The 111,917-nt window shown below is 65.3% G+C and carries 107 protein-coding genes and 4 tRNA genes (1 of these 111 only partly in view); 75 read left to right on the forward strand and 36 right to left on the reverse strand.

Annotation, left to right across the window (positions count from 1 at the left end; all coding sequences use genetic code 11):
• Window positions 1-4: 4 nt before the first annotated feature.
• Complete coding sequence (gene radC / locus H4P35_RS07290) at window positions 5-682, reverse strand: DNA repair protein RadC (RefSeq protein WP_152383795.1); 678 nt, start codon at window positions 680-682, stop codon at window positions 5-7.
• Window positions 683-732: 50 nt separating this feature from the next.
• Between radC and H4P35_RS07295 the strand changes: the two genes are divergently transcribed.
• From H4P35_RS07295 to maiA, 3 genes are read left to right on the forward strand one after another with little or no spacing between them, the layout of a single operon-like run.
• The gene (locus H4P35_RS07295) at window positions 733-1,209 is read left to right on the forward strand and encodes a peptidylprolyl isomerase (protein ID WP_175156248.1); all 477 of its coding nucleotides are present in this window, start codon (window positions 733-735) and stop codon (window positions 1,207-1,209) included.
• Entirely contained in the window at window positions 1,209-2,186 is a 978-nt protein-coding gene (ispH, locus tag H4P35_RS07300) for a 4-hydroxy-3-methylbut-2-enyl diphosphate reductase (protein ID WP_056322361.1), read from the forward strand. The genes H4P35_RS07295 and ispH overlap by 1 nt, the downstream gene beginning before the upstream one ends.
• A 49-nt stretch (window positions 2,187-2,235) precedes the next feature.
• A complete protein-coding gene (gene maiA / locus H4P35_RS07305) occupies window positions 2,236-2,880 on the forward strand; it encodes a maleylacetoacetate isomerase (RefSeq protein WP_056322364.1) in 645 nt (214 codons plus the stop codon).
• Window positions 2,881-2,892: 12 nt separating this feature from the next.
• Here maiA and H4P35_RS07310 read toward each other — a convergent pair whose 3' ends face one another.
• From H4P35_RS07310 to H4P35_RS07325, 4 genes are all read right to left on the reverse strand, one after another.
• A complete protein-coding gene (locus tag H4P35_RS07310) occupies window positions 2,893-4,332 on the reverse strand; it encodes a DegQ family serine endoprotease (RefSeq protein ID WP_226848538.1) in 1,440 nt (479 codons plus the stop codon).
• 63 nt (window positions 4,333-4,395) lie between these two features.
• Window positions 4,396-5,724, reverse strand: coding sequence for an ATP-binding protein (locus tag H4P35_RS07315; RefSeq protein ID WP_226848539.1), 1,329 nt, complete (start codon window positions 5,722-5,724; stop codon window positions 4,396-4,398).
• Window positions 5,721-6,380 carry a response regulator gene (locus H4P35_RS07320; RefSeq protein WP_180099145.1) on the reverse strand — a complete coding sequence of 220 codons (660 nt, stop codon included), beginning with the start codon at window positions 6,378-6,380 and terminating at the stop codon, window positions 5,721-5,723. Before H4P35_RS07320 ends, H4P35_RS07315 begins: the two co-directional genes overlap by 4 nt.
• Window positions 6,381-6,519: 139 nt before the next feature.
• Window positions 6,520-6,595, reverse strand: a tRNA-Thr gene (locus H4P35_RS07325).
• 215 nt (window positions 6,596-6,810) lie between these two features.
• Here H4P35_RS07325 and H4P35_RS07330 point away from each other — a divergent pair.
• From H4P35_RS07330 to H4P35_RS07340, 3 genes are all read left to right on the forward strand, one after another.
• Window positions 6,811-6,886: transfer RNA gene (locus H4P35_RS07330), tRNA-Asn, on the forward strand.
• Window positions 6,887-6,976: 90 nt separating this feature from the next.
• Window positions 6,977-7,978, forward strand: coding sequence for a GTP-binding protein (locus H4P35_RS07335; protein ID WP_226848540.1), 1,002 nt, complete (start codon window positions 6,977-6,979; stop codon window positions 7,976-7,978).
• A 101-nt stretch (window positions 7,979-8,079) separates the two neighbouring features.
• Window positions 8,080-8,985 carry a LysR family transcriptional regulator gene (locus H4P35_RS07340; RefSeq protein WP_142050041.1) on the forward strand — a complete coding sequence of 302 codons (906 nt, stop codon included), beginning with the start codon at window positions 8,080-8,082 and terminating at the stop codon, window positions 8,983-8,985.
• Window positions 8,986-9,210: 225 nt separating this feature from the next.
• On the opposite strand, the gene H4P35_RS07345 is transcribed toward H4P35_RS07340, so the two are convergent.
• Window positions 9,211-9,495, reverse strand: a complete 285-nt coding sequence (locus H4P35_RS07345) for a hypothetical protein (protein ID WP_226848541.1) — start codon at window positions 9,493-9,495, stop codon at window positions 9,211-9,213.
• Between the two features lie 135 nt (window positions 9,496-9,630).
• Window positions 9,631-9,707, reverse strand: a tRNA-Met gene (locus H4P35_RS07350).
• 63 nt (window positions 9,708-9,770) lie between these two features.
• Here H4P35_RS07350 and scpB point away from each other — a divergent pair.
• From scpB to typA, 8 genes are all read left to right on the forward strand, one after another.
• Window positions 9,771-11,003 carry an SMC-Scp complex subunit ScpB gene (gene scpB / locus H4P35_RS07355; RefSeq protein WP_226848542.1) on the forward strand — a complete coding sequence of 411 codons (1,233 nt, stop codon included), beginning with the start codon at window positions 9,771-9,773 and terminating at the stop codon, window positions 11,001-11,003.
• A gap of 17 nt (window positions 11,004-11,020) precedes the next feature.
• Complete coding sequence (gene rluB / locus H4P35_RS07360) at window positions 11,021-12,907, forward strand: 23S rRNA pseudouridine(2605) synthase RluB (protein ID WP_226848543.1); 1,887 nt, start codon at window positions 11,021-11,023, stop codon at window positions 12,905-12,907.
• Window positions 12,908-13,386: 479 nt separating this feature from the next.
• Window positions 13,387-13,890 carry a ribosome maturation factor RimP gene (rimP, locus tag H4P35_RS07365; protein WP_056322384.1) on the forward strand — a complete coding sequence of 168 codons (504 nt, stop codon included), beginning with the start codon at window positions 13,387-13,389 and terminating at the stop codon, window positions 13,888-13,890.
• On the forward strand, window positions 13,887-15,365 hold the full coding sequence (gene nusA / locus H4P35_RS07370) for a transcription termination factor NusA (protein ID WP_056322387.1): 1,479 nt from the start codon (window positions 13,887-13,889) through the stop codon (window positions 15,363-15,365). Before rimP ends, nusA begins: the two co-directional genes overlap by 4 nt.
• 97 nt (window positions 15,366-15,462) lie before the next feature.
• Window positions 15,463-18,531, forward strand: coding sequence for a translation initiation factor IF-2 (gene infB / locus H4P35_RS07375; RefSeq protein ID WP_226848544.1), 3,069 nt, complete (start codon window positions 15,463-15,465; stop codon window positions 18,529-18,531).
• A gap of 21 nt (window positions 18,532-18,552) precedes the next feature.
• Window positions 18,553-18,954 (forward strand): 30S ribosome-binding factor RbfA, encoded by a 402-nt coding sequence (gene rbfA / locus H4P35_RS07380; protein WP_056322392.1) that lies wholly within the window; start codon window positions 18,553-18,555, stop codon window positions 18,952-18,954.
• Window positions 18,955-18,997: 43 nt separating this feature from the next.
• The gene (truB, locus tag H4P35_RS07385) at window positions 18,998-19,750 is read left to right on the forward strand and encodes a tRNA pseudouridine(55) synthase TruB (RefSeq protein ID WP_128827766.1); all 753 of its coding nucleotides are present in this window, start codon (window positions 18,998-19,000) and stop codon (window positions 19,748-19,750) included.
• Window positions 19,747-21,570 carry a translational GTPase TypA gene (gene typA, locus H4P35_RS07390; protein ID WP_056322397.1) on the forward strand — a complete coding sequence of 608 codons (1,824 nt, stop codon included), beginning with the start codon at window positions 19,747-19,749 and terminating at the stop codon, window positions 21,568-21,570. The genes truB and typA overlap by 4 nt, the downstream gene beginning before the upstream one ends.
• Window positions 21,571-21,690: 120 nt before the next feature.
• On the opposite strand, the gene H4P35_RS07395 is transcribed toward typA, so the two are convergent.
• Window positions 21,691-22,089, reverse strand: a complete 399-nt coding sequence (locus tag H4P35_RS07395) for a 4-oxalocrotonate tautomerase (protein WP_142050023.1) — start codon at window positions 22,087-22,089, stop codon at window positions 21,691-21,693.
• A 107-nt stretch (window positions 22,090-22,196) separates the two neighbouring features.
• Here H4P35_RS07395 and H4P35_RS07400 point away from each other — a divergent pair, with 107 nt between their 5' ends.
• Complete coding sequence (locus H4P35_RS07400; protein ID WP_226848545.1) at window positions 22,197-23,060, forward strand: LysR family transcriptional regulator; 864 nt, start codon at window positions 22,197-22,199, stop codon at window positions 23,058-23,060.
• 64 nt (window positions 23,061-23,124) lie between these two features.
• Here the strand turns inward: H4P35_RS07400 and H4P35_RS07405 are convergent, their stop codons facing one another.
• Entirely contained in the window at window positions 23,125-23,751 is a 627-nt protein-coding gene (locus H4P35_RS07405; RefSeq protein WP_217617790.1) for a TIGR00730 family Rossman fold protein, read from the reverse strand.
• Between the two features lie 52 nt (window positions 23,752-23,803).
• Here H4P35_RS07405 and polA point away from each other — a divergent pair, with 52 nt between their 5' ends.
• The 3 genes from polA to H4P35_RS07420 all read left to right on the forward strand — a co-directional run bounded on the left by polA (window position 23,804) and on the right by H4P35_RS07420 (window position 28,305).
• Entirely contained in the window at window positions 23,804-26,521 is a 2,718-nt protein-coding gene (gene polA / locus H4P35_RS07410; protein ID WP_226848546.1) for a DNA polymerase I, read from the forward strand.
• A 99-nt stretch (window positions 26,522-26,620) separates the two neighbouring features.
• Window positions 26,621-27,460: a ZIP family metal transporter gene (locus tag H4P35_RS07415; protein WP_062838647.1), complete on the forward strand. Its 840-nt coding sequence runs from the start codon at window positions 26,621-26,623 to the stop codon at window positions 27,458-27,460.
• Window positions 27,461-27,516: 56 nt separating this feature from the next.
• The gene (locus H4P35_RS07420) at window positions 27,517-28,305 is read left to right on the forward strand and encodes a dienelactone hydrolase family protein (RefSeq protein WP_152383807.1); all 789 of its coding nucleotides are present in this window, start codon (window positions 27,517-27,519) and stop codon (window positions 28,303-28,305) included.
• 144 nt (window positions 28,306-28,449) lie between these two features.
• On the opposite strand, the gene H4P35_RS07425 is transcribed toward H4P35_RS07420, so the two are convergent.
• Window positions 28,450-30,111 carry a Na/Pi cotransporter family protein gene (locus H4P35_RS07425; RefSeq protein WP_180099153.1) on the reverse strand — a complete coding sequence of 554 codons (1,662 nt, stop codon included), beginning with the start codon at window positions 30,109-30,111 and terminating at the stop codon, window positions 28,450-28,452.
• 175 nt (window positions 30,112-30,286) lie between these two features.
• Between H4P35_RS07425 and H4P35_RS07430 the strand changes: the two genes are divergently transcribed.
• Window positions 30,287-31,678 carry an L-serine ammonia-lyase gene (locus H4P35_RS07430; protein WP_226848547.1) on the forward strand — a complete coding sequence of 464 codons (1,392 nt, stop codon included), beginning with the start codon at window positions 30,287-30,289 and terminating at the stop codon, window positions 31,676-31,678.
• Window positions 31,679-31,730: 52 nt separating this feature from the next.
• On the opposite strand, the gene htpX is transcribed toward H4P35_RS07430, so the two are convergent.
• Window positions 31,731-32,612: a protease HtpX gene (gene htpX / locus H4P35_RS07435; RefSeq protein ID WP_056322419.1), complete on the reverse strand. Its 882-nt coding sequence runs from the start codon at window positions 32,610-32,612 to the stop codon at window positions 31,731-31,733.
• 153 nt (window positions 32,613-32,765) lie between these two features.
• Between htpX and H4P35_RS07440 the strand changes: the two genes are divergently transcribed.
• Entirely contained in the window at window positions 32,766-33,620 is an 855-nt protein-coding gene (locus tag H4P35_RS07440; RefSeq protein WP_056322422.1) for a DMT family transporter, read from the forward strand.
• Between the two features lie 39 nt (window positions 33,621-33,659).
• Window positions 33,660-34,511 carry a sulfurtransferase gene (locus H4P35_RS07445; RefSeq protein ID WP_226848548.1) on the forward strand — a complete coding sequence of 284 codons (852 nt, stop codon included), beginning with the start codon at window positions 33,660-33,662 and terminating at the stop codon, window positions 34,509-34,511.
• 57 nt (window positions 34,512-34,568) lie between these two features.
• Here the strand turns inward: H4P35_RS07445 and H4P35_RS07450 are convergent, their stop codons facing one another.
• Together H4P35_RS07450 and H4P35_RS07455 are read right to left on the reverse strand one after the other, a co-directional pair.
• A complete protein-coding gene (locus H4P35_RS07450) occupies window positions 34,569-35,138 on the reverse strand; it encodes a phosphonate degradation HD-domain oxygenase (RefSeq protein WP_056322428.1) in 570 nt (189 codons plus the stop codon).
• Window positions 35,139-35,191: 53 nt separating this feature from the next.
• Window positions 35,192-36,055: a LysR family transcriptional regulator gene (locus H4P35_RS07455; protein WP_056322757.1), complete on the reverse strand. Its 864-nt coding sequence runs from the start codon at window positions 36,053-36,055 to the stop codon at window positions 35,192-35,194.
• A gap of 146 nt (window positions 36,056-36,201) precedes the next feature.
• Between H4P35_RS07455 and H4P35_RS07460 the strand changes: the two genes are divergently transcribed.
• The 5 genes from H4P35_RS07460 (at window position 36,202) to H4P35_RS07480 (ending at window position 42,198) form a co-directional block, all read left to right on the forward strand.
• Window positions 36,202-37,275 (forward strand): putative 2-aminoethylphosphonate ABC transporter ATP-binding protein, encoded by a 1,074-nt coding sequence (locus tag H4P35_RS07460; protein ID WP_226848549.1) that lies wholly within the window; start codon window positions 36,202-36,204, stop codon window positions 37,273-37,275.
• On the forward strand, window positions 37,253-39,055 hold the full coding sequence (locus H4P35_RS07465) for a putative 2-aminoethylphosphonate ABC transporter permease subunit (protein ID WP_226848550.1): 1,803 nt from the start codon (window positions 37,253-37,255) through the stop codon (window positions 39,053-39,055). Before H4P35_RS07460 ends, H4P35_RS07465 begins: the two co-directional genes overlap by 23 nt.
• Before the next feature lie 17 nt (window positions 39,056-39,072).
• On the forward strand, window positions 39,073-39,903 hold the full coding sequence (gene phnX / locus H4P35_RS07470; RefSeq protein WP_193725270.1) for a phosphonoacetaldehyde hydrolase: 831 nt from the start codon (window positions 39,073-39,075) through the stop codon (window positions 39,901-39,903).
• Window positions 39,904-40,029: 126 nt separating this feature from the next.
• Window positions 40,030-41,052, forward strand: coding sequence for a putative 2-aminoethylphosphonate ABC transporter substrate-binding protein (locus tag H4P35_RS07475; protein ID WP_152383812.1), 1,023 nt, complete (start codon window positions 40,030-40,032; stop codon window positions 41,050-41,052).
• Between the two features lie 15 nt (window positions 41,053-41,067).
• Window positions 41,068-42,198, forward strand: coding sequence for a TIGR03364 family FAD-dependent oxidoreductase (locus tag H4P35_RS07480; RefSeq protein WP_226848551.1), 1,131 nt, complete (start codon window positions 41,068-41,070; stop codon window positions 42,196-42,198).
• Between the two features lie 80 nt (window positions 42,199-42,278).
• Here H4P35_RS07480 and H4P35_RS07485 read toward each other — a convergent pair whose 3' ends face one another.
• The 3 genes from H4P35_RS07485 to H4P35_RS07495 all read right to left on the reverse strand — a co-directional run bounded on the left by H4P35_RS07485 (window position 42,279) and on the right by H4P35_RS07495 (window position 45,908).
• Window positions 42,279-43,424, reverse strand: a complete 1,146-nt coding sequence (locus tag H4P35_RS07485) for an aromatic ring-hydroxylating dioxygenase subunit alpha (protein WP_062838656.1) — start codon at window positions 43,422-43,424, stop codon at window positions 42,279-42,281.
• A 290-nt stretch (window positions 43,425-43,714) separates the two neighbouring features.
• Window positions 43,715-44,725: an acyltransferase gene (locus H4P35_RS07490; RefSeq protein ID WP_056322444.1), complete on the reverse strand. Its 1,011-nt coding sequence runs from the start codon at window positions 44,723-44,725 to the stop codon at window positions 43,715-43,717.
• Between the two features lie 214 nt (window positions 44,726-44,939).
• Complete coding sequence (locus H4P35_RS07495) at window positions 44,940-45,908, reverse strand: tripartite tricarboxylate transporter substrate binding protein (protein WP_226848552.1); 969 nt, start codon at window positions 45,906-45,908, stop codon at window positions 44,940-44,942.
• Window positions 45,909-46,087: 179 nt separating this feature from the next.
• Here H4P35_RS07495 and H4P35_RS07500 point away from each other — a divergent pair, with 179 nt between their 5' ends.
• From H4P35_RS07500 to H4P35_RS07555, 12 genes are all read left to right on the forward strand, one after another.
• A complete protein-coding gene (locus H4P35_RS07500; RefSeq protein ID WP_175156237.1) occupies window positions 46,088-46,942 on the forward strand; it encodes an IclR family transcriptional regulator in 855 nt (284 codons plus the stop codon).
• 82 nt (window positions 46,943-47,024) lie between these two features.
• Window positions 47,025-47,291, forward strand: a complete 267-nt coding sequence (locus H4P35_RS07505; protein ID WP_056322452.1) for an exodeoxyribonuclease VII small subunit — start codon at window positions 47,025-47,027, stop codon at window positions 47,289-47,291.
• 7 nt (window positions 47,292-47,298) lie between these two features.
• Window positions 47,299-48,210 carry a polyprenyl synthetase family protein gene (locus H4P35_RS07510; protein ID WP_175235426.1) on the forward strand — a complete coding sequence of 304 codons (912 nt, stop codon included), beginning with the start codon at window positions 47,299-47,301 and terminating at the stop codon, window positions 48,208-48,210.
• Window positions 48,211-48,264: 54 nt separating this feature from the next.
• Entirely contained in the window at window positions 48,265-50,127 is a 1,863-nt protein-coding gene (dxs, locus tag H4P35_RS07515; protein WP_175156236.1) for a 1-deoxy-D-xylulose-5-phosphate synthase, read from the forward strand.
• Window positions 50,128-50,319: 192 nt separating this feature from the next.
• Window positions 50,320-51,117, forward strand: coding sequence for a GTP cyclohydrolase FolE2 (gene folE2 / locus H4P35_RS07520; protein WP_226848553.1), 798 nt, complete (start codon window positions 50,320-50,322; stop codon window positions 51,115-51,117).
• Window positions 51,118-51,123: 6 nt separating this feature from the next.
• Entirely contained in the window at window positions 51,124-52,047 is a 924-nt protein-coding gene (locus H4P35_RS07525) for a DUF817 domain-containing protein (protein ID WP_180099160.1), read from the forward strand.
• Window positions 52,048-52,233: 186 nt separating this feature from the next.
• Complete coding sequence (gene rpsF / locus H4P35_RS07530) at window positions 52,234-52,608, forward strand: 30S ribosomal protein S6 (protein WP_056322467.1); 375 nt, start codon at window positions 52,234-52,236, stop codon at window positions 52,606-52,608.
• 50 nt (window positions 52,609-52,658) lie between these two features.
• Complete coding sequence (priB, locus tag H4P35_RS07535) at window positions 52,659-52,982, forward strand: primosomal replication protein N (protein WP_056322469.1); 324 nt, start codon at window positions 52,659-52,661, stop codon at window positions 52,980-52,982.
• A 99-nt stretch (window positions 52,983-53,081) separates the two neighbouring features.
• Window positions 53,082-53,354 carry a 30S ribosomal protein S18 gene (rpsR, locus tag H4P35_RS07540; protein ID WP_006218308.1) on the forward strand — a complete coding sequence of 91 codons (273 nt, stop codon included), beginning with the start codon at window positions 53,082-53,084 and terminating at the stop codon, window positions 53,352-53,354.
• Window positions 53,355-53,368: 14 nt separating this feature from the next.
• A complete protein-coding gene (gene rplI, locus H4P35_RS07545; RefSeq protein ID WP_056322471.1) occupies window positions 53,369-53,824 on the forward strand; it encodes a 50S ribosomal protein L9 in 456 nt (151 codons plus the stop codon).
• A gap of 131 nt (window positions 53,825-53,955) precedes the next feature.
• Window positions 53,956-54,795: an RIO1 family regulatory kinase/ATPase gene (locus H4P35_RS07550; RefSeq protein WP_062838664.1), complete on the forward strand. Its 840-nt coding sequence runs from the start codon at window positions 53,956-53,958 to the stop codon at window positions 54,793-54,795.
• Window positions 54,792-56,174: a replicative DNA helicase gene (locus H4P35_RS07555; protein WP_056322477.1), complete on the forward strand. Its 1,383-nt coding sequence runs from the start codon at window positions 54,792-54,794 to the stop codon at window positions 56,172-56,174. Before H4P35_RS07550 ends, H4P35_RS07555 begins: the two co-directional genes overlap by 4 nt.
• Before the next feature lie 74 nt (window positions 56,175-56,248).
• On the opposite strand, the gene H4P35_RS07560 is transcribed toward H4P35_RS07555, so the two are convergent.
• From H4P35_RS07560 to H4P35_RS07580, 5 genes are all read right to left on the reverse strand, one after another.
• On the reverse strand, window positions 56,249-57,226 hold the full coding sequence (locus H4P35_RS07560; protein ID WP_152383818.1) for a bile acid:sodium symporter family protein: 978 nt from the start codon (window positions 57,224-57,226) through the stop codon (window positions 56,249-56,251).
• A 138-nt stretch (window positions 57,227-57,364) separates the two neighbouring features.
• Entirely contained in the window at window positions 57,365-58,345 is a 981-nt protein-coding gene (gene pdxA, locus H4P35_RS07565) for a 4-hydroxythreonine-4-phosphate dehydrogenase PdxA (RefSeq protein WP_152383819.1), read from the reverse strand.
• Between the two features lie 65 nt (window positions 58,346-58,410).
• The gene (locus tag H4P35_RS07570; RefSeq protein WP_056322482.1) at window positions 58,411-58,719 is read right to left on the reverse strand and encodes a hypothetical protein; all 309 of its coding nucleotides are present in this window, start codon (window positions 58,717-58,719) and stop codon (window positions 58,411-58,413) included.
• An 83-nt stretch (window positions 58,720-58,802) separates the two neighbouring features.
• A complete protein-coding gene (locus tag H4P35_RS07575; RefSeq protein WP_056322485.1) occupies window positions 58,803-59,261 on the reverse strand; it encodes an Lrp/AsnC family transcriptional regulator in 459 nt (152 codons plus the stop codon).
• A gap of 78 nt (window positions 59,262-59,339) precedes the next feature.
• The gene (locus tag H4P35_RS07580; protein ID WP_056322487.1) at window positions 59,340-59,945 is read right to left on the reverse strand and encodes a hypothetical protein; all 606 of its coding nucleotides are present in this window, start codon (window positions 59,943-59,945) and stop codon (window positions 59,340-59,342) included.
• A gap of 204 nt (window positions 59,946-60,149) precedes the next feature.
• On the opposite strand from H4P35_RS07580, the gene H4P35_RS07585 reads away from it, so the two are divergent.
• The gene (locus H4P35_RS07585; protein WP_056322490.1) at window positions 60,150-60,395 is read left to right on the forward strand and encodes a hypothetical protein; all 246 of its coding nucleotides are present in this window, start codon (window positions 60,150-60,152) and stop codon (window positions 60,393-60,395) included.
• A 184-nt stretch (window positions 60,396-60,579) separates the two neighbouring features.
• A complete protein-coding gene (locus H4P35_RS07590) occupies window positions 60,580-60,852 on the forward strand; it encodes a hypothetical protein (RefSeq protein ID WP_152383820.1) in 273 nt (90 codons plus the stop codon).
• Window positions 60,853-60,862: 10 nt separating this feature from the next.
• On the opposite strand, the gene H4P35_RS07595 is transcribed toward H4P35_RS07590, so the two are convergent.
• Together H4P35_RS07595 and H4P35_RS07600 are read right to left on the reverse strand one after the other, a co-directional pair.
• Window positions 60,863-61,426: a DedA family protein gene (locus tag H4P35_RS07595; protein ID WP_152383821.1), complete on the reverse strand. Its 564-nt coding sequence runs from the start codon at window positions 61,424-61,426 to the stop codon at window positions 60,863-60,865.
• Complete coding sequence (locus tag H4P35_RS07600; protein WP_062838669.1) at window positions 61,423-62,862, reverse strand: PLP-dependent aminotransferase family protein; 1,440 nt, start codon at window positions 62,860-62,862, stop codon at window positions 61,423-61,425. Before H4P35_RS07600 ends, H4P35_RS07595 begins: the two co-directional genes overlap by 4 nt.
• Window positions 62,863-63,031: 169 nt before the next feature.
• Between H4P35_RS07600 and H4P35_RS07605 the strand changes: the two genes are divergently transcribed.
• From H4P35_RS07605 to H4P35_RS07620, 4 genes are all read left to right on the forward strand, one after another.
• Entirely contained in the window at window positions 63,032-63,412 is a 381-nt protein-coding gene (locus H4P35_RS07605) for a hypothetical protein (protein ID WP_226848554.1), read from the forward strand.
• Between the two features lie 20 nt (window positions 63,413-63,432).
• Window positions 63,433-63,509, forward strand: a tRNA-Met gene (locus tag H4P35_RS07610).
• Between the two features lie 223 nt (window positions 63,510-63,732).
• A complete protein-coding gene (locus H4P35_RS07615; RefSeq protein WP_056322501.1) occupies window positions 63,733-64,077 on the forward strand; it encodes a hypothetical protein in 345 nt (114 codons plus the stop codon).
• Window positions 64,078-64,373: 296 nt separating this feature from the next.
• Window positions 64,374-65,609 (forward strand): TIGR03862 family flavoprotein, encoded by a 1,236-nt coding sequence (locus tag H4P35_RS07620; protein WP_226848555.1) that lies wholly within the window; start codon window positions 64,374-64,376, stop codon window positions 65,607-65,609.
• Between the two features lie 37 nt (window positions 65,610-65,646).
• Here the strand turns inward: H4P35_RS07620 and H4P35_RS07625 are convergent, their stop codons facing one another.
• Together H4P35_RS07625 and H4P35_RS07630 are read right to left on the reverse strand one after the other, a co-directional pair.
• Window positions 65,647-66,051, reverse strand: a complete 405-nt coding sequence (locus tag H4P35_RS07625) for a hypothetical protein (protein WP_056322507.1) — start codon at window positions 66,049-66,051, stop codon at window positions 65,647-65,649.
• A gap of 73 nt (window positions 66,052-66,124) precedes the next feature.
• Window positions 66,125-66,475, reverse strand: a complete 351-nt coding sequence (locus H4P35_RS07630) for a hypothetical protein (protein WP_056322508.1) — start codon at window positions 66,473-66,475, stop codon at window positions 66,125-66,127.
• 190 nt (window positions 66,476-66,665) lie between these two features.
• On the opposite strand from H4P35_RS07630, the gene H4P35_RS07635 reads away from it, so the two are divergent.
• From H4P35_RS07635 to H4P35_RS07655, 5 genes are all read left to right on the forward strand, one after another.
• Entirely contained in the window at window positions 66,666-66,800 is a 135-nt protein-coding gene (locus H4P35_RS07635) for an entericidin A/B family lipoprotein (protein ID WP_056322511.1), read from the forward strand.
• 133 nt (window positions 66,801-66,933) lie between these two features.
• Window positions 66,934-67,365 carry a BPTD_2524 family lipoprotein gene (locus tag H4P35_RS07640; RefSeq protein ID WP_056322513.1) on the forward strand — a complete coding sequence of 144 codons (432 nt, stop codon included), beginning with the start codon at window positions 66,934-66,936 and terminating at the stop codon, window positions 67,363-67,365.
• 3 nt (window positions 67,366-67,368) lie between these two features.
• On the forward strand, window positions 67,369-67,779 hold the full coding sequence (locus H4P35_RS07645) for a hypothetical protein (RefSeq protein ID WP_056322516.1): 411 nt from the start codon (window positions 67,369-67,371) through the stop codon (window positions 67,777-67,779).
• 98 nt (window positions 67,780-67,877) lie between these two features.
• Entirely contained in the window at window positions 67,878-69,170 is a 1,293-nt protein-coding gene (locus H4P35_RS07650) for an aspartate carbamoyltransferase (protein ID WP_056322519.1), read from the forward strand.
• A gap of 125 nt (window positions 69,171-69,295) precedes the next feature.
• Entirely contained in the window at window positions 69,296-70,729 is a 1,434-nt protein-coding gene (locus tag H4P35_RS07655; protein WP_226848556.1) for a diguanylate cyclase, read from the forward strand.
• Window positions 70,730-70,783: 54 nt separating this feature from the next.
• Here the strand turns inward: H4P35_RS07655 and H4P35_RS07660 are convergent, their stop codons facing one another.
• Window positions 70,784-71,683 carry a recombination-associated protein RdgC gene (locus H4P35_RS07660; protein WP_062838487.1) on the reverse strand — a complete coding sequence of 300 codons (900 nt, stop codon included), beginning with the start codon at window positions 71,681-71,683 and terminating at the stop codon, window positions 70,784-70,786.
• A 150-nt stretch (window positions 71,684-71,833) separates the two neighbouring features.
• Between H4P35_RS07660 and H4P35_RS07665 the strand changes: the two genes are divergently transcribed.
• Window positions 71,834-72,043, forward strand: a complete 210-nt coding sequence (locus tag H4P35_RS07665) for a hypothetical protein (protein WP_056322527.1) — start codon at window positions 71,834-71,836, stop codon at window positions 72,041-72,043.
• A gap of 373 nt (window positions 72,044-72,416) precedes the next feature.
• On the opposite strand, the gene H4P35_RS07670 is transcribed toward H4P35_RS07665, so the two are convergent.
• The 3 genes from H4P35_RS07670 to H4P35_RS07680 form a co-directional block, all read right to left on the reverse strand.
• The gene (locus tag H4P35_RS07670) at window positions 72,417-74,078 is read right to left on the reverse strand and encodes an MFS transporter (RefSeq protein ID WP_062838486.1); all 1,662 of its coding nucleotides are present in this window, start codon (window positions 74,076-74,078) and stop codon (window positions 72,417-72,419) included.
• A gap of 195 nt (window positions 74,079-74,273) precedes the next feature.
• Window positions 74,274-75,650, reverse strand: a complete 1,377-nt coding sequence (locus tag H4P35_RS07675; RefSeq protein ID WP_152385439.1) for a sensor histidine kinase — start codon at window positions 75,648-75,650, stop codon at window positions 74,274-74,276.
• Window positions 75,651-75,762: 112 nt separating this feature from the next.
• Window positions 75,763-76,452 carry a response regulator transcription factor gene (locus tag H4P35_RS07680; RefSeq protein WP_056322537.1) on the reverse strand — a complete coding sequence of 230 codons (690 nt, stop codon included), beginning with the start codon at window positions 76,450-76,452 and terminating at the stop codon, window positions 75,763-75,765.
• A 288-nt stretch (window positions 76,453-76,740) separates the two neighbouring features.
• Between H4P35_RS07680 and recA the strand changes: the two genes are divergently transcribed.
• The gene (recA, locus tag H4P35_RS07685) at window positions 76,741-77,802 is read left to right on the forward strand and encodes a recombinase RecA (protein ID WP_056322539.1); all 1,062 of its coding nucleotides are present in this window, start codon (window positions 76,741-76,743) and stop codon (window positions 77,800-77,802) included.
• A gap of 123 nt (window positions 77,803-77,925) precedes the next feature.
• The gene (gene recX, locus H4P35_RS07690) at window positions 77,926-78,654 is read left to right on the forward strand and encodes a recombination regulator RecX (protein WP_226848557.1); all 729 of its coding nucleotides are present in this window, start codon (window positions 77,926-77,928) and stop codon (window positions 78,652-78,654) included.
• A 90-nt stretch (window positions 78,655-78,744) separates the two neighbouring features.
• Here the strand turns inward: recX and H4P35_RS07695 are convergent, their stop codons facing one another.
• Window positions 78,745-79,662 carry a LysR family transcriptional regulator gene (locus H4P35_RS07695; RefSeq protein WP_056322542.1) on the reverse strand — a complete coding sequence of 306 codons (918 nt, stop codon included), beginning with the start codon at window positions 79,660-79,662 and terminating at the stop codon, window positions 78,745-78,747.
• Between the two features lie 185 nt (window positions 79,663-79,847).
• Here H4P35_RS07695 and metE point away from each other — a divergent pair, with 185 nt between their 5' ends.
• The 14 genes from metE (at window position 79,848) to H4P35_RS07760 (ending at window position 93,369) form a co-directional block, all read left to right on the forward strand.
• Window positions 79,848-82,145, forward strand: a complete 2,298-nt coding sequence (metE, locus tag H4P35_RS07700) for a 5-methyltetrahydropteroyltriglutamate--homocysteine S-methyltransferase (RefSeq protein ID WP_226848558.1) — start codon at window positions 79,848-79,850, stop codon at window positions 82,143-82,145.
• 308 nt (window positions 82,146-82,453) lie between these two features.
• The gene (locus tag H4P35_RS07705) at window positions 82,454-83,056 is read left to right on the forward strand and encodes a DUF2889 domain-containing protein (RefSeq protein ID WP_056322544.1); all 603 of its coding nucleotides are present in this window, start codon (window positions 82,454-82,456) and stop codon (window positions 83,054-83,056) included.
• A 10-nt stretch (window positions 83,057-83,066) separates the two neighbouring features.
• The gene (gene sucC / locus H4P35_RS07710; protein ID WP_056322547.1) at window positions 83,067-84,227 is read left to right on the forward strand and encodes an ADP-forming succinate--CoA ligase subunit beta; all 1,161 of its coding nucleotides are present in this window, start codon (window positions 83,067-83,069) and stop codon (window positions 84,225-84,227) included.
• A gap of 21 nt (window positions 84,228-84,248) precedes the next feature.
• Window positions 84,249-85,130, forward strand: coding sequence for a succinate--CoA ligase subunit alpha (sucD, locus tag H4P35_RS07715; protein ID WP_056322550.1), 882 nt, complete (start codon window positions 84,249-84,251; stop codon window positions 85,128-85,130).
• Window positions 85,131-85,394: 264 nt separating this feature from the next.
• Window positions 85,395-86,093, forward strand: coding sequence for a TerC family protein (locus tag H4P35_RS07720; protein WP_056322553.1), 699 nt, complete (start codon window positions 85,395-85,397; stop codon window positions 86,091-86,093).
• Window positions 86,094-86,207: 114 nt separating this feature from the next.
• Window positions 86,208-86,927: a TerC family protein gene (locus H4P35_RS07725; RefSeq protein WP_056322555.1), complete on the forward strand. Its 720-nt coding sequence runs from the start codon at window positions 86,208-86,210 to the stop codon at window positions 86,925-86,927.
• The gene (locus tag H4P35_RS27165; RefSeq protein WP_255357201.1) at window positions 86,914-87,036 is read left to right on the forward strand and encodes a hypothetical protein; all 123 of its coding nucleotides are present in this window, start codon (window positions 86,914-86,916) and stop codon (window positions 87,034-87,036) included. The genes H4P35_RS07725 and H4P35_RS27165 overlap by 14 nt, the downstream gene beginning before the upstream one ends.
• A 9-nt stretch (window positions 87,037-87,045) precedes the next feature.
• On the forward strand, window positions 87,046-87,990 hold the full coding sequence (hemC, locus tag H4P35_RS07730; RefSeq protein ID WP_056322558.1) for a hydroxymethylbilane synthase: 945 nt from the start codon (window positions 87,046-87,048) through the stop codon (window positions 87,988-87,990).
• Entirely contained in the window at window positions 87,990-88,808 is an 819-nt protein-coding gene (locus tag H4P35_RS07735; RefSeq protein ID WP_226848559.1) for a uroporphyrinogen-III synthase, read from the forward strand. Before hemC ends, H4P35_RS07735 begins: the two co-directional genes overlap by 1 nt.
• A 37-nt stretch (window positions 88,809-88,845) precedes the next feature.
• Window positions 88,846-90,036: a uroporphyrinogen-III C-methyltransferase gene (locus H4P35_RS07740; protein WP_062838497.1), complete on the forward strand. Its 1,191-nt coding sequence runs from the start codon at window positions 88,846-88,848 to the stop codon at window positions 90,034-90,036.
• Window positions 90,037-90,040: 4 nt separating this feature from the next.
• Complete coding sequence (locus tag H4P35_RS07745; RefSeq protein WP_226848560.1) at window positions 90,041-91,654, forward strand: heme biosynthesis HemY N-terminal domain-containing protein; 1,614 nt, start codon at window positions 90,041-90,043, stop codon at window positions 91,652-91,654.
• A gap of 29 nt (window positions 91,655-91,683) precedes the next feature.
• Complete coding sequence (gene ppa / locus H4P35_RS07750) at window positions 91,684-92,214, forward strand: inorganic diphosphatase (RefSeq protein ID WP_056322566.1); 531 nt, start codon at window positions 91,684-91,686, stop codon at window positions 92,212-92,214.
• Between the two features lie 289 nt (window positions 92,215-92,503).
• Complete coding sequence (locus H4P35_RS07755) at window positions 92,504-93,199, forward strand: fumarylacetoacetate hydrolase family protein (protein WP_128827800.1); 696 nt, start codon at window positions 92,504-92,506, stop codon at window positions 93,197-93,199.
• A gap of 38 nt (window positions 93,200-93,237) precedes the next feature.
• On the forward strand, window positions 93,238-93,369 hold the full coding sequence (locus H4P35_RS07760) for an entericidin A/B family lipoprotein (protein ID WP_008164311.1): 132 nt from the start codon (window positions 93,238-93,240) through the stop codon (window positions 93,367-93,369).
• 71 nt (window positions 93,370-93,440) lie between these two features.
• On the opposite strand, the gene H4P35_RS07765 is transcribed toward H4P35_RS07760, so the two are convergent.
• The 3 genes from H4P35_RS07765 to H4P35_RS07775 are packed head-to-tail and all read right to left on the reverse strand — an operon-like array spanning window position 93,441 to window position 96,119.
• The gene (locus tag H4P35_RS07765) at window positions 93,441-95,141 is read right to left on the reverse strand and encodes a PhoH family protein (RefSeq protein WP_226848561.1); all 1,701 of its coding nucleotides are present in this window, start codon (window positions 95,139-95,141) and stop codon (window positions 93,441-93,443) included.
• Between the two features lie 55 nt (window positions 95,142-95,196).
• On the reverse strand, window positions 95,197-95,661 hold the full coding sequence (locus H4P35_RS07770; protein WP_062838474.1) for a peroxiredoxin: 465 nt from the start codon (window positions 95,659-95,661) through the stop codon (window positions 95,197-95,199).
• Complete coding sequence (locus H4P35_RS07775; RefSeq protein WP_226848562.1) at window positions 95,661-96,119, reverse strand: Mth938-like domain-containing protein; 459 nt, start codon at window positions 96,117-96,119, stop codon at window positions 95,661-95,663. Before H4P35_RS07775 ends, H4P35_RS07770 begins: the two co-directional genes overlap by 1 nt.
• Window positions 96,120-96,352: 233 nt before the next feature.
• On the opposite strand from H4P35_RS07775, the gene alaC reads away from it, so the two are divergent.
• From alaC to H4P35_RS07795, 4 genes are all read left to right on the forward strand, one after another.
• Window positions 96,353-97,540 carry an alanine transaminase gene (alaC, locus tag H4P35_RS07780; protein WP_056322579.1) on the forward strand — a complete coding sequence of 396 codons (1,188 nt, stop codon included), beginning with the start codon at window positions 96,353-96,355 and terminating at the stop codon, window positions 97,538-97,540.
• Between the two features lie 169 nt (window positions 97,541-97,709).
• Window positions 97,710-99,014, forward strand: a complete 1,305-nt coding sequence (locus H4P35_RS07785; RefSeq protein ID WP_056322581.1) for a homoserine dehydrogenase — start codon at window positions 97,710-97,712, stop codon at window positions 99,012-99,014.
• Between the two features lie 34 nt (window positions 99,015-99,048).
• Window positions 99,049-100,458 (forward strand): threonine synthase, encoded by a 1,410-nt coding sequence (gene thrC / locus H4P35_RS07790; RefSeq protein ID WP_128827802.1) that lies wholly within the window; start codon window positions 99,049-99,051, stop codon window positions 100,456-100,458.
• A 178-nt stretch (window positions 100,459-100,636) separates the two neighbouring features.
• A complete protein-coding gene (locus H4P35_RS07795; protein WP_056322589.1) occupies window positions 100,637-100,858 on the forward strand; it encodes a YgdI/YgdR family lipoprotein in 222 nt (73 codons plus the stop codon).
• A gap of 93 nt (window positions 100,859-100,951) precedes the next feature.
• Here H4P35_RS07795 and H4P35_RS07800 read toward each other — a convergent pair whose 3' ends face one another.
• Window positions 100,952-101,971, reverse strand: a complete 1,020-nt coding sequence (locus H4P35_RS07800; protein WP_062838471.1) for a class 1 fructose-bisphosphatase — start codon at window positions 101,969-101,971, stop codon at window positions 100,952-100,954.
• Window positions 101,972-101,981: 10 nt separating this feature from the next.
• Window positions 101,982-104,687 carry an aminopeptidase N gene (pepN, locus tag H4P35_RS07805; RefSeq protein ID WP_226848563.1) on the reverse strand — a complete coding sequence of 902 codons (2,706 nt, stop codon included), beginning with the start codon at window positions 104,685-104,687 and terminating at the stop codon, window positions 101,982-101,984.
• A 150-nt stretch (window positions 104,688-104,837) separates the two neighbouring features.
• Here pepN and H4P35_RS07810 point away from each other — a divergent pair, with 150 nt between their 5' ends.
• Window positions 104,838-105,473 (forward strand): DUF4136 domain-containing protein, encoded by a 636-nt coding sequence (locus H4P35_RS07810; protein WP_226849446.1) that lies wholly within the window; start codon window positions 104,838-104,840, stop codon window positions 105,471-105,473.
• Between the two features lie 90 nt (window positions 105,474-105,563).
• On the opposite strand, the gene H4P35_RS07815 is transcribed toward H4P35_RS07810, so the two are convergent.
• Window positions 105,564-105,947, reverse strand: coding sequence for an H-NS family nucleoid-associated regulatory protein (locus tag H4P35_RS07815; protein WP_056322597.1), 384 nt, complete (start codon window positions 105,945-105,947; stop codon window positions 105,564-105,566).
• A 751-nt stretch (window positions 105,948-106,698) separates the two neighbouring features.
• Between H4P35_RS07815 and tldD the strand changes: the two genes are divergently transcribed.
• The 4 genes from tldD to H4P35_RS07835 all read left to right on the forward strand — a co-directional run.
• Window positions 106,699-108,159, forward strand: coding sequence for a metalloprotease TldD (gene tldD, locus H4P35_RS07820; RefSeq protein WP_056322600.1), 1,461 nt, complete (start codon window positions 106,699-106,701; stop codon window positions 108,157-108,159).
• A 245-nt stretch (window positions 108,160-108,404) separates the two neighbouring features.
• Window positions 108,405-109,478 (forward strand): 3-deoxy-7-phosphoheptulonate synthase AroG, encoded by a 1,074-nt coding sequence (gene aroG / locus H4P35_RS07825; protein WP_056322603.1) that lies wholly within the window; start codon window positions 108,405-108,407, stop codon window positions 109,476-109,478.
• Between the two features lie 102 nt (window positions 109,479-109,580).
• On the forward strand, window positions 109,581-110,990 hold the full coding sequence (locus H4P35_RS07830) for an FAD-binding oxidoreductase (protein ID WP_056322607.1): 1,410 nt from the start codon (window positions 109,581-109,583) through the stop codon (window positions 110,988-110,990).
• A gap of 180 nt (window positions 110,991-111,170) precedes the next feature.
• A protein-coding gene (locus H4P35_RS07835) for an FAD-linked oxidase C-terminal domain-containing protein (RefSeq protein ID WP_226848564.1) crosses the window boundary here: on the forward strand, window positions 111,171-111,917 show its 5' end (the start). Its footprint extends 753 nt past the window's final position; 747 of the gene's 1,500 nt are visible here — the first part of the coding sequence; it begins with the start codon at window positions 111,171-111,173; its stop codon lies beyond the right edge, outside the window.

Genomic DNA, 111,917 nt, shown 5'->3' on the forward strand with positions numbered 1-111,917 from the left:
GCGGTCAGAGGCAGCCCAGCTCGGCCATCGACAGCGCCGAGCCGCCCGCGACGATCAGGTGGTCGACCAGCCGGACGTCCACCAGCGCCAGGGCTTGCTTCAGGTGCCGGGTGAAGCTCTGGTCAGCGGCGCTTGGCGAGGCCACGCCCGATGGATGATTGTGCGCCACGATGAGGGCCGCGGCGTGGTGGCGCAAGGCTTCGCGCACGACCTCCCGGGGGTAGACCGCCGCCTGCGACAGCGTGCCCCGCGCCAGTTCGCCGGTGGCGATCAGGCGCAGCTGGGCGTCCAGGTAGAGCGCGATGCAGTGCTCGACCTGGCGATGCCCGAGCGCCGCCTTGCAGTATTGCTTCACGCGGGTCGGGTGGTTCATGGCGATGTCCCTGACCAGGTCTTCTTCCAGCGCCCGGCGCGCCAGTTCCAGCAAGGCCGCCAGGGTGCAGGCCTTGGACGAGCCCAGGCCGGCGACGGCCATCAGTTCCTCGGGCGAGGTGCTTAAAAGGCCGCGCAGGCCGCCGAACCGGTCCAGCAGCTGGCGGCACAGATCCACCACATTCAGCCCCGGAATGCCCGTGCGCAGGGCGACGGCAAGCAGCTCGGCGTCCTGGATGGATGCGGCCCCGTGGCGCAGCATGCGCTCTCGGGGACGGTCTTGTTTTGGCAGCCGGACGGACAATTTCATAAGAGGCTCTAAAATCAGGGTTTACTCAAATACCCATACGGTGGCAGATCGTGAGCATCGCCTCTAATGAAGTGAACGTTTTGGTCCGTCCGGATTCCTACCTGACGCTGCATTACCGCATCACGCTGGCGTCCGGCCCGGGCGCGGGCTCCATCTTCACGGATACCTTCGACGGCCGGCCCGGCACGCTGCAAATGGGCAGCGGCCAATGGGCGCCCGGCCTTGAGGCCGCATTGGTCGGCCGCGCCGAAGGCGACAAGTTCAGCGTCACCATCGAGCCCGCCGATGCCTATGGCGACCGCAACCCCGAACTCATCCAGCGCGTCACGCGCGCCATGCTGGCCGAACACGCGGGTGCGGATGCCACCTTCGAACCCGGCGACCTGGTCGAATTCACCGCGCCCAACGGGGGCCGCTACTCGGGCGTCCTGAAGGAAATCAACGACGATTCGGCCCTGTTCGATTTCAACCACCCGCTGGCGGGCATCAGCCTGAAAGTGGACGTCGCGCTGCTGGGAGTGCTTTGATGAGCCAGGCTGTCACCGCCTCCGACGCCGAAGTCCTGCTGGCGCAGCCGCGCGGCTTCTGTGCAGGCGTGGATCGCGCCATCGATATCGTCGAGCGGGCCATCGAGCTGCACGGCGCGCCCATCTATGTGCGCCACGAGATCGTTCACAACCGCTATGTCGTCGAAGACCTGCGCGCCAAGGGCGCCATCTTCATTGACGAGCTCGAGGACGCCCCGGCGGGCGCCATCGTGGTGTTTTCGGCGCATGGCGTCTCCAAGGCCGTGCGCGCCGAAGCCGAATCGCGCGGCCTGCAAGTGTTTGACGCCACCTGCCCGCTGGTCACCAAGGTCCACATAGAAGTCGCGCGCATGCGCGCGGCCGGCCGCGAGATCATCATGATCGGCCACAAGGGCCATCCCGAGGTCGAGGGCACCCTGGGGCAGGCGCAGGGCGGCATGTATCTCGTCGAAACCGTCGAGGACGTGGCCGGCCTTGATGTCGCAAACCCTGAAAACCTGGCCTTCGTCACGCAGACCACGCTGTCGGTCGACGACGCGGCCGCCGTGTCGCAGGCGCTCAAGGCGCGTTTTCCCAACATTGCCGAGCCCAAGAAGAGCGACATCTGCTATGCGACGCAGAACCGGCAGGACGCGGTCAAGGTCATGGCGCCCGAATGCGACCTGGTGCTGGTCGTGGGCAGCCCGAACAGTTCGAACTCCAACCGGCTGCGCGAAGTGGCCGAGCGCAAGGGCGTCGCGTCCTATCTGATCGACGGCGCGGATTCCATCGATCCGGCCTGGCTGGCTGGCCGCAAGCGCATTGGCGTGACCGCGGGCGCCTCGGCGCCGGAAGTGCTGGTGCAGCAGGTGATTGCGCGGGTCAAGGAACTGGGCGCCGTCTCGGTGCGCAAGATGCCGGGGCTTGAGGAAAACGTCGCGTTCCCGTTGCCCAAGGGCTTGTCGCGCAAGGCGGCCCAGACCGAATCGCTGGAATGAACAAGCGCCGCCCACGCGGGCGGCGCCACAAGAACACCGAGGAGACTTCATGCAGCTCTACAGCTACTTCCGCAGCTCGGCCGCTTACCGCGTTCGCATCGCCTTGAACCTGAAGGGCTTGCCCTACGAATACGTGCCGGTCCATCTGCTGAAGGACGGCGGCCAGCAGCTGTCGGCCGATTACCGCAAGGTGAATCCGACCGCTCTGGTTCCGGCGCTGGTCGACGGCGATGCGGTTATCGGCCAATCGCTGGCCATCATCGAATACCTGGAAGAGACCCATCCCCAGACGCCGCTGCTGCCGGCCGACGCCATCGGCCGCGCCCGGGTGCGCGATCTGGCGCTGGGCATTGCCTGCGACACGCATCCGCTGAACAACCTGCGCGTGCTGAAGTACCTGAAGCACACGCTGGGCGTGGACGAAGCGGCCAAAACCGCCTGGTACAAGCACTGGGTGCATCAGGGGCTCGAAGCCCTGGAAGCCCAGTTGGCCGGCTCAAGCGCCACGGGCCAGTTCTGCCACGGCGACACGCCCACCATCGCGGACCTGTGCCTGGTGCCGCAAGTGGCGAATGCGCAGCGCTTCGAGTGTGACCTGTCGGCCATGCCCAATGTGCTGCGCATCGATGCGGCGTGCCGGGCCTTGCCGGCTTTCGAAAAGGCCGCGCCGGGCAACCAGCCCGACGCGGAGTGACACAGCGGCCGGTCAGCCGATCTGCACCGGCACGAAGATCTTGTCTTCGCCCCGCTTCACCAGCAAGGCCACGGTCTTGCCCGCCTTGGACAACTCGGCCTTCACCTGGCCGACGTTGTGCACCGGCACACCATTGAGCGACAGCAGCACGTCGCCGGGCTGAATGCCAGCCTTGGCGGCGGGGCCGGCCGAACGTTCGATCAGCAAGCCTTCCGCTCCGGCCTCCTGTTGCTCCTGCGGGCTCAGGGGGCGCAGCGCCAGCCCAAGCTGGCCGCGCTGCACTTCCTGGCCGTCGGCCGACGCCTGCGTCTTGTCCTTGGGCACGCCACCCAGCGTCGCGACCATTTCCTTCTGCCCGCCATTGCGCCACACGTCCAGCTTGATCTTCTCGCCGGGGGCGGCCATGGTGATCGTGGAAGCCAGGTCGCCCGACGACACGATGGTCTTGCCGTCGATCTTGCGCACCACGTCGCCCGGCTGCAGTCCGGCCTTATCCGCCGCGCTGCCCTTTTCGACGCTCGACACCAGCGCGCCCGACGGCGAATCCAGCTTGAACGAATCGGCCAGGTCCTGGTTCACTTCCTGGACCGTCACGCCCAGGCGCGCATGCTGCACCTTGCCGTGCTCGAGGATCTGGTCCTTGATCTTGTAAGCCAGGTCGATGGGGATCGAGAACGACAGACCCTGGAAGCCGCCGGTGCGGCTGTAGATCTGCGAGTTGATGCCCACGACTTCGCCGCGGTCGTTGAACAGCGGGCCGCCCGAGTTGCCCGGGTTCACGGCCACGTCGGTCTGGATGAACGGCACCGACGTGTCGTCCGGCAGCGAGCGGCCCTTGGCGCTGACGATGCCGGCGGTGGCGGTGTTCTCCAGGCCATAGGGCGAGCCGATGGCCAGCACCCATTCGCCCACCTGCAGCTTGTTGACGTCGCCCACCTTGACCACCGGCAGGTTCTTCGCATCGATCTTGATGACGGCAACGTCGGTCTGCGGATCGGCGCCCAGGACCTTGGCCTTGTACTCGCGGCGGTCGGTCATCTTCACGGTCACTTCCTTGGCGTCCTGGACCACGTGCGCGTTGGTCAGGATGATGCCGTCCGAGCTGACGATGAAGCCCGAGCCTTCGCCGCGCATCGGCACTTCACGGGCCGGCGCGCGGCCGCGAGAGCCGGGAATCTGGCCAAAGAACTGGGCGAACGGGTCGTCGCTCTCGTCGGCGGACACCTTGCGTGTGCCACTCACGCTGATGTTGACGACGGCCGGACCGGATTCGCGTGTGATCTGCGCGAAATTGGGCGGCACGGACGCGCTGATCGGCTGCGAAGCCGCGGTGGGGGCGTCGGCAGCCATCGAAACGCTGCCGGTCAAGGCAGTGGCACCTGCGCCGCCAATGGCGCCGGCGGCCAGCAGCGCCATGATGAGGCGCGAGGGTTTGATTTGCGTGGTCTTCATGTCGGCTCCTGCGATCATGTTGGGGACATGGCGCTATCTTCAGGCCCGACACTTAGGGGAAACTTAAGCAGGGAAATCCACGCGCGCGCGCAGGCCCTGGCCGGCAGGCGGATCTTCCAAAGTGATGGTGGCGCCATGGCGGTCGGCGATGGTGCGCGCGATGGCCAGCCCCAGCCCGCTGCCATGCGTCGTGTTGCCTTCGGCGCGATAGAAGCGGTCGAACACGCGCTCGCGCTCGTGGATGGGGATGCCCGGTCCCGCGTCGTCGATCAGCAGCGAGACCCGGTCCGGCGTGCGGTCCAGGCGGATGCCGACGCGCCCGCCGGCAGGCGAGTGCTTGATCGCGTTGTCCAGCAGATTGCGCGCAAGCAGCACCAGCGCATCGCGATTGCCGCGCACCTGTGCCTCTGCCTCGCCGTCCAGCGCAATGTCGATGGATTTGGCGCTCGCCTGCGGCAGCGTCTCGGATATGGCCTGGCGCAGCACGTCGGCCAGATCCACGGGCGCAAGCGGCGTCTGCGCCTGCGCGCCTTCCTGGCGCGCCATCGACAGCAACTGCTCGACCAGCCGCGTGGCGCGATCGATGCCCGCGGCCAGGCGCTGCTCGGCAACCTGGCGGGCCTCGGGGTCGGTTGCGCGCTGCAGCGCCTGCATCTGCAGGCGCAATGCCGCCAATGGCGAGCGCAATTCGTGCGCCGCGTCGCCCACGAATTGCTTCTGTTGGGCAAAGGCGCCGCGCATGCGTTCGAGCAGCAGGTTCAGTTCCTGCACCAGCGGGCGGATTTCATCGGGCAGCCCCCGCACGCTCACGGGCGACAGGTCTTCGGGCTGGCGCGCGGCCACTTGCGCGCGGGCGCGCTTGACCGGCCGCAGCGACCAGCTCACGACGCACCAGATGATCAGCATCAGCAGCGGCGCGGCCGCGGCGATCGGCGCGACGGTGCGCAGGGCAAGCGCGCTGGCCATGTTCTTGCGCACGCGCATATCCTGCGCCACCTGGATCACCTGGAAGGGCGTGGCCAGCGAATACACGCGGTAGGTCTCGCCCTCGAGCCTGGCATCCGAAAACCCCAGCACGATCTGGCTGGGCAGGCGCAGGCGGGAGCGCGAATTGAAGACCCGCAGGCCGTCCGGCGTCCAGATCTGGATGATGAGATCGTCGGCAACCGGCGAACCCGCCCCGCGCGCGTGCGTCGGCCCCGTGCTGAGCAAGCCGTCGCCGGTGCCCAGAGACAGCGCGGTGCGCTGCAGCAGCGAATCGAAGATGTCGTCGGCTTGCGCCAAGGTGCTGCGGTAGGCGATTGCGCCTTGCACCAGCGCGCCGACCGCGATGGCGGCCAGCAGAAAGAAAAGCAGCCTGGCTCTCAGCGAGTAGCTAAGCGGAATGCTCATGTTTTGGGGATGACATAGCCGACGCCTCTGACGTTCTGGATCAGGTTCGGACCCAGTTTCTTGCGCAGGCCATGAATATAAACCTCAACGGCATTGCTGCTGATGCTCTCCTTCCAGCTGTAGAGTTTTTCTTCGAGCTGGGCGCGCGAGAAGATCATGCCGGGCCGGGCGATCAGGGGTTCCAGCACCGCCCATTCGCGGGCGGTCAGCGTGACCGGCGCGCCGTCGACCATGGCGGCATGGGACTGCGGGTCGATGGTGATGCCTTCGTGTTCGAAGATGGGTTCGGCCCGGCCCGCGCTGCGGCGGATCAGCGCCCGCATGCGAGCCAGCAGTTCGTCCACGTCGTAGGGCTTGACGATGTAGTCGTCGGCGCCGGCGTCCAGCCCCGCGATCCGGTCGCTGACCGCGTCGCGCGCGGTGGCGATGAGCACCGGCGTACGGTCCTTGCGCGTGCGCATGTCGCGCAGCAAGCTCAGCCCGTCGCGCTTGGGCAGGCCCAGGTCGAGCAGGACAAGGTCGTAGGGGTCGGTGCGCAGCGCCGAGTCCGCCGCGCTGCCGTCCCGGACCCAATCAACGGCGTAGTGTTCCGCGCGCAGGCAGTCCAGCACGCTTTCGCCGATCATCATGTCGTCTTCCACGAGAAGAATGCGCATGGTTTTTTCCGCTGGGGTGGTCCAAGGGGGTTGGACGCGCGGCGATCAGCCCGAGTTCCCGGCTGGGGAGGCGCGGGCGGGACGAGGATCGGGGGCGGAAATGAAAAAAGCAGCCCGAGAGGGCTGCTTTTTGGAAATCTGGTGCCGGCAATAGGAGTCGAACCTACGACCTTCGCATTACGAATGCGCTGCTCTACCAACTGAGCTATGCCGGCAAGACCATTTGCTTTTGTTTCTGGACCAAGCCGGAAAGCGCTAAGCAAAACATCTTTTTTCTTTCCCGTTCGATGCCTTTTTTGGGGCCCGATCTGGAAAGACCGAAATCATATCAGAGTTTTTTCGCGATGGGAAACAAGGAGTGAAAAAAATCCGGAAAAAGATGGTGTTTGCACGCGATGAATTTTTAGTTCATAATTTCGGTCTTGGCAGATCCCCGATAGCTCAGTCGGTAGAGCGACGGACTGTTAATCCGCAGGTCGCTGGTTCGAGCCCAGCTCGGGGAGCCAAAAGAATGTTGGGCCGCTCACGCAAGTGAGCGGCCCTTTTGGTTTTTGCGGCGTGGCGCCGTTGCGCGTCCATCAAAGGGTCGAATCGGCATGAGTGACGACAAGCGCGTGGGCGTGACCGTAGTGTCCGGCTTTCTGGGCAGCGGAAAGACGTCGCTGCTCAATCGCCTGCTGCAAGAGCCCGCCTATGCCGGCGCGGTGGTCATCGTCAACGAATACGGCGATATCGGGGTCGATCATCATCTGGTCCGGCTCGCCCCGGACAATGTCGTGTTGGTCGAGGGCGGCTGCCTGTGCTGCGTCGTCAGCGGCTCGGTGGTCGACACCTTGCGCGATCTGTTCATGTCGGCGCTCGGGCGCAAGATCAAGCCGTTTCGGCACGTCGTCATCGAAACCAGCGGCCTCGCGGATCCGGCGCCCATTCTCTTCACGCTCAAGCATGACCGGTTTCTGGCCGAACGCTACGTGTACCGGGGCGCGATCGTGGTGGTGTCGGCGACGCAGGGCGCCGGGCAGTTGCAGACGCAGCCCGAGGCGTCCCGGCAGCTGGCGCTCGCCAACACGGTTGTGGTCAGCAAGTCCGACCTGGCCGATCAGGCGCAAGTGCAGCAGGTCGAGCGGGCGATTGCCGCCGTCAATCCCGGCGCGCGGCGGTGCGTGCAGCGCCCGGACGAGCCGCTTGCGCTCATGCTGCGCGAGGCGCCGGATCTTTTTGCGCGGCAGGACGGCGTGATTGCCGCCAATTGGCTTGCGGCCTTTTCCACGCCGCCGGGCGCTCGGCATGCGGGCGTGGGCAGTGTGTCGATCACGTTGCGGGCGCCCGTCGGGCGGGCAGCGTTTCTGGCAGGCATCGCCCGGATCCAGGAGCGCTATGGGCAGGGCTTGCTCAGGATGAAGGGGCTGATCTGCTTCGAGGGTGAATCGATGCCCTGCGAGGTGCACGGCGTTCATGGCGAGTTGTACCCGCTGCATCCCTTGCGCGCGTGGCCGGACGAATCGCGCGCGTCGCGGCTGGTGCTCATCGTGCGTGGCGTGGCGGAGACGGAAGTGGCCGGGGCCGTGCGCGAGGCGCTGGGTCAGCCCGCGGCCTGATCCTTTCGAAGGACCCCGTTTCATTGATCGATATTCCGTTGCGGATGCGGCGCGGAAATACGGTATAACCGGTACGGTCTGATGCCCGTGCCGAGACGAAGATGGATCGACTGAAAGCCATGCAGGTGTTCGTCGAGGTTGCCGACCGGGGCAGCCTGTCGGCGGCCGCCGTCCATCTGGACATGTCGCGGGCCATGGTGTCTCGCTACCTGGCCGAGATGGAGCAATGGGTCGGCGTGCGTCTTTTGCATCGCACCACGCGGCGCCTGAGCCTGACGCCGGCCGGCGCCGAAACGCTGCCGCGCTGCCGCCAGATGCTGGATATGGTCGGCGACCTGCATAGCGCCGTCGCCACCCCCGAAGACACGCCGCGCGGCCTGCTGCGCATCACCACAAGCATGTCCTTTGGCGCCCGTCACCTGGCGCCGGCTGTCACCGACTACGTCAAGCGGCACCCCGGCACGTCGGTCGACCTGATGCTGGTGGAGCGGGCGGTCAATCTGGTGGAAGAGCGCGTGGATCTCGCCGTGCGGATCACCAATGACCTCGATCCCAACCTGATTGCGCGCAAGCTGGCCGTGTGCCGCTCCGTGGTTTGCGCATCCCCGGAATATCTGGCGCGGGAAGGCGTGCCGGCGCGCATTGAAGATCTGTCATTGCGCAACTGCCTGACGCATTCCTATTTCGGCAAAAGCCTCTGGCGTTTCGAACGCGACGGCGAGCCGGTCGATGTGCCGGTCGGCGGCAACATCAGCGCCAATGAAGTGTCGGTGTTGTCGTCCGCGGCGGTGGAGGGGGCGGGCATCGCCATGTTGCCCACCTATTACGCGGCCGAATACATTGCGTCCGGCAAGCTGCAAGTCATCCTGCGCGAGTGCAAGCCTCAGGAGCTTGGCATTTATGGCGTTTATGCCTCGCGCCGGCAAATGCCGCTGATTTTGCGCTCGATGCTGGATTATCTTGCCGAGCGGCTGGGATCGGCCCCGTGGGACAGGCCGGCAGCCTAGGCTCCGGGTGCGCCGCAGCTTGAGCGCGCAATATATGGCGGTATAATTTGCCGGCATTTGACCTTAAAAAAACCTAAGAATCATTCCGGCCTGGTGGCAGGTCGGCGCAATCCGCGGCACGGCTCGGATTGCGCATGGGGGTGTGCCAGTGGGCGTGTCTGTCTGGCAGCGGCGCTACTGCGTCGCGCGGCTGTGGCCGATGCCTGTTGGTTCTAGTCGTTGCGATCAATACTTTCGCGGATAACGCTTGGTGCTGGTGGTTCCGGCGCGTTCCGCAGCCATTTTGGCGACCGGCGTCGGCATAGCTGGCGCCAGCTTTTCCAGATTTTGCTCAGACCGGATTTTGCTCAGACGTTTGCCGCTGCTGCGCAGCAGCGGCAGGCATTCCGCCTTATTGGCGTCAGCGCGGCGGTTTTGCGCGGGGCCGCACCAAGAGGCCGGGGCGCGGCGGTAAACAGGAACCCAGTGACAATTTCGCAAGCCAACATCGACTGTTGCGCCGCCGCTCATGCGGCGGCCCGGGTGTTTGCGCGCGAAGATGTCTGCCGCCGCGGGTTTATTCGCAATTCGAATGCCGGTTTCTCGCGCATTCAGTTCGGCGGCGCAAATGAAAAAGGCCCGGCGAATGCCGAGCCTTCATCAAATTGGTTGCGGGGGCAGGATTTGAACCTACGACCTTCGGGTTATGAGCCCGACGAGCTGCCAGACTGCTCCACCCCGCGTCTGAGAAAAGAATATTAACCTTATTTCAAACCAAGCGCAAGTTAGCCCCTTTTTGAATTTGGATGTCGATGAACGATAGCGAGGCAATACTCGTGCTGGAAACCGCGCTGCTGTGCGCGGTGCAGCCGATGCAGATTTCCGATATGCGCAAGCTGTTCGGGGATGATGAACAATTCGACAACAGTGCCGTGCGCCGGCTGCTGGAGACCTTGCAGGCCAACTGGGCCGACGGCGGGTTGGAACTTGTGCAGCTTGCCTCCGGCTGGCGTTTCCAGAGCCGCCCCAGCATGCAGCGCTATCTGGAGCGTCTAAGCCCGGAAAAGCCGCCTAAATATTCCCGCGCCGTGATGGAAACGCTGGCCATCGTGGCTTGGCGCCAACCCGTGACGCGCGGGGATATCGAAGACATCCGGGGCGTGACGGTATCGTCGCAGATCGTCAAGGCCCTCGAAGACCGTGGCTGGATCGAGGTGATCGGCCATCGTGACGCGCCAGGACGCCCCGCGCTGTTCGGCACGACGCGTCAGTTCCTGGACGATCTGGGGCTGCGCGCGCTGGACGAGCTGCCGCCGCTGGAAACCGCGCACGCGGCCGCCGCACTCGCCGGGCTGGACCTGGGCGAAGTGCAGCAGGTGCTGGGCGAGGGGCCGGAACCGGCCGAAGGCGAGGGCGCCGCGCCAGCGGGCGAGGCTGCCCAAGAAGGCGCCACGTCCGGCGCCGATGGCGCAGAGCCGGGCTCGGGTGTTGATCCGGACCAGGCGGCCCCCGAAGGCGAAAATCTGTCGTTGGCCGGCCTCGACGAACAAAACCGCGAGAACTTCCCTGTTGCGGAATTGTCTGTTTCGGAAGACGAGGCCCCCATGGCGGCCATCGATAGCGTAGAATCCCAGCTTTCGCGCACAGAAGAAGGCGCGGATCCCGCCGACGAATCCACCGTCCGGGAGCAAGCCGAAGGCTTGTCCAATACGCCGCTCTCGTCCGATCTTCCCGACGACAGGGCTGGCAACGACACTTCCGATATGGCCGCCGATGCCTCCGAGGCCGGTGCTGCAAAGGAAAGAGTCGAGAACGCAAAACACGCGGAACCGACTGACCCGACTGACAAGACCGATGCCGAGGCCCCTGGCGACGCCAGGCGTGAGCCCGTTCATGGTCTTGGCGGGGCTGTTCAGCCCGACGCCGAAGCCGCCGACGCGGCACCGGAAGAGGCGGACCCCGAACGGTCCGGGTCTGGACGGGATTCGGCGTCCCCAGATGATGACGAGCCTGCTCCCGGCAGGCCTACCCAAGTTTGAAATTCGGAGCTGTCCCAGTGACAACGAATACAGCAATACAGGACGACACCCCCCGTTCGGATGACGCCGTTGCCGGCGCGCCGGAATCCTCCGCCGCGCGCGAACCGGCCGCCGAAGGCGATGCCGGCGCCCGCGGCCGCGGACGCAAGCTGAGGACGCCGTTCCGCCGCCGTCGTGGCGATGCGGCCGCCGAGCAGGCCCCCGCCGCCGAAGGCCAGGCTGCCGCGCCGGTTGCGCCGGTCGAGTCCGCGGACAACCGTGGCGGCGAGCAGGAGGCCGAACAGGCCCTGTCCTACCTGGACACGGCTGACCGCATGGAACAGCGCCTGGGCAAGTACCTGAACAGCGAAGCGGTCATGCCCAAGCTGCACAAGGTGCTGGCCGACGCCGGCATCGGCTCGCGCCGCGAAATGGAAGAACTGATCGTGGCGGGCCGCGTGTCCGTCAACGGCGAGCCGGCGCATATTGGCCAGCGCGTGGGTCCCAACGACCAGGTGCGCGTCAACGGCAAGCCCATCATGCGCGCCAACACCAAGAAGCCGCCGCGCGTGATCCTGTATCACAAGCCCGCCGGCGAGATCGTCAGCCACGACGACCCCGGCGGCCGTGCCAGCGTGTTTGCGCGCTTGCCCAAGCTGCGCACCGGCAAGTGGCTCTCGGTGGGCCGCCTGGACTTGAACACCGAAGGCCTGCTCATCTTCACGACGTCGGGCGACATGGCCAACCGGATCATGCACCCCCGTTATGGCACGGAACGCGAGTACGCCGTCCGTGTCCTGGGTGAAATGGACGAAGCGCAGCGCCAGTCGCTGGTGGACGGCATCGAACTCGAAGACGGTCTGGCCGCGTTCGGCGCGCTGGAGTATCTGGGCGGCGACGGCAGCAACCGCTGGTATCGCGTCACGTTGCAAGAAGGCCGCAACCGGGAAGTGCGCCGCATGTTTGAAGCGGTTGGCGTCACGGTCAGCCGCCTGATCCGTACGCGCTTTGGCGATGTCGTGCTGCCGCGCACGCTGCGTCGTGGCCGCTGGGACGAACTGGATGCGTCTCTCGTGACCGCGCTGATGGTGCAACTGGGGTTGTTGCGTGAAGACGACGATTCGTCCGGCAACCGCCGCCGTTCCAAGCAGCCGCAGTCGCATGACAGCGCGCTGCCCCCGGGGTTTGGCACGCTGGACCGCAATGGCATGAATGGCGCCCGCATCGGGCGCCGCGGCAAGTTGCAGGGCGGCGGTGTGGGCAGTGCGGGTCAGGCTGCGGCGTGTCCGTCCGATCCGTTCGGCACCGGCCTGATGATTGCTGGCGGCTATGCCAACGGCCACCCGCTCTCGGGCGAGGGCGGCTTCGGCAATCGCAAGGGCAAGCCGGGTTCGCGGCCCGCTGGCGCTGGCAAGCCCGGTGGCAAGGCGGGCGGTAAGCCGGGCGGCAAGGCGGGTGGACGCTCGGGCGGCAATGCTCGCGGGCCTCGCGCTGCGGCGAACGCCGGCCCGGGTAACCCGATGGCCAGCAGCCCGGCGGGCGGCAATGTCGCAGGCGTGAACCCGGCGGTTGGCGGCATGGCGGAAGCGCCGGCTGGCACGGGCCGCAGGCCCGGCGGCAAGTCCGGTGGCAAGCCGGGCGGCGGCAAGCCGGGCGGCAACAAACCGGCAGGCGCGCGCGGCGGCAATGCGGCGCGCGGCGGCAAGCCGGCTGCCGGCGGCCGCGGCGGCAACAAGGCCGAAGGCGCACGCGCTGGCGGCAACAACAAGGGTCCCGGCGCGGGCGGCAAGCCGCGCACGCCGCGTGCGGGCGGCGCCCGCAGCGAAGGCGGTCAGCGGGGCGACGATTGGCAGCCGCGCAGTGCGTCGGCGCACGAATCCCGCTTGGGTGTCGTGGGCGGCGGCCGGGGACGTCAGGGGCGCTGATCCCTGCAGGGCGGCCCGCTGAACGCGCTGCCGCCCCGCATCCGTCCCATATAAACGTAAGCCCGTGACGAATCAGGCGATTTTCCCGTTTATCTGGTAAAATCAATGGTTTTCATGGCTTCGCGTCATGGCTTTTTGCTGGATGCACTGGTTTCTCAAGTGCGCTTGACCGCAAAAAGCACGTCGGCTGCATGTGTGCCGACCGGGCGCTCGGCTTTGTGCTGGCGTGTTGGCGTGCCCAGGGGCGCTGCTTGCAGCGGTCTCGTTGGAGCGAGCCGCTATCTGCGGACGGCGCACAGGCGCCACGGCATTGATCCCGACCCCGGCCAGACCGGGACGGGCAGTCAGGACGGCGCAAGCCAAAAATTAGGTCGCAATATAGGGCACTGCCCAGCATTGCTCCTTACGTGCAGTAGGGAAGCGGCTGGGCTCTGTGCAATATCGGTGGGCTGGGCGTGCAGCCCATTTTTTTTGAGTATATGGCTGATTTATTCGCATTGACCGAAGAGGCTCTGGCCGGCATGGACGTCGAACTCGTCGACGTGGAACGTGCCGCCCTGGGTCTTTTGCGCGTCACGATCGATCGGGTCGGCGGTGTGCGCATCGAAGACTGCGAGCAGGTGTCCCGCCAATTGTCGCGGGTCTATGAGGTCGAGAACATCGACTATAAGCGCCTCGAGGTCGGGTCGCCGGGCGTGGATCGCCCGCTGCGCACCGAGGCCGAGTTCCGCCGGTTCGCAGGCGAGCGCATCGAAATCAAGCTGCGCGAAGCATTGGACGGCCGCAAGGTCTTCTCGGGCACGTTGACCGTGCCGGAAGACGACGCCGCTGCTTCCGACGCGGCTGCTGGCATGCACAAGACCGTGTTCGGTCTCGAATTTGAGGCAAAAAAGAACGAAGTCCAGGTGTTGAATTTCACGGTCGAAGACATCGAGCGTGCAAAACTGGATCCCGTTCTGGATTTCAAGGGCAAAAAGCGATGAGTCGCGAAATTCTTCTGTTGGTCGATGCCTTGGCGCGTGAAAAGAACGTCACGCGTGACGTCGTGTTCGGCGCTCTAGAAAGTGCGCTGGCCTCGGCCATGAAAAAGCGCTTCAAGGATGATGCGGACATTCGTGTTTCCATCGATAGGGAAACGGGAGACCACGAAGGCTTCCGCCGTTGGCTGGTCGTGCCCGATGAGGCCGGCCTGCAAGAACCCGACAAGCAGGAAATGCTGTCGGACGCGGAGGAAATCGTCCCCGGCATCAAGGAAGGCGAGTACATCGAAGAGCCCCTGGAGCCCATCGAATTCGGCCGCATCGGTGCCCAGGCCGCCAAGCAGGCGATCCTGCAAAAGATCCGCGACGCCGAGCGCGAACAGGTGCTGAACGACTTCCTGGATCGTGGTGAAACCATCGTTTCCGGCACGATCAAGCGCATGGACAAGGGCGACGCCATCGTTGAAACCGGCAAGATCGAAGCGCGCCTGCCGCGCTCCGAAATGATCCCCAAGGAAAACCTTCGGGTTGCCGATCGCGTGCGCGCCTTCGTGTTGCGTGTGGACCACGCCGCGCGTGGCCAGCAGGTCATCCTGTCGCGCACCTCGCCCGAGTTCATCCGCCAGCTGTTCGAGAACGAAGTGCCCGAGATCGAGCAGGGTCTGCTCGAGATCAAGGCCGCTGCCCGCGATGCCGGCGTGCGTGCGAAGATCGCCGTCGTGGCATACGATAAGCGTATCGATCCCATCGGGACGTGCGTGGGCATGCGCGGTTCGCGTGTGACCGCCGTGCGCAACGAACTCGGCGGCGAGCAGGTCGACATCGTGCTGTGGTCGGAAGACCCTGCGCAGTTCGTCATCGGCGCGCTGGCCCCGGCCAACGTCGAATCCATCGTCGTCGATGAAGACAAGCATGCGATGGACGTCGTGGTGGACGAGGAAAACCTGCCGAAGGCCATCGGCGCCAAGGGCCAGAACGTGCGCCTGGCGTCCGAACTGACCGGCTGGCAGATCAACATCATGACGCCGGAAGAAAGCCTGAACCGCCAGGAAGTCGAGCGTTCGGGTCTGCGCACCACGTTCATGAGCAAGCTGGACGTCGACGAGGAAGTCGCTGACATCCTGATCGACGAAGGATTTACTGGTATCGAGGAAATCGCCTACGTGCCCATGCAGGAACTGCTGGAAATCGAGGCGTTTGACGAAGACACCATCAATGAGTTGCGCGCCCGTGCCCGCAATGCGCTGCTGACCGAGGCAATTGCCCAGGAAGAGCGCCTTGAGACCGCACAGGATCTGCTAGAACTCGAAGGCATGACGCCGGAACTGGCCGCCAAGCTGGCCGAGCGTCAAGTGCATACGCGTGATGATCTGGCCGAATTGGCAACGGACGAACTGGCGGAAATCGCCGGTCTGACCGAACAGGAAGCCAGCGATCTCATCATGCGTGCCCGTGCCCATTGGTTCGACGAAGAATAACCATAAGGACACGGGTCTGCGGTGGAGGATGCTGCCGCTTCGTCCACCGCAAGTTCACGTTGTTTGTAATAGCTGCCTATAGGGAAGAGAGAGCCTAATGTCGAGTAATACCGTCGCCCAGTTCGCTACCGAGCTGAAAATGCCTGCCAACGTGCTGCTGGATCAGCTGCGTTCGGCTGGCGTTGACCTCAAATCGGTTGACGATTCCGTCACCGACAGCGACAAGGCGAAATTGCTCGAATCGCTGCGTCGCGCACACGGCGCAACCGAAGGCAAGAAGATCACGCTGACGCGCCGCCAGACTTCCGAGATCCGGCAAGCCGACGCCACGGGCCGTTCGCGCACGATCCAGGTCGAAGTGCGCAAGAAGCGCGTCTTCGTCAAGCGCGACCCGTCCGAACTCGCCCTGGAGCAGGCTGCCTCGGCCCGTCCCGAAGAGGAAGCTGCCGAGCAAGCCGCTCCGCAGGTTTCCGCTCCGGTTGCGCCCGCAGTGCCCGAGGCGCCCGCCGCCGCCGAACCTCGCGAAATGGCGCCTGTAGAGGCCGAAGCTCCCGCCCAGGCCGAAGCGCCGCAGCAGGAGCCCGCCGCTGTCGAAGCCGCCGCCCCGGCCGAAGCGCCTGCGGCAACCGAATCCGTCGCGGCCGAAGCGCCCGCCCCCGTCGAGGCCAAAGCGCCCGAAGTTCAGGCCCAGCCTGAACCCGAACCGACGCCGGCGCCTGCTCCTGCCGAGCCCGTGGCCGAAGAGGCCAAGCCCGAAATCAAGACTGAAACCACCGAGCCCAAGGCTGAAGAAGCCAAGCCGGAACCTGCTGTGCTAGCCAATAAGTCCGAAACATCTTCCTCCCAGGCCGCCGCGCCTGTCGCCCAGGCGCAGCCTGCCGCGAAATCCGAATCCGTGAAGCCCGCCGCCAAGCCCGAGGCCGCCGCGCCCGCCGCTGCGCCCAAGGTGGCCTCGCGCGCCGACAATCGTCGCGCCGCGCCGCCGCTGGCCGCTTCCGCCACGACCGCTGGCCGCGACGAAGCCCGCCGCGCCGCCGAGGCCGAGGCCGCCGCGCTGCGCGAAATGCTGAACCGTCCCCGCAAGGTGCTGCGCGCGCCGGAACCGGAAGCGCCCGCTGCCGCGCCGATCTCCGGCACGCTGCACAAGCCCGCCGGCAAGCCCGGCGCCGCGCCTGCGGCCAAGAAGGACGCCAAGCCGGCCGCCCCTGGCGCCAAGAAGACCATCAAGACCGCCGAAGTGTCGTCGACCTGGTCGGACGATTCGTCGCGCAAGAAGCCCGCCGACAAGCCGGCAGCCCCGGCCAGCCGCGATGGCTGGCGTGCAGGCGGCAAGGGCGGTGGCAAGTCGGGCGGCCGTGGTGGCCGCAACCAGCAGAACGACCGCCGCAACGAGCCGGCGCCGCAGGAATTCATCGCACGTGAAGTCCACGTGCCGGAAACCATCAGCGTCGCCGACCTGGCCCACAAGATGTCCGTCAAGGCCGCCGAAGTCATCAAGCAATTGATGAAGCTCGGCCAGATGGTCACCATCAACCAGGTCCTGGACCAGGAAACGGCCATGATCGTGGTCGAAGAACTTGGCCACGTCGCGATCGCCGCCAAGCTGGACGATCCGGAAGCCTTCCTGGACGAATCCGCCACCCAATCCGAAGCCGAACAGCTGCCGCGCGCGCCGGTCGTGACCGTCATGGGCCACGTCGACCACGGCAAGACCTCGCTGCTGGACTACATCCGCCGCGCCAAGGTTGCCGCGGGCGAAGCCGGCGGCATTACGCAGCATATAGGCGCCTATCACGTGCGCACCGAGCGCGGCATGGTCACCTTCCTGGACACCCCGGGCCACGAGGCGTTCACCGCCATGCGTGCCCGCGGCGCCAAGGCGACCGACATCGTGATTCTGGTGGTTGCCGCCGACGACGGCGTGATGCCGCAGACGCGTGAAGCCATCCACCATGCCAAGGCTGCTGGCGTGCCCATCGTCGTGGCCGTGACCAAGATCGACAAGCCCGCCGCCAACCCGGACCGCGTCAAGCAGGAACTGGTTGCCGAAGAGGTCGTGCCGGAAGAATACGGCGGCGACGTGCCGTTCGTGGGCGTGTCCGCCAAGACTGGCCAAGGCATCGACGATCTGCTCGAAAACGTGCTGCTGCAAGCCGAAGTGCTGGAACTGAAGGCGCCGGAAGACGCGCCCGCCAAGGGCCTGGTCATCGAAGCCCGTCTGGACAAGGGCCGCGGCCCGGTCGCGACGATCCTGGTGCAGAGCGGCACGCTCAAGCGCGGCGACGTGGTGCTGGCCGGTGCAAGCTTTGGCCGCGTGCGCGCCATGCTCGACGAAAACGGCAAGCCGATCCAGTCGGCCGGACCGTCGATCCCCGTCGAGATCCAGGGCCTGACCGAAGTGCCGGCCGCCGGCGACGAGCTGATGGCGCTGTCCGACGAGCGCAAGGCGCGCGAAATCGCGCTGTTCCGCCAGGGCAAGTTCCGCGACGTCAAGCTGGCCCGCCAACAGGCCGCCAAGCTGGAATCGATGTTCGACAACCTCGGCGAAGGCACCCAGACCCTCACCCTTATCGTCAAGACCGACGTGCAGGGTTCGCAGGAAGCGCTGGTGCAATCGCTGGTCAAGCTGTCCACCGACGAAGTGCGCGTTCAGGTCGTGCACGCCGCCGTGGGCGGCATCTCGGAAACCGACATCAACCTGGCCATCGCCTCGCACGCCGTCGTCATCGGCTTCAACGTGCGCGCCGACGCCAGCGCCAAGAAGCTTGCCGAGAACAACGGCATCGACGTGCGCTACTACAACATCATTTACGACGCCGTGGATGAAGTTAAGGCCGCCATGTCGGGCATGCTGGCGCCCGAGAAGAAGGAAGAAATCATCGGCCTGGTCGAGATCCGCGAGGTGTACAGCATCTCCCGCCTCGGCAACATCGCCGGTTGTATGGTGCTCGATGGCATCGTGCGCCGCGATTCCCAGGTCCGCCTGCTGCGCAACAACGTGGTTCACTGGACGGGGCACCTCGAATCGCTGCGCCGCTTCAAGGACGACGTCAAGGAAGTCAAGTCGGGCTTCGATTGCGGCCTGACGCTGCGCGGCAACAACGACATCCAGGTGGGCGACCAGCTGGAAGTCTTTGAAATCAAGGAAATTGCGCGCACGCTGTAAAGCAGGCGCCAGGCATTGTTAATGAGCCGTCACAAGTCCAAAGCCATTCCCGGCCGCAATCTGCGGCTGGCCGACCAGATCCAGAAGGATCTGGCCGGGATCATCCAGCGCGAGATCGACACCAAACGCGCTGGATTGATCACGATTTCGGGTGTGGAACTGTCGACCGACTACGCGCATGCCAAGGTGTGGTTCACGGTTTTGGGCGCCGAGCCCGAAGCCGCCGCCACCTTGCTGAACGAGAAGGCCGGCTGGCTGCATTCGCAGCTCTACAAGCTTTTGCACATCCATACCGTCCCCACTTTGCGCTTCTTCCACGACGAGCAAGTCGCTCGTGGCATCGAGATGTCGATCCTCATCGACCGCGCAAACCGCCCCGGCCCGCACTCGGGCGTACCCGACGAGCCAGAAGACCAGTCCTGATCGGGCTGTCGTCACTGCTTCATTTTTTTTCCGGATTCCGACGATGGCTAAACGACGCGGGCTTGCGCTCGACGGTGTGCTGTTGCTTGATAAACCCGTGGGTTTGTCGAGCAATCACGCCTTGCAGCGCGCCAAACGCGCCATGGATGCGGCCAAGGCCGGCCATACCGGCACGCTGGACCCCTTTGCCACCGGCTTGCTGGTGTGCTGCATGGGTCGCGCCACCAAAATTTCCGGCGCGATGCTTGACGCCGACAAGGCATATCGCGCTACGCTGCAATTTGGATCGGAAACCGATTCCGGCGACCTGACGGGCAACGTCACGGCGACCGCCGAACCCGGTTTTACCGTCGAGGAACAGGCCCTGCGCGACGCGCTGTCACGTTTCTCGGGCACCATCGAGCAGATTCCGCCGATGTACTCCGCGCTCAAGCGCGACGGCAAGCCGCTGTACGAGTACGCCCGCGCGGGCATCGAACTGGAGCGGCCGCCGCGCCAGATCACGATATACCGCATCGAGCTGTTGTCCCTCACCGGGACGCAGGCAGAGATCGATGTGGCTTGCAGTAAAGGCACATACATCCGAACACTGGCCCAGGACATCGGGCGCGTGCTGGGCTGTTTCGCCCACCTGACGGCGCTGCGGCGCACGCACGTCGGGCCCTTCTCTCTGGAACGCGCCGTTGAACTGGAAGCCTTGCAGGCCATGCCAGACCCGAAGCAGGCATTGCTTGCACTGAACGAATTGCCGGAGGGCTTGCTGCCCTCCACCCTGACCTTAAAGGACTCGCTATGACTCGCGCCTTGCGCAACGTCGCCATCATCGCCCACGTGGACCACGGTAAAACCACCCTGGTCGACCAGCTGCTGCGCCAATCCGGCACCTTCCGCGAAAACCAGGCGCTGACCGAACGGGTCATGGACTCGAACGACCTGGAAAAGGAACGCGGCATCACGATTCTGGCCAAGAACTGTGCCGTGGAATACGAAGGTACCCACATCAACATCGTCGACACCCCGGGACACGCGGACTTCGGCGGTGAAGTCGAGCGCGTGCTGTCCATGGTCGACGGCGTGCTGCTGCTGGTGGACGCGGTCGAAGGCCCGATGCCCCAGACCATTTTCGTGACCCGCAAGGCGCTGGCCCTGGGCTTGAAGCCGATCGTCGTGGTCAACAAGGTTGACCGTCCGGGCGCCCGTACGGATTTCGTCATCAACGCCACGTTCGATCTGTTCGACAAGCTCGGCGCCACCGACGAACAGCTGGACTTCCCGGTCGTGTATGCGTCGGGCCTGTCCGGCTACGCCGGTCTCACGCCGGATGTGCGCGAAGGCGACATGCGTCCGCTGTTTGAAGCCATCCTGCAGCACGTGCCGCAGCGCGAGGACGATCCCAACGGTCCGCTGCAGATGCAGATCATCTCGCTGGACTACAACAGCTACGTCGGCAAGATCGGTGTGGGCCGCATCAACCGTGGCCGTATGCGCCCCGGCATGGAAGTGGCCTACAAGTTCGGTCCCGACGGCCAGGGTGGCCGCGGCCGCATCAACCAGGTGCTGAAGTTCCATGGCCTGGAGCGCATCGTGGTGGACGAAGCCGAAGCCGGCGACATCGTGCTGATCAACGGCATTGAAGACCTGGGCATCGGTTGCACCGTGATGGATCCGGCCAACCAGGAGCCGCTGCCGATGCTGCGCATCGACGAGCCGACGCTGACCATGAACTTCATGGTGAACACGTCGCCGCTGGCGGGCCGCGAAGGCAAGTTCGTGACCAGCCGCCAAGTGCGCGACCGCCTGGACCGCGAGCTGAAGTCCAACGTGGCGCTGCGTGTGCGCGACACGGGCGACGACACCGTGTTTGAAGTGTCGGGCCGTGGCGAACTGCACCTGACCATTCTGCTGGAAACGATGCGTCGCGAAGGCTACGAGCTGGCCGTGTCGCGTCCGCGCGTGGTGTTCAAGGAAATCGACGGCGTGAAGTGCGAGCCGTTCGAATCGCTGACCGTTGACGTCGAAGACGCCCACCAGGGCGGCGTCATGGAAGAACTGGGCCGCCGCAAGGGCGACCTGCAGGACATGCAGCCGGACGGCCGTGGCCGTACGCGCCTGGAATACCTGATCCCGGCCCGCGGCCTGATCGGCTTCCAGAACGAGTTCCTGACGCTGACGCGCGGCACGGGCCTCATGAGCCACATCTTCCACGAATACGCGCCCATCAAGGAAGGCTCCATCGGCGAGCGCCGCAATGGCGTGCTGATCAGCCAGGACAACGGCGACGCCGTGGCCTACGCACTGTGGAAGCTGCAGGATCGCGGCCGCATGTTCGTCAACCCGGGCGATGCGCTGTACGAAGGCATGATCATCGGCATCCACAGCCGCGACAACGACCTGGTCGTGAACCCGATCAAGGGCAAGCAGCTGACCAACGTGCGCGCCTCGGGCACCGACGAAGCCGTGCGCCTGGTTCCGCCGATCCAGATGTCGCTGGAATACGCCGTGGAATTCATCGACGATGACGAACTGGTCGAAATCACCCCGAAGTCGATCCGTCTGCGCAAGCGCTACCTGCTCGAAAACGAGCGCAAGCGCGCCGCGCGCGAATCGGCGGTCTAAGCTTGCAGGCGGCAGCCTGCCGCCAACAAGCCCGGCCAATGAAAAGCCGCGCACCTTTGGGTGCGCGGCTTTTTGCATGTTGGGCGGGTGCCAGGCATCGCAGGACGTGGCGCCGCCCGCTTACGAGGCGCTGTGCTGGTGCCGGTATTCCTGCGTGCGTCCGCCATAGCCGTAGGCGGCCGCGCGCGCGTCGATGACGTGCACATAGGAGCATTCGTGCAGCTCGCCCAGGATGTCCGCGAAAGCCGCGTAGATCTCCTTGATGAAGCGCGCTTTCTCCGCCTTGGTGTTGGTCTCGTCCGTCACGCTGATATCCAGATGGAATGCGTTCTTGCCCAGTTCCGACAAGGGACGCCCGCCGATGAACCAGAGGTCGTGCGCAATGTGTTGCAGCGTGATGGCGATGACGGGCAGCTTTTTTCCGAGTACGGATTGGGTCAGCCCGGCGACGGACTCGACGATGCGATGGTCGATGGCGGCATCGGGCGTGCCGGAACGATGGATGACGATGTGGGGCATGACGGCTCTCCGGGTGGGGTAGGTACGTCGCCAGTGTAGAAAGCGCATTGACATCGGAAAAGCGGGAATTTACGATTTCATCCATCGTATTTGCCGTTGGATAAGCCATGAGCGGATTTGACCTGGACCAGCTGCGCACCCTGGTTGCCGTGCTGGACGCGGGCAGCCTGACGGCAGCCGCGCCCAAGGTGTTCCTGTCGCAGTCTTCGGTCAGTGAACAGATGCGCAAGCTGGAGGACAAGGCGGGGCAGCCGCTGCTGGTGCGCGGCAAGGCGGGCGTGCGCGCAACGCCCGCCGGCCAGCGCCTGCTGGCGCATGCGCGCACTATCCTGGCCCTGAGCGACGAGGCCTACCGCGACCTGCGCGGCGTGGCGCTACGCGGCGAACTGCGGCTGTGCATCACGGATTACTTCCGCCCCGGCGACGTCGCCCGCCTGCTACGGCGGCTGAACGAGCAATACCCGCAGGTGCGGCTGCACGTCACCATCATGAAGAGCGGGGCGATTGAGGCCGCTTACGAGCGCGGCGAGATCGATGTCGGCATCTCCATGGTCATCCAGGAGCGGGGCGCGGCGCGCGGCCGGGCCGATGGCGCGCTACTGCGGCGCGAACCGCTGCTGTGGATGGCAGCCGAGGGCGCGACGCCGCCGCTGGCCGAACCGTTGCCCTTGCTGGCCCTGCCGGAGACGTGCGCCTTGCGCCAATACGTTGAGCGGCTGTTGTCACGCCGCAGTCTTCCTTATGTCGTGTCGCACGAGGCGTCCGGCGTGGCGGGATTGCAGCTGGCGGTCGCGGCGGGACTGGGCGTGGCGTGCCTGAACGAATCGGCGCTTGGCGCCGGCATGGCTAGGCTGCAAGCGCCTGGCCTGCCGGCGTTGCCGTCGGTGGAATTCCGGCTGCTAGCGGCCCGCCCCGGCGAAAGCGAGTTCGTGGGGCTGGCGCGCGAGGCCATCGTCAAGGCCATGACCTAAGTCACCGCCTTGACGATGGCCAGCCGCGCCCGCGGGGCATGCGGCCCCGGACGGGCGTGCGGGATCAGGCGGGAAGGGACGGGGCGTACTGCTCGTCGGACATCACGCGTTCGTGGAACTCGACTACCTTGCGCACAACCTTCACGGGATCGTCTTCGATGATGAAAAGATCCAGGTCATGCGCGCCGATCATGCCGTTGCCGAGCACCTGATCGCCAATCCATTCGGCAAGGCCCGACCAGTACTCGCTGCCGACCAGGACGATGGGGGCCGGGGGGACCTTGCCGGTCTGGATGAGCGTCAACGCTTCGAAGAGTTCGTCCAGGGTGCCAAAGCCGCCCGGCATCGCCACGTAGGCGAAGCTGTGCATGAAGAATGCCGCCTTGCGAGGGAAGAAGTACTCGAAGGACAGGCTGATGGTCTGGTATTCGTTGTTGTGCGCTTCGTGCGGCAGGCTGATGTTCAAGCCGACGCTCGTGCCTCCTGATTCGAATGCGCCTTTGTTGGCGGCTTCCATGATGCCGGGGCCGCCACCCGCGATGACGGCAAAGCCTGCTTCGGCCAGGGCCGCGGAAATCGCGATGGTGGTTTCATAGTACGGGGAATTACGGCTGACTCGTGCGCTACCAAAAATGCTGACTGCGGGCCCGATGTGTGCGAGCTTGTCTGCCGCCGTCCTTATCTCTGACATAATCAGCGGAATTTGTTTGCCGGCGGGTGTATCCATATCTGCCTTTGTAACCATGAAAAAAACCTTATTACTGGTCGACGGTTCAAGTTACTTGTACCGCGCTTTCCACGCTATGCCTGATTTGCGCAACGCGCAAGGCGAACCTACGGGTGCGATTTACGGCGTGGTCAATATGCTGCGCAAGCTTGTATCGGACTATAAGGCAGAGTATGCCGCATGTATTTTCGATGCTCGCGGCAAGACTTTCCGGGACGACCTGTATCCGGAGTACAAGTCGCACCGTCCGCCCATGCCCGAAGACCTTGCAGCACAAATCGATCCCATCCATCGCGCGGTGCGCGCGCTGGGCTGGCCGGTGCTGGCCATCGAGGGTGTCGAGGCCGACGACGTCATTGGCACGTTGGCACATCGTGCCGCGCAGCACGACGTGCACACCATCGTCTCTACGGGCGACAAGGACCTGGCGCAGCTGGTGAACAGCCACGTCACCCTGGTCAACACGATGAGCGGAGAGGTCCTGGACGAGGCCGGCGTCGTGAACAAATTCGGCGTGCCGCCCGACCGTATCGTGGATTACCTGATGCTGGTGGGTGACTCGGTCGACAATGTGCCGGGCGTCACCAAAGTGGGCCCCAAGACGGCCGCCAAATGGATTACGGAATTTGGCTCCATCGACAAACTGGTCGAAGGCGCCGAGGGCATCAAGGGGGTGGCCGGCAACAACCTGCGCGAGGCCATTCCCAATTTCCCGCTGACGCGCCAGCTTCTGACGGTCAAGTGCGATTGCGATCTGACCGGGCACGTCGACGGCGTCGATGACCTGACGCCGCGTGCGCGCGACGACGCGACGCTGACCGAACTGTACGAACGCTACGGGTTCCGCACCTGGCTGCGCGACCTGACCGGTGACGCCGAACGGGTACCCGCGGGCGACGCCCGCATCGCGCACGAGGCGCCGGCCGCGCCGGAGACCACCGACTACCGCATCATTTCCGACTGGGCGGCGTTCGACGCCTGGATGGAACTGGTGCAGCAGACTGCGCTGGTTGCGCTGGATACCGAGACGACGTCGCTGGACGAAATGCAGGCCCGGCTGGTGGGCTTGTCGATGTCGGTGGCGCCTGGCGTGGCCTGCTACATCCCCGTCGCGCATCGGGGGCCGGATGGCGCGGTCCAGTTGCCCAAGGACGAGGTGCTGGCACGGCTCAAGCCGTGGCTGCAAGACCCGGCGCGCGCAAAGCTGCTGCACCACGCCAAGTACGACACGCACGTGTTCGCCAACGAAGGCATCCGCCTGGCGGGCGCCGCCGAAGACACCATGCTTCAGGCCTACGTGCTGGAGTCGCATCGCGGCGTGGGCTTGAACGACCTGGCGCAGCGCTTTTTGGGCCGCAGCGGCGTGTCGTACGAGGATCTGTGCGGCAAGGGCGCCAAGCAGATCGGTTTTGACGAGGTGGCGGTCGACAAGGCCGGGCATTACGCGGCCGAGGACGCCGACTTCACGCTGCAACTGCATCAGGTGCTGCGCCCGATGGTCGCCGCCGACGCGGGGCTGGAGCGCATCTATCGCCTGGAAATGCAGGTGTCGGCGGTGCTGACCACCATCGAGCGCAACGGCGTGAAGGTCGATGCTGCGGAACTGGGCCGCCAGAGCAACAAGCTGGGGCAAGAGATGCTGCAGCTCGAGCAGAAGGCCTACGAACTGGCGGGCCAGCCGTTCAACCTGAATTCTCCCAAGCAGCTGGGCGAGATCCTGTTCGGCCGCATGCAGCTTCCGGTGGTGCGCAAGACCGCGAGCGGCGCGCCGTCCACGGACGAGGAAGTGCTGAGCAAGCTGGCGCTGGACTACCCGCTGCCGCAGGTGCTGCTGGAGTACCGCGGGCTGTCCAAGCTGAAGTCGACGTACACCGACAAGCTGCCGCGCATGATCAATCCGGCGACGGGCAGGGTGCATACGCATTATTCCCAGGCCGCCGTCATCACCGGGCGCCTTGCGTCATCCGATCCCAACCTGCAGAACATTCCCGTGCGCACCGAGGCCGGCCGGCGCGTTCGCGAGGCGTTCATCGCTGAGCAGGGCATGCTGCTGTCCGCGGACTATTCGCAGATCGAGCTGCGCATCATGGCGCACGTCTCGGACGATGCCAACCTGCAAAGCGCCTTCGCGGCGGGCGAGGACATCCACCGCGCCACCGCCTCCGAAGTGTTTGGCGTGCCGCTGGAAGGCGTGACGACCGATCAGCGCCGTGCCGCCAAGGCCATCAACTTCGGTCTCATCTACGGCATGGGCGTGTTCGGCCTGGCATCCAACCTGGGCATCACGCGCGACGCCGCGCAGGCCTACATCGACCGCTACTTTGCGCGCTATCCGGGCGTGGCGATGTACATGGAAAACACGCGGCGCCTGGCGCGCGAGCAGGGCTACGTGGAAACCGTCTTCGGACGCCGGCTGCAGTTGCCGGAAATCCGGGGGGCGTCGGGTCCGCGCCGCCAGGGCGCCGAGCGCGCGGCGATCAACGCGCCCATGCAAGGCACGGCGGCCGATCTCATCAAGATGGCGATGGTGGCGGTGCAGGACTGGCTGGACGCCGAAAACCTGAAGACGCGCATGATCATGCAGGTGCACGATGAACTGGTGCTGGAAGCGCCCGACGACGAGCTGCAAGTGGTCAAGGAAGCGCTGCCGCGCCTGATGTGCAACGTGGCGACGCTGCGCGTGCCGCTGGTGGCGGAAGTGGGCGTCGGCAAGAACTGGGAGCAGGCGCACTAGGCTTTGATGGGGCTGGGCCGTCTTCGGACGGCCCATTTCCGATTTTTGGTTTGAAACAATATAATGTTGCGCTTCCCCCCGCCTTAATTCTCCCCCCTCATGTTGCTGCTCTGGGTTCTGCTCGCCACCATCACTGGCGGCCTGATTGCCGTCCTTATCGCGAGCTGGCTCGCGTACAAGGTCTTTGCCAAATACCTGCATCACATGGTGAGCCTGTCGGTGGGTGTGCTGCTGTCCGTGGCGCTCCTGCATCTGCTGCCCGAGGCATTCGAGACCGGGGTCGGCAACGCCCACGTGCTCTTCGGACTGATGCTGGCGTCGCTGATCGGCTTTTTCGTGCTGGAGAAGATTGCGCTGCTGCGCCACAGCCATCACCACGAGGGCGACGGCCACCACCATCACAAGGGCCACGACCGCCACGAGGCGGGGCGCGGCGGGATGCTGATCCTGATCGGCAGTTCGCTGCACAACCTGTGTGACGGCGTGCTGATCGCCGCGGCGTTCCTGACCGATCCGCTGCTGGGCGTGCTGACGGCCGCATCGATCATCATCCACGAAGTGCCGCACAAGCTAGGCGACTTCGTGGTGCTGCTCAACGCCGGTCTGCGCCGCCGCCGCGCCTTTGCGCTGATCCTGTTCACCAGCTTGTGTTCAGCGGTCGGCGGCATAATAGGGTACTTCGTGCTGCAGCAGGCGCAGGAGTGGACGCCGTACATCCTGGTGATTGCCGCCAGCAGCTTTCTGTACATCTCGGTGGCCGACCTGATGCCGCAGATGCACGAGCGGGTATCCCTGTCCGATGCCGTCCCGCAATTGCTGCTGGTCGGTGTGGGCGTGGCGCTGATCTACAGCGTCACGACGCTGATGCACCACGGGCACGACCATGACGCACACGCGGATCAAGGCGTGTCCCAGGCGGAGCACGGCCACCGGCACTAGCGCAGGTGGCGCGGCGGGGATGGCCGGCTTTCGTCGACCCAACCAAGGAGTTCTCCATGAGTTTTTCCACCGCCGCCGGCAATGTCGCCCCCACCGTGATCCACACGGACACGCAGGGCCTGGTCCACGGGGATTTCAAGCTTCCCGTGACGGATGGTTCGATCGACGCGTATTACGCCGCGCCCGAAGGCCAGCGTGACCTGCCGGTCGTGCTGGTGATCCAGGAAATCTTCGGCGTGCACGAACACATCAAGGACATCTGCCGCCGGGTGGCCAAGGCCGGTTACCTGGCCGTCGCCGCCAACCTCTATCAACGCCAGGGCGACGCGTCGGTCTACACCGACATCCCGAAGCTCATTTCGGAAATCGTCAGCAAGGTGCCTGACGAACAGGTGTACGCCGATCTGGACGCCAGCGTGGCGTGGGCCGCCGCCAATGGCGGCGACGCGCGCCGCGTGGCGGTGACGGGTTTTTGCTGGGGCGGCCGCCTGACCTGGATGTACGCGGCGCACAATCCGGACGTGAAGGCGGGCGTGGCGTGGTACGGCAAGCTCAGCGTGGGCCACGGTCCGCTCATCAAGCGCGTCGCGCTGGACGTGACCCACGAGCTGCACGGCCCCGTCCTGGGCCTTTACGGCGGCCGCGACGCCAGCATTCCGCTGTCGGACGTGGAAACCATGAAGACGAAACTGGCCGCCGGCAACGCCGCCGCCAAGCAGTCCGAGATCGTGGTCTACCCCGAAGCCGATCACGCGTTCCTGGCAGACTACCGGGCCAGCTACCACCCCGAGGCCGCGAAGGATGGCTGGAAGCGGATGCTAGAGTGGTTCAAGCGGTATCTGTAAGGCGGGGAGGGTGAGCCACCAGGTTGGCCCACCGGATGTGCCCGGAGCAAACGAAAGCCGACGCGTGGGTCGGCTTTTTCGTGCGTCAGCGTGCTTGGGGCGGTGTCAGACACGTGGCGCTGTGGGGGCTTACCTATTCACCATTCAATTGCCCGCCTCGCGCAGGCGGCTGGGCAGGAGCTCGCCGTGGCGGGCCAGCAAGGGGTACGCCGCCGCGCCCACCAGGTGCGAGTTGATGCCCTTCATGTCCCGCAGGATGTCCAGGTACAGCGCGCCCACTTCCGCGGCGTCGACCTGACCGGACTTGATCTTCTGCAGGTGAGTGTCGGCCGCCTGGGTTTCGATCGTGCGAAAGCGCGCCTTTTCGCCAGCCAGCGAGCGCGCCTGGCGCAGGTCGTCGTTCACGAAGAGCGCGGCGGCCGTGCGTTGGTTGGCGATGAGCTGGCCCAGGGTGTCGTCCAGGCTGGCGCGTTGCTCGGGCGAGAACGTCCAGCCCTGCTTGCGCAGCTTGGCCACGTGGCTCAGCAAGCCGTGATGCGCGATATCGCCCGCGTGGCCGATGTTGCTGGTGAACGCCAGAATGTCGTCCAGCCGCTGCAGGTCCTCGCGCGTCATGTTTTCCTGGTCCAGCGTCGCCAGGTAGGTGGTGATGGCGTTCTCCAGCTTGTCCAGCGCGCCGTCCAGCTGGCGCGCCTGCACCATGCGGTGGCGGTTGTCGCGCTTGAAGCCGGCCCGCGCGTAGAGCAGTAGCGTCTGCAGCATGTCGGCCATGCGCAGCGCCTCGCGCGCGGCATTGCCCAGCGCCACGGCGGGCACGTCATGCGCCCACTCGTCCAGGTATTGGGGGCGGGACGGGTCGTTCGGGTCGGCGCGCTTGGGCAGCCAGCGGGTCAGCAGCGCGGCGTACGGCGTCAGGATCGGCAGGAAGACCAGGGCGATGACGGCATTGAACAGGGTGTGGAAGTTGGCGACCGCGCGGGCGGGGTCGCTCGCCAGATCGCTCATCCAGGGCTCCAGGAAAGGCAGCAGCAGCAGCCCGGCCAGCACGCCCAGCACCCGCGTCAGCAGATTGCCCAGCGGCAGGCGGCGGGCGGCGGGGTCGTCGCCCGTCACGCCTTCGATCATCGGGTTGATCGCCGTGCCCAGGTTGGCGCCCAGCACCAGCGCGAACGCCACGTGCGGCGCGACCATGTTGTGGCTGGCCAGCGACATCACCAGCACCACGACGGCCACGCTGGAGTGCGCGGCCCACGTGAATGCGGCGGACAGCAAGACCGCGGCGACCGGCTGGGTCGACAGGGCGGCAAGGATCATCCCCAACATGGGCGCGGTCTGAAACGGCGCGAAGAGTTCGACGAGCTGGTGCAGCGACAGCAGGAGCAGGCCCAGGCCGATGAAGACCCGGCCCAGGTCGCGGGTGCGGCCGGGCGGATAGCGCCGGAACATCCAGACGCCGGCCAGGATCAGGATCGGGGCGAGCTCGGTCAGGTCGAAAGACAGCAGCTGGACGATCAGCGTGGTGCCTACGTTGGCGCCCAGCATCGCCGCCAGCGCCGGCACCAGGCCGACCACGCCGCCCGCGGCAAAGCCGGTGATCATCAGGCCGGTGGCGGTGCTGCTTTGCAGCGCGGCCGTGATGCCCAGGCCCGCAAAAAAGGCCCGCAGCCGCGTGCCCAGGGCGCGTCCCAAGGCCGCGCCCAGCGCCGCCCCGAACGCGCGCTGCACGCCGGTTTGGACCATATGCACGCCCCAAAGCAGCAGCGCGACGTAGCCGGCGAAGTCAAGCAGGGTAATGAGTCCAGACATGCAGGCGTTTTTCCGTTCTTTTTATGACAAGTAATAATTCTGTAATGATCGCATGCCGGGGCAGGCTTTGACACCCGGCGCGAAGATACAGGATACGCCGGGCGGGGCTTTGCTGCGTGCGCCCGGGCTCGCGCGTATCATTGCCTGATCGTTGGTGGATGTATTGGAGTTTGGCGTGGCCGTTTCCGTTTTCGATCTGTTCAAGATAGGCATTGGCCCGTCGAGCTCTCATACCGTGGGCCCGATGCGGGCGGCGCTGCTATTTGCGCAAGGGCTCGAGCGTGACGGCCTTGTTCCGCGCGTGGCCAGCGTGCGGGCCGAACTGTACGGATCGCTGGGCGCCACCGGCAAGGGGCACGGCACCGACAAGGGCGTGCTGCTGGGCCTGATGGGCGAGGCGCCGGATACGGTCGACCCCGCGGCCATCGCCGGCATGATTGCCTCGGTGCGCGCCAGCCGGCAGTTGCCGTTGCTGGGCAAGTACCCGCTGCCCTTCGTGGAAAAGGAACACATGATGTTCTACCGCCGCGAAGCCATGGCCGAACACCCCAACGGCATGAAATTCCACGCATTCGACGCCGACGGCCAGTCCCTGCGCGAGGCCCGCTACCTGTCGGTGGGCGGCGGCTTCGTCGTCACAGCCGGCGCCTCCAACAGCCAGGTCATCGCGGCGCACGACCAGTTGCCGTACCCGTTTCGCATGGGTCGCGAACTGCTGGCCATGTGCCAGGACAACGGTATGACGGTGGCGCAGGTCATGATGCAGAACGAGCTGACCTGGCGCGAAACCTCGGAGGTCAATGCCGGCCTGGACCGCATCTGGCAGGTCATGCAGGACTGCGTGGCGCGCGGCTGCGGCATCAACTATCCGGAAGCGGACGGCGAGTTGCCCGGCCCGCTGCGCGTGCGCCGGCGCGCCCCCGAGCTCTACCGTAATCTCACCCAGCGGGCCGAGCGCACGTTGTCCGACCCGCTTTCCGTCATGGATTGGGTGAACCTGTACGCGATGGCCGTCAACGAAGAGAACGCCGCGGGCGGCCGGGTGGTCACGGCGCCGACCAACGGCGCGGCGGGCATCATTCCGGCCGTGCTGCACTATTACGACCGCTTCGTGCCGGGCGCCAACCGCGAGGGCGTGCGCGAATTCCTGCTGACCGCGGCGGCGATCGGGCTGCTCTACAAGTACAACGCGTCGCTGTCCGGCGCGGAAGTGGGCTGCCAGGGTGAAGTCGGCGTGGCCTGTTCGATGGCGGCCGGCGGACTGGCGGCGGCGCTGGGCGGGTCGGTGGAGCAGGTGGAAAACGCGGCCGAGATCGGCATGGAGCACAACCTGGGCCTGACCTGCGATCCCGTCGGCGGACTGGTGCAGATTCCCTGTATCGAACGCAACGCCATGGCCTCGGTCAAGGCCGTGAACGCCGCCCGCATGGCGCTGCGCGGCGACGGCCAGCACTACGTGTCGCTGGATTCGGTCATCAAGACCATGCGCGAAACCGGCGCCGACATGAAGACCAAGTACAAGGAAACGGCGCGGGGCGGTTTGGCGGTGAATATCGTCGAGTGCTGAGTTGTACGCAAAAAAGCCCGCCGAAGCGGGCTTTTTTGCGGCCGGTGACCGGTCAGATCACGCGAGCGTTCTGCAGCGCGGCGATGCGGGCCGGGATCGGCGGGTGCGAGGCGAACATGGCCGCCAGGCCGCCCTTGCCGGTGATACCGGACGCTTCGAAGGACTTGGGCAGTTCGCCCGGTTCCAGGCCGCCCAGGCGGGCGAGCGCACGGATCATCGGTTCGCGGGCGCCCATCAGGTGGGCCGAGCCGGCGTCGGCGCGGTATTCGCGCTGGCGCGAGAACCAGGCCACGATGATCGAGGCCAGCACGCCGAAGATGATTTCACAGACCAGCACGGTGACGAAGTACCCAGGGCCGATGCCGCGTTCGTTCTTGAACACGACACGGTCGATGAAGTAGCCGACCACGCGCGCCAGGAAGATGACGAAGGTGTTCACCACGCCCTGGATCAGGGTCAGGGTGACCATGTCGCCGTTGGCGATGTGCGCGACTTCGTGCGCCAGCACGGCCGCGACTTCCTCTTCGGTCATGCTTTCGAGCAAGCCCGTGGACACCGCGACCAGCGAGTCGTTCTTGAATGCGCCCGTGGCAAATGCATTGGGGGCGCCTTCGTAGATGGCGACTTCGGGGCGGCCGATGCCGGCGCGGTCGGCCAGTTGGTGGACGGTGTCGACCAGCCAGGCCTCGCGCTGGTTGCGGGGCGAGTTGGGATCCAGCACCTGCGCGCCGGTGCTCCATTTGGCCATTGGCTTGCTCATGAGGAGCGAGATGATGGCGCCGGTGAAGCCGACCACGACCGAGAAGATCAGGAGCGCGTTGAAGTTGATCCCGTTGGCCGTGATGACACGATCTACGCCCAGGATGCGAAGCGTGGCCGACAGCACGAGCATGACGGCCAGGTTGGTAATGACGAACAGAACAATGCGTTTCATGTTTTTTATATTCCTCTGCGAGCGGCAAATACCCGGATTTCGACATGGCGGAGCCTTGCCAGTTCCCCGACTCGCCGGCTCCTCGCCCGGTGACGGAGAGTATAGTATCGCTTTCCCTTATTCCTTCCCCCTTTTCCCTTAGCGTAGACCCGCATGCAAGCACTTTGGATGTTGGTGGCGTCCGCCATGTTCGCCATCATGGGGTCGTTCGTGAAGCTCGGCACCGAACACGGCGCATCGCTGCCGCAGGTCGTGCTCTTTCGCGGCCTGCCCTCGGTGATCCTGCTGCTGCTCTGGGCGCGCGCTGGCCGCCAGTCCATCATTCCCACCAGCTGGAAGCTGCACATCTGGCGCAATCTGTCCGGCGTCACCTCGATGTGGCTGGGCTTTTTTGCCATCTCCCATCTGCCGCTGGCCACCGCCACCAGCCTGAACTACACGGCGCCGCTGTTCATCGCCTGCTGGATGCTGGGATGGGGCGGGGCGCAGCGCGACCCGGTGCGGATCCTGGCCGTGGTGCTGGGCTTTCTGGGCGTGATCGCCGTGCTGCGGCCAAGCATCAACGACGACCAGTGGCTTGCTGCGCTGCTCGGCATGGGGGCGGGGGCCATGTCCGCCATTGCGATGATGCAGATCCGCCAATTGGGCCGCATTGGCGAACCCGAATGGCGCACCGTGCTGTTCTTTTCGGTGGCCGTGTGCGCCTCCAGCGCCGCCGGCCTGGCGTTCGAGGGCTGGGGCTACGCGGACTGGACCGGCTACCTGTCGCTCCTGGGCGTGGGCGTCGCGGGGCTGTTCGGGCAGTTGGCCATGACCCGGGCGTTCGGCATGGGGTCGGCGCTGCTGACCGCCGCCTTGCAGTACAGCACCATCATCTTCGCGGCACTGATCGGCATGGGCTTCTGGGGCGACCATCTGGACGTCGTGGCCTGGGCCGGCATGGGCCTCATCATTTTCGCGGGCCTGCTGTCGGTGTGGCGCACCATGCGCGACCCCAAGCCGGGCTGATCCCGGCGCCCGCCGCTTTTCACACAGGAGCCCCATCGCATGACGACGACCCTGATCACCGCCGCCGATCTCTCTGCCCGCCTGGCCTCGCCCGACGTGCGCGTGTTCGACGTGCGCCATGACCTGACCAATCATTCGGCGGGCCGCCAGGCCTACGACGCAGGCCACATCCCCGGGGCCCGCTTCCTGGATCACGAAACCGAGCTGGCCGCCGCCCGCACGGGCAAGAACGGACGGCATCCGCTGCCCGACCGGGCGCAATTCGGCGCCCTGATGGCCGCGCATGGCGTGACGCCCGGCACGCTGGTGGTGGCCTACGACGCCAGCGGCGGCATGTACGCCGCGCATCTGTGGTGGATGCTGCGCTGGCTGGGCCATGACCGGGTCGCCGTGCTGGATGGCGGTTGGCAGGCCTGGACGGCTGCGGGGCTGCCCGTCAGCCACGATCCGGCGCCGGCGGTGCAGCCGGGCACGCCTGTCGAACCGGGCAAGTCCCTGGCGGGCACGGTCGATGCCCAGGCGGTTCTGGCCAACATCGCCCAGCCGTCGTTCACGGTCGTCGACGCGCGCGCCGCCAACCGGTATCGCGGCGAAGTCGAACCCATGGACCCGGTGGCCGGCCATATCCCCGGCGCGCTGAACCGCCCGAACGGCGAAAACCTGCAGCCCGATGGCCGTTTCAAGACGGCCGAGCAGCTGCGCGCGGAGTTCGGCAGCCTGCTGGCGGGGCGCGACCCAGCCTCGGTCGTCCACCAGTGCGGCTCGGGCATCACGGCCTGCCACAACCTGCTTTCCATGGAGATTGCCGGCCTGACGGGCTCGCGCCTCTATCCGGGGTCGTGGAGCGAATGGTGCAGCGATCCCGCCCGGCCGGTGGCCAAGGGCGATTAAACGAACAAAAAGCCAGGGCAACGCACCCTGGCTTTTTTCATGGGCGGTGCGCGGCCGTTACCAGACGGCGGCCAGCTTGACGCGGCCGGACACGCTTTCGGCGATCTCCAGGAAGTGGTCGAGCGGCGGCGTGGCCAGCCCCGGCACCTTGGCCATGTCGTCCCAGCGCCGCAGACGTATCGCGTCCGGCGCGCCGGGCATGCTGGCGAAGTCGACCGCCTGGCCCGCGTCGAAGCTGCCGCCCTGCAGCGCCAGGCTGCGGCGGGAATCGTCCGACAGCTTCGCTTCGTACTGCGGTTCCACGTAGCAGAGGTAGCGCTTGGCTTCCACGTGCAGCCGAATGGGGTCCAGCACGGCGGAACTGAACAAGCCGCGCAGGAAGGGCAGCACGAAATACTGATGCTTGTCGTCGATGCCGCGCAGCGTGGGCGTGCCCGGCCGGTCGGCGATCAGATGGCCCAGGTCATGCAGCAGGCAGGCCGTGATGAGATGGGCTTTGGCGCCGTGCTGTTCGGCCAGTGCGGCCGTTTGCAGCGCATGGCGCAGATGGCTGACGGATTCACCGTCATAGGACCGGTGTCCGCGTTCAAGGAAAAGCTGTTCGATGTCCTGCAGGGTCAAGGCCATGGTTGTCTCCTGAGTGGCCGCAAGGGGAAGAGGCGGGACAGTGACCGCGACGGTCAGCCGGCTGCCGGCGCCATCTCCAGAAAGCGCGCGATGAGTTGCACCGGTTGGCGCTCGCGCAAGCAGTACAGGTATTCATTCATCACGATGCCGGCGTCCTGGATGTCCAGGGCTGCCAGATCGGGATGGGACGGAATTTCGCGTGATGGGATGAGGCTGATGCCCAGTTCGCACAGGATGGCCTGGCGGATCGACTCGCGGCTGCCGATCTCCAGCGTGCGGCGCACGGTGACGCCGGCCGCTCGCAGCGCGTCTTCGGTCAGTTGGCGCGTCATGGAGCCGGGCTCGCGCAGCAGCAGCGCATGCTCGGCCAGATCGGCCAGCCGCACCTGGCCGCGCCGGGCCAGCGGATGATCGCGATGCGCCACCACGCGGATCGGGTCCGCGGCGATCTTGCGGCGGTACAGGTGCTTGTCATCCATCAGAAAGGAAGACGTGGCAATCTCGATGCGGTAATCCTGCAGCGCCTGCAGCATCGACTGCGAATTGCCGATCGTGACCGTCAGGTCGATGCCGGGATAGCGCTGGTTGTAGCGCCGCACGGTATCCATGATGTAGTAGGGGCCGGTCGCGCCAATGCGCAGGTTGCCCTCGCGCAGGTCGCTCGCGTCGCGCAGCCGGAAGTCGATCTCGGTCTCCTGCTGCACCAGCTTCTCGACCATCGGCATCAGGTTTTGCCCGGCGTCCGACAGCCGCATGCCGCGCCCCTGCCGATGAAACAGCTCGATGCCGTAGCGCGATTCAAGCTGGCGCAATTGCCCCGTCACCGTGGGCTGGCTGACGCCCAGCTGGGCGGCGGCCTTGGTGACGGTTCCGCAGCGGGCCACGGCATAGAAGGATTTGAGTTCGGCGACGAGCACGGTCGGGGGGCGAAGGTTGGACGCAATGCGCAAGACCGCCAGTACACCAAAATAATTTGATGTTTTTATTACTGCATTTGCGCGAAGTGTCATAAACGCTCAATACGCGGCTCCCATACTGCCTTCGTTCCCAGACCGGAGGCCCCATGCCCCAACGCGATACCGCCTTTCTCTCCGTGCAGAATCTCGTGAAGCGATTCGGCAGCCACACGGCGCTGGCCGACGTTTCGCTGGATATCCGCGCCGGAGAATTGGTGTGCCTGTTGGGGCCGTCGGGGTGCGGCAAGACGACGCTGCTGCGCGCGATCGCCGGCCTGGAGCGCCAGGACAGCGGAACCATCGTGCTGTCCGGCCGTGATATTTCCCATGCCGAGCCGCAGGCGCGCGACTACGGCATCCTGTTCCAGTCCTATGCGCTGTTTCCGAACCTGACCGTGGCACAGAACGTGGCCTATGGCCTGAGCGGCAAGCGCGCCCATCGCAACCACGTCGCCAGCCGCGTCGAGGAAATGCTGACGCTGGTCGGCCTGGCCGGCGCGGCGCAGAAGTATCCCGGCCAGATTTCGGGCGGCCAGCAACAGCGCGTGGCGCTGGCGCGCGCGCTGGCCCCGTCGCCGTCGCTGCTGTTGCTGGACGAACCCATGTCGGCGCTGGATGCGCGGGTGCGCGAACACCTGCGAATCGAACTGCGCGCGCTGCAAAAGCGCCTGTCCATCACCACGCTGATGGTGACGCATGACCAGGAAGAGGCCATGGTGATGGCCGACCGCATCGCCGTGATGAATGGCGGGGTGATCGAGCAGTACGGCACGCCGCGCGAACTCTACCGCCAGCCGGGGTCGGCCTTCATCGCTGACTTTGTGGGCGAAGCCAACTGGCTGCCGTTCGAACGCATCGATACGCATCGCGCCCGGGTGGGGCGGCAGGAGCTGGCGGTCGACTCGGCGCTGGACGCCCGCTCGGGCAAACTCTTCGTGCGGCCCGAAGCCGTGCGCGTCAGCATGGCCAAGCCCGAAGAGCCCAACGCCATGCTGGCCGACGTGCTGGACGGCGTGTTCCTGGGGCGCAGCTACCGCCTTGCCCTGCGCCTGGAAGGCGTGCCTGGCGCCACCGTGCATTCCATCGTGTCCCCCGAAACCGGAGATGCCCTCTTGGGCCCTCACGCTGCCAGCCGTTGCTGGGTGGAGCTGCCGCGCCATGCGATACGCGCCTACGCTTGATCCGGCCATGAACGATTCGCGCGCCGTGGGTCAGACCGCGCCCCATTCCGCGGCTCCCGCCGCCTTCGCCCCGCTGCCCGCCTTGGGGCGCCGCCCGCTGCCCGCCTGGATCGGCGCGCTGGGCCTGGCGCTGGGGCAGGGCGGTCTGGCGCTCGGCCTGCTCGTATTCCTGGCGCTGCCCCTGGCGGCGATCCTCGTCAAATCGGTGACGGACGCCGATGGCGGCTGGGCCGGCCTGTCTGTCATCGCGGGCATCATCGGCGCCGATGGTTTCCTGGACATGGTGGGGCGCAGCCTGGCCGTGGGAATCGTGACGACGTTGCTGGTCGTGCCCTGCGCCTACGGCTTTGCCTATGGCCTCACGCGCACCCGCCTGCCGGGCAAGGGCATCCTGCGCACGATCGCGCTGTTGCCGCTGCTTGCGCCGTCGCTGCTGCCCGGCATCGCGCTGGTCTATCTGCTGGGCAATCAGGGACTGCTCAAGGGCCTGACCGGCGGCGCCACGATCTATGGCTTCTGGGGCATCGTGGTGGGCGAGGCGTTCTACACGTTTCCGCATGCGCTCATGATCCTGCTGACGGGCCTGGCCCTGGCCGACGGCCGCCTCTATGACGCGGCGCGCGCCATGGGCGCGGGCACGTGGCGCACCTTCATGACGGTCACGCTGCCCGGCACGCGTTACGCGGTGTTCTCGGCCTGCTGCGTGGTCTTCACGCTGACCGTCACCGACTTTGGCGTGCCCAAGGTGGTGGGCGGCGACTACAACGTACTCGCCATGGAGGCCTACAAGGCGGTGGTGGGGCAGCAGAATTTCCCCAAGGGCGCGGCCATCGGCATCCTGTTGCTGCTGCCGGCGCTGCTGACCTTCGTGCTGGACCGCCGGCTGCGGGCCCGCCAGGGCGCCCAGATGAGCGGCCGCGCGCAGCCTTACGCGGCTGGCGTGAACGGCCGCCGCGACGCGGCATTCCTGGCGCTGGCCGGCGTGATGGCTGCCTTTCTGCTGCTCATCATCGGTGTGGCGGTGTGGGCGTCGTTCGTGAAGATGTGGCCGTACAACCTGTCGATGTCGCTGCGTTCTTACGACTTCGACAACATGGACGGCGGCGGCTGGCTCGCCTGGCGCAACAGCCTGCAGCTCGCGTTCTTCACGGCGCTTGTGGGCACCGTGGTGGTCTTCGTGGGCGCGTGGATGATGGAGAAGGTGCCTGCGCGCGGCGCGATGGCGCGCGGCCTGCGCGGCATGGCCGGCATGTTGGCGCTGATGCCGATGGCGGTGCCGGGGCTGGTGCTGGGCCTGGGCTACATCTTCTTTTTCAATAGCCTGGCAAACCCCCTGAACGTGCTGTACGGGACGATGCCGCTGCTGGTGTTGTGCACGGTCGTGCACTTCTACACCAGCGCCCACCTGACAGCCGCCACGGCGCTCAATGCGCTCGACCCGGAGTTCGAGGCCGCCTCCGCGTCGCTGAAGGTGCCGCGCCTGACGACCTTCCTGCGCGTGACGCTGCCGATGTGCCTGCCCGCGGCGCTGGATGTTGCCCGCTACCTTTTCGTATCCGCCATGACGACGGTGTCGGCCGTGGTGTTTCTCTACAGCCCGTCGAAGGTGCTGGCCGCCGTGGCCGTGCTTAACATGGACGACGCCGGCTTCATCGGTCCGGCCGCCGCCATGTGCACGGTCATCATGGCCAGCTCCGCCGTTGCCGCCCTGGTCTTGCACCTGGCCAGCCGTGCCCTGGTGGCGCGCACGCAGGCCTGGCGGCGCCCGGCGACCCGTTGACCGGCCAATTTTTCAGGATGACTTCCATGACAGTTCAACCCTTGCCCGTCCGCCTCGAGGCGGTGATCTTCGACTGGGCCGGCACGCTGGTCGACTTCGGCTCCTTTGCGCCCACCAAGGTGTTCGTGGACGCGTTCGCGCAGTTCGGCATGGACGTGTCGCTGAAGGAGGCGCGCGGCCCGATGGGCATGGGCAAGTGGGACCACATCCGTACCCTGTGCGACCAGCCCGCCATCGCCGCCCAGTATCTGGCCCGCTTCGGCCGCGTGCCCAGCGACGACGACGTCACCGCCATCTACGAGCGCTTTCTGCCGATGCAGCTGGAGAAGGTGGCGCAGTATTCGGCCGCCATTCCCGGCGCGGCCGACGTGATGCGCGCCTTGCGCGGGCGCGGCCTGAAGATCGGTTCGTGCTCCGGCTATCCCGCCAGTGTGATGCGCCGCGTCGTCGAGCGTGCGGCCGCCGATAACCTGACGCCCGATTGCATCGTCGCCAGCGACGAGGTCCCGCGCGCGCGTCCGGCGCCCGCGATGGCCTTAAAGAACGTGGTCGAGCTGGGCCTGTCCGACGTGGCCGCGTGCATCAAGGTCGACGACACCGCGCCGGGCATCGAAGAAGGCCGCCGCGCCGGCATGTGGACCGTCGGCCTCTTGCTGTCGGGCAACGCCGCGGGCCTGACGCTGGACGAATACCTTGGCCTTGCCGGCCCCGCCCGTGACGCAGCACGCGCCGCCGCGCGCGCGGAGCTGGTACCGGCCGGCCCGCATTACGTGATCGACACGGTGGCTGATCTGCCGGCCGTGGTCGACGACATCGAAGCCCGTCTGGCGCGAGGCGAACGCCCCTGATCTAAACCCTTCCGCCCGGCGTCCCGGGCCACCCCGAAACCTTTGACTCACCGCGATCCGCAGCCGGCAGCCGCCGGCCGCGGGGACCTCGTTCATCCTGTTTTTCGCTCACGCACGGAGTTGTTCATGAATCGCTACAAGCTGCTTGCACTGGCCGCCGCCCTGACGGGCGTGATGGGCGCCGCCTCGGCCGAGACCACGCTGACCGTCTACACGGCGCTGGAAGCCGACCAGATCAAGGCCTACCAGGCCGCCTTCGAAAAGGCCAATCCCGACATCAAGATCCAGTGGGTGCGCGACTCCACCGGCATCATCGCCGCCAAGCTGCTGGCCGAGAAGAACAACCCCAAGGCCGACGTGATCTGGGGCCTGGCCGGCACGGCGCTGGGCCTGATGGACAAGGAAGGGATGCTGCAGCCCTACGCCCCCAAGGGCCTGGACCAGATCGCCGCCAACATGCGCGACGCCAAGGCCGAACCCGCCTGGGTCGGCATGGACGGCTACGCCGCCGCCATCTGCTTCAACACGATCGAAGCCGATAAGCAGAAGCTGCCCAAGCCCACGTCGTGGCAGGACCTGACCAAGCCGGTGTATGCCGGCAAGATCGTCATGCCCAACCCGGCCTCGTCCGGCACGGGCTTTCTGGACGTGAGCGCCTGGCTGCAGATGTTTGGCGAAGAAAAGGGCTGGGCTTACATGGACGCCCTGCACAAGAACATCGGCTCGTACACGCACTCGGGCTCCAAGCCGTGCAACATGGCTGCCGCCGGAGAATTCCCGATCGGCATTTCGTTCGACTACCGCGCGGCCAAGCTGAAGGCTGATGGGGCGCCGGTCGAAGCCGTGTTCCCCTCGGAAGGCCTGGGCTGGGAAGTGGAAGCCACCGCCATCATGAAGGGCACCAAGAACCTGGAAGCCGCCCGCAAGCTGGCTGACTTCTCGGCCAGCCGCGAGGCCAATGAGCTGTACAAGGCCAACTTCGCGGTGCTGGCGATTCCGTCGATCGCCACGGCCAACCCGAACCTGCCCGCCGACCTGACCGCGCGCATGATCAAGAACGACTTCACGTGGGCCGCCACGAATCGCGACCGCATCATTGCGGAGTGGACCCGCCGCTACGACGGCAAGTCCGAGCCCAAGAAGAAGTAAGGCGGCGTCCCGGCGATGGAGACTTACGACGTAATCGTGGTGGGCGCGGGCATGCTCGGCATCGCGCATGCCTGGGCGGCCGCCAAGCGCGGCCTGTCCGTTGCCGTCATCGAGCGCAGCCGCCAGGCCCACGGCGCCACCATCCGCAACTTCGGACAGGTCATCGTGACGGGGCAGGCGCCCGGCACGATGCTGTCGCACGCGCAGCAGTCGCGCGAGCTGTGGCTCGACCTGGCGGACAAGGCGGGCTTTCATGTGCGCGCCAACGGGGCGCTGGTGCTGGCCCGCAACGTCGACGAGGCCGACGTGCTGCAGGAGTTCGCGGACACGCGCCTGCGGCAGGAAGGGTATCGCGCGGATCTGCTTTCCGCGCGTGAGGTGACCGGCCTTTATGGCGGCCGGCTCGCGCATCACTGCCTGGCGCTGCGCGGCCACGACGATCTGCAGATCTATTCGCGCGAGGCGCTGCCGGCCATCACGCACTACCTGCAGTCTTCGTTGGGCGTGGACTTCATCACCGGAACGCTCGCGCGCGCCGTGGAAAAGGGCGAAGTCAGCACGTCGGCGGGCGACTTCACGGGCACGCACGTGTTCGTGTGCCCGGGCCACGACTACCTGACCCTGCTGCCGGAACTGTTCGCGCCGCTGGATCTGGAGATCACGCGCCTGCAGATGCTGCGTGCGGTGTTCGACACGCATCCCATCGCGCTGGACCGGCCGCTGCTGACCGGGCTGTCGTGCGTGCATTACGGCGCGTTCTCGGACCTGCCCACGGCGCAGGCGCTGCGCGGCGTGATCCAGGCGCGCACGCCCATGCTGCTGGAAAACGGCATCCACCTGCTGATCAGCCCCACGCCCTACGGCGAACTGATCATCGGCGATTCGCATCGCTATGGGCAGGACGCGCTGCCGTTCAATGACGAGGCCGTCGACAACGCGATGCTGGACCTGGCGTCGCAGGCATTGGGCGCGCGGCTGCGCGTGGTGGAGCGCTGGCAGGGCGTCTACGGCGCGCACGGGCCGGCGCCGTTCTCGGTCATGCCGGTGGATCCGGCGACCACGGTGGCGGTCATGCACTCCGGCGTCGGCATGACGGTGGGGCTGGCGATCGGAGAAAGGACGGTCGCTGGTGTCATCGGACGCTGACGCATCCAGACGAAAAAAGGGCCTCGCGAATCGGAACCGATATCGCGAGGCCCTTTGTCTTGCAAGCCGGGGCAGGGGAACTACACCGCTTGCATGATGCGGCGGTACCACTCATGAAAGTGCTGCATGCCGTCTTCCATGGGCGACTGGTAGGGACCGGTCTCGTTCACGCCGCGCAGCATCAATGCCTTGCGGCCAGCGTCCATGCGTTCGGCGATCTCGTCGTCCTCGATGGCCGTTTCCATGTAGGCCGCGCGCTGCGCCTCGACGAATTCGCGCTCGAAGGCGGCGATTTCCTCGGGGTAGTAGAACTCGACCACATTCACCGTTTCCTGCGGGCTCTTTGGGTACAGCGTGGACAGCACAAGCACGTGCGGATAGAGCTCGATCATGTGCGTCGGGAAGTACGTGACCCACACGGCGCCGAAGTCGGGGGCGTCGCCTTCGCGGAACGACAGCAGGCGGTCGTGCCACTGCTTGTAGACGTCCGAGCCCGGCTGCGCCAACGCATTGTGCACGCCCACCTTCTGCAGGCTGTACCAGTCGTTGAACTCCCAGGTCAGGTCGTCGCAGGTGACGAAACGCCCCAGTCCGGGATGGAACGGGCCGACGTGGTAGTCCTCGAGGTAGACCTCGATGAAGGTCTTCCAGTTGTAGTTGCACTGATGCACTTCAACGTGGTCCAGCACGTAGTCGCCGAAGTCGAACTCGGGACGCGCAAACAGCGGCGCCATGTCGGCGGCCGGATCGCGCGGGCCTTCGAAGAGCAGCCCGTGGCAATCGCGCAGGCGGAACTTCTGCAGGTTCATGCAGGGCGTGGTCTCGAACTGCGGCGCGCCCAACAACTCACCCTGGTTGTTGTACGTCCAGCGATGCAGCGGGCAGACAATATTGCCGCCCGTGGCCTTCAGGTTGCCATGCGTGTTGCAGTTGCCAGCCACGTTGCCGGCTTGGCCGCCAAGCATCAGTGCCTGACGGTGGCGGCAGACATTTGAGATGAGTTCGACGCCGTGCTGGTTGCGAACCAGCGAGCGCCCTCCGTTTTCCTGGACCAACGTACGCCAATCCCCGATTTCGGGCACCAATTTCTGGTGGCCGACATAAAGCGAGGATTGCTTGAAAATGAGTTCTTGCTCGCGGGCAAAGAGGGCTTCGTCAAAATATGCGCTGACGGGTAGCTGGGTGCGAGCTGGCACGACATGTGCCATCCGACCGATGTCGGTCATGATTCCCTCCGCTCGGATAAAAAAGCCAGGACGGTTTGAGCCTTGCCAGGTGCTTTTGTTCAAGTCCAGGATCCCGGCGACGGTTCCGGCGGGTCTTGTTCGTGAATTCGAGCCTGGTTGAATCCGTTCTGGCGCGAAGAAAAATCGGTGTCTGGCCGATCAAGTAAGCCGTGAATTGTACCCCAAGGGCCTGTGCGACGCCCGGGGCAATCCCCCCGGCTTATCGAGGCAATCCGCGGGTGGTGTTGACCCGGCGCAAAGCGCCATTAACCCTTTAATCCGTAGGTCTTTCAGACGAGGCGGCGCGTGGCCGGATGACGGCGCAGCAGCCAGCTGCTGGCGGCTGACAACGCAAACACCATCATCGTCAGCAAGGGCACCGCCCACACATCGCGGTCTCCGCCGGAAAAGGCGCCCGCGCGGCGCGCGACATCCAGGAAGACCGGATGGATGAGATAGACGCCAAAGGTCAGCGGGGCCAGCGCGGCAAGCCTGGGCAGCCGCGGCGAGGACACGATCCATTGGAACGCGGCCAGCGACATGAACGGGACCGTCAGGCTGAAGTAGTCGTAGAAGTAGGTGTCCAGCACGTGGCCGTTGGACATGATCGTCACGCCCATCGCCGTCGCGGCCACGGTGGCGGCAAGCATCAGGCCCGGGCGCGGCACGCGCATCTCGCCGTCAAAGATCAGGCGGCCGGCGACGAAGTAGCCCAGATAGGGCAGGAACCACGTCAGGAAAAAACCATGCGGCGCGCCCAGCGCGCGGCGATACAGGGCGTCAAGGATCGCCACCCCCAGGATGCCCACGACCCACAACGCCCGCGCCTTCGGCGTGCTGCGCGCATACAGCACCCGCACCAGCGGCGCGAACAGGTACAGGCCGACGATCATGTACAGGTACCAAAGGTGGTAGTAGGGCTCGCCCTGCGCGACCTTGCGCGGCCAGAACGAAAAGTCCACGCGTCCGTCGTCCCACCAATCCAGGCCGGTGCGCCACGCCAGGTAGAAGAGCGTCCAGAACAGCAGCGGCGCGCAGATCCGCGCCATGCGTTTGCTGTAGAAGCGCCGCGCATCGTGCGGCTTGTCGGGATCGAGCAGCAGGGCGCCGCTCACCATCACGAAGACGGGCACGCACCAGCGCGCGGCCGAGTCATACAGGTTGGCGGCCAGCCATGCGCCGCGGCCATGCGCGGCGGGATCGCTGACGATGAGTGCGGCGCTGTGCAGCAGAACGACGGCCAGCGCAGCCAGCCATCGGGCTGAGTCAAGGCGGGCGTATCGGTCTTCGGAGTGAGGCATCGGGCTCCCGGATGATTCGGCTTCTTCTCGCCTTACCTTATCAGCGGCGCCACGCCGACTTCTGTATCCAGGGGTTAAGCCGCGCGTAAAAAACCGACAGGGCCGGGAGGGCGCTGTCGGGGGGAAGGGGCCTGCCCGTAGCTGAGCCCGCGGGCAGGCCGATCGCGGGCCGGCGGTCCGCGAACGTTTTGTCACGAAACCGGCGGGTCGAGGCTTACTGCAGGACGATGTTGGCCTGCTTGATGAGCTGCGACACGATGGGCTGCTCGGTCTTGATCTGCTTGTCCAGTTCGGCGGCGGTGCCCGAACGCGGGTCGATGCCCATGTCCAGCAAGCGCTTTTTCACGGCTTCGTCCTGCAGCGTTTCGGTCAGTGCGGCTTGCAGGCGTTCGACCACGGGGGCCGGGGTGCCCTTGGGCGCAACGAAGCTGAACCAGGCGGTCATGTCGAACGACGGGTAACCCTGTTCAGCCAGCGTGCCCAGGTTGGGCTGCGTCGCCAGACGTTTGGGGCTGGTGATCGCGAAGACCTTGACCTTGCCGGCGTCGGCCTGCGGCATGCCGGTGGCCACCATGTCGAAGAACAGGTCCACGTCGCCGCTGATCAGGGCGGGCAGGGCCTGCGTGGCGCCCTTGAACGGCACGTGCAGGATGTCGATGCCGGCGCGTTCCTTGAACAGTTCACCGGCCAGATGCGACGAGGTGCCCGGACCGAACGTGGCAAACGTCAGCTTGCCCGGATTCTGCTTGGCGTAGGCCACCACGTCCTGGGTGTTGTTGAACGGGCGCTTCGGCGTGGACAGCAGGACCAGCGGGCCGACGCCGACCATGCCGATCTTGGCGAAGCTGTCCGGGTCGTAGGGCAGTTCCTTATAGAGATATCGGTTGGTCACCAGCGTGGAGTTCGTGGCCATCAGGATGGTGTAGCCGTCCGGCGCTTCGCGCGAGACGTAGGCGGCGCCGATGGACGTGCCCGCGCCAGCCTTGTTCTCCACGATCATCGACTGGCCCAGGTTCTTGGCCATCCGCTCGGCCAGCACGCGCGTCAGCACGTCGGTGGCGCCGCCGGCCGGGAAGGGCGAAATCACCTTGATCGGCCGCGCCGGATACGTATTGGCCTGCGCGCCCAGCGCGGCAGCGCTGAGCATCAGGGTGGCGAGCAGTTTGAAGCTGTTGCGAATCATGTTTTCCCCTTGAAATCGCGTGGTCAGAGTGGATCGACGGGCCTGGCTTGGCTGACTTGATACGCACGCCGGGTGCGAACATCGGGCCGCTTGCCAGGTCTCCTTGGATGCTCTAAATTCCGTCATATGGAATTTAATTTTGTCATTCGAAATAAACTATAAAAACGAAGCGTATAGAAATGCAATCATTTTCTGGCGGCAAGCGCGCCGCCCTCCCGCCGTCCAAGCCGGACCAGAAGCTTGAATTGAGCCTGCCCGCGCGCCGCAAGCGCGCCGCCGGCTCGGGAGAAGGCGCCCATTCGCCCGACTTCATCACGGCGCTGGCGCGGGGCCTGGACGTGCTGCGGTGCTTCCGGCACGGCGTGGCCGCGCTGGGCAACCTGGACCTGGCGCGCCTGACCGGCTTGCCCAAGCCCACCATCAGCCGCATCACCTACACGCTCACTGAACTGGGTTATCTGCGCTACCACCCCGACACCGGCAAGTACTCGCCTGGCTATGGTGTGCTGGCGCTGGGATTCGGCCTGCTTGCGGGACTAGAGGTGCGTGAGCTTGCCAAGGCCTCGATGACCGACCTGGCGCGCGAGACCGGTGGCGCCGTGGCCCTGGGCGCCTTCGACGGCGATGCCATGACCTACGTCGAAGCCATCCACGGCTCGTCGGCGCTGTACTTGCGCTTGCCCGTGGGTTACCGCGCCACGTTGGACAGCGCCATGGGGCGCGCCTATCTCGCCAGCCTGCCCGCGGACGAGTGCGACGCCGTCCTCGCGCGTCTGGACCAGGGCGCCCCAGCCGCCGAGACCATTGCGCGGGCGCGCGCCGAACTCGCGCAAACCGGCTGCTGCTTCGCAATCGGCGAATGGCAGTCCGGCATCAACGCCGTCGCCGTGCCGTTCACGTCGATCACGGGCGAGGGCGTCTTCGTCATGAGCTGCGGCGGACCGGCCAGCCTGCTCGAGGCCTCGCTCCTTCGCGACCGCGTGGCCCCGGCGCTTCTGGCTGCCGTGGCAGGCCTGGCGGGGGCGCCGGCCTAGCGCGCGGGGCCCTTGCGGGCCGCGCTTGGCTATCTCGTACAATTCACGGATTAATCCACCCCCTAGTGCCCCGGAGGCCCGTTTGGCCAAACCCACTCAAGCTGATCCGCAGAACGACGATCGTCCCTTGCCCCAGGATTTCGAAACGGCGCTGGCCGAACTGGAATCGCTGGTCGCGGCCATGGAAGACGGATCGTTGCCGCTCGAGCAGTCGCTGGCTGCCTACCGGCGCGGTGTGGCGCTCACACGGGTTTGCCAGGAACGACTGGCCCAGGCTGAGCAGCAGGTCAAGGTCCTCGAGGGCGGCCTGCTCCGGCCGCTGGATCCCGCGGCGCTGGACGACGAATAAGAAGCCGATGAAGCAAATTCAACTCGCTTTTCCCGAGTGGTTGCAAGGCCGTGCGCTGCATGTCGAAGACGTGCTCGACGACCTGCTGCCGCCGGCGGACCTGGCGCCTGCCCGTTTGCACGAAGCCATGCGTTACGCCGTGCTTGGCGGCGGCAAGCGCGTGCGGGCCGCTTTGGTCTATGCCGCCGGCCAGGCCTGCCCCGTCAGTGGCAGCGTGCTGGCCATCGAGGCCTCGCTGGACCGTGCGGCGGCCGCCGTCGAACTGATCCACGCCTACTCGCTGATCCATGACGATCTGCCCTGCATGGACGACGACACGCTGCGCCGCGGCCGGCCCACCACGCACGTGCAGTTCGACGAAGCCACCGCCATGCTGGCGGGCGACGCGTTGCAGCCGCTGGCGTTCGAGCTGGTCGCCTCCATGCCGATTGCGCCGGCGCTGATCGTCCAGGCCACCCAGTCGCTGGCGCGCGCCGCCGGCAGCCGTGGCATGGCGGGCGGACAGGCCATCGATCTGTTCAGCGTCGGCCGCGCGCTGTCGCGCGATGAACTCCAGACGATGCACGGCATGAAGACCGGCGCGATGCTGGCGTGCAGCGTGGCGTTGGGCGGCATCGTGGCGGGCGCCAGCTCGGCCTCGCGCCAGGCGCTGGATGCCTACGCGCAGGCCATGGGCCTGGCGTTCCAGGTGGTCGACGACATTCTGGACGTCACCGCGGACAGCGCCAGCCTGGGCAAGACGCCCGGCAAGGACGCCGCCGAAAACAAGCCCACCTATGTTTCCCTGCTGGGCCTTGAAGCAGCGCGGGCCTTCGCCGAGGAACTGCGCGTGACGGCGCTGGCAGCCCTGGCGCCGCTGGGCGACGCCGGCGGGCGACTGGCCCAGCTTGCCGACTTCATCGTTCTTCGAGACCGCTGATCCGAGATCAGCCCGGCCTTCCTGGTAGGCCGGGCCAACGAACCCCATAAAAGCATGACGACAGATTTACTGGACCGCATTCAATCGCCGGCTGACCTCAAGCGCCTGGATCGTCGCGAACTGAAAAAGCTCGCCGACGAACTGCGTGGCTTCGTGCTGGAGTCGGTATCCAAAACGGGCGGTCACCTGTCGTCCAACCTGGGCACCGTCGAACTCACGCTGGCGCTGCATCAGGTGTTCGACACGCCGCATGACCGCATCGTCTGGGACGTCGGCCATCAGTCCTATCCGCACAAGATCCTGACGGGACGCCGGGCCGGCATGGCCAAGCTGCGCCAGCAGGGCGGCATCTCCGGTTTCCCCAAGCGCAGCGAATCCGAGTACGACGCCTTCGGCACCGCGCACTCGTCCACGTCGATCTCGGCAGCACTGGGCATGGCGGTCGCCTCGCGCAATGCGGGCGTGCAGCGCCAGCACATCGCGGTGATCGGCGACGGCGCCATGTCGGCCGGCATGGCGTTCGAGGCCATGAACAACGCGGGCGTCACGCCCGACATCAACCTGCTGGTGATCCTGAACGACAACGACATGTCGATCTCGCCGCCCGTGGGGGCGCTGAACCGGTATCTGGCGCGCCTGATGTCCGGACGCTTTTACGCCACGGCCAAGAATGTGGGCCGGGCGGTGCTGCAGCATGTGCCCCCGGTGCTGGAGCTGGCGCGCCGCTTCGAGGAACACGCCAAGGGCATGGTCACGCCCGCCACGCTGTTCGAGGAATTCGGCTTCAACTACGTCGGCCCCATCGACGGCCACGACCTGGACGCGCTCGTTCCCACGCTGCAGAACCTGAAGGCCCTGGAGGGCCTGCAGTTCCTGCACGTCGTCACGCGCAAGGGCCAGGGCTACAAACTGGCCGAAGCCGACCCGGTGCTGTATCACGGTCCCGGCAAGTTCGATCCGGCCGTCGGCATCCTGCAGTCCAAGGCGCCGGGCAAGCGCACCTTCACGCAGGTGTTCGGCAAATGGCTGTGCGACACGGCCCAAGAGGACGCGCGTCTGGTGGCCGTCACGCCGGCCATGCGCGAAGGCAGTGGCCTGGTCGAATTCGAACAACGCTTTCCGCAGCGGTATTTCGACGTGGGCATCGCCGAACAGCATGCCGTCACGTTCGCGGCCGGCGTGGCGTGCGAGGGGCAGAAGCCCGTCGTCGCCATCTACTCCACCTTCATGCAGCGCGGCTACGACCAGTTCATCCATGACGTCGCCCTGCAAAACCTGGACGTGACCTTCGCCCTGGATCGCGCCGGCATCGTGGGCGCGGACGGCGCCACGCACGCGGGCAACTACGACATCGCGTTCCTGCGCTGCGTGCCCAACATGGTGGTGGCCACGCCCTCCGACGAAAACGAAACCCGTCTGCTCCTGTCCACCTGTTATCAGTACCCGGGTCCGGCGTCGGTGCGCTATCCGCGCGGCGCGGGCTGCGGCGCGGCGGAAGCCGAGGCCCTGGATACCGTTGAACTGGGCAAGGGCATCGTGCGGCGCGAAGGCAAGAAGATCGCCATCCTGGGTTTTGGCACGCTGGTGCAGGCAGCGCTGGGCGCCGCCGGCAAGCTGGATGCCACCGTGGCCGACATGCGTTTCGTCAAGCCGATCGACCGCGACCTGATCCTGGATCTCGCGAGCCGCCACGACGCGCTCGTCACCGTGGAAGACGCCTGCATCATGGGCGGCGCGGGCAGCGCGGTGCTGGAAGTGCTGAGCGCGGCCGGCGTGCTGATCCCGGTGTTGCAACTGGGCCTGCCGGACGAATTCATCGACCACGGCGAACAATCGGCCCTGCTGGCCGGCCTGGGTCTGGACGCCGCCGGCATCGAGCAGTCGATCCGCGCGCGTTACGCCAGCCTGCTGGCCTGAGCCGGCTTCATGCTTGCGGCCGAGGGCGCGCGCCTTCAGCCGCAAGGATGAAACACACTGTTCCGGCCCCTCGGGCATGCGGGCCACAGGGTTACCGCTCCTGATCGCCTGCGGGTGGGCGATAATTAGCCCCTTTCAAGATAACTGGGCGGGTCGCTCCACGGCGCACCGGGCCCGGACAGGTAAGCCGAAATGAATTCTCCGATCGACCCCGCCATCGTGATGCCCGACGTCCAGAGCGCCACGGACACGCGGCATATCCCGATCCAGCGCGTCGGCATCCGCGGCGTGCGTCACCCCATGCTGGTTCAAAGCGGCGACGGCTCGGCGCAAGGCACGGTCGCCAACTGGACGCTGACCGTGGCCCTGCCGCCCGAAGAAAAGGGCACGCACATGTCCCGCTTCGTGGCCCTGCTCGAAAAATACCGCAGCACGCCCATGACGCCGGCGCTGTTCCGCACCATGGCGGTCGACATGCTGCCTCTCTTGCATGCCGAGCGCGGCGACATCACGGCTTCGTTCCCGTACTTCATCAACAAGTCCGCGCCGATCTCAGGCGTGCAGAGCCTGCTCGACTACGAGGTCCAGTGGATCGCGCGCGCACAGGCCGACCGGGTCGAGTTCGAGCTCGTGGTGCAGGTGCCCGTCACCAGCCTGTGCCCGTGTTCCAAGGCCATCTCCGAGTACGGCGCGCACAACCAGCGTTCGCACGTCACGGTCTCGGCCATCCTGAACGAAGACATCTCGATGGACGGCGTGATCCGCCTGATCGAAGACGAAGGCTCCTGCGAACTGTGGGGCCTGCTCAAGCGCCCCGACGAAAAGTTCGTCACCGAGCGCGCCTATGACAACCCCAAGTTTGTCGAAGACCTGGTGCGCGACGTGGCCGCCCGCCTGAACGCCCATCCCGGCATCGCGCGCTATCGCGTCGAGGCCGAGAACTTCGAGTCCATCCACAACCACTCGGCATACGCCGTCGTCGAAGGCTGAGCGCCGATGCGCCATCCGGCGGCCAGCGACTGGCCGCTCATTGCCGGCCTGCAGCAATGGGAAGCGCGGCTGGCCAGCAATCTGGCCAGCCGGGGCCGCCTTGGCGTGGCGCTGTACGAGTTCTTCCGCTTTGGCGTGAAGCAGGCGTGGGCCTGTCTTTTTGGCGGCCTGATGTGCGCGCTGCTGCTGGGCACGCACTGGTGGTATCCCAAGGATGCCGCACTGGCGCGCTACGACTTCCTGACGCTGGCGGCGCTGGGCATCCAGGCCGCGTTGCTCGCGCTGCGCATGGAAACCTGGAGCGAGGCCCGCGTGATCCTGATGTTCCATGTGGTCGGCACCTGCATGGAAATCTTCAAGACCGCCGCCGGCTCGTGGATCTATCCCGAGGCGAGCGTGCTGCGCATTGGCGGCGTGCCGCTCTTTACGGGCTTCATGTACGCCGCGGTGGGCAGCTATCTTGCCCGTGTGTGGCGCCTCTTCGACTTTCGCTTTCGGGCGCATCCGCCGCTGGCCGCGACGGTGGCGCTGTCGGTGCTGATCTACCTGAATTTCTTCGCGCACCACTATGTCTGGGACTTCCGGTGGGCGCTGTTCGCGATGACGGCCATGCTGTTCGCGCGCACGTGGGTGTATTTCCGGATCTGGCAGGTCTACCGGCGCATGCCACTCCTCTTGGGCTTCGTGCTGGTGGCGCTGTTCATCTGGTTCGCCGAGAACATCGGCACCTTCGCCAATGCGTGGCGCTATCCCAACCAGTCGCACGTGTGGCAGGTGGTGTCCATCGCCAAGCTGGGCTCGTGGTTCCTGCTGATGATCATCAGCTACGTCATGGTCAGCGCCGTGAACCGGCCGCGGCCGATTGGCCAGGCCGATCTGCCCGCCGCCGACGGGCAGGCGCCTGCCGGTAACGCGTCCCTTATTTCCTGAGCTTTCATCGGCTTGCACGGGATCGCTCAATCGGTGATAATCGAGAGCTTTCTTGCTCGACCGCCCATGGTTTTTGGGTAGCGGGCTGCCCCTTGCGGCGATCGTCGATGATCCTTGATCCACCCATGATGGAAAGCGCGGGTGCAAGACGAACTGCCAGCAAGACATCCTCAAGGAGTTTTACCCATGCGTCACTACGAAGTAGTGTTTATCGTTCACCCCGACCAAAGCGAGCAAGTGCCCGCCATGGTCGAGCGTTACCAAGCACTGGTCACGGGCCAAGGCGGCTCGATCCATCGCCTGGAAGACTGGGGCCGCCGTCAACTGGCCTACCCGATCCAGAAGCTCGTCAAGGCTCACTACGTCTGCCTGAACATCGAGTGCGGCCAAGCCACGCTGGATGAGCTGGAACACTCGTTCCGCTACAACGACGCCGTGCTGCGCCACCTGGTCATCAAGACCAAGAAGGCCCAGACCACCCCGTCGATCATGATGAAGTCGGTCGAGCGCGAAGAAGCCCGCAAGGCTTCGGCGGAAGCTGCCCCGGCTCAGGCCGAGTAAGCACGCTCACGCAGAGCTCATCGCATCAAGTCCCCTCGGTACCAGGCAGGATGAACAAGCTGGAACTCAGCGCACGCGTTCTCGAATGCGAGCCTTTGCGCCACACGCCCGCCGGTCTGCCAGCACTCGAAATGCTGCTGGCGCACGAGTCGGAGGTCATCGAAGCCGGCCACCCGCGCCGTGTCGAACTGACGATCGCCGCCGTGGCACTGGGAGATCTGGCGCTGCTGTTGAAGGACACCGCGTTAGGGTCCGAATTGCTGGTACAGGGGTTTTTGGCTCCCACCCGCAAGGACTCGGTGAAGATCAAGCTGCATCTGCAGCAGGCACGCAAGATCAAGGCAAGCGCCGGACGCGATCCGCAGGTGGCTTGAAGCGAATGAGACCCAGGGTGCGAGAGCGCCTTCTGAATACGGATAGGTTATGGGGAAGTGGGCAATGACCCAGTCCCCTCAAACATAAAGGCACATATCATGGCTTTCTTCGGAAAACGCAAAGAAAAACGCAAATTCACGCAGCAGAACCCGCTCTTCAAGCGTCGTAAGTTCTGCCGCTTCACCGCAGCCGGCGTCGAAGAGATCGACTACAAGGATCTGGACACCCTGCGCGACTTCGTGCAAGAAAACGGCAAGATCATCCCGGCTCGCCTGACCGGCACCAAGGCAATCTACCAGCGCCAGCTGGACACCGCCATCAAGCGCGCGCGCTTCCTGGCTCTGTTGCCTTACACCGACAACCACAACTAATCCGGGGCACTGAAATGCAAGTTATTCTGCTCGAAAAAGTCGTCAACCTGGGCAACCTGGGTGAAGTCGTGCGCGTGCGTGATGGCTACGCCCGCAACTTCCTGATTCCCCAGAAGAAGGCCCGTCGCGCAACCGACGCCGCCCTGAAGGAATTCGAAGCCCGCCGCGCCGAACTGGAAAAGGCCCAGGCTGAAAAGCTGGCCGCTTCCCAAGCGCTGGGCGAGCGCATGAACGGCTACCAGCTCAAGATCGTTCAGAAGGCCGGCGTCGACGGCCGTCTGTTCGGTTCGGTCACCAACGCCGACATCGCCGAAGGTCTGAAGAAGGCTTCGTTCGAAGCCGTCGAAAAGGCTCAGGTCCGTCTGCCCAATGGTCAGCTCAAGGCCATCGGCGAGTACCCGGTCCAGGTCGCCCTGCACGCCGACGTCGTGGTCGACATCACGGTGCTGGTCGAAGGCGAACTGTCCTGATCCGGCAGTCGCGGTAAAAAGAAGCCGGCCCGCGCGCCGGCTTTTTTTCTTTTCGCGGCAATGGGCCCATTTTCTGCTGAAGGGTGCGTGGCCCCACACCCTCGCTGTACGCTGTCATTCCCGAGGACCTCTTGACTCATCCGCCTGTCCACCACAACGCCCCGCCCGGATTGCGAGCCTGGCTCGACAGCGTGGATGCGTCGCGTGAACCTTCGGTGCGCGATGTGACGATAGATGGCGTGCGCTGCATCATCAAGCGGCGCCGGCCCGGCATCCTGCAGGGCGTGAGCTATGTCCTGCGCTACGTGCGCGCCTTGTTCCTCGCCGTGGGCTGCAAAGTTTTCCTGGGCGAGTTTCCGCGCCCCAGCGTGCTGCTGCGTAATGGCCTGGCCCACGAAGGGCAGCGTCTGGCGCAGTTGCTGCAAGCCGGGGCCCGTGTCCCCGAAGTCTGGTGGCGCGAGCAGAACCTGCTTGTGCTGGAGTTCGTGGGCGAAGACCTGGCCGATCTCATCCGCAACGAAGACTCCACCTCGCGCCTGTGGCTCACGCGCGCCGCCGCGGCCGACCTGGCCGCTTTCCATGTGCGCGGCATGTGGCATGGCGGGGCGCAGATCCGCAACGTGACGTTGCGCGATGGCGAGATCTGGCGCATCGACTTCGAGGAAAACATCGGCGCGACGCTGTCCCGGCCGCTTGCGCAAGCGTATGACCTGTTCCAGATGCTGGCCTCGCTGGTCTCCTTGCGTAAACTCGAAGACGACGACGCCAGGTCGCTGGGCAAGCTGGCGCTGGACGTCTACCTGGAGAGCAATCCGGATCCCGAAGTGCGCATCCGCTTGAAGCGGCTGGCGCGCGTGCTGTGCGGCATCGCCATGCCCCTGCGCCCGGTCCTCGCCCGCTTTCCCTCGCGCGATATCCAAGGGTTTTTCCGCGTCGCGGATATCCTGCAGCCGTTACTATTGAAGCCATGAACACACCCGCCGATTCCCAGCTCGAGTACCTGCGCGTCCCTCCCCATTCCATCGAGGCCGAGCAGTCGGTCCTGGGCGGACTGCTGCTGGACAACGCCGCATGGGACCGCATCGCGGACGTGCTCCTCGAAGAAGACTTCTACCGGCACGACCACCGGCTGATCTGGCACCACATCGCTCGCCTGATCGGTCTGGCGCGCCCGGCTGACGTCATCACCGTGCACGAATCCCTCGTCAGCGCGGGCAAGGCCGAAGAGTCCGGCGGGCTGGCGTACCTGAACGCGCTGGCGCACAACACGCCGTCCGCCGCCAACATCCGCCGCTACGGCGAGATCGTGCGCGAGCGCGCCATGCTGCGCAAGCTGGTGTCCATCGCCGACGAAATCTCTTCGGCCGCCATGAACCCGCAGGGCAAGGAAGCGCGCCAACTGCTGGACGAGGCCGAGTCCAAGGTGTTCAAGATCGCCCAGGAAGGCGCGCGCGGCGCCGCGGGCTTCCAGGAGATCCAGCCGCTCTTGACCCAGGTGGTCGAGCGCATCGACGAGCTCTATCACCGCGAGAGCACGTCCGACGTGACGGGCGTGCCCACGGGCTTTACCGACCTGGACAAGATGACGTCCGGCATGCAGGGCGGCGACCTCATCATCGTGGCGGGACGCCCCTCGATGGGCAAGACCTCGTTCTCCATGAACATCGGCGAACACGTCGCCATCGAAGAGGGCCTGCCCGTGGCGGTGTTCTCCATGGAAATGGGCGCGGTTCAGCTCGCCATGCGTATGCTGGGTTCCGTGGGGCTGCTGGACCAGCACCGCATGCGTACCGGCAAGCTGATCGCCGAAGACTGGCCGCGCGTCACCCACGCCGTGCAGCTCATGCAGGACGCGCAGGTCTACATCGACGAATCGCCCGCGCTCAGCCCGATGGAAGTGCGCGCCCGCGCACGCCGTCTGGCGCGCCAGTGCGGACAGCTCGGCCTCATCATCATCGACTACCTGCAGCTCATGTCGGGCAACGGCTCCGGCGAAAACCGGGCCACCGAAGTGTCGGAAATCAGCCGCTCGCTCAAGGGTCTGGCCAAGGAACTGAACTGCCCGCTGATCGCGCTGTCGCAGCTGAACCGAAGCCTGGAGCAGCGCCCCAACAAGCGTCCCGTGATGAGCGACCTGCGTGAATCGGGCGCTATCGAACAGGACGCGGACGTGATCCTGTTCATCTATCGCGACGAGGTCTACAACCCGGATTCGCCGGACAAGGGCACGGCCGAGATCATCATCGGCAAGCAGCGTAACGGTCCCATCGGCACGGTGCGCCTGACGTTCCAGGGCTCCAGCACGCGCTTCCTGAACTTCTCCGGCGCGCAGCCGCGGGACATGTACTGATCCTCTGGCGACAGCTGCCGCCCAATAAAAAAGCCGCGCAGTGTAAGCGCGGCTTTTTTCATTCTGGACAGCGATCAGTGCTGCGCATCCGGCCGCTTGCCGTAGCGGGCCGCCAGCACGCCGCAGACCATCAACTGGATCTGATGGAACAGCATCAGCGGCAGCACCACCGCACCCACGGCGTGGCCGGCGAAAAGCACCTGAGCCATCGGAATGCCGCTGGCCAGGCTCTTTTTCGAGCCGCAAAAGAGCAGCGTGATGCGGTCTTCGATGCTGAATCCAAAAATCCTGCCGGCCAGGGCCGACAGGCCCAGCGCCAGCGCCAGGATCACGCCGCAGCAGACGACCAGGCCAACCAGCGCGGGGATGGGAGTGCTGCTCCACAGGCCTTCGTTGATGGCTTCGGAAAATGCCGTGTAGACCACCAGCAGGATCGAGCCCTGGTCGACGAATTTGAGCATGGCCTTGCGCTTGTGGACCCAGGCGCCGATCCAGCGCCGCGCGAACTGGCCCAGCACGAACGGCAGCAGCAGTTGCAGCATGATCTTGCCGACCGCATCGAACGAGATCGGCGCGCTGCCGGCGTTGGCCACGACCGTGCCAACCAGCAGGGGCGTGAGAAAGATGCCAAGCAGGCTCGACGCCGACGCGCTGCACACGGCGGCCGGGACGTTGCCGCGCGCCATGGACGTGAACGCGATGGCCGATTGCACGGTGGCCGGCAGGCAGCACAGGAACAGGATGCCCAGGTACAGCTCGGGCGTGACCAGCGGCTCGAGCACCGGCTGCAGCGCCAACCCCAGCAGCGGGAACATCAGGAACGTCGCCGAGAAGATGGTCAGGTGCAGCTTCCAGTGCGTCAGGCCCGCGATGATGGCCTCACGGGAAAGGCGCGCCCCGTGCAGGAAGAACAGCAGGCCCACGGCCACGTTGGTGATCCAGCCGAACACGACGACGCCTTGCCCGTGCGCGGGCAGGAAACTGGCGATGATGACGGTGCAGATCAGGTAGAGGGTGAAGCGGTCTGGCAGGAGTCGAACGAGGCGGGACATGGGAAGGGAGGGAAGAACGGAAAGCGGTGGCGCAGGGCGCCGGAAACGGGGCGTATTGTAGACCCGGCGCGCGGCGGGGCCGTGGCGCGGCCGCGCGAATCGTCCGCGCGCTGAGGCAACCGGCGGCTTTTTACGCGCTCAGGGCGTCATCGCGAGCGCGAGGTCGAAGGCCGCGACCAGGGAGGCATGGTCGGCCAGACCCTTGCCCGCGATGTCGAACGCGGTGCCGTGGTCAACGCTGGTGCGCACGAAGGGCAGTCCGACGGTGACGTTCACGCCATGATCCAGGCCAAGGTACTTGACCGGGATGAGGCCCTGGTCATGGTATTGCGCCACGACGATGTCGAATTCGCCGCGGCGGGCGCGCATGAAAATGGTGTCGCCCGGCCAGGGGCCGCTCGCATCGATGCCTTCGGCGCGGGCGGCAGCGATGGCCGGCTCGATGATGTCGACGTCTTCGCGGCCGAACTTGCCGCCTTCGCCCGCGTGCGGATTCAGTCCCGCGACGGCGACGCGCGGCTGCGCGATTCCCATCTGGCGGCAGGCGTGGTGCGCCAGGCGCATGGCAGTCAGCTCGGATTCCGGGGTGATGCGCGCCATGACATCGGCCAGCGCGACGTGGATCGTCACCAGCAGCACGCGCAGCTCATCATTGGCCAGCATCATCGCGAAATTCTGCGTGCCGGAGCGGTCGGCCAGGATTTCGGTGTGGCCCGGAAAATCGATGCCGGCCTCGTGCATGGACTTCTTGTTCAGCGGCGCGGTGACGATGGCGCGGATGCGTCCGGCGAGCGCATCGTCGATGGCGGCGCAGACGTAATCGTAAGCCGCGCGGCCGGCCAGCGCGCTGACCCGTCCCAACGGCAGGTCCGCCGGCAGGGCGGGGCTGCACGCCACCACCTGGATGCAGCCGGCATCGGGCCGAGCCTGGCCGATGTCGGCGATCTCGACGATGTCCAGGCGGGCGCCAAGCTGCGCGGCCGCCTGGCGCAGCGCACCCGCGTCGCCATACACCACACAGGGCGCGCCCAAGCCCTGCGCGCAGGCCTTGACGACGATTTCGGGACCGATGCCGGCGGCATCGCCCATGGTGATGCCCACGGGCAGAAGAGTATTCACGATGCAGGCAGAGAGAGGGGGAATGCGGAAATGCTACACCCGAAGCCGGACGGCGCCGGGGGCATCTACTGGGCGGCGGGCTTGGGCGGGTCGATCGGCGCGCATTCGAAGGTGACCGTGGCGCGCTTGGAGCCCAGCCCGGTGGCGTGGTTGGACGTCACGCTGGGTTTGACCAGTTTGCGGCCAAGCGACTGGCAGTATTCGTCCGCGCGCTCCAATGTCTTGATCTTGATCTCGACCCAGCTCAGCAGTTGCGTGCCGGAGCTGTAGGTGACGCTGTATTGGTCTTTTTCGAGGGGCTTGACCTCGCTCATGCTGGAACACGCGGTCAACAGGACGAGGAGGGCGGCGGCAGGGGCAAGGCGAGCAAGCATGAAAAATCCAGGATTCGCGACAGGCTCCCATTACACCACCATGTTGCGCCCGCCGGAAAGACAGTCCGGGCAAAGGCCGCCGGTCAGGGCGCGGCGACCGCGCTGCGCCGGTCGACCTTGCGGCTGAGCACGATCGAGGTTTGGGTCTGCTTGACGCCGTCGATGAGCCCGATGCGGTCCAGCAGCGCGTCCAGCTGCTCATGGGTCTCGCAGCGCAGGAAGATTAGGTAATCGTAGGGGCCGCTGACGGAAGACACCTCTTCGACCTCGGGCATCTTTTCCAGCTCGCGGATCACGGCCGCCGGCGTCTTGGGCAGCACGCTGATGAAGCAGTAGGCCCGCACCGCTGCCTCTTCCAGCAGCCGGCCCAGGCGCACGCCATAGCCCGCGACGATGCGCTCGCGCTCGAGCCGCGCGATGCGCGCCACCACGGTGGTTCGCGCCAGGCCAAGCTTGCGCGCGAGGATGGCGGCCGGTTCGCGCGCATTGGCCTGCAGCAGGCTCAGCAGTTGCCGGTCGATGGCGTCGAGTCGTTCGTTCATGCGGTGGGCGATGGCGTCGGGCGGATGGCGAAGTGGCGACGGTACAGGCGCCGGCCTGCCCGCGTCAATGTGGCGGGGTTAGCCGTCGGACTCGGGCGGAATGCCGCCGTGATAGATGCGGCCGTCGAACTCGAAGCGCGTGATCGTTTTCTGGGCTGCGTCGAAGATGCGGTCGCGGCTGGCGTCGTCCAGGCCGTCGTGGTCCGCGAAGCTGAAGCGGCACAGGTCGATGTCGCTGTCATAGAACGCGCTGTGCACGAAACGGCTGACATCCGCCTCATGAGCGAAATGCGCGAATTCACGCAGTTGCTCCATTTCGTGGAACGAGCCGTTGCGGCTGACCAGCAGCATGCCGAACTTGCGCTCTTCGTCCGCCATGGGTTCGGGCGGCGGCGGCGCGTCGCCAGCGTGCGGATCCTGGCAATCGAAGTGCGCGCCGGCCTCGCGCATGGCGGCCAGCACGCGCTGCCATTCGGACTCCTGCAGCGTCAGGCGCGCCATCATGTAGAACAGCCGCTGCCGGCCCAGCGTGCGCGGCTCGGCGCCGCCGACATAACTGGGCCAGGGCGTCGATGCGTCCAGCCCGGCCAGTTCGGCCATCTTGCCATCGCTGTAACCTAGCCTGTCCTGCAGCCGTTGCAGCGACTGGGCGCTGGGCGGGACGTAATTCTGGATCGTTTTCATGAGCGCGCTCCGGTTGTGCCGGGCGTCTGAAGGCAGCGCCGGCGGCGTGCGCCGCGGTGCCCTTGCGGCTACGCTTCATGCTAGCGCCGACCCCCGTGCTTGCCTAGCCGCGGCAGGGGGTACGCCTCGTGCGGCCCCGGCCCGACGCGCGCGGGCGCCATGCTAGGATTTGCGCCAAATTTCATTGCCAGGAGGCTTTACATCATGGATATCCAGGAACAGATCGCCGTCGTCGTGCACACCATCTCGCATCAGGGCGGCCGCATCGATGCGCTCAATGCCACGCTGCTGTCGGTGCTGCAATTGGTGAAGAGTTCGCCGGGGCTGCGCGAGGCCATCGAGGCGCAGCTCGAACAGAACTATTCCAGCCTGCTTGCGCGCTCGGAGAACCCGCAATACGTCGCGGGTTTCGAAAGCGTGCGCGACATGGTCGTGACGGCCTTGAAGTGATGTGCGCGGCGGCAGTTACCCACAAGTTCTGTGGACAAGCCTTGGGATAGTGCGGGCATAGATGCCCAAATTCCTTTAATTACAACGGCTTGCGCGGAGCGGTCAAAAGCGGCTCCCTGGCGCATGCGCGGTGCGCAGCCGGACGGCCGCCACGACGGGCCAAGCCCGGGTAATATGCGGCCCCATGCGGAATCAGTATTCATTGGAAGGCCGGAGCCACGCCCTCGCGGCGCGCGTTTCGGAAGCGGCAAAACTGGCGGCGTTCGACCCCGGCAAGCTTTCCCCCGAGGCGAGGGAAAGCTGGGAGCGCATGGGCCACGGCTTCAAGGCGTGGCACGACTTCGACCAGCGCCACCCGATCCTGCGCCGCCTTGCGCGGCTGCCGGTCATCGGCGCCCTGTACCGCAAGGCGCGCCGCCGCCATGTGCAGCGGGCCAGCGGCAAGCTGGTCTTCTGAGCGCCGGCCGCTATCCGCGGCGGCGCGCATGAAGCCGATACGCCAGCCACACCAGCACGCCTAGCGCCGCCGCGACGGCCAGCTTGGTTTCCACGCCGTGCAGGCGGCCCAGCAGCGCCTCGATCGTCCGTCCGAACACGAAGCCCAGCAAACTGAAGCAGACCGCCCAGATCATGGCCGCGATGGCGTTCAACACCAGGTAACGCAGGGCCGGCACCTTGGATATGCCGAGCGCCACGGGGCCGACCGTGCGCAAGCCATACAGAAAGCGCAGCGCCAGGATGAAACCGTTGGGATACCGGTCGATGGCCGACAGCGCCCTGTGGAACGCCGGCTTGGCGCGGATGCGCTGCACGTAGCGGTGGTCTCGGTAGCGGCGTCCCACGTAGAACAGCACCTGATCCGCCAAGAACGAGCCAGCGAACGCGCAGAGCATGACGTAGGGCAGGTGGAATAGTCCCTGGTGCGCCAGGAAGCCCGCAAACACCACCACGCTTTCGCCTTCCAGGAAGGTTCCGCCCAGCACGGCCCACAGGCCGTAGTCCGCGATGAATTGATGCAGTGCCGCGTTCATCCTGTCCTTTCTTCAACGATGCGCGCGAGCGCCACCAGTGCGTGTGAGACTTCCGGGGTGATGCGTTGCCCGCAACTGATACGCAGGAAGTGGTCGTAGCGGGCGCCATTCGAAAACATGGCGCCGGGCGCCACGCGTATGCCTTGCCGCAATCCGGTCTCGAAGACGTCCATGCCGGACACGCCCGCGGGCATTTCCACCCAGAGCAGCATGCCGCCTTGCGGCACGCTCAGCCGCGTGCCGCGCGGGAAGTGCGCGGCGATGGCCTCGGCGGTCAGGTCGCGCTGTGTCTTTAACTCGCGGCGCAGCCGGGCCAGGTGGCGGTCGTAGGCGCGCGACCCCATGAACTCCGCCACTGCGATCTGGGCCAGCGGTTCGTTGGGGCGGCTTTGCGCGAACTTGAGCATGGCGATCCGGGCTTTCCAGCGGCCGCCCAGCAGCCAGCCCAGCCGCATGCCCGGCGCCAGCGTCTTGTGCATCGAAGAGCAATAGATGACGTTGCCGGTGGCATCCCAGGATTTGGCGGCCGCCAGCGGCGTGTCGTCGTCGGTCAGGGCGCCGTAGGTGTCGTCCTCGATGAGCGGCACCTGTTGGCGCTCACACAGGGCCACCAGCCGCGCCTTGTGCGCGTCGGGCATCACGCAGCCCAACGGGTTCTGGAAGTTCGGCACCACAACCACGGCGCGGATGTTGCCGTGGGTCTGGAAGGCCAGGTCCAAGGCTTCGATCGACAATCCATGCTGCGGGCTGGTGGGGATCTCGAGCGCGCGCATTCCCAAGCTTTCCAGGATCTGCAGCAAGCCAAAGTAGGCGGGCGACTCCACCGCGATGGTGTCCCCGGGCCGGGCGACGGCGCGCAGCGCCAGATTCAGGGCTTCGATGCAGCCATGCGTGACGATGACGTCGTCCGGCGTCGCGTTGATGCCATTGGCCAGCGCCCGGCGGGCCAGCACCCCGCGCAGGTCGGGATGCCCTTGGGGCGGCACCGGGCTGACCAGCACCTCGGGCGATTGCCGCAGCGCCCGCGTCATTGCCTGCTTGAGCGCCTCCATGGGATACGCCTGCGGCACGGCCGCAGCCAGGGCGAAGTTGGCGCTGACAGGGTGGGCCTCGCACTTGGCGATGAAGTCCGAGACGCGGTCGTGGATGCCGACATACTGCGCCGCGCCGAGCGTCTGGCGGATGTCCGGCTCGGACACGGGTGGAATGCTGTTGCGGCGGGGTTTGAGGACAAAGTAGCCGGAGCGGGGGCGGGCCTCGATCAGGCCATCGTCCTCGAGTTGGCGGCAGGCCTGCAGGGCCGTGGACAGGCTGACATGATGCGTGCGCACCAGCGTGCGGACGGACGGCATGCGCTGCGCGGGGGCAAGCACGCCGGTCTGGATGGCGCGCCGGTAGTGGTTGGCCAGGCGAAGGTACAGCGGTTGGGGTTCCATGCGCCGATCTTGCTCCCCTGCGTTGGGCCGTGGGTAGGCACAGATGAGGGCAAAGTACACCATAACAGCGACAAAATCGAGCCTCTGCATCGGTACAGAAAGCCGATTTGTGTGGCTGTTGCGCAAAGCAGCGCGCGCGTAGCCTGTCATGGTGCTTCTGGAGACCATCATGACCCCGCAATCCACCCCCGACTTCCCAGGCCAGCGCCTGGATCTTCCCGCCGGCGCCAGCCGGATGTTCGTGCTGCGCGCAGGCGCCGCCGTCGTCTGCACTGAAGGCAGCGTGCGCGTCGAAGAGGGCGCAAACGGCCTGGAAGCCGCGAACGGTCTGCATCGCATCGTTCCGGTTCGCCTGAACGCCGGGGAGGTTCACGGCGTGACGAACGGGGGCGCGGTGCGCGTGAGCGCGCTGGGCGGCGCACAGGTGATATGCCTGGATGCCGAAGGCCGTTTGCCTTCGGTCCTGCGCCGGGCAGCGGGCTTTTTTCATCGTTTCGTGTCGAAAAACGGAAACATTCGCCTGGGTGCGCTGCACAAGATTTCAAAATGATGTATGATTCACACATCAGACGCGGGGTGGAGCAGTCTGGCAGCTCGTCGGGCTCATAACCCGAAGGTCGTAGGTTCAAATCCTGCCCCCGCAACCAGTTTCAAGCAGTACCCGGTCTTGCAAGCGGCGCGTTTTACATGCCCCGGCAAGTCCACAGCAAAAAAGCCGCGACGCCGTCGCGGCTTTTTTTCGTCTGCCGATTGCGCTGGGTCATGCCACGCGTGCGTTCGGAGTTTCCCCGATAGCCGCGCCCGGACACGGCCGCCACCCTGCGCTACCATGGGTCACGCGCGCTACATTGCCGCACAAAAGGAGTGTCCATGGGAACCGCAAAATACGATCATCCCGGCTACGTTGCTGATACGGGCGCTGAGGGCAAGTACCACGTGGGCATCTGGTGCCCGCACGGGTATCCCGCCCACATCCATATCGGCCGTCCGGCCGACCGCGGCGATCCCCATGCCTTGCTGAGACTGCGCATTCCCGACGGCGTCTTCCAGTCGCTGCCGGACGACCCCGAAACCCTGTGCCGCCGCGCGCTTGGGCAGGCGCTGGATGCCGGGCTGCTGCGCACGGTCGCCGTCGATGGCGAGTACCAGGAACTGCGTTTCCAGCTGGATGCCGAGCCCTGGTCCGGCCCGATGCAGGCGGCCGAGCGCGCCTGATTCCTGTCTGAATTGCCGCGGCAGTTACCCACAGGGATTGTGGAAAACCCTTGGGATAGCTGCTGCGTATATGCAATTTCTCTCGCAAAAACATGGGCTTGGCGTCGGCGGTCAAGAAGTGGCCGCCGTTGCGCTTTCCGGGCAGTCAAAGCGGGCGATCCCGCTGCCAGCCGGCGCAGCCATGAGACAATCTGCGTCCCCACGGCCCGACGTCCGAACGTCATCTTCGTCCCGGTTTTCTCCCGAATGCGTTCCGCTTTTCCCCTTCCGCGTCCTGTCACCAAGGCGACGGCGCCATGAGCCTGTCCGCCAAACGCGTTGCCATCATCGGAGGCGGCCCGGCCGGCCTGATGGCCGCCGAAAAGCTGAGCGAAGCGGGCGCGCAGGTCGACGTTTTCGACGCCATGCCCTCGGTGGGGCGCAAATTCCTGATGGCGGGACGGGGCGGCCTGAACTTGACGCACAGCGAGCCCGCCGAGCCCTTTCTTGCCCGCTACGGCGATCGTGCCCCTGTCGTGCAGCCGTGGCTGCAGAAGATGGGCGCCGCCGCGCTGCGTGAGTGGGCTCACGCGTTGGGCATCCAGACCTTCGTGGGTTCATCGGGCCGGGTGTTTCCCCAGGAGATGAAGGCCGCGCCGCTTTTACGCGCCTGGCTCGCCCGGCTGCGCGGACAGGGCGTGCGCTTTCACATGCGGCACCGCTGGCTCGGCTGGCGCGGCGGCAAGCCCGGTGTGGACGCGTTGTGCTTTGAGACGCCCGCCGGCCAGACGCAGCATGCGGCGGATGCCGTCGTGCTGGCGCTGGGCGGCGGCAGCTGGGCCAAGCTGGGATCCGATGGCGCCTGGGTGCCGCATCTCCAGTCGCACGGTGTGCCGGTTGCGGCATTACGGCCCGCCAATTGCGGGTTCGACGTCGCATGGTCCGATCACTTCCGCAGCCGCTTTGCCGGTCAGCCGGTCAAGTCGGTGTCCATGGCCTGCGGCGGACTTCGCCGCCAGGGCGAGTTCGTCGTATCGGAAACCGGGATCGAAGGCAGCCTCGTCTATGCCTTGTCGGCCCCCCTGCGGGACCGGATCGACACCGGCGGCAGCGCCGTGGCCTTGCTGGACCTTGCGCCGGACTGGCCACACGAGAAGGTGATGGCCGCAGTGACGCATCCGCGCGGCGCGCGCTCGATGTCGAGCCACTTGCAAAGCCGCCTGGGGTTGACGGGCGTGAAGGCGGGCTTGCTCAGAGAGTGCGCCAGTGCCGACGACTTCAAGGATCCGGAGCGGCTGGGCCAGCGAATCAAGGCCTTGCCCTTGACTCTCCTGCGGCCTCGTCCGATCGACGAAGCGATCAGCACCGCAGGCGGGGTGGCATTCGACGGGTTGACCGCCGGGCTGATGCTGAAAGCGGTGCCCGGCGTTTTCTGCGTGGGGGAAATGCTGGATTGGGAAGCGCCGACAGGCGGCTACCTGTTGACGGCCTGCATGGCCAGCGGCGTGGCCGGCGCGGCAGGCGTCATGGAATTCCTGAATCCGCAATCCTGAACCGGCAGTCCTCTGCGGACTGCCTGGCAAGCGGCGATCAGGAGCCCGTCGTGTGCGGGGCCATGCCGACCGGCGCGCGGGGCGCCAGATCGCCGACCACGTGGCCGACCACGGGCGGCCCGCCCTCGGGCTGCGAGATGATGCCGATCACGCGGGTGATGGCGCTGGCGGGAATGGTCGTGCCGTGCGCGGGATCCTGCACCAGTTGCCAGATCGTCGCGTTGCCCATGCCGGTGTCGCCTTCGGTCAGGTCCAGGTTGTCCAGGCAGTTACGCGCAAAGGAAGACCAATCGGAAGCATTGCAGGGCAGGCCATGCGACGTGGCGAGCCGGGCCAGGGCCAGCGGCGCGTCGGCCTGGCTGGCGGCATGCTGAGCGGCGGTGCCCAGCGTCACGTCCAGGGAAAGCAAGCGGAGAAACTCAACAACGTTGTCCGTGCTCATCTTGTGGTCTCCTTCCTTTGGGGGCTGCTCTGTTCGATCGCAGGGGGTGCCAGTTTCCGGGGAGTCATCCCGGTCACTGTCCCAGCATCGACACCAGCGACTGCTTCAGACGCGGCGAAAAAATCGGCACCGTGTGCGATACGCCGCTGCGGTCGATGCCTTCCTTGAGTTGGACTGACTGCCCCTGGAATATATCCGGGGCAGCGGAAATTTCGTTGTACCGCGCCAGCAGCTCATTGACCTGGGCCTGCGCGTCTGCCAGCGTGCTGCTGTCAGCCAGCTTGCCGGCGGCATGCGCCTGCAAAATGCGATGCAGATCGTCAATGAACAGCGCCAATGCGGCCTGCCCACGGCATTGAGGCTGTTGCCAGCCCCAGCCTTGCGGACCGGCGCCAGCGGGTTGCGATGCTTGTGTCTTCGTCATGTGCGCATCCTAATCCATTGGCGGCAAATACGCGACAGCCGAGAATGCCTCGCAAATGTCACCGGCGGGTAAGGGGGGTGACGGTTTCTTGGCAGCGTTGTTACAGGTGGCGCGCTCGTGTCACGCAAAAAACGGGGCCTTTGAGGTATGCTGGGTTTCGTTTTTTCCATGCCCAGACAGGAGATGTCTTATGAAGAACAGAGTCTTTCTCGTCATGATGCTTTCGATTGCTGCGCTGACGGCCGGGTGCAACACGGTCGCTGGGGCCGGTAAGGATATCCAGCGAGGCGGGGAAAAGATCGAGGGGGCCGCGGAAAAGCGGTAGTGCGTCTGGCTCGCCGCCGTTCGGGCGGCGCAAGGCCACGCCAGAAGTGCCACGAGATTGGCATTTCCAGCGTGGCCTTTTTGCTGCCGCTGGCATAATCGCGGAAGTCCGAATAGCAATGGCGGGAAGAATCATGCGCAAGTCTGTATGGGTGGGTGTCGCGTTGGCGGCTACGTTGGCCGGATGCGCCAGCACCGGCGTCTACGAGTCGGAAACCGCAAAAAAAGAAACCTTCAGCGTCGACACTAACTACCAGGCGGCCTTCCGCCGCGCCGGCGAATACGTGCGCACCTGCCACACGCAGGTCAGCCATCCGTACGGCGTCTCCTATGCCTGGCGCCACACGCTGGGCCAGAAGGGCGCGCCGGACGAGATCCAGCTCTACAAGGTCGGCCAGCCCGCGACGGTGCTGGAATTGATTTCCGCGGAACCCGCAGGCCCTGCCAACGCGAAGGTGACCGTGACGGTCCTGGGCGAAGGCCGGTGGGACGAAGCCGAAATCGCGGCGGCGCGCAAGTCGATCCAGAGCGCGACGCCGATCTGCCGTAGCGCCAGCGGCGGCTGATACATGGATCCCCGCGCCCAGCAGATCCGTGCCAACGGCCTGTCGTTCGCGCTGCTGGCAGGCGCGTTCCGGTTCCTGGGGTGGCTGAACGGCGCGGCCGCCCTCGTCCTGGTGGGTTTTTCGCTGGGCATCGTGGGCGGGGACATTGCCGCGCCCGACCTCCAGATTCCCCTCATCCTTTTTCTGGGCGGCCTCATGTTGGCTTGCCTGGGTGTGGCGTTTGCCTACCTTGCGCAGGTCAGCCTGTTGCGGCAAGGCTACAACGGCCATCTGACGCGCGGTCATTGGCCCGCGCAGTTGCTGGCGCTACTTTGCTATGTGGCCAGCGCGCTGGCATTCTGCGGCGCCTGCTGGTTTGCGGCGGCGCAGGCCGTGACGGACACCCCAAAGGCGGCGGCTTACGCACAGCGTTAAAACGCGGGTAAACCCGTATGCGCAAAAATATTGGACTTGTGTAGACGTACGGAATAATATGCGCACTGCGTATATAACTCCTCTTCTTGGGGCCTGTCATGAGCATCTCCCAGCAAGCCTTTCTGCGCGACGCCATGCGCCGCCTCAATCTCACCCGCGACGTGTTCGCCACCCGCATCGGCGTCAAACGCCGTGCGCTGGACACGTGGCTGTTGCCTGAAGGCTCGCAGGAGTTCCGGGCCATGCCGGAAGTGGTGCAGCGGTTCGTCAGCGAAATCGTGCAAAACGGCGTGCTGCTTGAAAAATATACGCAAAGCGTACAAGACGGCCCCTTGCGTGACCGCATTGCCGTCGAAGGCAAGAATCAGCTGCTGTCGGTGGACCAATTCACCCGCGATTCCGTCGAAGACCTGTTCCGCGTCGCCGACATGATGCAGCCCATTGCGCGCCGTCAGAAGGTGTCGCGAGTGCTGGAAGGCGCCGTGCTGGGCAACCTGTTCTTCGAGGCCAGCACCCGCACCCGCGTGAGCTTTGGATCCGCGTTCTGCCGCCTGGGCGGGTCGGTGTGCGACACGACCGGCTTCACGTTTTCATCGATGGCCAAGGGCGAATCCATCTACGACACCAGCCGCGTCATGAGCGGCTACGTGGACGCCATGGTCATCCGCCATCCCGACCAGGGTTCGGTCGCGGAATTTGCGCGTGCGACGAACATTCCCGTGGTCAATGGCGGTGACGGCCCCGGCGAGCACCCCAGCCAGGCGCTGCTGGATCTGTACACGATCCTGACCGAGTTCTCGCGCCTGGGCAAACTGCTGGACGGCGCGCACATCGCCATGGTCGGCGACCTGAAGTATGGCCGCACCGTGCACTCGCTCATCAAGCTGATGGCGCTGTACAAGAACGTGAAGTTCTCGCTGATCTCGCCCAAGGGCCTGGAGATGCCGACCTACATCGTCGAGCAGGCCAGCCGCAACGGCAACATCATCGAGCAGAAGTCCTCGCTGGCCGAGGGCCTGGCGGGCGCCGATGTCATCTACGCGACGCGCGTGCAGAAAGAGCGTTTCGCCAACGAAGAAAACGAAGGCTATACGCCCGACTTCCAGGTCAACCGCGCCATCATCGACGCCTACTGCAGCCCCGAGACAATCGTGATGCACCCGCTGCCGCGCGACAGCCGTCCGGGCGCCAACGACCTGAGCGTGGATCTGAACCACGATCCGCGTCTGGCGATCTTCCGCCAGACCGACAACGGCATTCCCATCCGCATGGCGATCTTCGCGGTGTTGCTGGGCGTCGAAGGCCTGGTGCAGCATTCGCTGCGCGATGTGACGTGGCAACATCCGTCGCATGTCGGTCCCGACGATTCGGTCTTCCACGGCCTGGATTGAGGCCAGACGCCCGTGGCGGCGCCGCGAAAGCGGTCCCGTCACGGGGAATTCAAGCATAATCCGCGCTGGTTTTACGGGCGAGTGCCGCTATCAGGCGCGCACGCCGTTCTTGGGCGGATGATCTTATGTCTTCGAGCAGTTCCGATGTTCCTCCTGCCGCGGCCACCGCCGATGCAGCCAGCGGCCAGGCGTGCTACCTGAGCGCCTCCAATGCGCAGGCCTGGGAGGCGGTCTATCAATCGGTCGACGCCAATACGCGCGGCCAGGTTGCGGCACTGGTGTCCGACCATGCCGCGCAACTGGTGGATGCCTTCTATTCCACCTTGCTTGCCGATGCCGAAGCCGGCCCGCGGCTCTCTCACGAAATCGTCTCGACCCGCCTGCACCGCGGCATGACGCATTGGCTGAAAGGCCTGCTCTGCGTGCGCGAGCAAGGCGATATCGACGTGCTGATGGCCACGCAGAAGAAGGTCGGCGAGGTTCACGCGCGCGTCCATATCCCGATCCATCTGGTGATGGCCGGCGCCCGCATCCTGAAGAACGAAATCGCGCAGCGCCTGCGCGCCGGCGGCCTGGAAGGCCAGGCGGCGTCCGTGGCAACGCAGTACGTGTGCAATCTGTTCGACCTGGCCATCGAACAGATGAGCCGCGCGTTCATGCGCGACATCAATCGGGGCGCCCGCAACGACGAGGCCTATCGCCTCTTTGCGTTGGGCCAGAACATTTCGACCGAACGCGAGCGGCAACGCGCCGCCTTGCTGGAATGGAGCCAGGCGGTGCTGATCGGCCTGCATTACCGCACGCCGGAGCAGGCGCTGCCGCGGCTGGCCGCCTCGGAGTTCGGACTCTGGCTGCAGCACAAGGGCGCGGTGCTGTTCGAAAGCGCGCCGGCGCTGCGGCAGATCGTCGAGGCCGTGGCGCGGCTGGATGACACGGTGCTGCCGGGGATGATGCAAAGCGCCAGTCAGGCGCCGGAATCGCTGCCCAATCAGGTGCGCGAACTGCAGGAGCTGGTGGCGCGCATCAAGCATCTGCTCAACGGCCTCTTTGACATGGTGGCCGAGATCGAAAGCGGCAGCGATCCGCTGACCAACGTGCTCAACCGCCGTTTCCTGCCGTCCGTCATCGGCCGCGAGATCTCGCTGGCGCAACGTCAGCGGTCAAGCTTTTCGGTGCTGTTGCTGGACATCGATCACTTCAAGGCCATCAACGATGCGCACGGCCACGCGGGCGGGGACCAGATCCTGCGCCAGTTTGCCGAAGTCGTGCACCAGACCTGTCGATCCAGCGACTTCGTGTTCCGTTATGGCGGCGAGGAATTTCTTGTCGTGCTGGTGGACACGGGGCCCGGCGCTGCGCTGGCCGCCGCCGAAAAGCTCAACGCCGAGATTCGCCGGCATCGCTTCGTGATCGCCGAGTCCGGCGCGATGCATGTGACAGCCAGCATCGGCGTGGCGACCTTCGACGGCCATCCCGACTACGCCTACCTGATCGATCGCGCCGACAAGGCGCTGTACAAGGCCAAGCAGGCCGGCCGCGACCGCAGCGTCGAGGCATGAAAAAGGGCCGCTCGACAAGAGCGGCCCCCGGAGTTGCTGCCGGGTAAGGGCGGCTTAGATCTTCTTTTCGCCGCCCAGCGCTTCGACCAGTTCGGCCATCATCTTGGCCAGTTCGCCGGTCATCAGCATCATGTCGGAATCGAACTTTTCGTCGTCGTTTGCGGCCACGCCTTCGTTGCCTTCCTTCAGCACGTCCAGCGGCGCCACGCGCTTGACGTCCAGGCCTTCGGTCAGGACAAACGACACGCGGTCGGCCCACGTCATGGCCAGGCGGGTGCACTGCTTGCCCGACTGGATGTGACGGCGCACGTCGTCAGCGTCGATGGAGTGCTTTACGTAGCGGATCGCGGCGCCGCTTTCACCGGACGAGCGCAGTTCGGTGTCCTGGTCGATGGTGAAGTTGGTGGGCGCTTCGTCCTCGGCCAGCCAGCCGGTCATGGCAGACGCCGGCGATTGGGCGACGTACAGGTTTTCGAGCGGGAACGGATCGACGCACTTGGCGAGCAGGCCGATGACTTCGTCGGCCTTGGCCGAAGCGGCCGCGTCAATGACGAGCCAATTGTTCTTCGGGTCGATCCACACGCGCGTGTCGCGATAGACGCTGAAGGCGCGCGGCAGGAGCTCGTCCGTGACGCGCTCCTTGATTTCCTTCATCTGCTTGCGGCCAGGCTTGTAGCCTTGCTGCTCTTCGATTTCCTGGGCGCGCGCCTTGGCGACCTGGTTGATGACGGTGCCCGGCAAGAGTTTCTTTTCAGCGCGCAGGCTGAGCAGGATCTGGCCGTTCACTTCGTGGGCCAGGCCGCCGTTCTCGCGCGGGGGCACCCAGCCCAGGCTTTGCATTTCGAGGTTGTTGCCGGTCTGGTAGGCATGGCGCGCCAGCGTTTCTTCAAGCTGCTCGCCGGTCAGGGTCCAGGGCGAGGAGAGGCGGTAAATCTTGAGATTCTTGAACCACATGAGCGTCGGCCAAAAGGGTTGATTCTATACGACGCGGCGGCTTTGCCGAAGGGGGCAGGCACGCTGGCAACAGGCGACACGTTCTGTCACTGACAGGGGGGAGCCTATCCGGTAATGTCCCGCGCACCAACGTGAGATTGGAGTGAAAAGATGAAAATCATTGGCGCGATCCTCATTGTCCTGGGCGTGGTTGCCCTGGCCTATAAGGGCTTTAGCTATAAGTCCGAAGAAACGGTTCTGCAGATCGGATCTGTGAAGGCCACGGCGGAAACCGAGAAGTCGGTGCCCATCCCGACGTGGGCAGGCATTGCCGCGATCGTGGCGGGTGTGGTCGCCATCGGCGTGGGCATGCGTCGTTGATATGAGCCGGCCGCAAGGCCGGCCGTGCAGCATGAAGAGGGCGGTCGCGCTGCGGCCGCCCTTAGTCTTTTGCGGGCCGCCGCAAAAAAAGCGGCCCGGCTCAATAAAGAGTCGGGCCGGTACGGGAGCACGCAATGCCGCGTCATAAAAGGCTCGCGGGGAACGCGGCATTGGTGTCAGATCAGCAGCCCTGCAATCGTCTGACAGGGGGATCAATCGTCAGGCAATCTTGCGCAAGGCCGTAATCTGAGCGCTCAGTCTACTGGCGCAGGTCTGACATGGTCCTGAAAGTGCGGCACAAAAAAAAAGCTCCGCGAGGAGCTTTTGAAAGGCCGGGCAGGCGCAGCAGTCCCGCCCGGCGGGGGATGGTTTGTCAGGCGTTGATGTCGTTGTCCTTGGATTCGCGCACGAAGAGCGTGCCGACCACCAGGGTCATGACGGCGATGATGATCGGATACCACAGGCCGTCGTAGATGTTGCCGGTGGCCGCGACCACGGCGAATGCGACCGGAGGCAGGAAGCCGCCGAACCAGCCGTTGCCGATGTGGTAGGGCAGGCTCATCGACGTGTAGCGGATGCGCGTCGGGAACATCTCCACCAGCATGGCGGCGATCGGACCGTAGACCATGGTCACGTACAGCACCAGGATTGTCAGCAGCACCACGACCATCACGGTGTTGGTCTGGGCCGGATCGGCCTTGGCCGGGTAGCCGTGGCTACGGATCGAGGCGGTCAGCGTCTTGTCGAGTTCGGCGACCTTGGCCTTGAACTCGGCCGGCGCCAGCGAACGGCCGTCGAACGAGGTGAACTCTTCATTGCCGATCTTGACGCGGGCCACGGAACCGGCCGGAGCCGCTTCGTTGCGGTAGTTCACCGAGTTGCGGGCCATGAACGACTTGATCACGTCGCAAGAGCTGGTGAACGAGGCCGTGCCCACAGGGTTGAACTGGAACGAGCAGGTGCTCGGATCCGCAATCACCGTGACCGGGGCGGTGGCCTGCGCCTTTTCAAGCGCCGGGTTGGCGAAGTGGGTCAGGCCCTGGAAGATCGGGAAGTAGGTCGCCGCGGCGATCAGGCAGCCCGCCATGATGATGGGTTTGCGGCCGATCCTGTCCGACAGCGCGCCGAAGATCACGAAGAAGGGCGTGCCGATCAAGAGGGCGATGGCGATCAGGATGTTGGCGGTGTTGGCGTCGACCTTCAGCGTCTGCGTCAGGAAGAACAGCGCGTAGAACTGGCCCGTGTACCAGACCACGGCCTGGCCGGCGGTCAGGCCCAGCAGCGCCAGCAGCACGACCTTCAGGTTCTTCCATTGGCCGAACGATTCGGCGATCGGCGCCTTCGAACCCTTGCCTTCTTCCTTCATGCGCTTGAAGGTGGGGGACTCGTTCAGTTGCAGCCGGATCCAGACCGAGATGCCCAGCAGCACCACCGAGATCAGGAACGGAATGCGCCAGCCCCAGGCCTTGAAGTCGTCTTCGCCCATGAACGTGCGGATGCCCAGGATGACCAGCAGCGACAGGAACAGGCCCAGCGTCGCGGTGGTTTGAATCCAGGACGTGTAGAAGCCGCGGCGGCCGTGCGGGGCGTGTTCGGCGACGTAGGTCGCCGCGCCGCCGTATTCACCGCCCAGCGCCAGGCCTTGCAAGAGGCGCAGGACGATCAGGATGGCGGGAGCGGCCAGGCCGATGCTGGCGTAGCTGGGCAGGATGCCGACCAGGAACGTCGACAGGCCCATGATCACGATCGTGACCAGGAAGGTGTATTTGCGTCCGACCAGGTCGCCCAGGCGGCCGAACACCAGCGCGCCGAACGGCCGCACCGCGAAACCCGCCGCGAAGGCCAGCAGCGCGAAGATGAAGCCCGCGGTCGGGTTCACGCCGGAAAAGAAGTGTTGGGCAATGATGGCTGCGAGCGAGCCATACAGGTAAAAGTCGTACCACTCGAACACCGTGCCGAGCGAAGACGCGAAGATGACCTTGCGCTCCTCCTTGGTCATCGGACGCGGATCCGCGGATGGACCGCGGCCTGCCATGGTAGTTGTGCTCATGATGTCTCCTCGTTTTTAGGCCGGCGGTTTTCCGCCGTGCTTGACCCTCCGCCGGCGCGGCCGACATCGAGCTAAGCGTCACATTGGGGCGCGACGCTGACGAGGTTCTGACGGGACCCTTACTTGAATCTTAAAATTGAAACAAATGGTAAACGCTCCGGGGAAGGCTAGGGATAGTCCTTAGCTCTCGGCGGGCTCGGGCGGGGGCGTGTAGAGGGGAAAAGCGACGCGGATGCGGGTGCCGGGCAGGTCGGAGTGTTCGGTGGGATGGTCGCTGATCACGACGCTGGCCTGATGCTTTTGCGTGATCTCGCGCACGATGGCCAGGCCCAGGCCGCTGCCGTCGGAGGACGTGCCCAGCACGCGGTAGAAGCGGTCGAACACGCGCTCGCGCTCTTCGGGCGCAATGCCCGGTCCCGAGTCCTCGACCTCCAGGAGCCCCTCGCCGTCCGCCTGCAGCACGCGCACGGTGATATGCCCGCCGCGAGGGGTGTAGCGCAGCGCGTTGTCCACCAGGTTGTTCAGCAGTTCGGCCAGCAGCAGCGGGTTGCCGTTGATTTCGACGGGCGTGTCCGACCCCTCGAAACCGAGATCCGTGTTCAGCGACAGGGCCAGCGGCACCCAGTGCATCGTCTGCTCGTAGGCGATGGCGTTGATGTCGGTGCGGGTCATGCCGATGGCGCTGGGATTTTCGGCGCGTGCCAGCAGCAGCAGCTGATTGACGAGCCGGGTCGCCCGTTCCGAGCCGGTGACCAGTTGCCGCAGGCTGGACTGCATTTCCTCGGGACTGGCGTCGCGCAGCGCCAGTTCCGCCTGCGTGCGCAGTCCCGCGAGCGGGGTCTTCAATTGATGCGCGGCGTCGGCCACGAACCGGCGCTGCGCCTGCACGTTGGCGGACAGCCGGTCCAGCAGGTCGTTCATGGCCGCGACCAGCGGCGCGATCTCGGAGGGCGCGGCGCGCTCGTCGATCGGCGAAAGATCGTCGGGGCGGCGGGCGCGCAGGCGCTGCTGCAGCGCATTCAACGGCGCCACGCCGCGCGACAGCCCGAACCAGACGAGCAGCACGGCGATCGGAAGCACCACGAACTGCGGGATGATGACGCCCTTGATGATGTCGTTGGCCAATTGCGTGCGCTTCTCGACGGTCTCGGCCACGATGAGCAGCGCCGGCTGCGTGCCCGGCAGATGCAGGTCGACCCAGGTGAACGCCAGCCGGATGCCAAAGCCGCGCAACGTGTCGTCCTCGTATTGGACCTCGCCGGGGCGGGGCTGTCCCACAGTGGTGGGCAGCGGCAGCGCGCGGTCGCCGCCCAGGTATTCGCCCCGGCTGCCCAGCGCCAGCCAGAACACGCTATCCGTCTCGTCGGCGCGCAGCACGTCGCGCGCGGCGTCGGTCATCTTCAGCACCGCGCGGCCGTCCTGCGCGTGGACCTGGCGCGTCAAGACGTGCAGGTTGTTGGCCAGCGCGCGGTCGTACGGCACGTTGGCGATGTTCTGCGCGACCACATAGGTGATCGCGACGCTCATGGGCCACAGCAGGAACAGCGGCGCCAGCATCCAGTCCAGGATTTCGCCCAGCAGCGAACGTTGGGGCGGCGCAAAGCTCGGGCCCTTGGACCCGGCTTGCATGATATCCAGGGCTTCCTGGTTGAGCGGCTCTGGTGAGGGCTCAGCTTGCGAGGTACGCCGCACCCTGGTCCCGCTCAAGACAGTAGCCCAGGCCGCGCACGGTGACGATCTTCACGCCGCTGGGCTCGAGCTTTTTGCGCAGGCGATGCACGTAGACCTCGATGGCGTTGGTGCTGACCTCCTCGCCCCATTCGCACAGATGGTCGACCAGTTGGGTCTTGCTGACCATGCGTCCGCTGCGCGTCAGCAGGATTTCGAGCAGGCTGACCTCGCGGGCCGACAGGTCCAGCGTCTGGTCGTCCACGATGGCGACACGGCCGGTCTGGTCAAAGAGCAGCTTGCCGTGCTTGATCATCGTGCCGCCGCCGCCCGCGCCACGCCGCGTCAGCGCGCGCACGCGGGCTTCGAGTTCGGACAGCGCGAAGGGCTTGGCCATGTAGTCGTCCGCGCCCAGGTCCAGGCCCTTGACGCGCTGCTCGATGCTGTCGGCGGCGGTCAGGATGAGGACGGGCAGGGCGGAGTTGCGGGCACGCAGGCGGCGCAGCACTTCCAGGCCGGCCAGTTGCGGCAGCCCGAGATCGAGGATGAGCAGGTCGAAGGCCTGGGCGGCCAGCGCGGAATCGGCGGCAAGCCCGTCGCGCACGGCATCCACTGCATAGCCGTTGTGGCGCAACGAGCGGGACAGGCCATCGGCCAGGATGCTGTCGTCTTCGGCGATCAGGATACGCATGGGCTGCTGCTAGGAAGATACACGCCGGCCCGGGGGACGGAGAAAGGCGAAAATACCGGGATCGCTCCGGATTCTGTCATACGGCGCCGGGCTTGCCACTCAGGGTATACGTGCAAAAGACTGGCACACTGGTTTTTTGTACAGTACAATCCGATGCCATAATCTGATCCGTAGCTCAAGGCTCCACGTCAGGCCGTAGGACAGGCATCAAATCCGGCAAGCTCAGACCCGGCCAGCTCAGACCCGCAGTTTTTCCGACTTCCAGATACGTTACAGACAGGACTCCTCATGGACGACAAAACCACCAAGGCCGCCGCTTCGGAAAAGGCCAAGGCGCTCGCCGCAGCGCTTTCGCAGATCGAAAAGCAGTTCGGCAAGGGCTCGATCATGCGCTACGGCGACAACGAGGTCTCGCACGACATCCAGGTGGTTTCCACGGGTTCGCTCGGTCTGGATATCGCGCTGGGCGTCGGCGGCTTGCCGCGCGGCCGTGTCGTCGAAATCTACGGTCCGGAATCGTCGGGCAAGACCACCCTCACGCTGCAGGTCGTCGCCGAAATGCAAAAGCTGGGCGGCACCTGCGCCTTCGTCGACGCGGAACACGCACTGGATGTCCAGTACGCGTCCAAGCTGGGCGTCAACCTGGCCGACCTCTTGATCTCGCAGCCGGACACGGGCGAGCAGGCGCTGGAAATCACCGACGCGCTGGTGCGCTCGGGTTCGGTCGACCTGATCGTCGTCGACTCGGTGGCCGCGCTGGTGCCCAAGGCCGAAATCGAAGGCGAAATGGGCGATTCGCTGCCCGGCCTGCAGGCCCGCCTGATGAGCCAGGCGCTGCGCAAGCTGACCGCCACCATCAAGAAGACCAACTGCATGGTCATCTTCATCAACCAGATCCGGATGAAGATCGGCGTCATGTTCGGCAACCCTGAAACCACCACCGGCGGCAACGCGCTCAAGTTCTACGCGTCCGTGCGCCTGGATATCCGCCGCATCGGTTCCATCAAGAAGGGCGACGAGGTCGTCGGCAACGAAACCCGCGTCAAGGTCGTCAAGAACAAGGTTGCGCCGCCGTTCAAGCAGGCCGAGTTCGACATCATGTATGGCGCCGGCATCTCGCGCGAAGGCGAAATCATCGACCTGGGCGTGGCCGCCAACGTCGTCGACAAGTCGGGCGCCTGGTACAGCTACAACGGCAACCGCATCGGCCAGGGCAAGGACAACGTGCGCGAATACCTGAAAGAGCACAAGGACATGGCCATCGAAATCGAAAACCGCGTCCGCGAAAACCAGGGCATCGTCAGCCGCGCCGCTGAATTCGTGCCCACGGCGGAAGACACGGCCGAATAATCCCGGGCATTCGACAGGGCTCGCCGCAGTTCAGGCAAGTCCCATCGCCGGCCCGGCTGGGCTGGGAAACTGCGGCAGGCGCCAAGATGGGCCTGCCGTTTTGTTTAGCAAGCAGGAAAGCGCATGAGCTGGAAATCGACTCCCGCGTCCGCCGAGCGCCAACGCGCCCGGTTGGATGACGAATTCGAAACGGTCGCCAAGCCGCAAGGCTTGCGGCGCACGTCCGATGCGCGGGTGGTCCGCGAAGCTGCAGCGTCCGACGATTCGGCAGATGGCGCCGAATCCTCCGGCCTGTGGCAGCGCAGTTCCGAGCAGCGCACTTCCGATCGCCGCGGCGCCGCGCGCGGCCGGCGTGCCGACACCGCCGCCAGCGCCGACGAGGCGTCAACGTCCGACGGCAAGCAGGCGCGCAAGGGGCCGTCACTGAAGATGCGGGCAGTGGGGTATCTGTCGCGGCGCGAGCACGCGCGCGAAGAACTGGCGCGCAAGCTGGCTGCTTATGCCGAAGATGCGGCCGAGGTCGAATCCGTACTGGACGCGCTTGAGAAAGAGGGCTGGCTGTCCACCGAACGCTTTGCCCAAAGCCTGGTTCATCGGCGCGCCTCGCGGCAGGGCGCGGCGCGCATCGTGCAGGAATTACGCCAGCATGGCGTGGACGACAACCAGGTCGCGGAACTGCGCGAACAGCTTCGCGCCACCGAATACGACCGGGCGCTTGAGGTCTGGAAAAAGCGCTTCAGCGCCAAGCCCGAAGATCGCGCGGTCTACGCAAAGCAGGCGCGCTTTTTGGCCAGCCGGGGTTTCGCGCACGACGTCATCCGGCGCATCCTCGGCGAGGGCGACGAAGACTGACGCCCGGCCAGCCGGCGTGGTTTCCCGCAGGCATCTACCCACCCGGCGCCGCTGTGGCCGTCGTTGTTCCTTACGTTTTCACTTCGGTCGTCACTTCGCCGACTTGATGCCCGACAGCGTCTTGAAGCAGACGTCGCGGGTAATGGTCAGAAACTCGTCGATATACGAGGCGTCCGTGTCCTCGCTGCGCACGGTTGCATACAGCGTGCGCCACACGCCTTGCGGGCCCAGGCGGCAAAGCCGCAGCCATCCCTGATTCATGTATTCCGTCAGGGCCCAGTTCGGCAGGGCCGCCACGCCCCGATTGCTGGCCACCAGTTGCGCAATGATCGGCGTGAGTTCCGCCTTGCGGACCGCGGCGGGCTCCACGTCGGCCGGGTCCAGAAAGGCCGTGAAGACATCCAGCCGCTGCTTGTCTACGGGGTAAGTGATCAGGGTCTGGTCTGCCAACTGCTCTGGCAGGATGAATTTGCTGCCCGCCAACGGGTTGGATTCGGACACGGCCAGCACCAGCTCATATTTGAATAGCGGCAGGTACTCCACCGCGTCCAGCGGCTGCGGGTCTGACGTGATGACCAGGTCCAGGTCGCCGCGCACCAGCGCGGGCAGGGGGGCGAACGAGAACGCCGCGGACAGGTCCAGCGCCACATCCGGCCATTGCACGCGGAAGGCGTCCAGCGCCGGCATCAGCCATTGAAAACAGGAATGACAGTCGATCGCCAGGTGCAGCCGACCTGTGCGCCCGGCCGCCAGCCGTTGCAGGTCGCGTTCCGTGGCGCGGATGCGCGGCAGGACCTCATCGGCCAGCGCCAGCACCCGCAGCCCAGCCGTGGTCAGCCGGGCCGGCCGTGTGCGCCGGTTCAGCAGAGGCGTGCCCAGGCGGGTTTCGAGATCCCGCAGCTGATGCGACAGCGCGGATTGCGTCAGGTGCAGGCGTTCTGCGGCTTCCTGAAGGCTGCCGCCATCCCGGATGGCGGTCAGAGTTTCGAGGTGGCGGATTTCTAGCATTGAGGGCGGCTGAGCGGGTCGGGATCCGGGGGCGGCGTAAGGACGCCAAACCCCGGCGGGTTGGCATGGCTAGCCATTCTATGAGGTTTCCTCATCTTATGAATGCGTACATTGATTTTGATTCATTTTGATTTGGCCTCAGAATGATCGCCACTTGAACAAATTTTGTGGATGGCGGCTAGAACATGACTACGATTCATAATTTGGGTTTCCCCCGCATCGGCGCCCAGCGTGAACTCAAGCGGGCGGTCGAGGCCTATTGGGCCGGCAAGCAGACCGCCGACGCCCTGGAAGACACGGGCCGTGAACTGCGCGCCCGCCACTGGCGCCTTCAGGCTGCGGCCGGCCTGAAGTTCGTGCCGGTGGGCGACTTCGCCTGGTACGACCAGATCCTGGAATGGACAACCCTGTTGGGCGCGGTGCCGGCGCGCTTCGGCCAGAAGGACAGCGAGCCGGTGTCCTTGGACACGCTCTTTCGCATGGGCCGCGGCCGCGCGCCGTCGGGCAAGCCCGCCGCTGCCTGCGAAATGACCAAGTGGTTCGACACCAACTACCACTACATCGTCCCGGAACTGGTGCCCGGCCAGACCTTCCGCATTGCCCGCGAAAGCCTGTTCGACCAGATCAGGGAGGCCCAGGCGCTGGGTCTTGAGGTCAAGCCGGTCATTCCCGGCCCGCTGACCTGGCTGTTCCTGGGCAAGGGCGACGCCTTTGCCGGCGGCGCCGCCGATGCCGGGAAACTCCAGCTTCTGGCTGCGCTGCTGCCGGTCTATGAAGAGGTGCTGGCGCGGTTTGCCAAGCTGGGCGTCGAGTGGGTGCAGATCGATGAGCCCATCCTGGCGCTCGATCTGCCGCAAGCCTGGCGCGATGCCTTCAAGCAGGCTTATGCCACGTTGTCCGCCAGTGCGGTTAAAGTGCTGGTCGCCACCTACTTCGACGGTCTGAAGGACAACCTCTCGACGGCGCAGGCCCTGCCGGTGGCCGGCCTGCACGTGGACCTGGTGCGTGCCCCCGAACAATTGGCCGACGTGGTGGCGGGCCTGAACGACGGGCAGGTCTTGTCCGCCGGCATCATCAACGGCCGCAACATCTGGCGCACCGATCTCGACGCCGCCATTGCCGCGCTCGCCCCGCTTGCGCGCCATCTTGGCGACCGACTGTGGTTGGCGCCGTCGTGCTCGCTGCTGCACGTGCCCGTCGACCTGGAAAACGAAACCGAACTGGACGCCGAACTCAAGAGCTGGCTTTCCTTTGCCGCCCAGAAGCTCGACGAGCTGAGCCTGCTTGGCCGCGCGCTGAGCAGCGCCACGGACCCCACGGTGCAGCAGGGGCTGGCCAGCCAACGCGCGGCGCTGGCCGCGCGCCGCGCCTCGGTGCGCATCCACAACCCGGCCGTGGCCGAGCGCATGGCCGCAGCAAAGGGCATGTCGCGCGACCGGGCGCCGTTTGCAGGCCGCATCGCGCGCCAGCAGGAGCAGCTGGGGCTGCCCGCCTATCCCACCACCACGATCGGCTCGTTCCCGCAGACGGCCGAGATCCGCGCGTTGCGCCGCGACTGGAAGGCGGGCGCCCTGACGGATTCCGCGTACGAAGCGGCCATCCGCAAGGAGATCGAAGAAGTCATCCGCTTCCAGGAAAAGGTGGGCCTGGACGTCCTGGTGCACGGCGAGCCCGAGCGCAACGACATGGTCGAGTACTTCGGGGAGCTGCTGGCCGGCTTTGCCTTCACGAAAAACGGCTGGGTGCAAAGCTATGGATCGCGCTGCGTGAAGCCGCCGATCATTTTCGGCGACGTCGCCCGTCCCGCGCCCATGACGGTAGGCTGGTCGTCCTACGCCCAGTCGCTGACCGACAAGCCGGTCAAGGGCATGCTGACCGGTCCGGTCACCATCCTGCAGTGGTCGTTCGTGCGCGACGACCAGCCGCGCGAAGCCACCTGCCGCCAGCTGGCGCTGGCGCTGCGCGACGAAGTCGTGGACCTGGAAGCGGCCGGGATCAACGTCATCCAGATCGATGAGCCGGCCATCCGCGAAGGCCTGCCGCTGCGCCGCGCCGATTGGCAGGCATACCTGGACTGGGCCGTGGACTGCTTCCGCCTGTCGACCGCCGGCGTACGCGAGGAGACGCAGATCCACACGCATATGTGCTATTCGGAATTCAACGACATCATCGAATCGATTGCCGCCATGGACGCCGATGTGATCACGATCGAAACGTCGCGTTCCAATATGGAGCTGCTCAAGGCGTTCGAGGACTTCCGGTACCCGAACGACATCGGCCCGGGCGTGTACGACATCCACTCGCCCAACGTGCCCGAGGTCGGCTGGATGGTTGACCTGATGAACAAGGCCGCCGCCCGCCTGCCCAAGGAACGCCTGTGGGTCAATCCCGATTGCGGCCTGAAGACGCGCGCCTGGCCGGAAACGGAGGCCGCGCTGATCGGCATGGTCCAGGCGGCGCGCGCGCTGCGCGAGGCGGCCTGACGGCCGATGGCGTTCCCGGCGCACGCGCGCCGGGCCTCCTGCATTTCCAACCCGGCCGCGCGCCACGCGCACGCCGGGTTTTTGCCTGCTGCAGACGCCATTACCAGCCCCACGCCGAGCCGCGCGGCGAAACCGGCAGGGGCCGCGTGGAAGGAGGGAAGTCACGGCGGCGCGGTCAGCGGACCGGACAGCGGGGCATCCGCCGCCCAATTAATACGATTGCGCGAATGCCGCCTGCGCTATACTTTGAAGGTTTTGTTGCCGCGCACCATACGCGCAGGCCATCTTTGCCCCGCAGGCCCCCTCGCATGCCCTTGCCACCGCCGGATTGTCCTCGCCAACCGCTGCATACGCGTTCCATACGTGTGCAGTCGTACGCGCGCGATGACGGCAACTGGGACCTGGAAGCCGAGCTGATCGACGTGAAAGCGTACGATTTTCCGAAGCGCGACGGCGAGATGTTCAAGGCCGGGCAGCCCATCCACCATATGCACCTGCGCATCACCATCGACGAGGAATTCTCGATCGTGGCGGCTCAGGCCGTCTATGATGCGGCGCCTTATGGCGAGCATTGCAAGGCCATCGAGCCGGCGTACACTGACCTGATCGGCATGAACCTGCTCAAGGGGTTCCGCCGCCAGGTCAAAGAGCGGTTCGGGCATGTGGAGGGCTGTACGCACATGACCGAACTGTCGCAGGTGCTTCCCACCGCGGCGGTCCAGACCATGGCCAACCGCCGGCGGCAGGAACCCAACCCGAACCGGCGTCCATTCCAACTGGACGGCTGCCATGCGCTCAGCACTGGCGGCCCTGTGGTGGCTGAGCATTATCCCGAGTGGTACACCGGGGGTAGCGCTGAGGCATCGGCCGAGTCGTCCTCCGATTCACCTTCTTTTTCTCATACGTCCTGACAGGTAACACATGAAAATCCACGAGTATCAAGGCAAGGAACTGCTGAAGCAATTTGGCGTCCCCGTGCCGCGCGGGATCCCCGCTCTTTCCGTCGACGAGGCCGTGGCTGCCGCTGAAAAGCTGGGTGGACCGGTTTGGGTCGTCAAGGCACAAATCCACGCGGGTGGCCGCGGCAAGGGCGGCGGCGTCAAGCTGGCCCGCTCGCTGGACGACGTCCGCAAGCTGGCATCCGAAATCCTGGGCATGCAGCTGATCACGCATCAGACCGGCCCCGAAGGCCAGAAGGTCCGCCGCCTGTACATCGAAGACGGCGCCGACATCCAGAAGGAATACTACGTTTCGCTGGTCACCGACCGCGCCACGCAGAATGTCGCTTTCATCGCTTCCAGCGAAGGCGGCATGGACATCGAGGAAGTGGCTCACTCCACGCCCGAAAAGATCATCACCGAATACATCGACCCGCTGGTTGGCCTTTCCGCCGAGCAAGCCACCAAGATCGCCAACGCGATCGGCCTGCCCGCCGACTCGACCGCCCAGGCCGTTGACGTGTTCCAGAAGCTCTACAAGTGCTACATGGACACCGACGCCTCCCTGGTCGAAATCAACCCCCTGAACCGCGACAGCAAGGGCAACATCATCGCCCTGGACGCCAAGTTCAACTTCGACTCCAACGCCCTGTTCCGTCATCCGGAAATCGTCGCCTACCGCGACCTGGACGAAGAAGATCCCGCTGAAATCGAAGCCAGCAAGTTCGACCTCGCGTACATCCAGCTCGACGGCAACATCGGCTGCCTGGTGAACGGCGCCGGTCTGGCCATGGCCACGATGGACACCATCAAGCTGTTCGGCGGCGAGCCGGCCAACTTCCTGGACGTCGGCGGCGGCGCCACGGCCGAGAAGGTCACGGAAGCCTTCAAGATCATGCTGGCCAACAAGAGCGTCAAGGCCATCCTGGTCAACATCTTCGGCGGCATCATGCGCTGCGACGTGATCGCCGAAGGCGTCATCACCGCTTGCAAGGCCGTCAACCTGAACGTGCCGCTGGTCGTGCGCATGAAGGGCACCAACGAAGAACTCGGCAAGAAGATGCTGGCCGACTCCGGCCTGCCGATCATCAGCGCCGACACGATGGCCGAAGCTGCCACCCGCGTCGTAGCCGCCGTCAAGTAAAGCAAAAATCAAGGATTCACAATGTCGATTCTGATCAACAAGGACACCAAGGTCATCACCCAGGGCATCACGGGCAAGACGGGCCAGTTCCACACCCGCATGTGCCGTGAGTACGCCAATGGCAAGGCCGCCTTCGTGGCCGGCGTGAACCCCAAGAAGGCGGGCGAGGACTTCGAAGGCGTGCCGATCTTCGCGTCGGTCAAGGACGCCAAGGCCGACACCGGCGCCACCGTCTCGGTCATCTACGTGCCGCCCGCCGGCGCCGCTGCCGCCATCTGGGAAGCCGTCGAAGCCGAACTGGATCTGGTGATCTGCATTACCGAAGGCATCCCGGTCCGCGACATGCTCGAAGTCAAGAACCGCATGAAGGCCAAGGGCAGCAAGACGCTGCTGCTGGGCCCGAACTGCCCCGGCCTGATCACCCCGGACGAAATCAAGATCGGCATCATGCCCGGTCACATCCACCGCAAGGGCCGCATCGGCATCGTCAGCCGTTCGGGCACCCTGACGTACGAAGCCGTGGCGCAAGTCACCGAACTGGGCCTGGGCCAATCCAGCGCTGTCGGTATCGGTGGCGACCCCATCAACGGCCTGAAGCACGTCGACGTGCTCAAGCTGTTCAATGACGATCCCGACACCGACGCCGTCATCATGATCGGCGAAATCGGCGGTCCGGACGAAGTCAACGCCGCGCAGTGGGCCAAGGACAACATGAAGAAGCCGGTCGTCGGCTTCATCGCTGGCGTCACCGCCCCTCCCGGAAAGCGCATGGGCCACGCCGGCGCGCTGATCTCCGGCGGCGCCGACACGGCCGATGCCAAGCTGGAAGTCATGGAAGCCTGCGGCATCCGCACCACGCGCAACCCCTCCGAAATGGGCAAGCTGCTCAAGTCGGTGCTGTAAGTCTCAGCAACGCGCGATAAAAGCCCGCTTCGGCGGGCTTTTTTTTGGCCGGGTTTTTTGAGGCTATCTTAGGGAAATCCCGCGTCCAGGAAGCGGCCGGGTGAATCATACGGAAAGCTGAACGAAACTATAATGAAAGAAATTTTGCGCGTACCAGCAAGAATGCCGTCGGGCTCGCACCAAGACGGTCAGTACGTTTTTTGCGTTCAATTCACCCATTAATTTGGTTTTGTCCTAGGGGGATCACACCTAGGAAAGAGAGGCATGGAACTCAGTTCAGCGGCATTCTGGATCGCGTTGCTCCAGATCATTTGGGTCAACATTCTGCTATCGGGCGACAACGCCGTGGTTATTGCGCTGGCAGCGCGCTCGTTGCCTCCGGCACAACAGAAAAAAGCGATCGTGGTCGGTTCGGCCGCTGCGATCATCATGCGTATCGTACTGACGCTCGTCGCGGCCAAGCTGTTGTTGCTGCCGTGGCTCAAGCTGATCGGCGCGCTGCTCCTGGTCTACATCGGCGTCACCTTGCTGCTGCCCGAAGGCGAAGAAGACGGTGCCGGCAAGTCGCATGGCAACCTGTTGACCGCCATCCGTACCATCATGATCGCCGACCTGGTCATGAGCCTGGACAACGTGGTGGCCGTCGCCGCCGCTGCGATGGGCGACACGACGTTGCTGGTGCTCGGCCTGGCCATCAGTATTCCGCTGGTCATCTTTGGCAGCACGCTGCTCTTGAAGGTCATCGAACGCTTCCCGCTCATCGTCTGGGTTGGGGCGGCGCTGTTGGGTTTCATCGCAGGCGAGCTGCTGGTGGGCGACCCGGCGTTGCAAGAGCCGGTGGCGCGTATCGATGCCGCATTGGGCGTCACTCAGCACAGCTTCGCACTGATGTCGGGCGCGCTGGGCGCGGTGCTGGTGCTGCTGATTGGTAAAGTTTTGCTTGCGCGTCGGAAAGCTGACTGAAAGCTGAACTACAATAATATGTTTTTCTAAATAAACCTGCCGCGCGAAGGCGCGCGGCAGGGCGGCCGGGCCGGGACCGGCCATTCTTTTCATAAATGCCTTCGGGGGTTCAAAGTGCTTGAGTTTTTTCAGACGCTGAGTTGGGCAGCGGTATTTCAGATCATCCTTATCGACATCCTGCTCGGCGGCGACAATGCTGTCGTGATCGCGCTGGCTTGTCGCAACCTGGCGCCCAAGCAACGGATGCAAGGCATTTTGTGGGGCACCGCAGGGGCAATCATTCTGCGCGTCGTGCTGATCGCCTTCGCAATGCAGCTTCTGAACATCCCGTTCCTGAAGGTCGTGGGCGCGCTGCTGCTCGTCTGGATCGGCGTCAAGCTTCTGGTTCCCGAAGACGATGCGCATGGCGACATCAAGGGCGGCACATCCATCGTCGCCGCGATCAAGACCATCATCATTGCTGACTTCGTGATGAGCCTGGACAACGTGATCGCCATCGCCGGCGCCGCGCAGAATGCGCATGCCGACCATCAGCTGGGCCTGGTCATTTTTGGCCTGGTCGTCAGTGTGCCGATCATCATCTGGGGCAGCACGCTGGTGCTCAAGCTCATCGACCGCTATCCGCTGGTCGTCACCTTCGGCGCGGGCCTGCTGGGCTGGATCGCTGGCGGCATGCTGGTCACCGACGTTATTGTCGAGCGTCAATTTGGCGTTCAGCCGACTACGGTTAAAATCGCCGCTGAAATCATTGGCGCCTTGCTCGTTGTTGTCCTTGGACGGTGGCTTGCAAGCCGCAAGAACGCTTCCAAGGAATCAGCACATGAGTCTGCGTAGATCCACCGATCCCCAGCAATCCGAATCGGGCCTGAGCCTTCTTCAGGGTCTGTTCGTGCTGGCCATCCTCGGGGTAGTCGCGACGATCATCGTCTCCAACTTCGTTTGATGGCGTCACGTGTCTCTACCGCAACGTCTGGTCATTGCGACCCGCGCCAGCCGGCTTGCCCTGTGGCAAGCCGAGCATGTGCGCGATCGGCTGCGCACGCTGTACCCAGCGTGCGCAGTTGAACTTCTTACCCTGACAACCCGAGGCGACCAGATCCTCGACCGCACGCTGTCCAAGGTGGGCGGCAAGGGTCTGTTCGTCAAGGAACTCGAAAACGCGCTGCTCGACGGCCGTGCCGATCTCGCCGTCCACTCCCTCAAGGACGTGCCGGTGGATCTGCAGGCGCCGTTTGAGCTTTGCGCCGTCCTCGATCGCGCGGATCCGCGCGATGCCTTCGTGTCCAACCGATATGCCTCGCTGGCGGACCTGCCCGCGGGCGCCGTGGTCGGCACGTCCAGCCTGCGCCGCGAGTCCCAGATCCGTTCCCGGTTTCCCGCCCTGGTGGTCAAGCCCCTGCGCGGCAATCTGGATACGCGCCTCTCCAAGCTCGACAAGGGCGACTACGACGCGATCGTGCTGGCTGCCGCCGGCCTGGACCGTCTTGGCATGGGCGAGCGCATCCGCAGCCTGCTCGACCCCGCCGACAGCCTGCCGGCGGCCGGGCAGGGCGCCCTCGGCATCGAAATCCGCGACGACCGCGACGACATGCGCGCGTGGCTTGCACCGCTGGTCAGTGCAGACACGACCGCCTGCGTGCTCGCCGAGCGCGCGGTGTCGCGCAAGCTGGGCGGTTCCTGCCAGGTGCCCCTGGCCGCCTTTGCCCAGCTCGCCGGCGACACGCTGTCGCTGCGCGCGCTGGTGGCCTCGCCCGACGGCACCCGTGTCGTTCATGCCACGCACAGCGGTCCCATGACCGAAGCCGAAGCCATCGGCGAAGCGGCCGCCTCCGAACTCCTGGAGGCGGGTGCAGAGACGATTCTTCGCGAACTGCTGCAAAACCCCGGGTCCGACTGATGGACCCGGCGTTTGCAGCCGCCGACGGGCCGCGCATCGCCATCCTGACGCGGCCCGCAGGGCGCAACGAAGCGCTGGCCGGCCGCCTGCAGGGCGCCGGTTGGCAATCGTGCATCCTGCCTGCACTTGAAATCCACCCCCTGCCAGTCGCCGCCGAAGACCTGCCGCGGCCGTCGGCCTACGACCTCGTCGTGTTCGTCAGCGGCAATGCCGCGCGCCAATACCTGGATCAGCTCGCGCGCGCCGATGGCGCCGCGGACTGGCCTGCGGGCGTCGCGGTCGCCACGGTTGGGCCCGCCAGTGCCCAGGCGCTGCGCGAGACCGGCCGTTTTGGCGCGAATACAACAGTTCTGCATCCGGACGAATCGGCGCCCAGTCACGATTCCGAGGCGCTTTGGCGCGTGCTTGCTGCCCAGCCTCAGTTGCCCGCGCGCGTGCTGGTGGTGCGGGGCACGCAGGGGCGGGACTGGCTCGGCGATACGCTCGAGGCACATGGTGCGCACGTGACGCGCCATGCGGCCTACCGCCGGCAACCGGCTGGCTGGACCGCGGAACAGCTTGCCACCCTCAGGCGATGGGCCGATGCAGGCGTCACCGCCACCTGGCTGGTCACCAGCGGAGAGGGCGTCGACGCCATTTATGGTCAGCTCAGCGCCGCGGGTCTGACCGGGTGGTGGCAGCGCTGCCGCTTCGTCGCCACGCATCCTTCGCTGGTGGGCCGCCTGCCGCAGCCTCGCATTGGCGCGTCCGAGCCGGCGATGGTAAAAATCTGCGTGCCCAACGACGAGTCGATTTTCCAGGCTTTTGTTGCTGCTTGATTCGTTGGTTCGGACTGACACCGAATACAATCGCGTCATGACAGATAAGACTCCCGCTACCGATCCGGCCGTTCATCCGGCCGCCCCGGACGCAAGCGCGTCCGCATCGGCCCCGGCCGACTCCGTCAAGGCCCGTCCGGCCAAGCGCGGCAGTGGTCCGTTGGCCACCGCGCTGATAATCGTCATCCTGTTGGCCGTGGGCCTGGGATATGCGTTGTGGAAGCAACGCACCCAGTTCGTCTCCGCGGGCCGCGAAGTGGCAACGCGCCTGGATACGCTCAGCGCCGATGTGGCGCAAGCCCGCAAGGACACCCGCGAAGCGCTTGCCCTCGCACAGGCGCAGACCGGCCGCGTCGCCGAGCTCGAAGACACATTGCGCGAAACGCAAAGCCAATACAACGCCCTGCAACAGGCCTGGCAGAACTTCAACGACAGCGCCAGCGACGAACTGCTGGCCAATGACGTCGAACGCCTGCTGACCATCGCCAATCAGCAATTGCGCCTGGCCGGCAACGTCTCCAACGCCATCGTCGCCCTGGAAACCGCGCAATCGCGCCTGGCGCGTGCCGACCGCCCGCGGTTCTCCAGCCTACAGCAATCCATCAATGGCGACCTGGACCGCCTGCGCGCCGTGTCCACCGTCGACATCCCCGCGCAATCGGGCCGCATCGAACGCCTGGTCGCGCTGATCGGCAAGGCGCCGCTGCTGGTGCCGGACACCGTGTCGCCGGGCGTGTCCCCGGTCGGTCAAGCCCAGCCGCCCGCGCCGGCCCCCACGATCGATCCGCAGGCCGGCCTGCCCGCCGATGCGCCCTGGTGGCAGCGCTGGCGCGCCGAAGTGGCCTCGTGGCCTGGCCGCGCGGGCTCCGCGCTGGCTCACGAACTTGGCGGTCTCATCACCATCCAGCGCGTGGACGAACCGGCCGCGCTGCTGTTGTCGCCCGAACAGGCCGATCAGGTGCGCGGCACGCTGCGCCAGCGCCTGTTGACCGCGCAGCTCGCGATGCTGATGCGCCAGCCCTCGGTCTGGAAGAGCGAGCTCGACAATGTCGGCACCACGCTTTCCAAGTATTTCGATGGCCGCTCGCCTGACACCGTCGCCGCGCAGACGCTTGCGCGCGAACTGGCCCAGACCGACATCGCCGTGCGCATGCCGGATGTGGCGGACAGCCTGAACGCCGTGGCGGCCCTGCGCGCCGCCGGCTTCAAGACCAGCGACCAGGACTGAACCCATGCGTACCTGGTTCTGGACCCTGCTGCTCGCCGTCGTCGCCGTCGCCCTGGCGGTGGTCCTGCGCTCGCACGCGGGCAACGTGCTGCTTCTGGTGTGGCCGTGGCGCATCGAGATGTCGCTGACGCTCGCCGTCCTGCTCATCGTCGCCACCTTCATCATCCTGTACGTGGGCCTGCGGCTTCTGGCCTGGCTGCTCGCCATTCCCGATCGCGTCAGGGCCTGGCGCGGCAAGCGCGCGCAGGCTCGCGACCACGAATTGCTCGAACGCGGCTGGATTGGCCTGCTTGAAGGCCGCTACGCCCACGCCGAAAAAGACCTGACCAAGCTTCTGGACCAGACCAAGGTCCGCACGCGGCGCGTGCTGGCAGCCCTGTCGGCTGCACGTGCCGCGCATGGCCTGGGCGAATTCGACCGGCGCGATCGTCTGCTGGCCAACGCGCAAGAGCAGGCCGGCACCGAGCCCGGCCTCATTGAAGCCACCGCCACCGTCTCGGCCGACATGCTGCTCGATCAGGGCCGCGCTGAACGCGCACTGACCGTGCTGGGTCCGCTGGCCGACGGCGGCGCCCGTCATTTGCACACCATGCGCCTGCTGCTGCGGGCGCACACGGCTCTAAATCATCAGGAACAGGTTTTCACGCTGGCGCGCGGACTGTCGCGCCGCAATGCGCTGGGCCGCCCTGAAGCCGACGTCCTGATCGATGCCGCGGGCGCCGCGCGCTTGCGTGCCGCCGCGGCCAACGATGCCTGGCGCCCCATCTGGAAAGACCTCAAGGCCGAAGAGCGCCTGCTCCCGGAAATCGCCCTGGCGGGCGCCGCGGCATTCGAAGCCGCCGGCGAGCCCAACGAAGCGGCGCGCGTCCTGGAATCGGCCATCGCGGTCAAGTTCAATCCCGCCCTGGTGGCGGCCTACGCCCGCTGCGAAGCCGACCAGGTGTCGCGGCGCCTGGCCAAGGCCGAGACTTGGCTGCATCAACGCCCGACCGATCCCGACCTTCTGACCGCCCTGGGCATGCTGTGCCTGAATGGCCAGCTCTGGGGACAGGCCGAACGCTACCTCTTGCGCAGCCTGGCCCGCCGCAGCGATGCGCAGACGCACGCGCTGCTGGGCAGTCTGTACGATCGTCTGGACCGGCCGGTCGATGCCGTGCGCCACTGGCGCCTGGCCACCGCCGCCAGCATGGCGTTGCCGGTGCTGGCCTCGGATGCGGCGCTTCCCGCCGCGGACACCGGCTCGGACCCGTATCGCGTGGATGCCGAAGGCGGCTATGCCGTCGGCCTGTCGGACACGGACAGCGATGCGGACACCGGTGGCGATTACCCGGCCTTGCCGCCGGCTGCCGCATCGGCGTCGGACTACGTACTGGATCCGGATGCCCGCGCCAGCAAGGCGCAGCAAGACCGCGCCCTGGCGCCCGAAGACGCGCCGCTGGCTCGCGGAACGTCCGACATCGACGAATACTTCGACAGCGCGCCCATTCCTGCTGCGGCGTTCGACGAGCCCGTGCCCACGTATGCGCCGGCCCCTGCCGCGCCGGCCCCCAAGCCTGCGCCGCCCGCGGCGCCCGTGCCCACCACCAGGCCGCCGTTCAAGGACGACGGCTCGATTTGAATATCCTTTCAGACAAACAAGGTTGAACCATGAGTCTTGATCGCGTCTCCCCTGGCAAGAAGCTGCCGGAAGACTTCAACGTCATCATCGAAATCCCCATGAACGCCGACCCGGTGAAGTACGAGGTCGACAAGGATTCCGGTGCAATCTTCGTTGACCGCTTCATGCTGACGGCCATGCACTATCCGTGCAACTACGGCTACATCCCCCAGACCCTGTCCGAAGACGGCGACCCCGCCGACGTCCTGGTCCTGACCCCGTTCCCCATCCAGATCGGCGCCGTCGTGCGCTGCCGCGCCATCGGCGTGCTGGAAATGGACGACGAGTCGGGCGGCGACGCCAAGCTGCTGGCCGTGCCGATCGAAAAGCTGTATCCCCCGTACCGCAACATCAAGTCCTACGAGGATCTGCCCGCGGAAGACATCTCCCGCATCCAGCATTTCTTCGAGCATTACAAGGACCTGGAAAAGGGCAAGTGGGTCAAGGTCAAGGGCTGGAAGGGCGTGGACGCCGCTCACGAGGAAATCGTGCGCAGCGCCGAGCGCTACACCAAGGGCTGATCGGGCTACACGCCAGCCGGCATCTTGCCGGCCGGCGCCTACCGGCGGCGCGGCCGCGACGGCCCGTGGCCTGTCGCCGCCGCGCCGTTGTCTTGCAGGCGCCCGTTCCGTGCGGTCCTCGCATTGGCCGCAGAAAGGGCTACACTCGCGAGTGATTTTTCAAACGCCCGGCCGCCCAACAACAACAACGCCCCATCGCGGGGGCACAGGGCATGCCAAGCGCGCGCGGCGTCGGGGTAATATTTTTCCCGGATATTCCGGTCACGTATTTGTCATAGGTTGATAGCTCATGGACTACGTTTTGCCTCCCCAGCCGCCCGTCGCGGTCCCCGTTGCCGGCAGCGCCGCGCTGTTCCCCGTGCGCCGCGTCTATTGCGTCGGCCGCAATTACGCCGAACATGCCAAGGAAATGGGTTTCACGGGCCGTGAAGATCCGTTCTTCTTCTGCAAGCCCGCTGACGCGGTGCTGTTCGTGGCCGACGGCGAAACCGGCAAGATGCCTTATCCGCCCAAGACTTCCAATCTGCACTACGAGATGGAGCTGGTCGTGGTGCTGGGCAAGGGCGGCCGCGACATCCCCGTCGACCAGGCCAACGAATGCGTGTGGGGCTATGCGCTGGGTCTGGACATGACCCGCCGCGACCTGCAAGGCGAAATGAAGAAGCAGGGCCGCCCCTGGGAAATCGGCAAGGCCTTCGATCAGTCGGCGCCGCTGGGCCCCATCCACCCGCGCAGCGTGGTCGGCACGCTCGACAAAGGCGCCATCTGGCTGGACGTCAATGGCGAGCGCAAGCAATCCAGCGACATTTCGCAGATGCTGTGGAATATTCCGGAAAGCATTTCGTATCTGTCGGGCCTGTTTGAACTGCAGCCCGGCGACATCATCTTCACCGGTACGCCCGAGGGCGTGGGCGCCGTGCGCCAAGGTGACGTGATCACTGGCGGCGTCGAAGGCCTGGGCGAACTGCGCGTGCAGATCGCCTGAGCGCAGGCGCTTTCATTTTTTCATTTTGGAGTCACAGCATGCGCGGCAAGATTGTGCTGACTGCCTTTGTCGTGTTCGGCTTCGTGCTGGCCGGTTGCAATACCGTCGCCGGCATGGGCAAGGACATGTCCCGGGCAGGCAATGCCATCACCAACGCAGCCGACAAATAATCGGCGCGCGGTAGTGAAAAAAGCCCCTTGAGCGATCAAGGGGCTTTTTGTTTGCCGTTGCTAGAACCAGCCTAGAGCACGTCGCCCGCGTAGTCGGCCAGGCGGGAGCGCTCGCCGCGCTGCAGCGTGACGTGGCCCGAGTGCGGCCAGCCCTTGAAGCGGTCGACCACAAAGGTCAGGCCCGAACTGCCTTCCGTCAGGTAGGGCGTGTCGATCTGCGCGATGTTGCCCAGGCAGATCACCTTGGTGCCGGGGCCCGCCCGGGTCACCAGCGTCTTCATCTGCTTGGGCGTCAGGTTTTGCGCCTCGTCGATGATGAGGTACTTGTTCAGGAAGGTGCGGCCACGCATGAAGTTCAGGGATTTGACCTTGATGCGTGAGCGGATGAGGTCCATGGTGGCCGCGCGGCCCCAGTCCCCGTTGCCTTCGCCTTCGCCCATGTTCAGCACGTCGAGGTTGTCTTCCAGCGCGCCCATCCAGGGCAGCATCTTTTCCTCTTCGGTGCCGGGCAGGAAACCAATGTCTTCACCGACGGGCACCGTGACGCGCGTCATGATGATCTCGGTGTAGCGCTTGGTTTCCAGCACCTGCGTGATGCCCGCCGCCAGCGCCAGCAGCGTTTTGCCCGTGCCGGCCTGGCCCAGCAGCGACACGAAATCGCATTCCGGGTTCATCAGCAGGTTCATGGCGAAATTCTGCTCGCGATTGCGCGCGGTGATGCCCCAGACGTTGTTCTTGCCGTGGGTGTAGTCGCGCAGGGTGGCCAGCACCGCCATCTTGCCGCTGACTTCGCGCACTTGCGCGTACAGCGGCATCTGGCCTTCGAAGTAGACGAACTGATTGACCACGAATTGCGAGCACAGCGGGCCGTGGATGCGGTAGAAGGTGGTGCCGCCCTGTTGCCAGGATTCGACGTCCTTGCCGTGCTTGTTCCAGAAGTCTTCGGGCAACTGCATCACGCCCGAATACATCAGGTCGGAGTCTTCGAGGACATGGTCGTTGAAGTAGTCTTCGGCGGCCATGCCCAGCGCGCGCGCCTTCAGGCGCATGTTGATGTCCTTGGACACCAGCACGACCTCGCGCTGCGGGTATTTTTCCTGCAGGGCGCGCACCACGCCCAGGATCTGGTTGTCGGCCTTGCCCATCGGCAAGTCCGAGGGCAGGGTGCTGTGGATGGCCGTGGTCTGGAACATCAGGCGGCCCGTGGCATCCTTGTTGCCCAGCTTGGCCAGCTCAAGGCCTTCGTCCAGGTGCGTGGCGTCCTGCACCAGCGAATCGAGCGACCGGCTGACCTGGCGCGCGTTGCGCGCGACTTCCGACATGCCCTTTTTCTGGTGGTCCAGTTCTTCCAGCGTCATCATCGGCAGGAAGATGTCGTGCTCTTCGAAGCGGAAGAGCGAACTGGGATCATGCAGCAGCACGTTCGTGTCCAGCACGAACAGCTTGCGAGGTTCATTCTGGGCGCGCGCCTTGCCGCGCTTGGCGGGGGCGGGCGCAGCCTTGGCCTGCTGGCGCGCCTGGGCGCGAGCGGCCGGCGCGGCGGGGGGCGGCGCCTGGTGAGCGGGCGACGGCGTGTGGGCCTTGCGCGCCGGCGCCGCCAGGCCTTCAAGTTCTGGCTGTACCAGCAGTTCGTCCTCGTCTTCGGCGAGGGCTACCTGGGTGTTGGACCGCGCAGCGGCAGTCTTGGTGGTGCGGGCCTGCGCCCGGGCGGATTCGCCCGAGGGGAAGGTCAGGATGGCTGCGGGGCGGGTAGGCAACTTCGGAAGCGGCATATGCGTCACTCTCCTGTTTGGGCCGGCTATAGCGCCTGACGGGTTTCCTGTGCGGCTAACCGATGCTTTTGGCGGCTTGCAGGACTTCCTTGGCGTGGCCCGGGACCTTCACCCCGCGCCACTCCTGCACCAGCACGCCATAGGCGTCGATCAAGAAGGTGCTGCGTTCGATGCCGCGCACCTGCTTTCCATACATGTTCTTCTGCTTGATGACGCCGAACAGATTGCAGACGGTTTCGTCGGCGTCGGAGATGAGAGGGAAAGGAAGCTCGTACTTGGCCTTGAAATTCTCGTGCGACTTCAGCGAGTCGCGCGAGATGCCGATCACGATTGCGCTGGCCGACAGGAAGTCGGCGTGCAGATCGCGGAAATCCTGGCTTTCGGTGGTGCAGCCGGGCGTGTTGTCCTTGGGGTAGAAATACAGGATCACGGCCCGCCCCTGGCATTGCTCGAGGCTGATGGGGCCGATCGTGCTTTCGGCGGTGAACAACGGGGCGGGTTTGCCTATGCTCGGCGTCATTAATTCGTGGCTCCGTGGGGAGGGATGAGGGCGACGACCACGCGCCGGCCTTCAGCCATCAGGATGTTGTAGGTGCGCGAGGCAGCGTGGGTGTCCATGATTTCGACGCCGATGCCGATCGCCAAAAGGGGACGCAGCACGTCGGGACGCAGGAACTGTTGCTTGCCGCCGGTGCCCACCAGCAGGACTTCGGGGGCGTTGGCCGGGCGGCTGGGCGCGGCTTCCGGGGCATCCAGAAAATCCAGGGGATTGCGGGCGGGCTCGGACAATCCAGCTGCCAGGAGCAAGAGGGAGGAGGTGATGTCGGCCGTCGACTCAACAGGCCAGATGGTCACTTCGCCTTCGGGGCCGAAAGCGACCGAAGAGGAAAAACGTACCTGGTTGACCTCGATGTAGCCATCGCCATAGGCGGTGACAGTGTTTAGAGCGGCCGTCGCAGGATCGGTATGCAGCTTCAATAAAAACTCCGGCTTTACGTGCTTGATAATAGCGCATCGGACACGCCGCATGTTGCAACGTATCCACGGGGAAAAAGGGGCTTTTTTGCCCCATTTGCCGCCAAGGCGTCGTTGCGCTAGATTACAGGGTTTTGCTGCGCTGCAATCGTGAGCTGGCGCGGCTCAGAGCCCCTTTCCCCTTCGCGCGACCGCGCCCTGGTCTTTTTGCCTTTTCGCCCCTAAGGATTCCCATCATGAGGAAGTTCTCTCGCATCGAGCGTTTGCCCCCGTACGTTTTCAACATTACCGGCGAGCTCAAGATGGCGGCGCGTCGGCGTGGCGAAGACATCATCGACATGTCGATGGGCAATCCGGATGGGGCGACGCCCAAGCACATCGTCGACAAGATGGTGGAGGCGACCACGCGTCCCACCACCCATGGCTATTCGGTGTCCAAGGGCATCCCGCGCCTGCGCAAGGCGATCTGCGACTGGTACCAGCGCCGCTACGCGGTCGAGTTCGATCCGGACTCCGAGGCCATCGTCACCATCGGGTCCAAGGAAGGCCTGGCGCACCTGATGCTGGCCACGCTGGACCGCGGCGACACCGTGCTGGTGCCCAATCCCAGCTACCCGATCCACATCTACGGCGCCGTCATCGCGGGCGCCAACATCCGTTCCGTGCGCATGACGCCGGGCGTCGACTTCTTCGAGGAACTGGAACGCGCAGTGCGCGAATCCATCCCGAAACCCAAGATGATGGTGCTGGGCTTTCCCAGCAACCCGACCGCGCAGTGCGTGGACCTGTCGTTCTTCGAGCGCGTGGTGGCGCTTGCCAAGGAACACGACATCCTCGTCGTGCATGACCTGGCGTATGCCGACATCACGTTCGACGGTTATGTGGCGCCGTCCATCATGCAGGTGCCCGGCGCGCGCGACGTTGCCGTCGAGTTCTTCACGATGAGCAAGAGCTACAACATGGCCGGCTGGCGCATCGGCTACATGGTCGGCAACCGCGAGCTGGTCAACGCGCTGGCTCGCATCAAGAGCTATCACGACTACGGCACGTTCACGCCGATCCAGGTGGCGTCCATCGCCGCGCTGGACGGCCCGCAGGACTGCGTGAGCGAAATCGTGGCGCAATACCAGAGCCGCCGCGACGTGCTCGTGCGCGGCCTGCATGAAGCAGGTTGGAATGTGGAGATTCCCAAGGCGTCCATGTACATCTGGGCGCAGATCCCCGAACCCTACCGGGCGATGGGCTCTTTGGAATTTGCCAAGCGTGTCCTGTCGGATGCGAAAGTGGCCGTGTCCCCCGGGATCGGCTTCGGCGAGTATGGCGACGAATACGTGCGCTTCGCGCTTATCGAAAACGAGCAGCGCACGCGTCAAGCGGTGCGCGGCATCAAAGATATGTTCCGCAAGGACGGATTGCTGAAGTGATGGGTGCCCACCCCCGCAGCGCTGCGCGCTTCCCCCTCTGAGGGGGCATGCCTGCGGACCGGCGGAGCCGGATCCGCGGCATCGCGATCGGGTGGCAACAGCTTCATGCACAGGATTATGGAGAAGTGAAATGAATTCCCCTCAACGCCCGCCCGCAGAGGGCGGCGCGATGAAACCCATGAAGGTGGGTCTGCTTGGTCTTGGCGTGGTTGGCGGCGGCACGTGGACCGTGTTGTCTCGCAACGCCGAGGAAATCGCCCGCCGCGCTGGCCGCCGCATTGAAGTCACCCGCGCCGCCGTGCGCGACGTGGAAAAGGCGCGTGCCCGCGTGGGCGACTCCATTCTGGTCGACACCGATGTGCACGCGCTGGTGCGCGATCCCGACATCGACATCGTCGTGGAACTGATCGGCGGCGACACGCTGGCGCGCGAGCTGGTGCTCGAAGCCATCGCCAACGGCAAGCATGTGGTCACGGCCAACAAGGCCTTGCTGGCCAAGCATGGCAACGAGATCTTCGCCGCCGCGTCCGAACGCGGCGTGATGGTGAACTTCGAGGCCGCCGTCGCGGGCGGCATCCCCATCATCAAGGCGATCCGCGAAGGCCTGACCGCCAACCGCATCCAGTGGGTGGCCGGCATCATCAACGGCACCACCAATTTCATCCTGTCCGAAATGCGCTCGCGCGGGCTGCCGTTTGCCGACGTGCTGGCGGAAGCGCAGCGCCTGGGCTACGCCGAAGCCGACCCCACGTTCGACGTGGAAGGCGTGGACGCTGCGCACAAGCTGACGCTGCTGGCCTCGCTGGCATTCGGGGTGCCGGTGCAATTCGACCGCGCCCACATCGAAGGCATTTCGCAACTGGCCGCCGAAGACATCGAACACGCCGAGCGCCTGGGCTATCGCATCAAGCTGCTGGGCATCACCAAGCGCCGCCCCGATGGCATCGAGCTGCGCGTGCATCCGGCGCTGGTGCCGTCCGAACGCCTGCTGGCCAATGTCGAAGGCGCGATGAACGCGGTGCTGGTCAAGGGCGACGCCGTCGGCCCGACGCTGTACTACGGGCAGGGCGCGGGCGAAGAGCCCACCGCCTCGGCCGTGGTGGCCGACCTGGTCGACGTGACGCGCCTGCACACCGCCGATCCGGGCAACCGCGTGCCGCACCTGGCCTTCCAGCCGGATGCCATGTCGGACACACCGATCCTGCCGATCGAACAGGTCAGCACGTCGTACTACCTGCGTCTGCGCGTGGACGATCAGCCCGGCGTGCTGGCGGACATCGCCCGCATCCTGGCCGACCGCGGCATTTCCATCGGTTCGATGATCCAGCAGCCGTCGCACATCGGCGGCGCCGACATCATCTTCCTCACGCACGAAGCCGTCGAAGGCAACGTCAATCAGGCCATCGAGCGCATCGAGTCGCTGCCGTTCGTGCGGTCCAAGGTGACGCGCCTGCGCGTGGAGAACCTGACGTGATCGGGGGCGCCCGGTGCATCGTGGAGCAATTGACATGAAATACATCTCTACGCGCGGCGGCATGGCCCCGCTCGAATTCTCCGACATTCTGCTCGAAGGCCTGGCGCCCGACGGCGGGCTGGCGGTGCCGCAGACGCTGCCGCAGGTTTCCGCGGAAACGCTGGAATCGTGGCGCGGCCTGTCGTATGCCGATCTGGCCTTCGAAGTGCTGTCGTTGTTTGCCACGGACATCCCCTCGGACGACCTGCGCCGTCTGACCCGTGCCGCCTACACGCCGCAGATCTTCAACAGCGAGGACATCGTTCCGCTGCGTCCGCTCGATGGCGGGCTGTCGCTGCTGGGCCTGTCCGAAGGTCCCACGCTGGCGTTCAAGGACATGGCCATGCAGTTCCTGGGCCAGGTATTTGAGTACGTGCTCTCCAAGCGCGGCACCACGCTGAACATCGTGGGCGCCACCTCCGGCGACACGGGCTCGGCCGCTGAATACGCGCTGCGCGGCAAGAAGGGCGTGGCGGTGTTCATGCTGTCGCCCCACGGCCGCATGAGCGCCTTCCAGCGCGCGCAGATGTACTCGCTGCAAGACGAGAACATCCACAACATCGCCGTGCGCGGGGTCTTCGACGAAGCCCAGGACATCGTCAAGGCGCTGGCCGGCGATCTGGCCTTCAAGACGAAGTACCGTCTGGGCGCCGTCAATTCGATCAACTGGGCCCGTATCGCCGCCCAGGTTGTCTACTACTTCCATGGCTGGCTGCGCGCCACCGAGCGCGCGGGACAAGAAGTGTCGTTCGCCGTGCCGTCGGGCAATTTCGGCAACATCCTGTCGGGCCACATTGCCCGCAGCATGGGCCTGCCCATCCGCCGCCTCGTGCTTGCAACGAACGAGAACAACGTGCTGGAGGAGTTCTTCCGCACGGGCGTGTACCGTCCTCGCGCGGCCGCGCAGACGTACGCCACGTCCAGCCCCTCGATGGACATTTCGCGCGCGTCGAACTTCGAGCGCTTCGTGTTCGACCTGACGGGCCGCGATACCGACCGCGTGAAGGAATTGTGGACGACGATGGCACGCGACGGCGCGTTCGACCTGTCGGACATGAAGGACCAGTTCGAGTCGCGTTATGGCTTCGTGTCGGGCGCCAGCTCGCATACGGATCGCCTGGCCACGATCCGCTCCGTTTACGACGCCACCGGCGTGCTGGTCGACCCGCACACCGCCGACGGCGTGAAGGTCGCGCGCGAATTCGTCGAGCCGGGCGTTCCCATGCTCGTGCTGGAAACCGCGCTGCCGGCCAAGTTCTCCGAGACCATCGAGGAAGCGCTTGGCCGTCCGGCCACGCCGCCGGGCAACCTCGCAGACCTGGAATCGCTGCCGCAACGCGTCGAAGTCATGGACTGCAGCGAAGCCGCCGTGCGCCGTTTCATCGAGACACACGCCAAGGTGTAAGCGCGATTGCCGCTTGTGTACGGTTGCAACCCCTCCCAGGCACGTCCTGCGAGGGGTTTTTCATTATTGGGGTCGGGGACGATTACGTTCTTATGCATTTTGCCGACAACCCGACACGATTTCGGGGAGCGATTCGGATAGAGTGACATCACCCATTCAACACTCGGAGAACACAACCATGAAGCTGAAGACCATGACGTTGGCCCTGGTGATGACCGGCGTTGGTGTGCTGGCCGGATGCTCGTCGCCCTCGGTTATTCACCAACGCGACGGATCTTCGACCGTAGCGCCCGACGAGCCCGATTACGACAAGAAGTCGGGCATGTATGAGTACGAACAGAACGGCAAGAAAATGCAGATCAACAAGGACGATGTGAAGTCCATCGAAGAGGTCAAGTAACGCAACCCCTGCTTGCCTGTACCCTTAAAAAAAGCCCCCGGCCATGACGGCCGGGGGCTTTTGCATTGGCGCGCCGAAAGCGCGGCGGGCGGCTTACTTGCCCGCGTCCTCGGCGTGATAGCGGCCCACGCGTTCGACTTCGTTCTTCGAGCCCAGGATGACGCTGACGCGCTGGTGCAGCGTGTCAGGCTGGATGTCCATGATGCGCTGGACGCCGTTGATGGCCGCGCCGCCTGCCTGTTCGATCAGGAAGCTCATGGGATTGGCTTCGTACATCAGGCGCAGCTTGCCGGCCTTGCCCGGCTCGCGCGCATCCCACGGGTACATGAAGATGCCGCCGCGGGTCAGGATGCGATGCACGTCGGCCACCATCGAGGCGATCCAGCGCATGTTGAAGTCCTTGCCGAGCGGGCCGGTCGAGCCGGCCAGGCAGTCGTCGATGTAGCGCTTGACCGGGGCAGCCCAGTGGCGCTTGTTCGACATGTTGATGGCGAATTCCTTGGTGTCTTCCGGCACGCGGATGTTCTCGTGCGTGAGCACCCACGAGCCCATTTCGCGATCCAGCGTGAAACCCACGACGCCGTTGCCGATGGTCAGCACAAGCATCGTCTGCGGACCGTACACCGCGTAACCGGCCACCACCTGCTTGTTGCCCGGTTGCAGGAAGTCCGCTTCGCAGACGGGCGCGCCCGACACGTCGTGCGGCGCGTGCAGCACCGAGAAGATGGTGCCGATGGAGACGTTCACGTCGATGTTCGACGAGCCATCGAGCGGATCGAACAGCAGCAGGTATTCGCCCTTGGGGTAGCGGTTCGGGATCAGATGGATGGTTTCCATCTCTTCCGACGCCATGGCCGCCAGGTGGCCGCCCCATTCATTGGCTTCCAGCAGGATCTCGTTGGAGAGCACGTCGAGCTTCTTTTGGACCTCGCCCTGGACATTCTCGCTTTCCAGGCTGCCCAGAACGCCGCCCAGCGCGCCCTTGCTGACTGCGTGGCTGATGGCCTTGCACGCGCGCGCCACGACTTCGATGAGCAGGCGCACTTCCGGCGCCAGGGCTTGGGCGGAGCGTTGCTGCTCCACCAGGTATTGAGTGAGTGTTTTACGTTTCAAAAGGATCTCCCTATGCAGCGAATTCTAAAGCCTTGGATACGATTTCCTGGACGTTGCGCGACAGGCCGTCGTGCTGGCGCACCTTTTCAAGCGCGGCCTGCATGGGGGCACGCAGCGCCGGGACGAAGCGAGACCAGTTGTCGAGCGCACGCGCCAGCCGCGCGGCGATCTCCGGATTGAGCGCGTCCAATGCCAGCACCTGCTCCGCCCAGAACGTGTAGCCCGAGCCGTCCGGCTGGTGCATGCCGCGGGCATTGTTGAGGCAGAACTGGAAGATCAGCGCGCGGGCGCGGTTCGGGTTGCGCAGCGTGAAGGCCGGGTGCTTCATCAGCTCGCGGGCGGTCTGCACCGTGGTCGAGCGGGCGGTGGCCTGCAGCGCGAACCACTTGTCCACCACCAGCGGATTGGCGCTCCATTTGGTGTAGAAAGCGGCCAGCGCCTCTTTCGGGTAATCGCCTTGCCCGAAGTTGATCAGCGCGGCCAGCGCGGCCATGCTGTCGGTCATGTTGCCGGCGGTGGCGTACTGCGCTTCGGCAAGGCGCTGGGCTTCGGGTTCGCCAGCGGCCATCAGGTGACTGAGCGCCAGGTTTTTCAATGCGCGCATGCCGGCGGGAATCGGCGCGGGGCTATATTCGCCCGGCGTCTGGTTCTCGTCGAAGGCGAGGCGGAATTCGGCATGGAGCTGACGGCCGAGTTCGGCGCGAAGGAAATCGCGCGCCACGGCCAGAGCAGGCGGATCGACCTGCTGCATGCGCTCGGCCAGCGTCTTTTCCGAAGGCAGCGCCAATGCGCGCGCACGGTACGCGGCGTCCAGGGCGGGATCGGTCAGCAACGCGCGCCAGGCTTCAAGGAAGGCGGCGTCGGCCTGCAGCGGGCGGCCCGCCTGGCTGGCGTCGGCCAATGCAAGAATCTGGCGGGTGGCCAGTTCCTGGCCGGCTTCCCAGCGTGCGAACGGATTGCCATCGTGCGCGGACAGCAGCGCCAGTTCCTCGTTGGACCAGTCGTAGTCCACGATGACCGGCGCCGAGAAGTCGCGCAGCAGCGAGGGCACGGGGCGGTCGGCGAAATCTTCGAACACCCATTGCTGGCTTTGCGTGGTCAGTTCCAGCAGAGCGGTGTCCACGACTGCGTCGTCCTGACGCAGCGGCAGCGCGTTGCCCTCCCGGTCCAGCAAGCCGATCGCAAACGGAATGTGAAAGGGCGCCTTCACGTAGTCGGGGCCGGCCTTCTTTTCAACGCCGACCGGCGGGCAGGCCTGGGTAAGCGTCACCGTGCAGCGGCGGGTGGCCGCGTCGTGGTCGAGCCTGACCGTGACGCGCGGCGTGCCGGCCTGCCGGTACCAGCGGCGGAACACGGACAGGTCGCGTCCCGGGTGCTGCTTGACGTAGACGGATTCCATCGCGGCGACGAAGTCGTCGCACGTGACGGCCTGGCCGTCGTGGCGGCGGAAGTATTCGTCCATGCCTTCGCGAAACCCGGCCTCGCCCAGCAGCGTGTGCTGCATGCGGATGACCTCGGCGCCTTTCTCGTACACGGTGGCCGTGTAGAAGTTGCCGATCTCCTGGTAGCTCTCGGGGCGGATCGGATGCGCCATGGGGCCGGCGTCTTCCGGGAACTGCGCGGCGCGCAACGCCACGACGTCGTCGATGCGCTTGACGGCGCGGGCGCTGGCCGCGGCGGCCGCGTCCATGTCGCGGGCCATCATGTCGGCGCTGAATTCCTGATCGCGAAAGACCGTGAGACCTTCTTTCAGGCTCAGCTGGAACCAGTCGCGGCAGGTGACGCGGTTGCCGGTCCAATTGTGGAAGTATTCATGCCCGATGACCGACTCGATGCCTTCGTAGTTGGCATCGGTGGCGGTTTCGGCGTCGGCCAGCACGTAGGCCGCATTGAAGATGTTCAGGCCTTTGTTTTCCATGGCTCCCATATTGAAGTCATGGACGGCCACGATCATGAAGCGGTCCAGATCCAGTTCGAGACCAAAGCGGCTCTCGTCCCAGCGCAAGGAACGCACCAGGGAATCCAGTGCCCATTCGGTTTTGGTTTCGGAGCCCGGGTCGCTGTAGACCTGCAGCAGCACGTTACGGCCGCTGACCGTCTTGACCGTGGTTTCGCGATGCGTCAGATTGCCCGCGACCAGGGCGAACAAGTAGCAGGGCTTGGGGAACGGATCTTCCCACTCGACTTCATTGCGGCCGTCGGGCAACTGGCGCGAGGCGATCAGGTTGCCGTTGGACAGCAGCACGGGATACTCGGGCTGCGCGCGCAGCGTCACGCGGTAGCGCGACATCACGTCGGGACGATCGGCAAACCAGGTAATGCGCCGGAAGCCCTCGGCCTCGCATTGCGTGAAGAAATTGCCGCCAGACACATACAGGCCCATCAGCGTGGAATTGGCGGAAGGCTTGCAGCGGCTGACGATTTCAACGGTGGCATCGGCGGGCAGGCCGCGCAGCGTGAGCGTGTGTTCGGTCAACTGGTAGCTGGCCGCGGGCAGCGGCTCGCCATTCACGCCTACCGACACGAGTTCCAGCTCTTCTCCATCCAGGATCAGGGCGGCGTCAGCGCTGGCGTCTTGCCTGCGCTGCACGTGCATCGTGCAACGCACTTCGGTCGCGTCTGGCGCGAGATCGAAGGCGAGGGCGACTTCAGGAATTTCGTAGGGGTAGGGCTGGTAATCCTTGCGGTATACGGTAACGGGCGTGTCGGTGCGCATGGGATTTGCAGTCCTGTATGAACAAGAAGGCTATTGTAGTGGCTGGCGGTTGAGCGGTACCTTGGGCGTACGGGCTAGCCTGAAAACTTTTGGCAAGCGCTTATGTCAAAGCTCGTTATGATGGCGCCGTCGCGCGAACAGGAGTCTCAAATGTCCAGGATGTCTTGGATCAGCAGTCTGGGCCGATGGGCCGGTATTTTGTCGGTGCTGGCAGCCATGATGCTGACGGGCTGCGCCGCGCCCACCGTCTCCGCCCGCGTGACGTCGTTTCAGCAATGGCCAACGGGTGTCGAGGGCCAGACCTACCAGTTTGTTCCTGCCGACCCATCCCAAATCAATAATCTGGAATATCAGTCATTTCAGGATATGGTGCGCGCGGGGATCGGGGCCACGGGACTCGTCGAGGCGCGCCCTGGCGTGAAGGGGCGGTTCGAGGTGTCGTTCCGCTATGGCACAAGCCAGACGCAGGTAATGGTGCGCCGTCCGTACGACCCGTATTTCTACGGCGGTTACGGCGGCTTCTATGGGCCCGGCCCCTGGGGCATGGGCGCGGGATTCTGGGGGCCTGACTGGGTGGACGTGTCCATGGTCGTCCAGCGCAATTCCCTCTCGCTCTTCATTCGTGATACCCAGAACGGCGGCGCGGAAGTTTACCGCTCGACGGCGTTCATATTGAGCGAGCGTGACGATTTGATTCGCACCATGCCCTATCTGGTGCGTGCCATATTCGACAATTTCCCAGGCAATAATGGCGCCGAGCGAGAGATTCAATTCCCGGCACGTTGACGAAAGCAGGCGCCTCGCGGCGCCTGCTTAAAATAAAAAAGCGACGCACCATCATGGTGCGCCGCTTTTTTTCTTACTGAAGAATAGGTTTTATTCCTTGATAAGAAAACTCTCGCGGGTGGCGCCGCCGGCTTCTTCAGCGGCGAGCCAGCGCGGCGCCTTGCCGCGGCCGCTCCAGGTTTCTCCGGTTTGCGGATGGCGGTACTTGGGCGCCACGGCGCGCTTGGCGGCGCCGGCTGCGCGGGCGGGGCCGCTGGCCTTGCGGCGGCCACTCGTGGCGGCGCGCGCGGGCTTGCCTGCGCCGTAGGCGGCGATGATCTCGTCAGGCGTAATGTCGTACTCGCGCATCGACGTGATGATGGAGGTGATGACCGGCTTGCGGCGCTTCGTCTGAAGGATTTCCGCCTTCTTCTGGAGCTTGTTGATTTCCTTTTCGATCTTTGCTTGCAGAGCTGCGTAGGTTTCTCGGGCCATGTTTATTCCTGATTATGGAACTGCTTTAATCGCCGGCGAAGTTATGTTTAATTGTTGTGCCTCGCATAATACAGAATTTACGAGGTGGTATCTCAATTGTCGGACTAATTACTTTGTATCAAAAGCGCCACCGGCTATCCGCTTTGCGGCTGGCCGCAATTTCCATCAGTTAGGAAGGAAAATCTTAAATTTGGGACAAACTGAAACAAGCGCTTGCTTGGTTTACGGGCGGGCGGTGCGAGCCGCCAATTGTCGGACAACCTTGCAAAGACGCGCCTGGCGTGTGACTCGCCGGCATTTCATGCCTGATCATCCTGGACGACGGCGCGTGCAATGCGCGTCAAATTCCCGCAATTTTCTTCGGGCGGAAAATGTTCGCGAAAGCAGGTGCCATACATTATGGCGTTGCATCCCGCCCGCGGTGATATACCGGGGCGCCATGGTGTTCCGTCCCCGAGTTTTCATTTAGCCGTCAGGTCATACGACAACACGTAAAGTGCCAGTCTTGCGATTCGGCCTGAGCACAATTGCTTAACTTGATAGGTAATTGGGTACTTAACTTGATACCCAGTATGCCGTCTCCATCTATGCCGGCAAGATAATGCGAGACCATTTTGTCCCGCATTTGCCGCTGCGGTAAGCCGCGACTTTTGGCGTTTGCCGGGACGCCGGGCCCGTGTCGGCGGTACGATACGGTCTTGAGCGCCACGACGCGCATGCACGGCCCCGGTGCCGTTCCTGAACTGAGCCTATGAAAATCATCGATCCCGCCATTGCTTCCCTGGCCACCGCCAAATCCCTTCTGCTCGACCCCTGGGGTCTGACCGAGGCGGACATGGCGCGGGCACTGGGTGAAATCTTCACCCACAAGGTCGATTACGCCGACCTGTACTTCCAGTACACGCGCAGTGAAGGCTGGAGCCTGGAAGAAGGGATCGTGAAGACGGGCAGTTTCTCGATCAGCCAAGGCGTGGGCGTGCGCGCGGTCAGCGGTGAAAAGACCGCGTTCGCGTATTCGGATTCGCTGTCGCCCGAGGCGCTGCTGTCGTCGGCGCATGCCGTGCGCGGTATTGCCCGCCGCGGCGCAGGCAAGGTCAAGGTCGCCGCCCAGGTCGAGGCCGAGATCGGCCGCAGCCTCTATGCGGACATCGATCCCGTCGCCAGCCTCAGCGCGCCCGAAAAGGTCGCGCTGCTCGAACGCGTCGAACGCATGGCGCGGGCGCGCGATCCCCATGTGATCCAGGTCATGGCGGGCCTGGGCGCGGAATATGACGTGGTGCTGGTTGCGGGCAGCGATGGCCGTCTGGCCGCCGACGTGCGCCCGCTGGTGCGCCTGTCGCTGACCGTGATTGCCGAACGCAATGGCCGCCGTGAAATGGGCCATGCCGGCGGCGGCGGCCGCCTGGGTCTGGCTTACTTCACCGACGAGATGCTGCAGGGCTATGTCGAGCGCGCGGTGCACGAGGCGCTGGTCAACCTGGAAGCGCGTCCGGCGCCGGCCGGCGAAATGACCGTGGTCCTGGGGTCGGGCTGGCCGGGCATCCTGCTGCACGAAGCGGTGGGTCACGGCCTGGAAGGCGACTTCAACCGCAAGGGGTCCAGCGTGTTTTCCGGACGCATCGGCGAGCGCGTGGCGTCCAAGGGCGTCACCGTGGTCGACGACGGCACCATTCCGGATCGCCGCGGATCGCTCAATATCGACGACGAGGGCAATGCCACCCAGCGCAACGTGCTGATCGAAGACGGCATCCTGCGCGGCTACATGCAGGACACGCTCAATGCCCGCCTGATGAAAACCGCCGCAACCGGCAACGGCCGCCGCGAGTCGTTCGCGCACCTGCCCATGCCGCGCATGACCAACACGTACATGCTGGCCGGCGACAAGCCTGCCGATGAAATCGTGGCCTCGGTCAAGCGGGGCCTGTATGCCGTCAATTTCGGCGGCGGCCAGGTCGACATCACCAATGGCAAGTTCGTGTTCTCGGCGTCCGAGGCCTACATGATCGAGGACGGCAAGGTCACCTACCCGGTCAAGGGCGCAACCCTCATCGGCAACGGCCCCGACGCCATGAACCGCGTGACCATGATCGGCAACGATCTGCAGCTGGATTCCGGCGTCGGAACCTGCGGCAAGGACGGCCAGAGCGTGCCGGTCGGGGTGGGCATGCCGACGGTCCGCATGGAAGGCCTGACGGTCGGCGGCACGGCCTGATGCGTTAAATGGGGGCGGCACGCCAAAAAATCCGGCGTGACGCTCTCAAAAAACTGTGCTAGAGTCAGTCCCCATGAAATTCGCGTCCCCCGCCTTTTATTTTTATTTTTTTGGTTTTCTGAAGCCGCTGGCGGAGGAAGGGACGCGCTCAATCTGAAGTTTGGAAAGAATCCCCCCAAAAAAGCCGCCAGCGAATCTGGCGGCTTTTTTTATGCCGCCGTGGCGGGCAACCCAGGAGCAGTACCGTGTCGCACAACACCGATGACCTTCGTATTCGAGAAATCAAGGAACTGAATCCCCCCTCGCACGTGATGCGGGAGTTCGCCTGCACCAAGGAGGCGTCCGAGACCGTCTTCGCCGCGCGGCAAGGCATGCACCGCATCCTGCACGGCATGGACGACCGCATGATCGTCGTGATCGGTCCGTGCTCGATTCACGACACGCGTGCCGCCATCGAATACGCCAAGCGCCTGAAGCCCGTGCGCGACCGCCTGAGCGCGGACCTGGAAATCGTGATGCGCGTCTATTTCGAAAAGCCGCGCACGACGGTGGGCTGGAAGGGGCTCATCAACGATCCCGACCTCGATGGCAGCTTCGACATCAACAAGGGGGTGCGCGTGGCCCGCCAACTGCTGCTGGACATCAACAGCATGGGGCTGCCGGCGGGATGCGAGTTCCTGGACATGATTACGCCGCAGTACATCGCGGATCTGGTCTCCTGGGGGGCGATCGGGGCGCGCACGACAGAGAGCCAAGTGCATCGGGAACTGGCGTCCGGCCTGTCGTGTCCGGTGGGGTTCAAGAACGGCACGGACGGCAATGTGAAGATCGCCGTCGATGCCATCAAGGCGGCCTCGCAGCCGCACCATTTCCTGTCGGTGACCAAGGGCGGCCATTCGGCCATCGTGTCCACCGCCGGCAACGAGGACTGCCACGTGATCCTGCGTGGCGGCAAGACCCCGAACTACGACGCCGCCAGCGTTGACGCCGCCTGCCAGGACGTGTCCAAGGCCGGTCTCGCGCAGCGCATCATGGTCGATGCCAGCCACGCCAACAGCAGCAAGAACCCCGAGAATCAGCCGCTCGTCGTCGAGGACGTCGCGCGCCAGATGGAAGCCGGCGATGCCCGCCTGGTCGGTGTCATGGTCGAAAGCCACCTCTTGGGTGGCCGCCAGGACATGGTGCCGGGCCAGCCCCTGGTGTATGGCCAAAGCATCACCGACGGCTGCATCGACTGGGACGCCTCGGTGGCCGTGCTGGAGCGCCTGGCGCAGGCCGTGCGTGAACGCCGCCGCGTCGCGCTGACCTCCGGCAAATGAAGGGGATGCGCGCCGCGCACCTTCCGCCTGGCGGGGTGTGCGGCGCAGCACGCGGGGCGGCGTAGAATATTCGGATTATCGAACCCGGGAAACCACGAGATCATGAACGCTCCCTTGCACGCCGAATCGTTGCGCCGCGCGGTGCCGGCCGCCTGCCTGGATGCGCTGCGCGCGCACTTTGGCGACCGCCTGTCGGAATCGGCCGCCGTTCGCGAGCATCACGGCCGCGACGAATCGCCTTATCCGGCCATGCTGCCTGACGCCGTGGTGTTTGCGCAGTCCACCGAAGACGTGGCGTTCGTCGCCAAGGTGTGCAACGAGCATCGCGTTCCCCTGATTCCGTACGGCGCCGGGTCTTCGCTCGAAGGCCACATTCTTGCCATCCAGGGCGGCATCAGCCTGGACCTGTCGCAGATGAACAAGGTCCTGGCCATCAACGCCGAAGACCTGACCGCCACGGTGCAGGCCGGCGTGCTGCGCAAGCAGCTCAACGAAGAAATCCGCAGCACGGGCTTGTTCTTCCCGATCGATCCGGGCGCCGACGCCAGCCTGGGCGGCATGGCCGCCACCCGCGCCTCGGGCACCAACGCCGTGCGCTACGGCACGATGCGCGAAAACGTGATGTCGCTGACCGTCGTCACGGCTGACGGCCGCATCATCCGCACGGCCGGCCGAGCCCGCAAATCGTCGGCCGGCTACGACCTCACGCGCATTTTCGTGGGCAGCGAAGGCACGCTGGGCATCATCACGGAAGTCACGGTGCGGCTATATCCGCAACCCGAAGCCGTGTCCGCCGCGGTCTGCAATTTCCCGACGCTGGACGCCGCGGTGCAGAGCGTGATCGAAATCATCCAGATGGGCGTGCCCATCGCGCGCGTCGAGTTCATGGACGCCGCGAGCGTGCGCGCCGTCAACCTGCACAGCAAGCTGACGCTGCGCGAGACGCCGCTGCTGGTGTTTGAATTCCACGGCAGTCCGGCCGGCGTGCAAGAGCAGGCCGAAACCGTGCAGGCCATCACGGCCGAGCACGGCGGCATGGACTTCGAATGGGCCGAGCGTCCCGAAGACCGCAGCCGTCTCTGGACCGCGCGCCACAACGCGTACTTCGCGGGCCTGCAATTGCGTCCCGGCTGCCGCGCCAGCACCACCGACGTCTGCGTGCCGATCTCGCGCCTGGCCGATTGCGTGCGCGACACCGTCGAGGAACTGGACCGCGCAAGCTTTCCGTACACGATCGTCGGCCACGTGGGCGACGGCAACTTCCACGTGCTGATGCTGCTGGATGCCGATAGCCCGCAGGAGTGGCAGGAATCGGAAGCCATCAACCACAATCTCGTGCGCCGGGCCATCGCTGCCGACGGCACTTGCACGGGCGAACACGGCGTCGGCCTGCACAAGATGCAGTTCATGGCCGAAGAGCATGGCGACGACGCGCTCGACCTGATGCGCAGCCTCAAGCACGCCTTCGACCCGAACAACATCCTGAATCCGGGCAAGATCGTTTCCTGGTAAACGGCGAGCGGGGCGGCAGGCGCCGCCTCGCTTGGGTCCACGCTTGCTGCATTTAAGCGACAGGCGCCTGTCCGGTTTACGGTCGGTTACGTATGAATCGGCCGCAAAGCCCCGTGAATACGTCAGGTGCGGGTAAATCCCGGCCTGATTAACCGGGGCACTCGCGCTATTGTTGCGCTCATGAATTCACTGGTCGAAACTGGCCTGGCACAAGTGCAGGCGCCTTATTCGCAGCAACAGCTCATCGAGGCGTTGTCGGCCGTGCTGCCCGCGCACTGTGTGCTGTATCGCGAAGAGGACACACGTCCTTACGAGTGCGACGGCCTATCCCTTTACCGCTCCATACCCGCGGTGGTTGCCCTGCCCGAAACCGAAGCGCAGGTGCAGGCCATCATGCGCGTGTGCAAGCGTCTGAATGCGCCGATCGTGGCGCGGGGCGCCGGAACCGGTTTGTCGGGCGGCGCCATGCCGCACAGCCGGGGCGTGCTGCTCGGGTTGTCCAAGTTCAACCGCATCAAGCATATCGACCTGGCCAGCGCGACCGCCATCGTTGAACCCGGCGTGCGCAACCTTGCCATCTCCGAAGCGGTGTCGCCCTACGGGCTGTACTACGCACCGGATCCGTCCAGCCAGATTGCGTGCTCCATCGGCGGCAACGTGGCGGAAAACTCCGGCGGCGTGCATTGCCTGAAGTACGGCCTCACGGTGCACAACGTGCTGCGCGTGCGCGTGGTCACGATAGACGGCGATGTGGTCGAACTGGGATCGCACGCGCCCGATGCGCCGGGGCTGGACCTGCTGTCGGTGTTCATCGGATCCGAGGGCATGCTGGGCGTGGTCACCGAAGTGACCGTCAAGCTCATCCCCAAGCCGGCTTGCCAGCAGGTGGTCATGGCCAGTTTTTCCAGCGTCGAGGCCGCGGGCAAT

The organism is Achromobacter sp. 77 (assembly GCF_020541125.1).
In the GTDB taxonomy this organism is placed as follows: domain Bacteria; phylum Pseudomonadota; class Gammaproteobacteria; order Burkholderiales; family Burkholderiaceae_B; genus Achromobacter; species Achromobacter mucicolens.

Excerpts from the sequence above, each read along its gene's own strand:
- H4P35_RS07575 (WP_056322485.1), bottom strand. The coding sequence starts at position 59,261 with ATGAACGAACGACTCGACGCCATCGACCGGCAACTGCTGAGCCTGCTG.
- nusA (WP_056322387.1), top strand. The coding sequence starts at position 13,887 with ATGAGTCGCGAAATTCTTCTGTTGGTCGATGCCTTGGCGCGTGAAAAG.
- H4P35_RS07420 (WP_152383807.1), top strand. The coding sequence starts at position 27,517 with ATGAGTTTTTCCACCGCCGCCGGCAATGTCGCCCCCACCGTGATCCAC.
- rbfA (WP_056322392.1), top strand. The coding sequence starts at position 18,553 with ATGAGCCGTCACAAGTCCAAAGCCATTCCCGGCCGCAATCTGCGGCTG.
- H4P35_RS07810 (WP_226849446.1), top strand. The coding sequence starts at position 104,838 with ATGTCCAGGATGTCTTGGATCAGCAGTCTGGGCCGATGGGCCGGTATT.
- rimP (WP_056322384.1), top strand. The coding sequence starts at position 13,387 with ATGGCTGATTTATTCGCATTGACCGAAGAGGCTCTGGCCGGCATGGAC.
- H4P35_RS07460 (WP_226848549.1), top strand. The coding sequence starts at position 36,202 with ATGCCCCAACGCGATACCGCCTTTCTCTCCGTGCAGAATCTCGTGAAG.
- H4P35_RS07340 (WP_142050041.1), top strand. The coding sequence starts at position 8,080 with ATGGATCGACTGAAAGCCATGCAGGTGTTCGTCGAGGTTGCCGACCGG.
- rpsR (WP_006218308.1), top strand. The coding sequence starts at position 53,082 with ATGGCTTTCTTCGGAAAACGCAAAGAAAAACGCAAATTCACGCAGCAG.
- H4P35_RS07585 (WP_056322490.1), top strand. The coding sequence starts at position 60,150 with ATGGATATCCAGGAACAGATCGCCGTCGTCGTGCACACCATCTCGCAT.
- H4P35_RS07525 (WP_180099160.1), top strand. The coding sequence starts at position 51,124 with ATGCGCCATCCGGCGGCCAGCGACTGGCCGCTCATTGCCGGCCTGCAG.
- H4P35_RS07675 (WP_152385439.1), bottom strand. The coding sequence starts at position 75,650 with ATGCTGGCGCCGCTGTTCCTGCTGTGGCCCATGAGCGTCGCGATCACC.
- folE2 (WP_226848553.1), top strand. The coding sequence starts at position 50,320 with ATGAATTCTCCGATCGACCCCGCCATCGTGATGCCCGACGTCCAGAGC.
- H4P35_RS07335 (WP_226848540.1), top strand. The coding sequence starts at position 6,977 with ATGAGTGACGACAAGCGCGTGGGCGTGACCGTAGTGTCCGGCTTTCTG.
- H4P35_RS07320 (WP_180099145.1), bottom strand. The coding sequence starts at position 6,380 with ATGCGCATTCTTCTCGTGGAAGACGACATGATGATCGGCGAAAGCGTG.
- ppa (WP_056322566.1), top strand. The coding sequence starts at position 91,684 with ATGAGTCTTGATCGCGTCTCCCCTGGCAAGAAGCTGCCGGAAGACTTC.
- H4P35_RS07560 (WP_152383818.1), bottom strand. The coding sequence starts at position 57,226 with ATGTCCCGCCTCGTTCGACTCCTGCCAGACCGCTTCACCCTCTACCTG.
- H4P35_RS07580 (WP_056322487.1), bottom strand. The coding sequence starts at position 59,945 with ATGAAAACGATCCAGAATTACGTCCCGCCCAGCGCCCAGTCGCTGCAA.
- H4P35_RS07760 (WP_008164311.1), top strand. The coding sequence starts at position 93,238 with ATGCGCGGCAAGATTGTGCTGACTGCCTTTGTCGTGTTCGGCTTCGTG.
- H4P35_RS07755 (WP_128827800.1), top strand. The coding sequence starts at position 92,504 with ATGGACTACGTTTTGCCTCCCCAGCCGCCCGTCGCGGTCCCCGTTGCC.
- H4P35_RS07620 (WP_226848555.1), top strand. The coding sequence starts at position 64,374 with ATGAGCCTGTCCGCCAAACGCGTTGCCATCATCGGAGGCGGCCCGGCC.
- htpX (WP_056322419.1), bottom strand. The coding sequence starts at position 32,612 with ATGAAACGCATTGTTCTGTTCGTCATTACCAACCTGGCCGTCATGCTC.
- H4P35_RS07645 (WP_056322516.1), top strand. The coding sequence starts at position 67,369 with ATGGATCCCCGCGCCCAGCAGATCCGTGCCAACGGCCTGTCGTTCGCG.
- H4P35_RS07655 (WP_226848556.1), top strand. The coding sequence starts at position 69,296 with ATGTCTTCGAGCAGTTCCGATGTTCCTCCTGCCGCGGCCACCGCCGAT.
- H4P35_RS07740 (WP_062838497.1), top strand. The coding sequence starts at position 88,846 with ATGACAGATAAGACTCCCGCTACCGATCCGGCCGTTCATCCGGCCGCC.
- rplI (WP_056322471.1), top strand. The coding sequence starts at position 53,369 with ATGCAAGTTATTCTGCTCGAAAAAGTCGTCAACCTGGGCAACCTGGGT.
- H4P35_RS07495 (WP_226848552.1), bottom strand. The coding sequence starts at position 45,908 with ATGATTCGCAACAGCTTCAAACTGCTCGCCACCCTGATGCTCAGCGCT.
- H4P35_RS07555 (WP_056322477.1), top strand. The coding sequence starts at position 54,792 with ATGAACACACCCGCCGATTCCCAGCTCGAGTACCTGCGCGTCCCTCCC.
- H4P35_RS07720 (WP_056322553.1), top strand. The coding sequence starts at position 85,395 with ATGGAACTCAGTTCAGCGGCATTCTGGATCGCGTTGCTCCAGATCATT.
- H4P35_RS07465 (WP_226848550.1), top strand. The coding sequence starts at position 37,253 with ATGCGATACGCGCCTACGCTTGATCCGGCCATGAACGATTCGCGCGCC.
- H4P35_RS07630 (WP_056322508.1), bottom strand. The coding sequence starts at position 66,475 with ATGACGAAGACACAAGCATCGCAACCCGCTGGCGCCGGTCCGCAAGGC.
- H4P35_RS07640 (WP_056322513.1), top strand. The coding sequence starts at position 66,934 with ATGCGCAAGTCTGTATGGGTGGGTGTCGCGTTGGCGGCTACGTTGGCC.
- H4P35_RS07660 (WP_062838487.1), bottom strand. The coding sequence starts at position 71,683 with ATGTGGTTCAAGAATCTCAAGATTTACCGCCTCTCCTCGCCCTGGACC.
- recA (WP_056322539.1), top strand. The coding sequence starts at position 76,741 with ATGGACGACAAAACCACCAAGGCCGCCGCTTCGGAAAAGGCCAAGGCG.
- H4P35_RS07405 (WP_217617790.1), bottom strand. The coding sequence starts at position 23,751 with ATGTCAGAGATAAGGACGGCGGCAGACAAGCTCGCACACATCGGGCCC.
- H4P35_RS07765 (WP_226848561.1), bottom strand. The coding sequence starts at position 95,141 with ATGCCGCTTCCGAAGTTGCCTACCCGCCCCGCAGCCATCCTGACCTTC.
- H4P35_RS07440 (WP_056322422.1), top strand. The coding sequence starts at position 32,766 with ATGCAAGCACTTTGGATGTTGGTGGCGTCCGCCATGTTCGCCATCATG.
- H4P35_RS07625 (WP_056322507.1), bottom strand. The coding sequence starts at position 66,051 with ATGAGCACGGACAACGTTGTTGAGTTTCTCCGCTTGCTTTCCCTGGAC.
- H4P35_RS07570 (WP_056322482.1), bottom strand. The coding sequence starts at position 58,719 with ATGCTTGCTCGCCTTGCCCCTGCCGCCGCCCTCCTCGTCCTGTTGACC.
- H4P35_RS07815 (WP_056322597.1), bottom strand. The coding sequence starts at position 105,947 with ATGGCCCGAGAAACCTACGCAGCTCTGCAAGCAAAGATCGAAAAGGAA.
- H4P35_RS07445 (WP_226848548.1), top strand. The coding sequence starts at position 33,660 with ATGACGACGACCCTGATCACCGCCGCCGATCTCTCTGCCCGCCTGGCC.
- dxs (WP_175156236.1), top strand. The coding sequence starts at position 48,265 with ATGACGACAGATTTACTGGACCGCATTCAATCGCCGGCTGACCTCAAG.
- H4P35_RS07590 (WP_152383820.1), top strand. The coding sequence starts at position 60,580 with ATGCGGAATCAGTATTCATTGGAAGGCCGGAGCCACGCCCTCGCGGCG.
- H4P35_RS07600 (WP_062838669.1), bottom strand. The coding sequence starts at position 62,862 with ATGGAACCCCAACCGCTGTACCTTCGCCTGGCCAACCACTACCGGCGC.
- radC (WP_152383795.1), bottom strand. The coding sequence starts at position 682 with ATGAAATTGTCCGTCCGGCTGCCAAAACAAGACCGTCCCCGAGAGCGC.
- H4P35_RS07745 (WP_226848560.1), top strand. The coding sequence starts at position 90,041 with ATGCGTACCTGGTTCTGGACCCTGCTGCTCGCCGTCGTCGCCGTCGCC.
- H4P35_RS07395 (WP_142050023.1), bottom strand. The coding sequence starts at position 22,089 with ATGCCCCACATCGTCATCCATCGTTCCGGCACGCCCGATGCCGCCATC.
- H4P35_RS27165 (WP_255357201.1), top strand. The coding sequence starts at position 86,914 with ATGAGTCTGCGTAGATCCACCGATCCCCAGCAATCCGAATCGGGCCTG.
- maiA (WP_056322364.1), top strand. The coding sequence starts at position 2,236 with ATGCAGCTCTACAGCTACTTCCGCAGCTCGGCCGCTTACCGCGTTCGC.
- thrC (WP_128827802.1), top strand. The coding sequence starts at position 99,049 with ATGAAATACATCTCTACGCGCGGCGGCATGGCCCCGCTCGAATTCTCC.
- H4P35_RS07665 (WP_056322527.1), top strand. The coding sequence starts at position 71,834 with ATGAAAATCATTGGCGCGATCCTCATTGTCCTGGGCGTGGTTGCCCTG.
- truB (WP_128827766.1), top strand. The coding sequence starts at position 18,998 with ATGGCTAAACGACGCGGGCTTGCGCTCGACGGTGTGCTGTTGCTTGAT.
- tldD (WP_056322600.1), top strand. The coding sequence starts at position 106,699 with ATGAAAATCATCGATCCCGCCATTGCTTCCCTGGCCACCGCCAAATCC.
- polA (WP_226848546.1), top strand. The coding sequence starts at position 23,804 with ATGAAAAAAACCTTATTACTGGTCGACGGTTCAAGTTACTTGTACCGC.
- H4P35_RS07795 (WP_056322589.1), top strand. The coding sequence starts at position 100,637 with ATGAAGCTGAAGACCATGACGTTGGCCCTGGTGATGACCGGCGTTGGT.
- H4P35_RS07695 (WP_056322542.1), bottom strand. The coding sequence starts at position 79,662 with ATGCTAGAAATCCGCCACCTCGAAACTCTGACCGCCATCCGGGATGGC.
- H4P35_RS07345 (WP_226848541.1), bottom strand. The coding sequence starts at position 9,495 with ATGAGCGGCGGCGCAACAGTCGATGTTGGCTTGCGAAATTGTCACTGG.
- ispH (WP_056322361.1), top strand. The coding sequence starts at position 1,209 with ATGAGCCAGGCTGTCACCGCCTCCGACGCCGAAGTCCTGCTGGCGCAG.
- rpsF (WP_056322467.1), top strand. The coding sequence starts at position 52,234 with ATGCGTCACTACGAAGTAGTGTTTATCGTTCACCCCGACCAAAGCGAG.
- H4P35_RS07735 (WP_226848559.1), top strand. The coding sequence starts at position 87,990 with ATGGACCCGGCGTTTGCAGCCGCCGACGGGCCGCGCATCGCCATCCTG.
- H4P35_RS07450 (WP_056322428.1), bottom strand. The coding sequence starts at position 35,138 with ATGGCCTTGACCCTGCAGGACATCGAACAGCTTTTCCTTGAACGCGGA.
- H4P35_RS07425 (WP_180099153.1), bottom strand. The coding sequence starts at position 30,111 with ATGTCTGGACTCATTACCCTGCTTGACTTCGCCGGCTACGTCGCGCTG.
- H4P35_RS07615 (WP_056322501.1), top strand. The coding sequence starts at position 63,733 with ATGGGAACCGCAAAATACGATCATCCCGGCTACGTTGCTGATACGGGC.
- H4P35_RS07500 (WP_175156237.1), top strand. The coding sequence starts at position 46,088 with ATGCAATCATTTTCTGGCGGCAAGCGCGCCGCCCTCCCGCCGTCCAAG.
- H4P35_RS07785 (WP_056322581.1), top strand. The coding sequence starts at position 97,710 with ATGAAACCCATGAAGGTGGGTCTGCTTGGTCTTGGCGTGGTTGGCGGC.
- H4P35_RS07705 (WP_056322544.1), top strand. The coding sequence starts at position 82,454 with ATGCCCTTGCCACCGCCGGATTGTCCTCGCCAACCGCTGCATACGCGT.
- metE (WP_226848558.1), top strand. The coding sequence starts at position 79,848 with ATGACTACGATTCATAATTTGGGTTTCCCCCGCATCGGCGCCCAGCGT.
- recX (WP_226848557.1), top strand. The coding sequence starts at position 77,926 with ATGAGCTGGAAATCGACTCCCGCGTCCGCCGAGCGCCAACGCGCCCGG.
- H4P35_RS07770 (WP_062838474.1), bottom strand. The coding sequence starts at position 95,661 with ATGACGCCGAGCATAGGCAAACCCGCCCCGTTGTTCACCGCCGAAAGC.
- H4P35_RS07315 (WP_226848539.1), bottom strand. The coding sequence starts at position 5,724 with ATGAGCATTCCGCTTAGCTACTCGCTGAGAGCCAGGCTGCTTTTCTTT.
- pepN (WP_226848563.1), bottom strand. The coding sequence starts at position 104,687 with ATGCGCACCGACACGCCCGTTACCGTATACCGCAAGGATTACCAGCCC.
- typA (WP_056322397.1), top strand. The coding sequence starts at position 19,747 with ATGACTCGCGCCTTGCGCAACGTCGCCATCATCGCCCACGTGGACCAC.
- H4P35_RS07400 (WP_226848545.1), top strand. The coding sequence starts at position 22,197 with ATGAGCGGATTTGACCTGGACCAGCTGCGCACCCTGGTTGCCGTGCTG.
- scpB (WP_226848542.1), top strand. The coding sequence starts at position 9,771 with ATGTCGATGAACGATAGCGAGGCAATACTCGTGCTGGAAACCGCGCTG.
- alaC (WP_056322579.1), top strand. The coding sequence starts at position 96,353 with ATGAGGAAGTTCTCTCGCATCGAGCGTTTGCCCCCGTACGTTTTCAAC.
- infB (WP_226848544.1), top strand. The coding sequence starts at position 15,463 with ATGTCGAGTAATACCGTCGCCCAGTTCGCTACCGAGCTGAAAATGCCT.
- H4P35_RS07415 (WP_062838647.1), top strand. The coding sequence starts at position 26,621 with ATGTTGCTGCTCTGGGTTCTGCTCGCCACCATCACTGGCGGCCTGATT.
- priB (WP_056322469.1), top strand. The coding sequence starts at position 52,659 with ATGAACAAGCTGGAACTCAGCGCACGCGTTCTCGAATGCGAGCCTTTG.
- H4P35_RS07480 (WP_226848551.1), top strand. The coding sequence starts at position 41,068 with ATGGAGACTTACGACGTAATCGTGGTGGGCGCGGGCATGCTCGGCATC.
- phnX (WP_193725270.1), top strand. The coding sequence starts at position 39,073 with ATGACTTCCATGACAGTTCAACCCTTGCCCGTCCGCCTCGAGGCGGTG.
- sucD (WP_056322550.1), top strand. The coding sequence starts at position 84,249 with ATGTCGATTCTGATCAACAAGGACACCAAGGTCATCACCCAGGGCATC.
- sucC (WP_056322547.1), top strand. The coding sequence starts at position 83,067 with ATGAAAATCCACGAGTATCAAGGCAAGGAACTGCTGAAGCAATTTGGC.
- H4P35_RS07830 (WP_056322607.1), top strand. The coding sequence starts at position 109,581 with ATGAACGCTCCCTTGCACGCCGAATCGTTGCGCCGCGCGGTGCCGGCC.
- H4P35_RS07635 (WP_056322511.1), top strand. The coding sequence starts at position 66,666 with ATGAAGAACAGAGTCTTTCTCGTCATGATGCTTTCGATTGCTGCGCTG.
- H4P35_RS07475 (WP_152383812.1), top strand. The coding sequence starts at position 40,030 with ATGAATCGCTACAAGCTGCTTGCACTGGCCGCCGCCCTGACGGGCGTG.
- H4P35_RS07680 (WP_056322537.1), bottom strand. The coding sequence starts at position 76,452 with ATGCGTATCCTGATCGCCGAAGACGACAGCATCCTGGCCGATGGCCTG.
- H4P35_RS07310 (WP_226848538.1), bottom strand. The coding sequence starts at position 4,332 with ATGAAGACCACGCAAATCAAACCCTCGCGCCTCATCATGGCGCTGCTG.
- H4P35_RS07670 (WP_062838486.1), bottom strand. The coding sequence starts at position 74,078 with ATGGCAGGCCGCGGTCCATCCGCGGATCCGCGTCCGATGACCAAGGAG.
- H4P35_RS07605 (WP_226848554.1), top strand. The coding sequence starts at position 63,032 with ATGACCCCGCAATCCACCCCCGACTTCCCAGGCCAGCGCCTGGATCTT.
- H4P35_RS07485 (WP_062838656.1), bottom strand. The coding sequence starts at position 43,424 with ATGACCGACATCGGTCGGATGGCACATGTCGTGCCAGCTCGCACCCAG.
- H4P35_RS07595 (WP_152383821.1), bottom strand. The coding sequence starts at position 61,426 with ATGAACGCGGCACTGCATCAATTCATCGCGGACTACGGCCTGTGGGCC.
- H4P35_RS07510 (WP_175235426.1), top strand. The coding sequence starts at position 47,299 with ATGAAGCAAATTCAACTCGCTTTTCCCGAGTGGTTGCAAGGCCGTGCG.
- H4P35_RS07650 (WP_056322519.1), top strand. The coding sequence starts at position 67,878 with ATGAGCATCTCCCAGCAAGCCTTTCTGCGCGACGCCATGCGCCGCCTC.
- H4P35_RS07490 (WP_056322444.1), bottom strand. The coding sequence starts at position 44,725 with ATGCCTCACTCCGAAGACCGATACGCCCGCCTTGACTCAGCCCGATGG.